Raw genomic sequence first — 114,740 nt, forward strand, 5'->3', positions numbered from 1 at the left:
CCTCCGGATCGTCCATCAGCCGCTCAGGCGCTTGCCAGAAGGCAAGGTCGATGCGTGCGCCGTTCTTCTCGTAGCTGAGCGGGGGCCGGCTTGCGGCCTCGTGGAACGCCTCGCGATTGTCGTCATCGACCCGCAGGTACAACAGGTCGTCGCTGACCAGGCCGAACATCACGCCGTCGCAGAAGATGCCGGCCTTGCCGAACATCCGCCGCAGGGTGACGTGGCCAAGGGGCGCGAGCTCCTCGCACAGGAAGGCGGCGAAGCTGTCGGTGGTGGGCATGGCGGATCGGGCGTGGGTTGCACGGTGGGTGGGCCGCGGGTCGCGTCACTTCCCCCGGGGGGGCCTGGGATGAATGGGCGCTGACGGGATCGAACCGCCGACATCCTGCGTGTAAAGCAGGCGCTCTACCAGCTGAGCTAAGCGCCCCCTGAGCCCCTGACCTACCGCAGAAGCGGCGTGCCGCGCGAGGCCCGATTCGCACGCGCCGAAAACACGAAGGGCCGGCCCTTGCGGACCGGCCCTCGTGAAGGCTGCCCTGGTCGGCAGGATCAGTTCACGGCGTCCTTCAGGCCCTTGCCGGCCTTGAAGCGCACGGTCGTGCTGGCGGGGATCTTGATCTCCTCGCCGGTGCGCGGGTTGCGGCCCTTGCCGGCCTTGCGCTTGGACGTGGAGAAGGTGCCGAAGCCGACCAGGCGAACCTCGCCGCCCTTCTTCGAAAGCGCCTTCTCGATCGCGTCGAACACCGCGTCCACGACGTCGCCCGACTTGGCCTTGGGCAGATCGGTCGCCTCGGCGACGGCGGCGATGAGGTCCTGCTTGTTCACTGGTGAATCCCTCCTTGGGTGGCGCGGATGACGGGCCGCCGATTCGGCCAGCCGTGTCGGCGCGGAGAGTAGGAGCGCCGATTTCGCAGCGTCAACGACGGACCGCCCGATTCGCCGCGGAAATCCGCCATTCGTGGCGGGTGATGCGGCAAAACTGCAACGCCCCCCTGGGTTTTCCACAGAAAACCCCGGCGAAGCCGCGCTCCGCCGGGGTTTTTTCATGCTTCGCCACGACGCTTCAGCGCGATCCGATGGCGCCAGGACGTGCCCGCCGCCGGCCGACCCTCGCGGGCACCGGAAGCCTGCGTGGCGAGGGTCGCGTCCAGCGCCCCTCGCCGCTCAGTGCGGCAGCACCGTCCCCACGCTGCCCTGCTCCGGCCCGCGCGGCGCCGGGGTTTCCTCCGGCTCCTCCCAGGTGATCGGTTCGGGCTTCTTCACCAGGGCACGCTGGATCACCTCGTCGACGTGGGACACCACGACGAGTTCGAGGTTCTTCTTCACGTTGTCCGGGATCTCGGCCAGGTCCTTCTCGTTATCCTTCGGGATGAACACGGTCTTGATGCCCGCGCGCAGCGCGGCCAGCAGCTTCTCCTTCAAGCCGCCGATCGGCAGCACGCGCCCGCGCAGCGTGATCTCGCCGGTCATGGCGATGTCGCGGCGCACCGGGATGCCCGTGAGCACCGAGACGATCGACGTCGCCATCGCGATGCCCGCCGAGGGGCCATCCTTCGGCGTCGCACCCTCGGGCACGTGCACATGGATGTCGCGCTTCTCGAACATCGTCGGCTTCAGGCCGAAGGTCGTCGAGCGCGACCGCACATAGGACATCGCCGCCGAGACGCTCTCCTGCATGACGTCGCCGAGCTTGCCGGTGGTCTTGACCGTGCCCTTGCCGGGCACCACGACCGACTCGATGGTCAGGATCTCGCCGCCCACCTCGGTCCAGGCCAGGCCGGTGACGACACCGACCATGTCCTCGGCCTCGGCCTCGCCGTAGCGGAACTTCCGCACGCCGGCGAATTTCTCGAGGTTGCGCGCGGTGATCGCGACCTTCTTCGACTTCTTGGAGACGATCTCCTTGACCGCCTTGCGCGCCAGGCCCGCGATCTCGCGTTCCAGGTTCCGCACGCCGGCCTCGCGCGTGTAGTAGCGCACCAGGTCGCGGATCGCTTCTTCCGACAGGCTCCATTCGCCCGCCTTCAGGCCATTCGCCTCGCTGACCTTCTTCATCAGGTGGCGCTTGGCGATCTCGATCTTCTCATCCTCGGTGTAGCCGGGGATGCGGATGATCTCCATGCGATCCAGCAGCGGCTGCGGCATGCGGAGCGAGTTCGCGGTGGTCACGAACATCACGTCCGACAGGTCGTAGTCCACTTCCAGGTAGTGGTCCGCGAAGGTGCTGTTCTGCTCCGGGTCCAGCACCTCCAGCAGCGCGCTGGACGGGTCGCCGCGCCAATCGGCCCCGAGCTTGTCGATCTCATCCAGCAGGAAGAGCGGGTTCGACGTCTTCGCCTTCTTCATGCCCTGGATGACCTTGCCCGGCATCGAGCCGATATAGGTCCGGCGATGGCCGCGCACCTCGGCCTCGTCGCGCACGCCACCCAGCGACATGCGCACGAAGTTGCGCCCGGTCGCCTTCGCGATCGACTTGCCGAGCGAGGTCTTGCCCACGCCGGGCGGCCCCACCAGGCACAGGATCGGGCCGCGGATCTTCGGGCTGCGGCTCTGCACCGCCAGGTACTCGATGATGCGTTCCTTGACCTTCTCGAGCCCGTAGTGGTCGGCGTCGAGCACCGCCTCGGCCGCGATCACGTCGTTGCGCACCTTGGAGCGCTTCTTCCACGGGATCGACAGCATCCAGTCGAGGTAGTTGCGCACCACCGTCGCCTCGGCGGACATGGGCGACATCGTGCGGAGCTTCTTCAGCTCCTGCAGCGCCTTCTCGCGCGCTTCCTTCGACAGCTTCGTCGCCTTGATGCGGGCTTCCAGCTCGGCCGCCTCGTCCTTGCCGTCCTCGCCCTCGCCCAGCTCCTTCTGGATCGCCTTGAGCTGCTCGTTCAGGTAGTACTCGCGCTGCGTCTTCTCCATCTGCCGCTTCACGCGGTTGCGGATGCGCTTCTCCACCTGCAGCACGCCGATCTCGCCCTCCATATGGGCGAAGACGCGCTCGAGCCGCGCCGTCACGGACGGCGTCTCCAGCAGTTCCTGCTTCTCGGGGATCTTGAGACCCAGATGCGAGGCGACGGTATCGGCGAGCTTCGCCGGTTCCTCGATCTGGTTGATCGAGACCAGCACCTCAGGCGCGATCTTCTTGTTCAGCTTGATGTACTGCTCGAACTGCGAGACCACCGTGCGCGCCAGCGCCTCGGCCTCGCGGGGTTCCGCCGTGGTTTCCTCGACCACCTCGGCGAAGGCCTCGAAGTAGTTCGCGGTCTCCTTGAAGGCGGCGATCTTCGCGCGGCGGCCGCCCTCGACCAGCACCTTCACCGTGCCGTCAGGCAGCTTCAGCAGCTGCAGCACCGTGGACACCGTGCCAACCTGGTACAGGTCATCGGCGCCCGGATCGTCCTGCGCGGCGTTCTTCTGCGCGACAAGCAGGATCTGCTTGTCCTCCTTCATCACCGCTTCCAGCGCACGCACCGACTTCTCGCGGCCGACGAACAGCGGGACGATCATGTGCGGGAACACCACGATGTCCCGCAGGGGGAGCACCGGAAGCAATTCGCCGCGGATGGTATCCGTCATGTGACCTCACAGGGACAGTCGGCGCCCCGCCCGCCCAAAAGCGGCACAGGGGAGGCGCCACGGTTATGCCGGGATGTGGGACCCGGGCGGCGCCCGCTCAAGATCTTGACAGGGCGCCCCCCGCGGGACGCCCTGCCGCGGCTCAGGCCGAAGTCTGCTCCGCCGGCCGTTCCCCGTAGATGAACAGAGGTTGCGCGCGGCTCTCCGCGACCTCGCGGTTCACCACGACTTCCTCGACCGATTCCAGGCCGGGCAGGTCGAACATGGTCGACAGCAGAATGGCTTCCATGATGGAGCGCAGCCCGCGCGCGCCGGTCTTGCGCTGGATGGCGCGCGTCGCGACCGCCTTCAGCGCATCCTCGGTGAAGGTGAGCTTGGCCCCCTCCATCTCGAACAGGCGCGCATACTGCTTGACCAGCGCGTTCTTCGGCTTGGTCAGGATCTCGATCAGCGCCTTCTCATCCAGGTCGTCGAGTGTCGCGACCACCGGAAGGCGGCCGATGAATTCCGGGATCAGGCCGAACTTCAGCAGATCCTCGGGCTCGACCTCGCGCAGGATCTGGCCGGTGCGGCGTTCGTCGGGGTCGCGCACCTCGGCACCGTAGCCGATGCCCGATCCCTTGCCGCGCTGGCCGATGATGCGCTCCAGCCCGGCGAAGGCCCCACCGCAGATGAACAGGATGTTCGACGTATCGACCTGCAGGAATTCCTGCTGCGGATGCTTGCGCCCGCCCTGCGGCGGCACGGAGGCGACGGTGCCTTCCATGATCTTCAGCAGCGCCTGCTGCACGCCCTCACCGGACACGTCGCGGGTGATCGAGGGGTTGTCCGACTTGCGGCTGATCTTGTCGACCTCGTCGATATAGACGATGCCGCGCTGCGCGCGTTCCACGTTGTAGTCGGCGGCCTGCAGCAGCTTGAGGATGATGTTCTCCACATCCTCGCCGACATAGCCGGCCTCGGTCAGCGTGGTCGCATCCGCCATGGTGAAGGGCACGTCGAGGATTCGTGCCAGCGTCTGCGCCAGCAGCGTCTTGCCCGAGCCGGTCGGCCCGACCAGCATGATGTTGGACTTGGCGATCTCGATGTCGGGGTTCTTGCCCCCGTGCGCGAGGCGCTTGTAGTGGTTGTGCACCGCGACGCTCAGGACCTTCTTCGCGTGGTCCTGCCCGATCACATAGTCGTCCAGGACCTTGCAGATCTCCTTGGGCGTCGGCACGCCGTCGCGCGACTTCACCAGGGTGGTCTTGTGCTCCTCCCGGATGATGTCCATGCACAGTTCGACGCATTCGTCGCAGATGAACACCGTCGGGCCCGCAATGAGCTTGCGGACCTCGTGCTGCGACTTGCCGCAGAACGAACAATAGAGGGTGTTCTTGGAATCGCCCGACTTGCTCATGCCGTCTCCGTGTTCCCCGCACGTGCGGGAAACTGCAACAGGACTGTAGCCCCCGGCCCCGCCGGGGGAAAGTGAAAGCCGCCCCGATGCCAGGCCGGGGCGGCCAGGCGCATCACGCCTTCGTGGGTTCGGCCGAGGCCGGTATCGGGCGTTCCTCGACCACATGGTCCACCAGGCCGAAGTCGCGGGCCTCCTCGGCGGACATGTAGCTGTCGCGGTCGAGCTTGCGCTCGATGGCCTCGATCGGCTGGCCGGTGTGCTTGACGTAAATCTCGTTCAGCCGCTGGCGCAGCTTCAGGATCTCGCGCGCCTGGATCTCGATGTCGGTCGCCTGGCCCTGCGCCCCGCCCGAGGGCTGGTGCACCATGATCCGGCTGTTGGGCAGCGCATAGCGCTTGGCCTTGGCCCCGGCGCACAGCAGCAGCGAGCCCATCGACGCCGCCTGCCCGATGCACACCGTGCTGACCGGCGATCGGATGTACTGCATGGTGTCGTACATCGCGAGACCGGCCGAAACCACGCCGCCCGGAGAATTGATGTAGAAGGCGATGTCCTTGGACGGGTTCTCGGACTCGAGGAACAGCAGCTGCGCGCAGATCAGCGACGAGACCTGGTCGAAGACCGGCCCGGTCAGGAAGATGATGCGTTCCTTCAGCAGGCGCGAATAGATGTCGAAGGCGCGCTCGCCCCGGGCGGTCTGCTCGATGACCATCGGCACCAGGGTGTTGTTGTAGACTTCGACCGGGTCACGATCCCTGATCATGGAAATGTCCTTTCGTGGCGGCGGCGGCGAATCAGCCCCGCCCGCTTCATGGCGAATGTGGGGCATCCCCCGCGGTCGCGAAAGCCCCGCCACCTGATCGTTCCGAAACCGCCCTCAGGCCGGGATATGCAGCACCATCCCGTCATGCCCGGGCTCGACCCCCGCCGGCAGGTTGGCCAGCAGCCATCCGTGGTCGAGGTCGGGGCCCATATGCGTGAGCACGGTGCGCCGCGGCTTGAGGATATCGACCCATTCCAGCACCTGGTCGAGGTTCGCATGCACCTTGTGGGGGCGCCGCTGGAAGCATCCCACCACCCAGGTATCCAGGCCGTGAAGGCGCGCGAGGCTTTCTGCGGGCAGGCGCACCAGGTCGGTCGAATAGGCGAAGCGCCCGATCCGCAGGCCCAGCGTGTCCATCACGGCATGGTCCTGACGAAAGGTCGCGACGCTGTGCCCGGCCATCTCCACCGTGTCGCCGGGGGCGAGCCAGACCGGTTCGATCGCCGGGCGGAAGAAATGCGGCGGGGTCGCCGGCAGGAAGGCGTAGTCGAAGCGCTGGCGGAGGATCGACAGCGTCCGTTCCATGCCGAAGGCCTCGATCGGGCGGCCGACCAGCCGGTTCAGGATGCGGATCTCGTCCAGCCCCATCACGTGGTCGGCATGGTCGTGGGTGTAGAGGACGGCATCCACCGCCGGCACCCCGCAGGCGAGCATCTGGCCGCGCAGGTCCGGCCCCGTATCGACCAGCAACCGCCCGGCACCGGCGCGCTCGACGATGATCGACGACCGCGTGCGGCGGTTCCGCGGGTCGGCTGGATCGCATTCGCCCCACCAGCCGCGGCCATCGGCACCGCCGATCTGCGGTACGCCGCCCGACGCCCCGCAGCCGAGAAGAGTGACGTTCAGCAAGTGCCTAGGCCGCTTTCCTGAACAGGCGATGGAAGTTGGTGGTGGTCAGCGCCGCGACCTCCTCCGGCGACAGGCCACGGACCTCGCCGAGCACCTTCGCGGTATGCGCAACCATGGCCGGTTCGCACCTCTTGCCACGAAAGGGCACGGGCGCGAGGTAGGGCGAATCGGTCTCCAGCAGCAGGCGATCGGCTGGAAGGTCGGCGGCGATCTCCCTGAATTCCTGGGATTTTGGGAAGGTAAGAATGCCGGAGAAGGAGACATAGCCGCCCATCTCGACCGACTGCTCGGCCAGCGCGCGGCCGCTGCTGAAGCAGTGCAGCAGGAAGTCGAAGGGGCCGCCGGCCGCGCGTTCCTCGCGCAGGATCGCCAGGATGTCGTCATCCGCCTGGCGGGCATGGATGCACAGCGGCAGGCCGGCGAGGCGGGCGGCGCGGATGTGGCGGCGGAAGTTCTCCGCCTGCGCGTCGCGCGGGGCCTTGTCGTAGAAATAATCCAGGCCGGATTCGCCGATGCCGATGATGCGCGGGTGGTCGGCCTCGGCGGCGATCTCCTCGGGCGTGGGCAGCGGCCCCTCGCCGGCATTGTGCGGGTGGATGCCGATGGTGCCCCAGACCTCGGGGTGGCGCTCGGCCAGTTCCTTGACCTTGGCGGCCTGGGACATCCGCACGCCGATGGTGACCATGCGCTCGACCCCGGCGTTCTTCGCGCGGGCGATCAGGTCGAAGACCTCGGCATCCTCGGAGTGGTCGAGGTGGCAGTGGCTGTCGATCAGCATCAGGCGGCGGCCAGGTCGATCTTGCGGAACAGCGGGGCGGGGGGTGGGAGGGGCGTTCCATCGGCCAGCGGTGTAGCGAGAGCGGCAAAGTCTCGCGCGTCTGTTGGAACGCCAAGTTGGTCGAGCAGGGCGGACATCGTCTCGGGCATGAATGGCTGCAGCACCGTCGCATATGCACGAAGCGCCGTGTGTAGGTGCCGCAGTACTGCGGCCATACGCACGGGATCGGTCTTCTTCAACGCCCAGGGCGCGCGTTGCGTGATGTATGCATTCGCATCACGGACAAGCCCGAAAACGACCTCCAGCGCGCTATGAAATTGCTGTGCATCCAATTCCACGGCCACGCGCGCAGGCAGATTCGCGAGTTGTCCAACCAATGGATGTGGCGGGTCCGATGGCGTCAGGGAATTGCTACCGAGGATCAGGCCCATCGGCGAAAGCAACTGGCGGTCGGAAGCATCGACGTCTCCGCTAGGTAGCCGCCCTTCGCAATTCCGCTGGATCAGCGACAGCACCCGGTTCGCCAAATTCCCCAGCGCATCCGCCAGCTCCCCGTTCAGCCGGTTCACCAGCGCCTTGCGCGAGAAATCCCCATCCTGCCCGAACGGCACCTCCCGCAGCAGGAAGTAGCGCACGGCGTCGAGCCCGAATTCCTCCACCAGCGCGACAGGGTCGATCACGTTGCCCAGCGACTTGCTGATCTTCTGCCCTTCATTCGTCCACCAGCCATGGGCGAAGACCCGCCGCGGCGCCGGCAGCCCGGCCGCCAGCAGGAAGGCCGGCCAATAGATCGTGTGGAACCGCACGATATCCTTGCCGACGAACTGCACATCCGCCGGCCAGAACCGCCAGCGCGGCGCGGTCGTGTCGGGAAAGCCCGCCGCGGTGATGTAGTTGGCCAGCGCATCCAGCCACACATACATCACATGCGCCTCGTCGCCCGGCACCTTCACCCCCCAGGTGAAGGAGGTGCGGGACACCGACAGGTCGAGCTTCGGCGAGCCTTCCCCGAAATCCTTCAGCCCCTGCTGGATGAAGGCGCGCACCTCGTTGCGGCGGCTCTCGGGCAGGATCTCGATGCGGTCAGGATGGCCCTCGGGCAGGTCGTAGCGCTCCAGCAGGACCTTCAGCCACTTCGACAGCCGGAAGAAATAGGACGGCTCGCGCACCCACTCCACCGGCGCACCGGACGGGGCGTATTTCACGCCGTCGCGCTCGGTCAGTTCGTCCGGGCCGTAGAAGGCTTCATCGCGAACGGCGTACCAGCCCTCGTAGTCACCGAGGTAGATCTCGCCGCGCTCGGCCAGCACCTTCCACAGCGCGACGCAGGCCGCCTTGTGGCGCGGCTCGGTGGTGCGGATGAAATCGTCGTTCGAGAAACCCATCACCGCCGTCAGGTCGCGGAAGGCCTGGCTGACGCGGTCGGTGAAGGCCTGCGGGTCCTCCCCGGCATCCTGCGCCGCCTTTTCGACCTTCTGGCCGTGCTCGTCCGTGCCGGTCAGGAAGAACACCTCGTGCCCGTCCAGCCGCTTGAACCGCGCCAGCACGTCGGCCGCGAGCGAGGTGTACGCATGCCCGATATGGGGCTTGTCGTTCACGTAGTAGATCGGCGTGGTGGTGTAGATCGCTGGCTTCGCCATGGGCTGTCCGGTGCTGGTTCGGACGCCCCGTTCAGGGCCGCGCGAGCCAGGACAGGCCCGTGAGCACCGCCTGCTTGCGGTCGAGATTCAACCGCTCGGTGTCGTCCGCAAGGTCGCCGAGCCTATCCCACAGGCCCGCCCACACGGCAAGCGGATGGCGGGCCAGCCAGGGCGCCGCCGCGCGCCCGCGCGCCGCATCGCGCAAGCCCGCCGCGATCGCGCCGCGCAGCAGCCCCATGAAGATTCCGAAGGCACCACCCGTGCGGTCCGCCGCCAGCTTGTCCGCCAGCGCGTGGTCGCGCGGTGGTTCCGGCTTCGCCAGCGCCGCCAGGCTGGCCTCCACCATGGCCTGCAATTCCAACCCGCCGGCCTCGGCCAGCGCCACCGCGCGGCCGGGCGCGCCATCGGCCAGGTCTGCCAATCGCACCCGCGCATCGCCCGGCATGTCCGGCAGCAGACGCGCCAGCAGCGCGGTCATCTCCGCCGCGCCCAGCGGATTCAAATCCAGCCGACGGCAGCGGCTGCGGATGGTCGGCAGAAGCTTCTGCGGTGCGGCGCAGACCAGCAGCAGCACGGTCTTCGGCGGCGGCTCCTCCAGCGTCTTCAGCAAGGTGTTCTGCACCGCGGCCTGGTCGGCGCGCTCGGCCTCGTCCATCACCACCACGCGCCAGCCGCCCTCGGCCGCGGTCTGGGTCAGGAAGCGCACCGCGTCCTTGGCGTCGTCCACGCGCAGGATACGCTTCACGCCGCGCTCGCCGGTATTGGGTTCCAGCGCGAAGCAATCGGCATGGGTATCGGCCGCCACGCGGCGGAACACCGCGGAGGCCGGGTCCACCTCCAGCGGCGTTGCCCCCTCCGGCATCCCCGCCAGCAGCCAGCGCGCGAAGCGCCAGGCGAGCGTCGCCTTGCCGATCCCCGGCGCGCCGCAGATCAGCCAGGCATGGTGCAGCCGGCCCGATCGCGCCGCGGCTTCCAGCGCGCGCGCCGCCGCGTCATGGCCGACCAGGTCGGGATTGGCGCGCGGTTCGATCACGCGAGCCGCACGCCCAGCCGAGCCGCCACCGCGGCACCGATCGCGGCGGCCACCGCATCCGCCCCGTCCGCCGCATCGATCACGGCGCAGCGTGCTGGCTCATCCGCGGCGATGCGCAGGAAGCCGGCGCGAACCGCCGCATGGAACGCCAGCCCCATGCGTTCGTAGCGGTCCGCCCCCGACCGCGCCGCCGCGCGCGCCATGCCGGCGTCGGGCGGCAGGTCCAGCACCAGGGTCAGGTCCGGCGCGAAACCCTCCAGCGCCAGGCCCGCCAGGCCGGCCCAGACCTCGCGCGCCAGCCCCTGCGCGCCCTGGTAGGAGAGAGTCGAATCCGCGAAGCGATCGCACACCACCCAGCCGCCGGCATCGAGGAACGGAAGGATCACCCGCACCACATGCTCGCGGCGCGCGGCGAACATCATCATCGCCTCGGCCACCGGGTCCCAGGGGCCATGGCCCAGCAGCAGGGCGCGGATGCGCTCCGCCCCCGGCGTGCCGCCCGGCTCGCGCGATCGCAGCACTGGCCGGCCGGTCGCCGCCAGGGCCGCGGCCAGCCGCCGCGCCTGGGTGGACTTCCCCGCCCCCTCGCCGCCTTCCAGCGTGATGAACCGACCGCGTTCCGCCATGCCAGGGGTGTGGCGTCACGCCGCGACGACGTCAAACGCGCGACCCTGCGCGATCGCTTGCAAGCTCTGGCGGAACAATAAATTATTGGTTGATATATAGATCGGAGATACAGCCATGTGGTTCAAGCGACCGCCTGGCGACCCCAGCCCGGAGCCCGACCGCCCGAAGCCCGACGGCTTCGCCGAGGCCCCGACCCGCTGGGCTCCGCCCGAACCTCCGCCGCGCGAGGATGACGACCGCGGCTACAGCCACCGCGCCCCGGTCCCGCCGCCCGATCGCGGCGACGTGCCCTTCCCCCATACCGGTCCCATCGGCCATCGCAGCCGGATGCGCGACCGGTTGCTCGACCGCGGGCCGGATTCCCTCGCCGACTACGAAATGCTCGAGATGCTGCTGTTCTTCGCCTTCAAGACCGGCGACACCAAGCCGCTCGCGAAGTCGCTGATCAACCGCTACGGCAGCTTCGCCGCGGTGCTGGCCGCGCCGGTACCGCAGCTCATGGCGACGCGCGGCATCGGGCCGCATGCGGTGGCGGCGATCAAGCTGGTGCAGGCCTCCGCGCTGCGCCTCGCGCGTGCCGAGGCCGCCGAGAAGCCGGTGCTGAACAACTGGGACCGGCTGATGGACTACCTGCATGCGGTGATGGCGCGCGAAAGGGTCGAGCAGTTCCGCATCCTGTTCCTGGATACCAAGAACCGCCTGCTGGCCGACGAGCCGCAGGCGCGCGGCACGGTGAACCACACGCCGGTCTATCCGCGCGAGGTGGTGAAGCGCGCGCTCGAGCTGCACGCCACCGCATTGCTGCTGGTGCACAACCACCCCTCGGGCGACCCCACCCCCTCGCGCGAGGATGTCGAGATGACGGCCGAGGTGAAGAAGGCCGCCGCCGTGCTGTCCATCGTGGTGCATGACCACGTGATCATCGGCAATGGGCGCGTGTTCTCGTTCCGGCGGGAGGGGTTGCTCTAGCTGCCGAAGACCAGCCGGCTCACCACCGCCGGGATGCGCGACACGATGCCCAGGCGCTCGACATCCGCCCCCGCCATCAGCGGCACTTCCAGCTGCGGCACGCCCTGCCCGCCCACGATCATGGTGCCGATGGTCTGCCCGCGCGCCACCGGCGCGGTCAGCGGTGCCTCGTAGCGCAGGCGCACCTGCAGGCGAGACCGCCATTGCCGCGGCAGGGTCAGGACCAGGTCGCGCCCGCCCACCATCGGCACGCGGTTGCGCTCGCCCAGGTAGACCGGCACGTCCTCGATGGTGTCCTGGGCGCGGAACAGCACCACCGCCTCGAACTCGCGGAAGGCCCACTCCATCAGGCGCTCGCTCTCCTCGGCGCGGGCGCGCATGGTCGGCAGGCCGTTGATCACCAGGATCACGCGGCGATCGCCGCGCTTGGCGCTGCCGGTCAGGCCATAGCCCGCTTCTTCCGTGTGCCCGGTCTTGAGCCCATCCGCGCCGGCCACGCGCGCCAGCAGCGGGTTGCGGTTCTCCTGGCTGATGTTGCCGAAGCGGAAGGCGCGCTCGTTGTAGTAGCCGTAGTATTCGGGGAAATCCTGGATGATCCGGCGCGCCAGGATCGCCAGGTCGCGCGCCGTCATGCGGTGCTCGGGGTCGGGCCAGCCGGTGGAATTGCGGAAATTGCTGTTCTGCAGGCCGATGCGCCGGGCGGTCTCGTTCATCAGCTCGGCGAATTGCTGTTCGCTGCCGCTGATCGCCTCCGCCAGCACGATGCAGGCATCGTTGCCCGACTGCACGATGACGCCGCGGATCAGGTCCTCGACCTTGATCTGCGAGCCCAGCTCCACGAACATCTTGGACCCGCCCATGCGCCAGGCGCGCTCGCTGACCGGCAGCGTCTGGTCGAGCTGGAGCTGCCCGGCCTTCAGCTTCTCGAACACCACGTACATCGTCATCAGCTTCGACATCGACGATGGAGGCATGAGCTGGTCGGCGCTCTTCTCGAGCAGCACCGCGCCGGTCGCGAAATCGACCACCAGCGCCTGGCGCGCGCCGACATCCACGGGCCCGAGCGGCGTATCGGCCGGCGCGCCGGCCGGGCGCGTCGGGCCGGGCGCGCGGCGGCCCTGCTGCGGGCGCCCCTGCGCCAGCGCGGGGCCCGCGAGCACCGCGCCCATGGCGCCCCCCAGCAGCGTGCGACGGTCGGTCATCGGCAGGTCTTTCGCGATTCGGCAGGCATGCCATACCGGTAGGGCCTGCGCGTGGGCGAATCAACGCAAACGCCTGCCGGCACGGCGCGCAGGGGCGACGGGATCGCCACGCGCGCGGCGGATGCCGGCGCCGGCCAGCCGCCCGGATGGCCTGCGTCAGTCGACCAGGATGCGCGCGCCCGACACACCCGCCGCCAGGCTCCGCCGCAGCGCCGCGTCAGCCTGCGCGACGCTGTCGAAGGGACCAAGCCGCACCCGGTACTGAAGGTCGCGCGCCGGGCCGAAGGCCTCGACCCGCGCACCGGGCATCCGCGCCGCCAGCCGCGCGGCGGCATCGGGGCGGGAGAGCGTGCCGGCTTCCAGCATGATGCGCCCCGGGCTCGGGGCGGATGGCGTGACCGTCTCGGGCAGCAGCAGGTCAGGCGGCGGCGCGGACGCCGGCTGGGCCGCGGCCTGGCGGGTGGGCGCGGCGGCGCGCGCCGGGGCGGCGGCGCGCGCGCCCGGCAGCGCATCCAGGCTTTCGGCGGCGACAGCGGCGCGCGGGGCGGCCTCGATCGGCAGCGGCGGACGGTCGGCGGGCGACGCGCCCTCGGCCAGCGCGCGGCTGCGGTCGCCATCCACCGCGACGCGCACCTGCACCGTCCCGCCCGCGGGAATGCCCAGCAGCGTGGCCGCGCGGTCCGACAGCCCGATGACGCGGCCCGGATCGGCCGGCCCACGGTCGTTCACGCGCACCAGCAGCGTGCGCCCGTTCTCCAGGTTCGTGACCGCCACCACCGCGGGCAATTGCAGGGTGCGGTGCGCGGCCAGCACGCGACCATCGCTCCAGGCCTCGCCATTCGCGGTGGGCGTGGACCATCCGGCGACCGTGTGGCGCGTGCCCAGGCCGGTCTCGACGCTGGAGAAATCCTCGCGCGGGTAGGACCAGGTGCCGCCCATGCGATAGGGGTCGCCCACCACGTAGCGCGCCGGCGGGCTGCTGGTGCAGCCGGCCAGCAGCGCCGCCGCCAGCAGCCCCGCGCGCATCATCCCCCCACCCGGTCCGACAGCAGCCCGACCGCCAGGCCGTAGTTCACCGGCGAATTGTAGCGGCGGATGACGCGCAGGTTGTGATGGCCAAGGAAGACCTGCCCACTGCCGCGCGAGGGCAGCACCACCTGCGCCTCCGGTCCGTCGGGCAGCGCGGCGCCGCCGGCGGTGCGCCAGCCCAGCCGGTTGAAGTCGCGCAGCGGGCGCCGCGTCTCGGTATCCGCCCCGGCCAGGGTGAAGCCGGGCGGCGGGCGGACTTCCATGCCCCAGGATTCGCCTTCCCGCCAGCCGCTGCGCTGGAAGTAGTGGGCGATCGACCCCAGCGCATCGGCGCGGCTGTCCCAGATGTCGCGCCGCCCGTCGCCGTCGAAATCCACCGCCAGGCGGTCGAAGTTCGACGGCATGAATTGCGGCTGGCCCATCGCGCCGGCCCAGGACCCGCGCATGCGTTCGGCGCGGATATGGCCCTCGTCGATGATCTTCAGCGCGGCGAACAATTCGTTGCGGAAATAGGCGGCGCGGCGGCCTTCCCAGGCCAGCGTCGCCAGCGCCTCGACCACGCCGAAGCCGCCGGTATTGCCGCCGTAGTTGGTCTCGACACCCCAGATCGCCACCACGATGCGCCCGGACACGCGATAGCGCTGCTCGATCCGCCGCAGCAGGTCGGCATTCTCGCGGTACAGGCGCTGGCCGTTCTGGATGCGGGTGGGCGTGACCATGATGCGGTCGCGGTAGTCCTCCCAGGGCAGCCCGCCCTCGGCCTGGCGGCGGTCGAGCTCGATGACGCGCCGGTTTGCCTGCACATTGGCGAAGGCGGCATTCACCGTGGCCTGGGAAATGCCGCGCCGCCGCGCCTCGGTCTTCACGCCCTCGACGAAACGGTCGAAGGCGACCGAGGAGATCGGCGCGACCGCGGATGACCCGGTCGGTGCCGCAGGCGCCGGGCTGGCCGCCGGCGTGGCGGGTGGCGTGGAGGCCGCCCCGCATCCGGCGAGGGGGGCAGCGGCAAGGAAGAGTCGGCGCGGGATCATGCCCATGAGGTGCCACGCGCCACGCGCCGACGCAAACACCGGATGCGTCGCCCGGCACGCCGCGGCACGCCAATGGCGGCCTTGGCCGCGCCGCCGGGAATGCTACAAGACCACGACCCCGAGGAGGACACCGCCATGGCCGCCGTCACGCGCGAACTCGCCAGCTTCACCGCGTCCATGCGCTTCGAGGCGCTGCCCGCCGAGGTGCAGGACCGCACGCGCTTCCTGGTGCTCGACCTGGTGGGCAACATGCTGCGCGGTCGTCACGATGCCGAGAGCACGGCGCCGCTGCTGGCCGCGGTGCGTTCGCTGGGCCTCGCGGCGGGCTCCGCGGCGGTGTTCGGCGATTCCGCGCGCTACACGCCGGCGGGGGCCGCGCTGGTGAACGGCACCACGGCGCATTCGCTCGACTTCGACGACACCCATGCGGCGGGCACGCTGCACCCTGGCGCGCCGGTGATCCCGGCCGCGCTGGCCGCCGCCGAGATGGTGGGCGCCGATGGCCGCACCGTGCTCGGCGCCATCGTCGCGGGGTATGAAGTGACCTGCCGGCTGGCGCTCTCGCTGCCTGGCGGCGACCATTACGAACGCGGCTACCACCCGACCGCGACCTGCGGCGCGTTTGGCGCGGCGGCGGCGGCGGCGCGGGTCTTCGGGCTGTCGGCCGCGCAGGTCGAGGACGCCTTCGGCATTGCGCTGTCCCAGGCCGCGGGGTCGTTGCAGTTCCTCGCGAACGGCGCCTGGACCAAGCGCTTCCAGGTCGGCTGGTCGGCGCTGAACGGCCTGACCGCCGCGTCGCTGGCGCGCGAAGGCTTCCGTGGCGCCGGCGAGGCGCTGGAAGGCCGCGCCGGCTTCCTGCGCGCCTATGCGCCCAACCCGAAGCCCGCGCGCGCCCTCCAGGGCCTCGGCACCGAGTGGGAGCTGATGGAGACGGCGGTGAAGCCCTACCCGTCCTGCCGCTATGGCCACGCCAATGTCGATGCGGCGCTGGCGCTGCGCGCCGAGCTCGGCCTGAAGGCCGAGGAGATCGAGAGCGTCACCATGGGCCTGCCCAACAAGGGCATGCTGCTGGTGGGCGCGCCGCTGCAATACAAGCAGAACCCGCAGAACATCGTGGACGGCCAGTTCTCCGGCCCCTTCGTGGTGGCCTGCGCCCTGGCGCGCGGCCATTTCGGCTGGGACAGCTACGCCTGGCTGCAGGATGACGACCTGCGCACGCTGATGCGCAAGATCACCCCCGCCGAGGATGCCGAGGTCGAGGCCGACTTCCCCGAATACATGTCCGGCAAGCTGACCGTGCAGGCGCGCGGCCAGACCTTCGTGAAGAAGATCCAGGTGCCCAAGGGCGAACCGGCCAACTTCCTGACCGAGGACGAGCTGCGCGCCAAGTTCCATGGCCTGGCCGACGCGGTGCTGGGGGCGGAGCGCGCGCGCCAGCTCGCCGACGCGGTTCTGAACCTGGACCGCGCGGCCGACGTGAACGGCATGATGCGGCTCGGCGCGCCGATGATGGCGGCGCGGCTCGCCGGGGAATAGAAGCGGCCGATGCGGAAGGGTGGCCGAGCGGTCGATGGCAGCGGTCTTGAAAACCGCCAGGGTGCAAGCCCTCGTGGGTTCGAATCCCACCCCTTCCGCCACCCCCGCGGCCGGGCTTCGCGCCGGCATGCGGCATGCCTGTCCCGCCCCCCGATAGCCTGGACCTCCCCTTGAAACTGATCGTCCAGGCGCTGCAGGTGCTGATCGTGTTGGGCGGCACCGGCGCCGCCGTGGTCGGCGTGCAGGCGATGGCGGCCTGGCACCACCTGCCGCGCCGCTTCCTGTTCACCGGCTTCGGCGTGCTGGCCTGTGCCGCGGTGGCCGTGCTGGCCGCCGACAGCCTGCTGGGCGGCACGCGCGCCGCGGGCTGGCGCGCGGCGCTGGCGCTGCTGGCCGACGGCATGCTGCCGCTCGCCTTCATCCTGCTGGTCCAGGCGTATCGGCGGGCGGACCTCGACCGGCTCAAGGCGCAGCAGGCCTCGCCGGTCAACCAGCAGACCAGCCTGCCGAACCGCGCGCTGCTGATCGACCAGGCGATCCCCGCCCTGGCGCGCTGCCAGCGCGACCAGATGCCGGCCTCGGTCGTGGCCGCCAGCGTCGACGGCCTGGCGGAGATCGCCCAGGCGCGCGGCCCGCGCGCGGCGGAGGCGATGATGCGCGACTTCGCGATCGTATTCCGCGACGCGACCCGCGCCGGCGACGTGGCCGGGCATGCCAGCGCCGGCGTGCTCGCCGCCCTGCTGCCCTCCGCCACGCCCGAGGCCGCCGCCGGCATGGCCGAGAGGCTGCGGCGCGAGGCCTCGGCGCGGCTCGCGCATCCCGGCATGGATGGGCGGCGGCTGAGCGTGAGCGTGGGCATCGCGCCGGTCGGCGACGGCCCGGTGCGCGCCGTGCTCGACGAGGCGATCGCCGCGGCCGAGGGCGCGCTCGCGACCGCCGCCGCCGCCGGCGGGGACCGCGTGCTGGAGGCCCCCGCGCCGCCGCTGCGCAGCGCCGGCCAGCCGATGTGACGCTGGCATGATGCGGGGACCGGGAATCGGGCCTAGGGTGGCGCGGTGAACATCCTTTCCCCCCCGCGCGCGCGCCTGCAGATCGAGGTCGTCTTCGACCTGGTCTGCCCGTGGTGTTACCTGGGCACGCGCCGCCTGCGCCGGGCGCTGCGGACACGCCCGGACGTGCTGGCGGAGATCCTCTGGCGGCCCTTCCTGCTGAACCCGGACATCCCCTCGGGCGGGCTGCCGCGGCAGGAATTCCTCACCCGCAAGTTCGGCGGCGAGGAACGCGCGCGCCGCCTGCACGCCACCATCGCCGAACTCGGCCGCGCCGAGGGCGTGCCCTTCCGCTTCGACCGCATCCGCCGCATGCCCTCCAGCCTGGATGCCCACCGCCTGGTGCGCTACGCGGCGCGCGAGGGCCTGGCGGATGCCATCGTGGACACGCTGTTCCATGCCTATTTCGCCGAGGGTGCGGATCTGGGCCACGCCGACACGCTGATGCTGCTGGCGCTGCGCGTCGGGCTCGACACGGCGGGGGTGCGCCGCTTCCTCGACAGCGGCGCGGAGGCCGATGCCGTGCATGCCGAGAACCTGCGCGCGCATCGCCTGGGCATCAACGGCGTGCCGTGCTTCGTGATCGGCGGCCGCCACGCCATCGCGGGCGCGCAGGAGCCCGAGGTGCTCGAACGCCTGATCGACGTCGCGCTGGTCGAAGCCTGACGCGCGGGGCCTTGCGCGGCGCGCGCGCCGCGTCTAATCAGGCGACCCCGCCGGGCCGGCTTGCCGCGCATGCCGGCGGGACCCGGGGGCGCATAGCTCAGTGGTATGAGCGCCTGCTTGACACGCAGGAGGTCCGTGGTTCGATCCCACGTGCGCCCACCATCTCCCTCTCGCCGCGCCTGCCCGTCATCCTGGTGTCGACGCCGTCGTCCATCGCGGTGCTTTGACACGCGCGGCCGCGCCCGCGCAGCATCGACCGCCCCGCGACGCCGCGCGCGGGCGCTGCGAGGTGCGCCGATGACGACACGCCGGTTCCTGCTGCGCGCCGTCCCCGGCGTGCCTGCCCTTGGCCTGGCTGCCCCGCCGCTGCACTGGGCGATCGCATCCGAGCCTACCGGCCTGGCGAACCGCCTGGTGGTCCCCTTCCCGCCCGGCGGCGCGACCGACATCTTCGCGCGGCTGTTCGCCGAGCGGCTCTCGGCGGCGCTGGCCGCGCGCATCGTGGTCGAGAACCGGCCGGGCGGCGGCACCGTGATCGGTACGCAGGCGGTGGCGCGATCGCGCCCCCAGGACGGCGTGCTGGGCGTCGTGGTCAGCGCCCATGCGATCAACGCCGCGCTGCGCAGCGACCTGCCCTATGACACGCTGGAGGACTTCACCCACATCGCGCAGCTCGCCAGGGCGCATATCGTGATCGTCGCCGGCGCGGGCTTTCCCGCCAGCAGCCTGGCCGAGGCGCTGGCGCTGGCGCGCCGCCGGGATGGCGGGCTCAGCGTCGCGACGCCGGGCATCGGGACGGTGATGCACATGACGCTGGAACTGCTCGCGCGGGAATCGGGCGCGCGCCTGGTGCATGTGCCCTACAGCGGCGCCGCGGCGGCGGTGGGCGACGTCGCCGGCGGGCGGGTCGACCTGATGATCGATGCCTGGGTGTCGGCGCGGATCGGCGTCGACTCCGGGCGGCTGAGGGCGATCGCCGCGACCGGCGACGCCAGGGTGCCCGGTGCGGCGCACATCCCGCTGGCGGCGGAGGCGGTTCCCGGCGTCGCGACCTATTCCATGGTGGGCCTGGTGGGTCCGGCGGGGTTGGACGGCGCCGCGACCGCCAGGCTGTCCGAGGCGACGCGCGCGGTGTTGCACGACCCCGCCATCGCGCCGGTGCTGCTGGATATGGGGCTGGAGCCGGTGGGCTCCACGCCCGCGGCATTCCGCGGCTTCGTCAGCGCCGAGATCCTGCGCTGGCGCGCGGTCGCGGCCGACCGCGGCATCCGTATCCTGTAGGCGACCGCCGCCGGCACGGCGCGGCGCCATCGTTCATCACGGCGCCTCAGCCGCCGCCATCGCGCAGCACGCGCCGCAGCACCTTGCCCATGGCGTTGCGCGGCAAGGCGGCCAGCCGGAGGATGGCGAGCGGCGCCTTGCCGCCCAGCCGGGCGCGGCAGAAGGCGAGCAAATCGCCGTCGTCGACCGGCTGGCGCAGCACCACCGCCGCATGGGGCAGGTCCTGGTGCAGCGCGGAGGGAGCCGCGAAGGCAGCGGCATCGGCGACCGCCGGATGGTCGAGCAGCACCGCCTCGATCTCCTGCGGGGAGATCAGCGTGCCGCCGTAGTTGATCGCATCGTCGGCACGCCCCTGCAGGATGATGCAGCCGGCATCGTCGATGCGCGCGAGGTCGCCGGGGCGCAGCCAGCCCTGCGTGATGTCGCGATCGGCCGCGCCGGAAAGGTAGCGATCCACCACGCCGGCCGATCGCACCGCGATCTCGCACGGGCCGGGCGTGGCGGAACCGGGTGCCGGCAGCAGCCGCACCGCCATGCCCGGCAGCGGCCGCCCGCAGGTGGCCGGGTCGCGGCGCAGGTCGGCCGGTGTCGCGACCGCGATGATGCCGGCCTCGTTGCTGCCGTAGCCGACATGGATGTTGGCGGTGAGATGGGCCATCGCGTGGCGCAGCCGCGGCGCGCTGACCGCCGCGCTGCCCACGCGCAGCACGCGCAGGTCGGGCAGCGCCAGCCCCGCCACCTCATTCGCCGCCGCCAGCCCGTACAGATGCGCCGGCGCGGTGGAGACGTAGTTCACGCGCCGCGCGGCGATGCGCCGCAGGTTGCCGGCGATCCCGGCCTGCGGATCGGCGGCGATCGCGGTGCCGCCCGATCGCAGGCAGCGCAGCACATAGCTCAGCCCGATATACTGCTGCGGGTCGACGAAGCCGAGGAAGCGTTCCCCCGGCAGGATCGCGATGGCGCCCTGCTGCGCGTCGTGGCGCGCGGCCTCGTTGGCGTGCGAGATCAGGAAGGCCTTGGGCGGCCCTGTGGTGCCGGAGGATCGCGCCAGCAGCCAGGGCAGCCCGGGATCGGTGGTGCAGGGCAGGCCGGATGGCGGCGCTGCGCGCAGCAGCTCGTCGATGTCGAGACGGATGCCGGCGATCCCAGGCGGCAGGTCCGGCAGCATATCGCCGATGTGGAAGCGCGCGGCGCCGAGCCCCGGCGTCGCGCGCGCCGCGCTGCCCGGCGGCAGCGGCGCATGGATCGCGCCGATGCGGGCGAGGCCGATCGCACAGGCGACCTTCAGCCGAAACGCCGGCGCCTGGAACTGCACCTGAACGACGTCCCCGGCGCGCAGGCCGCGATCGAGCATGCGCGCCGCCATCACATCCGCCGCGCCACGCAACTGGGCATAGGTGAGATCGCCGCCCGCATCCGACAGCGCGACACGCCCGGGCGCCGCCGCCGCCACCGCGTGGAAGCGATCCGTGAGGTTGCCCGCCGCCGTGCTCATTGCCGCGCGGCGGCGCGCTGCGTCAGAAGCGGTAGCGCATGCCCAGCACGAAGCTGTTCGCGCCTTCGTACACACCGTTGTAGGTGCCGAAGATCCCGCTGCGGTGCATGTAGCGCAGCGCCACCTCGTATTGCGGATAATCCGGCAGGGCGAAGGTGAGTTCGGGCGAGAAGAAATTCAGCCAGCGCGACTGGTTGGGTTCGGGCCGCGCATCCGTGCCGCGTTCCACCTGCGGCAGGCGCGTCACGTAGTCGGGACCCATCGACAGGCCGAAGGTGGTGTAGACGTAGTTGGTCCAGGGGAAGCCATCGTAGCGCAGGTACACCGCGGCCCAGAACTCGCCGCCATTGGTGTCGCCCGATCGGTAGGCGCCGCCGCCTTCCAGGTCCAGCATGAAGAAGCGCCAGAAGCGCCCGAGCCGGTACTGCACCGCGCCGCCCACCAGCGTGTCGTCGCCCCAAGACCCGGTCCAGGGCGCGAAGACGAGGTCGCGCAGCTTGCCGTCGGCGACGGAGGACCCGATGAACAGCGTGCCCGACCAGCGCCGCGCATCGGCCAGCGCGCGCGCACGGTCGGCGCGCGACAGGTGCGACAGGTCCGGCGTCGCGACGGCGGCGGTGGCGGCCGCGGGGGCAATGATCGCCCCTGGCACCGGCGCGGGTTCGGAGGCCGCGGCGGGCGCCGGCGCGGCTGCGGCGGCGGGCGGGATGGCGGCGGCGCGCGACACGGCGCGGCGTTCGGGCGGCGGCCCCCCGGCCACCAGGAAGAACGCGGCCAGCGCCACGCAGGACAGGCGGATCACCGGGGGGACAGTGAGGGACATCGGGTCACCTTGAGCGGAACGCCTCCGGCTTAGGGCCCAGCCGCGATCCTGGCAACTGGCCGGCCGGGACGGTGCGGCGGCGGCCACGATTCGCCGGCGCGGCGTGCCCGGCGGCGCGCGCCCGGCGCACGCCCTACTCTAAGCGGCGCGCGCCTGGCGCACGCCCTACTCTAAGCGGCGCGCGCCTGGCGCACGCCCTACTCTAAGCGGCGCGCGCCTGGCGCACGCCCTACTCTAAGCGGCGCGCGCCTGGCGCACGCCCTGCGCTAAGCGGCGCGCGCCTGGCGCACGCCCTGCGCTAAGCGGCGCGCGCCTGGCGCACGCCCTGCGCTAAGCGGCGCGCGCCTGGCGCACGCCCTGCGCTAAGCGGCGCGCGCCTGGCGCGCGACGCGCGCAAGCGCCGCCAGCAGGTCCCGCGCCGCCTTCACGCGCGGCGCCAGTTCCATCTCGCGCAGCAGCGCCAGCTTGTGGTCGGGCCGCAGCTTGACCCCGCCCTTCTGCGCCGTCACCCAGACCACCAGGCCGCCCGGGTTGGAAAAGCGGTTGCCGCGGAACGACAGCACGATGCCCTTCGGCCCGGCGTCCAGCTTCTCGACCCCCGCCTCGCGGCACAGCCGCTTGATGGTGACGACCTGCAGCAGGTTCTCGACCTCGGTCGGCACCGGGCCGAAGCGGTCGGCCAATTCCGCGCCCATCGCATCCGTCTCGCCGTCCGAGGCCAGCCCGCCGATGCGGCGATACAGCCCGAGGCGCACCGGCAGGTCGGCCACATAGGTCTCCGGGATCAGCACCGGCAGGCCGAGGTTGATCTGCGGCGTCCAGTCGCGCTCGGACGCGCCACCATCCCTGCCCTGCCCGGCCTTGATGTCGGCCACGGCTTCTTCCAGCATCTGCTGGTACAGTTCTATGCCCACTTCGCGGATCTGGCCGGACTGTTCCTCGCCCAGCAGGTTGCCCGCGCCGCGGATATCGAGGTCGTGGCTGGCCAGCGTGAAGCCGGCGCCGAGGTTGTCCAGCGTCTGCATCACATCGAGCCGCTTCTGCGCCGCCGCCGAGAGCCGGTGCGATTCCGGCCAGGTGAGATAGGCATAGCCGCGCAGCTTGCCGCGCCCCACGCGCCCGCGCAGCTGGTACAGCTGCGCCAGGCCGAACATGTCCGCGCGATGGATCAGCAGCGTGTTCACCGCCGGCATGTCCAACCCGGATTCGACGATATTGGTGGACAGCAGCACGTCGTACTTGCCGTCGCCGAACTCGGTCATCACGCGCTCAAGCTCGGTGGGCGAGAGTCGCCCATGCGCCTGGATGGTGCGCGCCTCGGGCACGATTTCCGCGAGGCGCTCGGCCACCTTCGCCATGTCCTCCAGCCGCGGCACCACGCAGAAGATCTGCCCGCCGCGGAAGCGTTCGCGCTGGATCGCCTCGCGCAGCACCACCGGGTCCCACGGCATGATGAAGGTGCGGACCGCCAGCCGATCGACCGGGGGTGTCGCGATGATGCTCATCTCCCGCACGCCGGTCAGCGCCAGTTGCAGCGTGCGCGGGATGGGGGTTGCGGTCAGCGTCAGCACATGCACGTCGGTCTTGAGCGACTTCAGCGCTTCCTTGTGCTTCACGCCGAAATGCTGCTCCTCATCGACGATCACCAGGCCGAGGTCGGCGAATTCCACGCCCTTCGCCAGCACCGCATGCGTGCCGACGACGATGTTGATGCGGCCATCCTTTAGCCCCGCGCGCACCTCCGCCGCTTCCTTGGCGGTGACCATGCGCGACAGCTGCGCCACCACCAGCGGGAAGCCCTCGAAGCGCGCGGTGAAGGTGCGCGTGTGCTGGCGCGCCAGCAGCGTGGTCGGCACCACGACGGCCACCTGCGCGCCCGACATCGCCACCACGAAGGCGGCGCGCAAGGCGATCTCGGTCTTGCCGAAGCCGACATCGCCACAGACCAGGCGGTCCATCGGGCGGCCGGCGGACAGATCCTCCAGCACATCGGCGATGGCGCGGGTCTGGTCCTCGGTCTCGGCGAAGGGGAAGCGGGCGCAGAATTCGTCCCACACGCCCTCGGGCGGGGCGGCCAGCGTGCCGTCGCGCATGCGGCGCAGCGCGGCGGTGCGGATCAGCTCCCCCGCCATGTCGCGGATGCGGGACTTGGCCTTGGCCTTGCGGTTCTGCCACGACACGCCGCCGAGCTTGTCGAGTGCCACGCCGGCAGTCTCGGTCCCGAAGCGCGAGAGGATCTCGATGTTCTCGACCGGGACAAACAGCCGGTCGCCGCCATCATAGGTCAGCTTCAGGCAGTCATGCGGCGCGCCGTTCACCTCGATGGTGACCAGGCCTTCGTAGCGGCCGATGCCGTGGTCCTGGTGCACCACCAGGTCGCCGTCCGCGATCTCGGTGGCGTCGGCGATGAACTGGTCGGCGCGGCGGCGGCGGCGCGGCGGGCGGGCGATGCGCTCGCCCAATATGTCCTGCTCGGCGGTGACGCTGATGCCATCGGCGACGAAGCCGCGCTCCAGGCCCATCACCACCAGGGCGATCACGCCATCGGGCACGGCGCGGGCGGCTTTCCAATCCTCGGCGGGCGTGGCGGCGATGCCGTTCTCGCGCAGCAGGTTCGCCATGCGCTCGCGCGAACCCTTGGTCCAGGCCGCGAGCAGCGGGCGGCGGCCGGCCTTCATTTGGCCCGCGGCCATCAGCGCATAGGCCGCGAAGACGTTCTCGCCGGCGGTGCGCGCATCGGTCAGCAGCGGGCCGGGGCGGCCGCCGGCCTCAATGCCCTGCGCCGCATCGGCGCGCGCGAAGGGGATGAATTGCAGCACCGGCCCGCCGGAGAGCATCACGTTCCAGTCGCCGCGCGTCAGGTGCAGCGTGGCGGGCGGCGCGGGGCGATAGGGGACCTCGCCCTCCGCGATGCGGACCGGCACGCGACGCGCCTCGTAGTGGTCGGCCACCATTTCGAAGCGCGCGGTCGCGACATCGTCCGCCTGATGGTCGAGGCTGACGGAAGCCCCCGGCACATAGTCGATCAGCGTGGCCATGTGCTCGTGGAACAGGCCTGCCCAGTGCTCCATGCCCGGATGCTTGCGGCCCGCGCTGACGGAGACATACAGCGGGTCCTCCGCCGCCGCCGCGCCGAACAATTCGCGATAGGCGGAGCGGAAGCGCGCGCGGGACTCCTCGTCGAGGAACACCTCGCCCACCGGGCGCAGGCGCAGTTCCGGCACCACCTTGCCGCTGCGCTGCGTGGCCGTGTCGAAGCGGCGCAGGTCCTCGATCTCGTCGCCGAACAGGTCGAGGCGCACCGGGTCGGATTCGCCGGCCGGGTACAGGTCAATGATGCCGCCGCGCACGGCGTATTCGCCGTGTTCCATCACCGTGCCGGTGCGGTGGTAGCCGTTCGATTCCAGGAAGGCGGTCAGCGCCTCGGGTGCCACGCGCCCGCCCTTCCGCAGCGTCATGGTGGCATCCTGGAAGGTCGCCGGCGGCGGCACCTTCTGCGCCAGCGCGTTCACCGTGGTCAGCAGGATGCGCGGGCGCGTGGGCGCCTCCAGCAGGCGCGTCAGCGTGGCCACGCGCTCCGCCACGATCTCCGGGTTGGGCGAGACGCGGTCATAGGGCAGGCAATCCCAGGCCGGGAAGCGCAGAACCTCGACCTCGGGCGCGAAAAAGCCGATGGCATCCGCCATGCGGGCCATGCGGGCATCGTCGCGGCAGACATGGACCACGGGCGCGTCGGTCTCGGCGCGGCGGCGGCACAGCAGCAGGGCGTCGAAGCCCTCCGGCGCGCCATGGACCGCGATGGCCTTCAACGCTCGGCCCCCGGCGGCACGCCGGCACCCTTGCGGCCGCATTCGGCGACCATCCGGCGCAGCATGGGCGTATCGGCCTCGGGCGGGATGTCGCGCCGGCCCGACAGCCAATCCGCCAGGTCCACGTCCCAGTGTTCCAGCACGGCCTCGATCGCGTCGAGCTCGTCCTCGGTGAAGGCGGCGATGTTGCGCGCGACGAAGCCGCCGATCATCAGGTCGGCTTCCTTGGTGCCGCGATGCAGCGCGCGGAACACGAGGCGACGGCGGCGCGGGTCGAGATCCTGGGGTTCGGTCATGGGCTTTGCGCTGGCATATAGAGGCCGATGGGAATCGTGTCAGCCCGACCGGAGGCGAGCGTGACGCAGGGCGCCGATGCGCTCACGGCGTTGCTCGCCCCGATCGCCGACCTGAAGGGCGTGAAGGAGGCCGAGGCGCGGCTCATCGCCAAGGCCGCCGGCGGGCCGCGCGTGCTCGACCTGCTGCTGCACCTGCCCGAACGCTACCTGCTGCGCCGGCGGATCGAGCGCCCGTCCCAGGCGCTGCCCGACACCGAGGCGCTGGTCGCGGTGCTGGTCGCGTCGCACAAGGCCGGCCGCACCGCCCAGGGCCGCCCCTATGTGCGGATGCGCGGCGAGGCGGGCGGCGAGTCGCTGACCGCCTTCCTGATGAACTGGCAGAAGCCCTGGGCGGACAAGGCGCTGCCGGTGGGTGCGACGCGCTGGCTGGCCGGCACGCTGAAGGCCGAGGATGACGACTGGGTCATCGTCAACCCGCAGGTCTCGGCGCGCGAAGGTGGCATCCCGCTGGTCCAGCCGGTCTGGCCGCTGACGGGCAACCTCGGACTGCCGGTGGTCACCCGCGCCATGGCCGCGGCCTTGGCCGTGGTGCCCGACCTGCCGGAATGGCAGGACGGCCCGCTGCTGAAGCGCGAGGGCTGGCCCGGCTTCACCGCCGCTCTGCGCGCCATCCAGGCGCCGGACTCCGAACCCGGCGAAGCACCGCGCAAGCGCCTGGCCTATGATGAACTGCTCGCCGGCCAGGTCGCGCTGGGCCTCGTGCGGCGGCGCTCGCGCGACCGGCCGGGCCGCGCGCTGCGCGGCGATGGCACGCTGCGCGAGCGTGCCCTCGCCGCCTTCGGCTTCCCGCCGACGGAAGCCCAGCGCCAGGCCATCGCCGAGATCGACGCCGACCTCGCCGCGCCGCGCCGCATGCTGCGCCTGCTGCAAGGCGATGTCGGCGCCGGCAAGACGCTGGTGGCGCTGATGGCCATGCTGCGGGCGGCGGAAGCGGGCGCCCAGGCCGCGCTGATGGCGCCGACCGAATTGCTGGCGCGCCAGCATCTGCGCGGCTTCGAACGCCTGTGCGGCGCCGCCGGCGTGCCGGTCGCGCTGCTGACCGGCTCGGTGAAGGGGCGCGAGCGCAAGCGCGTCCTGGCCGGGCTGGCGGATGGCTCGATCCCGCTGGTGCTCGGCACCCATGCGCTGTTCCAGGAGGGGGTCGCCTTCCACGACCTGGCGCTGGCCGTGGTGGACGAACAGCACCGCTTCGGCGTCGCCCAGCGCCTGATGCTGGCCGAAAAAGGCCAGGCCGTGGACATGCTGGTGATGACCGCGACCCCCATCCCGCGCACGCTGCTGCTGACCAATTGGGGCGAGATGGCGGTCAGCCGCCTCGCGGGGAAGCCGCCGGGCCGCCAGCCCATCACCACCCGCGTGGTCAGCCAGGACCGGCTGCCGGACATCGTGGGCCGCCTGGGCGAGGCGATCGGGCGCGAGGACCGCGCCTATTGGGTGGTGCGCGCCATCACCGGGTCCGAGCGCGACGATTCCGTCGCCGCCGAGGACCGCTTCGCGGAGTTGAGCGCGCGCTTCCCCGGCCAGGTCGGCCTCGCCCACGGAATGCAGGACATCGATGTGCGCGAGGCGGCGCTGGCCGATTTCGCCGCCGGGCGCACGCGCATCCTGGTCGCCACCACGGTGATCGAGGTCGGCGTGGACGTGCCCGAGGCCACCATCATGCTGGTCGAGCAGGCCGAGCGCTTTGGCCTCGCGGCCCTGCACCAGCTGCGCGGCCGGGTCGGGCGCGGCACCAAGCCGTCATCCTGCCTGCTGGTGCATTCGCCCGGCCTGACCGAGGGCGAGAAGCGCCGCCTGATGGTGCTGCGCGACTCCGACGACGGCTTCGCCATCGCCGAGGAGGACCTGCGCGCGCGCGGCGGTGGCGATGCGCTGGGGGCGCGCCAAGCCGGGTTGCCCGGCGCCAGGCTGATCGACCCGCGCGAAGACCCTGACGAATACCGTCGCCTGGTCGAGACGGCCCATCGCGACGCCGAGGTGCTGCTGGCGCGCGACGCCGCCCTGGCCTCGCCGCGCGGCCGGGCGGCGCGGATCCTGCTGGCGGTGTTCGGCCACGACATCAGCATGGCGCCGCTTGACGCGGGGTGATCGCCGCGCGCCGCCCAGGGCGCCCACGACCGCCCCGTTTCGGCTAGGCTGCGCGCAAGACCGCCTGGAGGACCCCCCATGTCTGCTCGCTACCTGCGCCCCGATGCCATCGTCACGACGTCCGGGCTCGCGGACCAGCTGGGTGATCCGGCGTTGCGTGTCTTCGATTGCACCACCTACCTGCGCTACGAGACCGGCACCGGCCGCCCCTACCGCATCGAAAGCGGCCGCGCGGACCACGAGGCCGCGCATATCCCCGGCTCCGCCTTCCTCGACCTGCAGGGCGAATTGTCGGACCGGTCGAGCCCCTTCAACTTCACCATGCCCGCGCCGGAGGACCTTGCCGCCGCGCTGGGCGCGAAGGGGATCGGCGACGATGCCCGCGTCGTGCTCTACGCGCGGGGCAACCTGCAATGGGCCACGCGCGTGTGGTGGATGTTGCGCGCCATCGGCTTCGACCGCGCCGCCGTGCTCGATGGCGGGTACGACAGCTGGGCGGCGGAAGGCCGGCCGACCGAGGCCGGCCGCTTCGACTACCCGCCGGCCAGGCTCACCGCGCGGCCCCGGCCCGGCCTGTTCGTCGGCAAGGCGGAGGTAGCCGCCGCGATCGGCGATCCGGCCACCTGCACCATCAATGCCCTGGCGCCGGACCTGCACAGCGGGGCGAATGACCGCTACGGCCGCCCGGGCCGCATCCCGGGCAGCGTCAACGTGCCGGTCGCGGCCTTGACCACCCCGGCCCTGGCCTTCCGCCCGGCCGAGGAGGTCGCGGCCGCCTTCACCGCGGTGGGCGCGGACCCGTCGCGGCGCACCATCCTGTATTGCGGCGGCGGCATCGCGGCGACGCTCGATGCCTTCCTGCTGCACCAGCTCGGCCATGCCGATGTCGCCGTCTATGATGCGTCCATGAACGAATGGGCCAAGGACCCTGCCCTGCCCATGGAGCGCGGCTGACGCGGACCGCGAGCCACCGGCGGGGGGGCTTGCGCCCGGCCCCGCACCGCGCCAAACCGCCACCCCGCACATTCGACGACCCACCGCAGGAGACCGGCCTTGGCCGCGTTGATCGAGATCGAGCGCCTGACCAAGCGCTTCGGCGCCTTCACCGCCGTGGACGACGTGTCGTTCGCGGTCGATCGGGGCGAAGTCGTGGGCTTCCTCGGCCCCAATGGTGCCGGCAAGTCGACCACCATGAAGATGCTGGCGGGCTTCGTGACGCCCAGCGCCGGGACCGCGCGCATCTGCGGGCAGGACGTGGTCGACCAGCCGGTCGCCGCCAAGCGCAGCCTGGGCTACCTGCCCGAGGGCGCGCCGACCTACCCCGAGATGACCGTCAGCGCCTTCCTGGCTTTCGTCGCGCGCATCCGCGGCTATCGCGGCGCCGAGATCGCCGCGCGCGTCGATGGAGCGATGGACCTGACGCAGCTGGATGAAGTGCGGTTGCAGCCGATCGAGACGCTGTCCAAGGGCTTCAAGCGCCGCGTCGGCCTGGCGCAATCCCTGCTGCACGACCCGCCGGTGCTGGTGCTGGACGAACCGACCGACGGGCTCGACCCGAACCAGAAGCACGAGGTGCGGGAACTGATCCGCCGCATGGCGCCCGAGAAGGCGATCCTGATCTCCACCCATATCCTGGAGGAGGTCGAGGCGGTCTGCACCCGGGCCATCATCATCGCCCATGGGCGCGTGCTGGCCGATGCCACGCCCAAGGCGCTGGAGCAGCCCGGCAAGACGCTGGAGCAGGTGTTCCGCGACCTGACCATGAAGCCGCTGGAGGCCGCGTGATGGGTGCGCTGATCGTCGCCCGGCGTGAGCTCGCCGGCTATTTCGCCACCCCGGTGGCCTATGTGTTCATCGTCATCTTCCTGATGATGGCGGGCGCGCTGACCTTCACCCTGGGCGGCTTCTTCGCCCGCGGGCAGGCCGACCTCGGGCCGTTCTTCACCTTCGTGCCCTGGCTGTTCCTGTTCCTGGTGCCGGCGCTGACCATGCGCCTGTGGGCGGAGGAACGGCGGCTGGGCACGATCGAATTGCTGCTGACGCTGCCGCTGCCGCAATGGCAGGCGGTGCTGGGCAAGTTCCTGGCGGCCTGGGCCTTCTGCGCCATCGCGCTGGCCCTCACCTTCCCGCTGGTGCTGACGGTCAACTACCTCGGCAATCCGGACAATGGCGTGATCGCGGCGGGGTATGTCGGCTGCCTGCTGGTGGCGGGCGCCTACCTGGCGGTGGGTGCGGCGATGTCGGCCATGACCAAGAACCAGGTCATCGCCTTCGTGCTGGCGGTCGCGCTGTGCTTCCTGTTCGCCGCGGCGGGGTCGCCGATCGTCACGGAATTCCTGTCGCAGCGCATCCCGCTGCTGGCGGAAGTGGCGCGCGGGCTGTCCATCACGGAACGCTTCAACAGCCTGACGCGCGGGGTGATCGCGCTGCGCGACGTGATGTTCTTCCTGTCCTTCATGGGCTTCTTCCTGTTCGTGAACGCGGTGGTGATCGACCACCGGAAGGCGGATTGATCCGATGAGCGGCATGGCAACTCCCCGCCCCGGTTCGCGGCGCCTGTGGTCCTCCGCGCTCGGCATCGTCGCCGCGGCGGTGCTGGCGGTCGGCGTCAACATGCTGGTGGACCGGCTGGCGCCGCGCGCGCGCGTCGATCTCACGCAGCAGCGGCTCTATACGCTGTCGGCCGGCACGGTCTCGGTGCTGCAGGGCCTGCAGGATCCGGTGACGCTGCGGCTGTTCTATTCGCGCCGGCTGGGGTCCGCCGTGCCGGCCTATGGCGCCTATGCCGAGCGCGTGCGCGCCATGCTCGAGGAATACGCCGCGGTCTCCGGCGGCAAGGTGCGCCTGGAGATCTTCGACCCCGAACCGTTCAGCGAGACCGAGGACCGCGCCCTTGCCTATGGCCTGCAAGGCGTGCCGGTCGACCAGTCCGGCGAGCAGATCTATTTCGGCCTGGCGGGGGTGAACCTGCTGGATGACGAACGCACCGTCCCGTTCTTCCAGCCCGAGCGCGAGCGCTTCCTGGAATTCGACCTGACGCGCCTGGTCTTCGAATTGTCGAACCCGCGCCGGCCGATCGTCGGCGTGATGTCCTCCCTGCCGGTCAACGGCGACCCGCGCATGATGATGATGATGCGCGGCGGCCCGGGCGGGCAGCCTTATGCCTTCATGCAGACGCTGCGGCAGTTCTTCACCGTGCAGGACGTCGCGCTGGACGCCCAGCGCATCAACGACGACGTGCAGGTGCTGATGGTGATCCATCCGCAGGGCCTGCCCGACGCGACGCTCTATGCCATCGACCAGTTCGTCATGCGCGGCGGCAAGCTGATCGTCTTCGTGGACCCGCATTCGGAGGGGCAGGCCTCGCGCCCCGGCCCGGGCGGGCAGCCGCCGCGGATGACCTCCTCGAACCTCGACAGGCTGCTCAATCCCTGGGGCATCGTCGCACCGCATGACGGGGTGGTGCTGGACCTGCGCGGCGCCTGGCGCGTGCGCGCCAACCCGAACGACCGCGTGCAGGCGGTGGACTACATAGCCTGGTTCAACCTCCAGGGCGATTCGCTCAGCCAGTCGGAAGTGGCGACGGCGCAGCTGAACCAGGTGACGGTCGCCTCGGCCGGCTGGGTGCAGCGCGGCGACGGCACGGCGATCGAGATGGAACCGCTGCTCACCAGTTCCGACCGCAGCATGACCGCGCGTGTCGAACGCGTGCAGAACAACCCCGACCCCGCGCGCATCCTGGCCGAGTTCCGCCCCGATGGGCTGCGCCGCGTGATCGGCGCGCGCTTCCGCGGCGAGGTTCCCTCCGCCTTCCCCGAAGGCCCGCCGCCGCCGGCCGAAGGCACCGAGCGCCCCGCCGACCTGCCGGCCCATCGCGCGCGCAGCGAAGGTGCCGCGAACATGGTCGTCATCAACGACGCCGACGTGCTCGAGGACCGCTTCTGGGTCCGCGTGCAGGACTTCTTCGGCCAGCAGGTCGCCACGCCGATCAGCGACAATGGATCGCTGGTGGCCAACCTGGTCGATGCCTTTGCCGGTGGGGATGCGCTGATCTCGCTGCGCTCGCGCGGCGAATCGATGCGCCCCTTCACGGTGGTCGACGACATCCGCCGCGACGCCGATGCCCGCTTCCGCCAGACCGAGCGCGAGTTGACCGAGCGCCTCCAGGCCACCGAGCGCCGCCTGCGCGAATTGCGCCAGGGCGGCGAGCGCGGCCAGTCCAGCGCCGTCATCACGGCGGAACAGCGCGCCGAGATCGATGCGGCGCGCGCGCAGATCCTGCAGACCCGGCAGCAGCTGCGCGCCGTGCAGCTGGACCTGCGGCGCGACATCGAACGCACCGAGACCTGGCTGCGCGTGCTCAACATCGCCGCCGTGCCGCTGCTGCTGACGCTGTTCGCCATCGGGATCGGCGTGGCGCGGCAGCGCCGGCGCGCCGCGGCCCGGGCCTGAGGAGCCGGCACGATGGACCGACGCAACCTGCTGCTGCTCTCCGGCGCCGCGGTGGTGGCCGTGGGCGGCGCGCTGCTGCTCAAGCCCGGCACCGAGGCGCCGCCCTCGCCCGCCGGCGCCGCGCTGGCCTTCCCCGGGCTGGCGCAGCGCCTCCAGGCCGCGGCGAAGATCGAGGCGACGCGCCATGACGGCACGATGGAGATCACCCGCCGCGGCGAGACCTGGGTACTGCCGGCCAAGGGCGGCTATCCTGTCCGGCAGGAAAAGGTGCGCGAACTCCTGGTCGGCCTGACCGAACTGCGCCTGGTCGAACCGCGCACCGCGAACCCCGAGATGCTCGACCGCCTCGGCGTCGAGGACCCCGCGCGCGCCGGCGCGACCTCGACCCTGGTGCGCGTGCTGGATGCCCAGGGCGGCGTGATCGCCGAGCTGGTGATCGGCCGGCGCCGCGTGCGCACCCAGGGCAATGTGCCGGAATCCGCCTATGTGCGCAGGCCGGGCGAGAACCAGGCCTGGCTGGCGGAGGGCCGCATCCCGGTCGATTCCGACCCGCAGCTCTGGCTCGACCGCGACATCGCCAATGTCGCGCGCGAACGCGTCCGCCGCATCGCCGTCGCGCGCACCGGCCAGCCGCCGCTGGTGCTGACCCGCAGCGGCGAACCCGACGGCACGCTGCGCATCACCGACCCGGCCGACGCGCCGCCCGCCGAGGCGACGGCGCTCGACGAGGCCGGGCGCGCCTTCGAGTTCCTCACCTTCCTCGATGTGCGCCCGGAGGCCGATGCCCCCGGCGAGGCACTGGGCGAAGGCCGCTTCGAGCTGACCGACAACCTCGCCATCGTGGTGCGCCCCCGCAAGCATGACGAGGCGCTGTGGATCACCCTGGCGGCCGAGGGCGATGACGAGGCGGCGCGTCTCAATGCCCGCTGGCGCGGCTGGGCCTACCAGGTCGGCGCCTGGAAGGAGAAGGCCTTCGTGCCGCTCCTGTCCGACCTGCGCGCGCCCGAACCACCGCCGGCCGAGGCCCCGGAAGCCCCCGCCGAAGCGCCCGTGGCACCGCCGGCCCCCGCCGAGCCGCCGCGCCCGCAGTGACCGGCCGCGAATACCCCGACCGCCCCTGGGTCGGCATCGGCTGCATCGTGTTCCGCGGCGACCAGGTCCTGCTGGTGCGCCGCGGCAAGCCACCGCGGATCGGGCAATGGTCCATCCCCGGCGGCGCCCAGCACCTGGGCGAGACCGCCGAGGACGCAGCCCGGCGCGAATTGCGCGAGGAAACCGGCATCGAGGTCGGCCCGCTGGCGCTGGCGATCGTGGTCGATGCCATCTCGCGCGACGATGCCGGTCGCGCGCTGTACCACTACACCATCATCGATTTCGCGGCGCAGTGGCTGGCCGGCGAGGCGCGCGCCGGCGACGACGTGAGCGAGGTCCGCTGGAGCGCGCCCGCGGACTTCGCCGCCTTCGACCTGACCGAGGCGACGCATCGCGCCATCGCCGCCGCGCGCGATGCGCTGGCACGGGGCTGACCCGCCGCGCCAGCCCGCCGCCCCCGTCCCTACAGGATGAAATCCGCCAGGATCGGCGTATAGCCGGCCACGCTGACCACGATCCGCAGTTCCGGCGCAGTGTCGCTGTCCACCGAGGCATCGATCGTCGTGGCCCCCGCGCCCACCGTGTAGCGCAGGCTGCCCGCGGTGATCGGCACCGGTGATCCGACCGGCAGCACTTCGTCGAAGGCCTGGTTGCCGGCCAGCAGCAGGTCGGCATCGATCGCCGAGAGGTCGATGCGGTCGCCCTCGGCACGGTTGAAGTCGGTGATGGTGTCGAAGGCGGCCAGGCTGCCGAGCACCACCTGCCCGCTGTCGCCCGCCGCATAGCCGAAGGTGTCGGCGCCGGTGCCGCCGGTCAGTTCATCGGCGCCGCGCGCCCCGTACAGGCTGTCATTGCCGGTGCCGCCGAACAGGTCGTCGGCGGCGAAGATCACCGTGCCGCCGGTGCCGAAGCTCTGGCTCGACCCGATGAGCACGTCGTTGTCGGCACCGCCCTCCAGGCGCGAGGACAGGCCGGTGCTGGTGAGGGTGTCGTCGCCGCCATCGCCGTACAGCCACGGCGTCGCGAAGGTGCCGCCGGCCTCGATGACATCGTTGCCCAAGCCGCCGCGGATGGTGTCGGCCTCGCTCCCGCCGACCACCACGCCGCCATTGCCCACCAGCGAATCATCCCCGCCGCCGCCCGAGATGCTGTCATTGCCCCCCAGCCCCAGGATGGTGTCGAAGCCGAGCGAGCCGATGATGGTATTGGCGCCGGTATTGCCGGTGCCCGTGCGCCCCGCCTGGGTCAGCGTCAGGTGCTCCAGCGTGGCGGTCAGGGTGAAGGACACGGCGGACTGCACGAGGTCGCCGGCGGGAAGCAGCAGCTCGTCATTGCCGCTGTCCTGGATGACGTCGAGCAGGCTGTCGATGACATAGGTGTCGCTGCCGCCGCCACCCACCAAGGTATCCGCGCCGGTCCCGCCATCCAGCAGGTCGCGCCCGCTGCGGCCGTTCAACAGGTCCTGGTCGGCGCCACCGCGCAGTGAATTGCCCACCGTGGTGGCGCCGACACCCCCTGGCAGCAGCACGACGGACGATCCGGTCAGCGTGTCGTTGCCCTCGTCGCCGAACAGCGAATTGACCTGCCCGCCCGCCACCACGCTGTCATCGCCCGCACCGCCCGACAGCAAGGCGCCGGTCCCGAGGCCGCCACCGCCCTGCAGCGTGTCGTTGCCGGCTTCGCCGTACACCGAATCGAAGTCGCCCAGGACGGCCCCGCCGCGCACGCTGTCATTGCCCTCGCCGGCGAAGATCGTGTCGCTGCCCAGCCCGCCCAGGATGGTGTCGTTGCCGTCATCCCCGGCGATCGCGTCGTTGCCGGTGCCGCCATCGAGCAGGTCGAAGCCGATCCCGCCATCGATGGTGTCGGCGCCTGACCCGCCGGTCGCGGTATCGGCGCCGGCTTCCAGCAGCAGCAGGTTGGCGCCCAGGACCACCGTGACGCGGTCATTGCCCTCACCGGCGGCGACCGCGCCGGCGGCGCCGGTCGCGGTGATGGTGTCGTTGCCGCCGAAGGTGGCGATGCTGTCGGCCCCGGTGCCGGTCAGGGTGATGTCGTCGTCGCTGCCCGCCTGGCCGGTGTCGCGCCCGCGCAGCATGGTGCCGACCGGGCCGATCACGGTCACATCGAGCGAATCGGCCCCCACCGTGAAGACCGACGGCGCACCGAGGTCGACGAAGCCGCCGCCGGTGATCTCGAGCTCCGCCGTCTCGTTGAGCAGCAGCGAGCTGCCCAGGTGCAGCGTGGTGAAGCCCGCGAGCTGCGCGCCGGTGAGCCGGATGGCGGTGGACGACACCTGCCAGGCCAGCGATTCGAAGTTCTGCAGGGTGGCATTCGCGGCCAGGTCGCCGCTGCCCAGCACGGTGTCGCTGCCGGTGCCGCCATCGGCGTATTTGAGGCCCAGGTTCTGCGCATCGCCGATGACCAGCAGGTCGTCCCCTGCGCCCAGGTCGATGCCATCGGTATTGCCGCCCGGGCGCACCGTGTCGTTGCCCTCGCCCGCCACGATCCCGTCATTGCCCGTGCCGGTCGAGATCGAATCATCGCCGCCATACCCATGGGCATGGTCGGAGGTCGAGCCACCGGTCAGCACGTCGGCACCGCCGAACAGGAAGGCATCGAGGTCCTGCGCATTGGCGCGGAAATCCGCTGCCGTGACGGAAAAGCCGGTGGCCGACCAGACCAGGTCCACCGGCAGGCGCACCAGCCTGATGCCGGTGATGGTGCCGCCCGCTGGCAGCGCCAGCGCATCATAGGTCAGCCCGACGCCGTCCAGGATCACCACGGTCTGCGCAATGCCGACGTTCAGGACGGTCGAGGTCGCCGTGCCGCTGATCCGCGCCACCACCTGCAACGCATCGAAGGGGGTCGGCGCATTGGCCAGGGTACCGGAGAGGATGACATTCGCCATGGCTGCTGACTCCCATATGCGGCGCTGCGCGGCCGCGAATCCTTCGCGACGGAACCGAATGTCGCTGCGCCGGAACGATAGAGGCGTGCCGCCATCGCAACAATCCATGCGTGCTGGCGGCGCGGCCACCATGTGCCCTGGCGCACGCCGCGACCGGCGGGCTTCCCTTCGCGACCGGGGCGCGCCACGCTGCCCGCCAGGACTTCCCGCCGGAGTGCCCATGATGCGTCACGCACCCCCCTTGCCGCGGCGCGCCGCCCTGCTGGCCGCAGCGACGGCGCTCGCCACGCCCGCCCTCGCGCAGCCATTGGCCGGCGGGCGCACCGTGCGCATCATCGTCCCCTTCCCGCCTGGCGGGGCGGTGGACATCACCTCCCGCCTGCTGGCGGACCGGCTGGGCCCTGTGCTGGGCCAGACCGTGGTGGTGGAGAACCGCGCCGGTGCCGGCGGGCTGATCGGTGCCGATGCGATCGCCAAGGGGGACCGCGACGGCACCGTGCTCGGCCTGGTCAGCGCCACATCCTATTGCGCCATGCCCTTCATGCATGCGCGCATGCCCTTCGACCCGCTGCGCGACCTGACACCCGTCACGCAGCTGACGGACGGCGTGCTGCTGTGCGTGGTGAACGCGCAGACCGCGCAGGCGCGCGGCTGGACCGACTTCCGCGCCCTGGTGCAATGGTCGCGCGCGAATCCCGAGCAGGTGAAGATGGGCTCCTCCGGGACCGGCACCTCATCCCACCTGAACATCTCGGCGATCAACCGCTTCGCCGATGCGAAGATCCTGCACGTGCCCTATCGCGGCGGCGGGCCGGCCATCAACGACCTGCTGTCGGGCACCATCGACATGATGTTCGATGTCATGCCCGCGCTGATGCCGCATGTGGAGGCGGGGCGCTTCAAGGCGCTGGCGGTCTCCTCGGGCGATCCGATCGCGCTGCTGCCGCAGGTGCCGGGGATGAAGGCCTTCGCCGATCTGGGCCTTGGCCAGCATGAGCTGATCAACTGGAATGTCGTCACCACCGCCGGCAATACGCCCGCCCCGGTGGTGCAGAGGATCTTCGATGCGGTGCGCACGGTCAGCCAGCAGCGCGAATTCATCGACCGCATGCGGCCGCTGGGCTACGGCATCATCCTCAGCGAAAGCCCCGAGGCGGCCGCGCGCATGATCCGCGCCGAGACGCCGCGCTGGCAGCGCATGGTCGAGATCTCCGGCGCGCGGGTCGAATAGCCCGCCGGCACGCGACGGCCGGGCGGGATGACCGCCCGGCTGCGCCGCGTCAACCCTTGCCCGGCCGCATCGCCGCGATGAGCATGAACACCACCGCCACGAAGGTCGGCAGCGACCAGGCGGGCAGCGTCAGCAGCGGCGCGAAGGCCGCGTTCCAGATCGACGGGCCGACCAAGCGCTGCAGGCCCAGCTGCCCCGATCCCATCGACCCCCCGCTCTGGAGCATGGTCCCGAGCGGGTAGCCCCAGCCCAGGAAGACGCCCATGCACAAGGCCAGGCCGAACAGAACGAGGGCGAGCGTGCGAAGGACCATGTCAGGCCCAAAGTCGCTCGTTCTGCAGCCCGCTGTAAAGATCCGCGACGAATTCGCCGTAGCCGTTGAACAGTTGCGTGGGAATCCGCGCATTGGTGCCCAGCGCGCGCTCGCTGGCCTGGCTCCAGCGCGGATGCGCGACCGCGGGGTTCACATTGGCCCAGAAGCCGTATTCGGCGGCCTGGATGCGTTCCCAGAAGGACACCGGGCGCTGATCGGTCAGGGTGATGCGCACCAGCGACTTGCCGGCCTTGAAGCCGTATTTCCAGGGCTGGTGGAAGCGGATCGGCCCGCCATTCTGCGGCGGCAGCAGCTTCCCATAGGCGCCCACCACCATGAAGGACAGGTCGTTGCCCGCCTCGGCGATGGTGCAGCCCTCGACATACGGCCAGGGGTACCAGGATTGCCGCAGCCCCGGCATCACCGCCGGGATCGCCGCCGTCTCGAACGACACGTAGCGCGCGGAGGACAGCGGTTTCACCTGCGCGAGCAGCGCGCTCAGCGGGAAGCCGGTCCAGGGCACCACCATCGACCAGGCCTCGACGCAGCGCAGGCGATAGACGCGCTCCTCGATCGGCATGGTGCGCAGCAGGTCCTCGATGCCGAATTCGCGCGGGGTTTCCACCATGCCGTCCACCTTCACGGTCCACGGGCGCTGCGGCAGGCGCTGGGCGCCCTGGCTGATCGACTTGCTGGTGCCGAATTCATAGAAGTTGTTGAAGGTGGTCACGTCGCGCTCGGGGCTGATCTCGCGGCCGGGGGCGAAGCGTGTGTTGCGCATGGCGGGCGGCAGGCCGCCGGCGGCCTGCTGCGCCTGTGCCGCGCCGGCGGCGCCGAGCAGCCCGGCGGCGATGCCAAAGGCCTTGCGGCGGCCGAACACCAGGTGCTCTGGCGTGACGCGGGCTTCGGGCGTTTCCCAGCCGCGGGGGATTCGGATCTGCATCTCGGTCACTCCGTTCGGCCTGAACATCGGCATGGCGCGGCCGGCTTCAAGCGATTTCAGTCGCCGGGGCGCGGCAGCACCACGGCGGGCGGTTGGCCTGCTCCGGCCGTGACGCGGAACAGGCGATAGGCTTCCGCCGCCACCCCGTCGCGGCTGCGGACCAGGCGTCCCTCCGGCAACGGCTCGGCGCCGGGCCAGAGCGGCGCGCCCTCACCACGTCTTTCGCTGCGCACCAGCAGGCCGGTTACGCCGGGTGGCGGTGCCGGCAGCGTGAAGAATCGCCAGCGCGCATCCATCGCCACCACGACGCGATCGCGCGGCAGGCGGAAGGTAAGAAGCGAGGCCAGGCCGTATTCCTCGGCCGCGACGAAGCCGGCGCCCTCGCGCGCCGCGGCGGCGGCCACGGCGTCCGTGAAGCCCGGCCAGCCGCCCAGCCGCGCCAGGGTGGGATCGCTGCCGCGCGGCAATGGCAGCGGCGCCGCCAGCGCCTGCAGAAACACCGCGCCGGTCATCACCGCGCCCAGCACCAGCGCCGGCACCCGCAGCCGCAGCCAGACGGGGGCCCGCAGCAAGGCGGCGGCGCCGATCGCGGCGGCGGGATACAGCACCGCCGGCCAATTGCCCTGCACCCGGCTGCCGGTCGCCTGCCACAGGAACAGCGCCGCGCCGGGCAGCACCAGCGCGGCCAGCAGCAGCGCGCCCGCATCGCGCCATCGCCACCAGGCCAGCGCGGCGGCGCCCGCGCCCGCCACGCAGAACACGAAGACCAGCGGTGTCGCGAGCCCGGCCTGCCCGCCGATCAACTCGCCCAGGAAGCGCAGCGTGAAGCCGCCATCGCCCGCCCGCCCGCCCTGCTTGGCGAAGGATGCCCAGCCCTGCGCGGCATTCCACGCCACCACCGGCGCGAAGGCCAACAGCGCCACCGCCCCGCCGGCCCATACCTGCCAGCGCGCCAGCCAGCGGCGCATCGCAGGGTCGATCGCCAGCCACAGCACGATGCCGGCGCCGAACAGCACCGCGGTGTATTTGCTGGCCAGCGCCAGCCCAGCGCAGGCGCCGACCGCAAGCCACCACCGCCCATCCCCGCTCCGGTACAGCCGCGCCGCCGCCCACAGCGCCGCCGTCCAGAAGAACAGCAGGGGCGTGTCGGGCGTCATGGTCACGCCGCCCAGCCCCGCCAGCAGCGTCGCGTTCAGCAGCGCCGCCGCCCAGGGGCCGGCGTTGCGGCCGGGGAACAGGTCCTCCGCCGCGCGGGCCAGCAGGATCGACCCCAGCGCCATCGACAGCGGCGCCAGCAACCGCACGCCGAGCGCCGTCTCGCCCGCCAGCGCCGTGCCGGCCGCGATGAACAGCGCCACCATCGGCGGGTGATCGAGGTAGCCGGCCTGCAGGTCGCGCGACCAGACCCAGTAATAGGCCTCGTCCGGCGCCAGCGGCAGCACGGCCGCCAGCACCAGGCGCAGCGCCGTGAGCGCGGCGAGCGCCGCCAGCCAGCCCATCAGCGCGCCCGCCACACCAGCGTGGAGGACACCGCGTAGTTCCACACCACCGTCAGCAGCGCGCCGGCGGCCCCGGCGACGCCCCAGCCCAGCAGGTCGTCGCGCACCAGCAGCCCGGCGATGCCCACATTGGCCGCGGCCCCGATGCCGCACACCACATAGAACAGCACCAGGCCGCGCAGCAGCGCCGGCCCGCGCAGCCGCCGGTCGCGGTAGGTGATGCGGTTGTTCAGCAGGAAATTCGCCGTCATCGCCACGAAGGTGGCGGCCCATTGCGCCGCCCCGAAGCCAACCGGCCCGACGCCGTGCAGCAGCCCGAGCACCGCCAGGTGCACCAACACGCCGATGCCCCCCACCAGCGCGAAGGCCATGAAGCGCAGCGGCACGATGCCGCCCAGCGTCTTGTCCGCCAGCAGCCCGGCGAATTCCAGCATCACCCCGGCATCGAGCTTGCTCTCCCCCGCCTCCCGCGCGCGGAAGGCATAGGGGACTTCCGCCACCCGCAGCGGCCGCCCGGCCGACAACAGCACGTCCAGCAGGATCTTGAAGCCGGTCGCGGTCAGGCGCGGCGCGATCTCCTCGAACAGCGGGCGAGGCAGGGCGAAGAAGCCGCTCATGGGGTCGCTCACGCGCACCGGCAGCGCGGCATTGGCCAGCGCCGCGCCGCCATCGGACACCAGGCGGCGGATCGGCGAGAGCCCCGCCCCCTTGGTGCCGCCATCGATGTTGCGGCTGCCGATCGCGACCTCGGCTTCGTTCGCCTCCAGCGCCGCCAGCATGCGCGGCAGGATCGTCTCGTCATGCTGCAGGTCGCCGTCGATCACCGCGACATACGGCGCCGAGGTCGACAACATGCCCTCGACGCAGGCGGAAGCGAGGCCGCGCCGGCCGATGCGCCGGATGCAGCGCACCCGCGGGTCGGTCGCCGCGATCGCGCGTGCGCGGGCCGCCGTGCCATCCGGGCTGTCGTCGTCGACGAAGATCGCTTCCCAGCCGATGCCGGCGAGCGCCGCGTCGAGCCGCGCCACCATGGGCGCGACATTGGCGGCCTCGTTGAAGCAGGGAATCACCACGGCGAGGCGTGGCGGGGCGGGCGGCGTCATGGCGAGGCTTCCTGCGCCGGCGGGGCCGGGCTGGCAAGCGCGCCGTTCAGCCCCCCGGCAGCGCCCCCGGACGGCCGAACAGATAGCCCTGGCCGAAGGCGACGCCGAGTTCCGCCATCAGGGCCGCCTGCGCCTCGGTCTCGATGCGCTCGGCCACCACCTGGGCGTCGACCGTGCGGGCCAGGTCGACCATGGCGGCGATGAAGCCTCGGTCGCGCTCGCTCTCGACCGCATTGGTCACATACACGCCGTCCACCTTCACGAAATCGACCCGGAAGGCGCGCAGGTAGCGGAAGGCGGCGGCCCCCGCGCCGAAATCATCGATGCAGATCGGCAGGCCGAGCGCACGCAACGCATCAACGGTGCGGCGCGCCTCGGCCTCGTCCTCGATCTCGGCGGTCTCGGTGATCTCGACCAGCAGGCGGCGCGCCAGGTCCGGGGCGGCGGCCAGCATGGCGCAGAGCCGTTCCCGGAAGCCGGGCGATTGCAGCGACAGGCCGGACAGGTTGCAGGCGATCCGCGCCCCGCTGGCGGCGCGCGCCGCCTCGCAGGCGGTCTCGACCACCGCCCAGTCGAGGGTTTCCGACAGCCCCACCGTCTCCGCCAGGGCGATGAATTCCGAGGCCTCGCCATAGGGCGTGCCGGGGGTCGGGATGGGGCGCAGCAGGGCCTCGTAGTGATGGGCGCGGCGGTCGGCGAGCAGCACGATGGGCTGGAAGGCCAGCCGGAAGCGCCGTTCGGCGATGGTCGCGCGCAGCGCCGTGGCGCGTTCGGCGGCGCTGGCGACGAAGCCGCTCAGGCCACCGGAAAACCCGGCTTTCTCCAGGGCCTCGTCACCACCGCGGGCGAAGGCCGACAGGGCGAAGCGCAGCGCGCGCGTCGCCTGCACGGCCGACAGCCCATCCGCGGCGAGCGAGACCGCGCGCGTGCCGATGGTCCCGGGCAGCCCGTGCTGCGCCAGCAGCAGCGCCACCTGCTTTGACAGGGCGCCGAGGTCGGGCAGCCCCACCCCCGGCAGCACGCCGAAGCGTCCCGAGCCGAAATCCGCCGCGACGGTGCCTGCCCCGCCCTGCGCCGCCAGCAGCGCCTGGATGCGCGCAGCGAGGTCGGCGCGCGGCGCCAGCGCCCCGCCATCCCCGGTCAGTTCGATCAGGCCGAGCGCGCTGCATTCGTCCGACCCGCGCAGCATTTCCTCGGCGGCGCGGGCCAGCCCCGGCCCGCCCGGGAGCGGCCCGCCCGGCAGGTCGTTGGGCAGCGGCGAGAAGGTCAGGCAGAAGGCCCCCGCGCGCCCCGGCGCCGCCAGCCCCGCCACGCTGAACGACGACCGCGCGAGGTCCGACAGGCGGATCGCGGTGGGGCGGATTCGCCCGGTGGCGCTGAGCAGTTCCAGCGCGGTGCCCATGCCGGACCGCTGGTCGCGCGCCACCAGGTCCAGCACCGGACGGCCCACGAAGCTGGCGCCCTGGCGGCCGAAGCGTGCCGGGAAGGCGCCCTCGGCGAAGGTGATGCGACCCTCGGCATCCGTCTCGACCAGCAATTCGGCCGCGGCGAAGGCAAAGGTCAGGAAGCGGTCCGCGGCGTTGACGGCGCTCGGGCGCACGAATTCCTGCATGGGTCACCCTGGTGGCGAGGGGGGCATCCTCGCCGCCAGGGCTTAAGCGCGGGTGAAGCGTGCCCGGCCGGGCCACCAGCGTGCCGGCGCGGGGCCCGGCGTGGCCCGGTGGCGCCGCGCGCGCCGGTCAGCGCGCCTTGATCGGGCGCGTGCCGTGGCTGTCCTGCGGCACGCCGCGGCCCAGCGACATGTGGCTGTGCACCCCGACCCAGCGCCCGTCCGGCTGCTTCTGCAGCATGATGGTGGCGCGGCCCGGGCGGTCGAATTCGCGGCCCTCCGGGGTCCAGCCGGTGCTGGTCCAGGGCGTGACGGCCACCGCCGTGGCGCCATCGGCCGAGGCCAGCACCTCGGTGTTCGCCAGGTCGAAGGCGAAATCCTTGGTGCGCGGCCAGACATTGGACCATTGCGTGTCCGTCCAGGCGACGCGCGAGCGCACCAGTTCCTGGAAGGTCCCGAAGATCACGATGTCGTCGTGCCAGAACGGGTAGGCCGACTTGAAGTCCACCTCGCGCACGCAGGCGGCGAACCGGTCGAGCCAGTCGAGGATCTCGGCGCGCAGCGCCGCGTCGGCCGCGGGGATCGGAAGGTTGGTCATGCGGGCCTGCCCTGCTGGGCCACGGCGCGGGCTCGGCGGCCCGCGCCGGGCGTCCTCACTTCACGACCGAGAAGGCGGTCGGCTTCAGCGCCATCACGGTCTGCTGCTTGAGCGCACCGAGCCCGCCGACCACCTTGCCGAATTCCTGCCATTGCGGGTCGTTGGCCATGGCGGTGCGGCGGCGGTCGCGGTCGCCCAGGCCTTCGTACAGCCAGCAGAACACGACCTGGTTGATCGGGCCGATCTCGGTCACGCCGAACATCAGCAGCTGGCCCAGGATGCGCTTCTGCACCGGCAGGCCGAGCTCCTCATACGCCTTCAGCCAGGCCGGCATCTTGCCGGGGTGGAAGTCGTAGGTGCGGTGGTCGACCACCATGCCGGTGCCGCCGATGGTGCGCTTGAAGGCGAAGTCCTTGGCCGACTGGATCGGCGAGAAGGCGGTCGGCTTCAGCATCTTCACCTCCTGAGAGGCGATGCAGCCGGCGGCGAGCTTCTTGAACTCGCCCCATTGCGGGTCGGCCTCGCGCGCCGCCAGGCCGGCGTCGCGGGTGTCGATGTCATCCCAGCCGCGCATGAAGACGAAGCGATTGATGGTGCCGACCTCGACCGTGAAGGTGCCGAGCGAGGGCGCGCCCAGCGTGCGCACCGAGGAAGGGAAGCCGTGGCTGCCGAAGGCATCGACCCATTGCGGCTGCTTGCCGGGATGGAAGGTGTATTGGCGGTGCTCGATGTACATCGCGTTTCCTCTGGGATGCGGCCGCGCACCTTCGGCCGGGGCGGCAGCGGAGGCAAGACGGCACGACCCGTGCGCCCCACAGGCGGATCGTGCGCCGGCACCATCCGGGAGCGCACGGTGCGACCGCGCCCAGGCCGCCCGCCCTCCCCGGCGCACCAGCGCCCGGCGCGAAGGCAAGGGCCGCGGATGCGGCCCGCCCGCCGTCTGAGGGCGAAAGGCTACGTGGGCAGGATCACCCCTTTCCCATCCATCTGCCTGTCGAACAGCCGATACGCCTCCTCCCCCTGGTCCAGCCGCCAGCGATGCGTGAACAGCGCATCCACATCGATGCCGCGGTCGGCGATGTAGCGCGCGCATTCCGCCTGGCCGACCGTCGAGAAGGTCCAGGACCCGATCAGCGTGATCTGCCGGCGCAACAGGTCGGGGCTGACCTCCAGCGTCACCTCGCCGCCCTCCCCCACGAAGCAGGCCTTCCCCCAGGTGCGCAGGCACTGCACCGCCTGGCGCCGGGCATGCGGGCTGGAGGACGCATCGAGCGACGCATGCGCGCCACGGCCATGCGTCGCATCCTTGATCGCGCCCAGCACATCCTTGGTCTCGGACGGGTTGATCAGCAGGTCGGCGCCGAACTGCCTGGCCCGCGCCAGCCGGTCGGGGGAGGTATCGAGCGCGATCACCCGCGCGCCCATCTTCGCCGCGAGCAGCGTGGCGGACAGCCCGACCGGCCCCTGGCCGAACACCACGATGGTCTGGTCCCCGCTCAGCCCCAGGCGTTGCAAGGCCCCCCAGGCGGTGCCCGTGCCGCAGGAAATGGCCGCCCCGGTCTCGAAGGACAGTTCGTCGGGCAATTGCACCATCGTGCGGGCCGGGCCCTTCAGGTAGCGCGCATGGGCGCCGTGGGCGGTGGCGCCATAGACCTCCTGCACGCCGTCGTCGCACAGCTGCATCCAGCCGGTATTGCATTGATGGCAGACGCCGCAGCCGCGGTAGTGGTGCTGCATGGCGCGCATGCCGACCCAGGCCTGGTTCGGCGGCACGCCGGCGCCCACCGCCACGACCACGCCGCAGGGCTCGTGCCCCGCGATGGTCGGTCCCGAACTGGCGCCCAGCCCGAGTGCCGCCGTGCGCCCAGGCCCGGCCGGCGCGCGATAGAACTTCAGGTCGGACCCGCACATGCCGGAGGCGCGGATCTCCAGCACCACCTCGCCCGGCCCCGGCGTCGGGTCGGGGAAGTCCATCAGCTCGAGCTGGCGGTCCCCGGTGAAGACGATACCCTTCATGTGGCGTTCCTCCTGTCGGCGCAGCGAAACACCCGCGCCGCGTTTGGTCCAGGCGAGGCATCTGCTGCGGTGCAACAAAATTCTCATGTCGGGAGGAGCGGCTTTGTCCTAGTTCAAGGGAGCGTCGTGGCGGACAGGGCATCGACCCCCGGCAGGCGAGGGAGACTGCGCCATGGATCGACCGACCGACCCGCTGCCCACCGTCTGGAACCCCGACAGCCGCGTGGGCGACATGCTGAAGGGCAAGCGCGGCCTGGTGGTCGGCATCGCGAACGCCGATTCCATCGCCTATGGATGCGCGGTGAAGCTGCGCGCCTTCGGCGCCGAGCTCGCGCTCACCTACCTGAACGAGAAGGCCGAGAAGCATGTCCGGCCGCTGGCCGAAGGGCTGCAGGCGCGGATCATCGCGCCGCTGGACGTGCAGCAGCCCGGCGCGCTGGAGGCGCTGTTCGCGCGCATCGCGCAGGACTGGGGCAGCCTCGACTTCGTCATCCATTCCATCGCCTTCGCCCCGCGCGAGGACCTGCACGGGCGCGTGGTGGATTGCTCGGCGGAGGGCTTCGCGCAGGCCATGCACGTGTCGTGCTGGTCGTTCCTGCGCATGGCCAGGCTGGCGGAACCGCTGATGGGCGCGGGCGGCGTGCTGGTCACCATGTCCTACTACGGCGCCGACAAGGTGGTCGGGAACTACAACATGATGGGGCCGGTGAAGGCGGCGCTCGAGGCCTCCGTGCGCTACGCGGCGGATGAGCTGGGGGAGAAGGGCATCCGCGTCTTCGCCGTCTCGCCCGGGCCGCTGCGCACGCGCGCGGCCAGCGGCATCGCGCAGTTCGACGAGCTGGTGGCCATGGCGCAGGACCGCGCGCCGCAGCGCCGCCTGGTCGATATCGGCGAGGTCGGGCGCGTCGTCGCCTTCCTGGTCAGCGGCGCCTCCAGCGGCATGACCGGCGACACCGTCTATGTCGATGCCGGCCTGCACAACGTGGCATGAGGGATGTCCCGATGACGATCACCGCCCCTGCCCTGGTCGGGCGCGCCTGGGCCGACATCGCGGTGGGGGAGAGCGCGTCGATCACGCGCGTCTGCACGCCCAACGACCTGATCGTGTTCGCGCATGCCTCGGGCAACTTCAACCCGCTGCACCTGCCCGGCGAGTCCGAACAGGAAACCGGCCGCGCGCCTGTCGCGCCCGCCATGTGGTGCGGGTCGCTGTTCTCGGCGGTGTTCGGCAACCGGCTGCCGGGGCCGGGTGCGTCCTACCTGTATCAGGACCTGCGCTTCCACGGCCGGGTCGAGGCCGGCGAGGCGGTGATCGCCACCGTCACGGTGCGCGAGAAGCTGCCCGGCAACCTGCTGGTGATGGATTGCCGGCTCGAGAAGGACAATGGCGCGCTGGTCTGCACCGGCACCGCCGAGGTCGCCGCACCGGCCGAACGCCTGGTGACCGATGGCGTGGTGATCCCGGCGCTGACGCTGGTGCCGCGCGGGAAGTTCTCCCGCCTGCTGGAGGCCTGCCGCGGCCTGCCGCCGATGCCCACCGCGATCGCCGCGCCGACCGACGAGAATTCGCTCGGCGGCGCCTGGGAAGCGACCAAGGAAGGGCTGATCGAACCCATCCTGGTCGGCCCCGAAGCCGAGATCCGCGCCGCCGCCGAGCGCATCGGCTGGGACCTGGCGGGCGTGCGGATCGAGGCCACCGCCGACGCCCATGCCGCCGCCGCCCGCGCCGTGGCGCTGGTGCACGAAGCCCGCGCCGCGGCGGTGATGAAGGGCAACATCCATTCCGACGAAGTGCTGCGCCATGTCACCAAGGCCGATGGCGGGCTGCGCGCGGGCCGTCGTGTCAGCCACGCCTTCGTGCTCGACATCCCAGGGCATGAGGGGCTGATGATCATCTCCGACGCCGCCATCAACATCCTGCCCGACCTGATGACCAAGGCGGATATCGTGCAGAACGCCATCGACCTGGCGCGGGCGATCGGCATCGAGACGCCGCGCGTGGGCATCCTCTCGGCGGTCGAGACCATCAACCCCGCCATCCCGTCCACCATCGACGCCGCGGTGCTGGCCAAGATGGCCGAGCGCGGGCAGATCAAGGGCGGCCTGGTCGATGGCCCGCTGGCGATGGACAACGCCGTGGACCTGGAGGCGGCGCGCACCAAGGGCATCCATTCGAGTGTCGCGGGGCGCGCCGATGTGCTGATCGCGCCGAACCTCGAAGCGGGGAACATGCTGGCGAAGCAGCTGGTGTTCCTGTCGCAGGCCGATACCGGCGGGATCGTGCTGGGGGCCAAGGTGCCGGTCATGCTGACCAGCCGCGCGGATGACGAACATGCGCGGCTGATGTCGGCCGCCTTCGCGGTGCTGTATGGCCATTGGCGGCAGACCGGGCGGTCGCGCCTGGCGGAGATGACGCCGTGATCGCCACCGGCGATGCGGTGCTGGTGCTGAATGCCGGCTCGTCCTCGATCAAGTTCGAGGTCTTCGCGATGGACCCGGCGCCGGTGCCGCGCTTCGCCGGGCAGATGGAGGGCATCGGCGCGGCGCCGCGCTTCACGGCGCAGGATGCCGCGGGCAGGCGGCTGGCCGACCGCCGGTGGGAGGCAGGCGGCGCGCCGGGCGACCACCGCGCGGCGCTCGGCGTCATCATCGATTGGCTGGACGGCGTGCTGCAAGGCCGCCGCGTGGCCGCCATCGGTCACCGCGTGGTGCATGGCGGGCCGGAGCTGGCGGCGCCGGTCGTGGTCGATGCGGCGGTGATGGACCGGCTGCGGGCGCTGGCCCCGCTGGCGCCGCTGCACCAGCCGCACAACCTGGCGGGCATCGCCGCCGCCGCCGATCGCTTCCCCGGCGTGCCGCAGGTGGCGTGCTTCGACACCGCCTTCCACCGCAGCCATGCCTGGGAGGCCGATACCTTCGCCCTGCCGCCGGAATTCTACGACCGCGGCATCAGGCGCTACGGCTTCCACGGCCTGTCCTATGAATACATCGCCCGCAGCCTGGCGCAGACCGACCCCGCGCTGGCGGCGGGGCGGGTGGTGGTGGCGCATCTGGGCAATGGCGCCTCGCTCTGCGCCATGCAGGGTGGTCGCAGCGTGGACAGCACGATGGGGTTCACCGCGCTCGACGGGGTGCCGATGGGCACGCGCTGCGGGCAGATCGACCCCGGCGTGCTGCTGCACCTGATGACGACCGAGGGCATGGACCCCGCCGCCGTGCAGGCGCTGCTGTATGGCCATGCCGGGCTGAAGGGCATGTCCGGCATCAGCCAGGACGTGCGCGACCTGCAGGCCAGCACCGATCCGCGCGCCGCACGGGCGCTCGCGCATTTCTGCTGGCGCGTGCGGCGCGAGGTCGGCGCGCTGGCCGCCGCGCTGGGGGGTATCGACGCGCTGGTCTTCACCGCGGGCATCGGGGAGAACGCGCCCGCCATCCGCGCCGCGGTCTGCGATGGGCTGGGGTTCCTTGGCATCGCGCTGGACGCCGCGCGCAACGCCGCCAATGCCCCCGATATCGCCGCCGCGGGCGCCGCCACCCGCGTGCTGGTCCGCCCGACCGACGAGGAAGCCATGATCGCCCACCATGTGCTGGCCCTGTTGCAGCGCAGCGAAAACGCTTGAAGCGCCCTGCCCCGCGGCGCAGATAGGGTCCCGAGAACGGAGTTCGCAGCATGCCCCCGATCCCCACCCCGCCGACCCGCGAACTGGCCGAGAAGGCCCAGGAGACGGCGACCCGCGTGCTCGACCAGGTCCGCACCCTGACCGAGGTGGTGAACCGCCACGCCGCGGCGCTGATGCCCGCCGCGCCCGGCGCCGCCAGCGCGCAGGCGATGAAGGACCTCGCCACGCGGTTCACCCGCACCCCGGGCGCGCTGGCGCAGGACGCCCGGGCCTATGCCACCGATGCGGCGCAGCGCTGGCTGATGTTCTGGGATGTCATGCGCGAGGCCGGCAACAACTTCGTCGAGCATGAGCGCGCCGGCTGCCCGCCGGTGCTGTTCTTCGACTACGAGACGATCGTCGATGGCCGCACCCTGCCGCGCCCGGTGAACTACGCGCTGGTGCGCATCACCCCGCCCGAGGGCACCCGTCCGGCCGACCCCAAGCTGCGCCCCTTCGTCATCATCGACCCACGCGCGGGACACGGCGCGGGCATCGGCGGCTTCAAGAACGACAGCCAGGTGGGTGTCGCGCTGCGCCGCGGCCATCCGGTCTATTTCGTCATCTTCTACCGCGAGCCGGAGAAGGGGCAGACCATCCTCGACGTGACGGCGGCCGAGGCGACCTTCCTCCAGCGCATCGCCCTCGACCATCCGAAGGCGCCCAAGCCCGTGGTGATCGGCAATTGCCAGGGCGGCTGGGCCACCATGATGCTCGGCGCCGCCGCCCCCGACGCGGTCGGCGCGCTGGTGCTGAACGGCGCGCCGCTGTCCTACTGGGCCGGCGAGAAGGGCCGCAACCCGATGCGCTACCTGGGCGGGCTGGCGGGCGGCGGCTGGCCGTCCTCGCTGATGGCGGACCTGGGCAACGGCAAGTTCGACGGTGCCGGGCTGGTCGCCAACTTCGAGAGCCTGTCGCCCGGCAACACCTGGTTCAAGAAGTACTTCGACCTCTATTCGAAGGTCGATACCGAGGCCGACCGCTTCCTGGAATTCGAACGCTGGTGGGGCGGCTACTTCCTGATGACCACCGACGAGATCCGCTGGATCGTCGACAACCTGTTCATCGGCAACCGCTTCTCCTCGGGCACCATCTCCTCGGGCGGCGGCGAGACCTTCAACATGCGCGAGGTGAAGGCGCCGATCGTGGTGTTTGCCTCGGCCGGCGACAACATCACCCCGGTCGGCCAGGCGCTGCGCTGGATCGCCGACGTCTATCGCGACGAGCAGGAGATCAAGTCGCTCGGCCAGACCATCGTCTACCTGCTGCACGACCAGATCGGGCACCTGGGCATCTTCGTCTCCGGCGCGGTGGCGAAGAAGGAGCACAACGAGATCGCGACCACGCTCGAACTGATCGAGGCGGTCGCGCCGGGCCTGTACGAGATGCGCATCACCGGCCACGACGGGTCCGGCGGCAACGAGGAATGGCAGGTCGAGCTGGTCGAACGCCGCATCGCCGACATCCGCACCCTGTCGGGCGAGGCGAGCAACGAGGCCTTCCCCGCCGTCGCGAAGATCAGCGAAATGAACCAGCATCTGTATGACGTGCTGGTCAGCCCGATCGTGCGGCAATTCACCACCGAGGCCGGCGCCGAGGCGCGCCGCCAGCGCAGCCCGATGCGCACGCGCCGCTACATGTTCTCGGACCTCAACCCCTTCATGATGCCGGTGCGCGCCCTGGCCGGCATGGCGCGCGACCATCGCGCCCCGGCCGCGCCCGACAACCCGTTCCTGGCGATGGAGAAGGCCTGGGCCGATGCGGTCGAGCACAGCATCGGCGCCTGGGCCGACCTGCGCGACGCCTCGATGGAGGTCGCCTTCCACGCCATCTACGGGGGCCTCGCCGCCGCCGGCGTGACCGGCGACGACACCGCCGCGGAGGCCGAGGCCGCGCGGCGTTCCCTGGTCATCGAGCCCACCCACCATGTCGATGCGCGGGCGAAGGTCGCCGAGGGCGGCTATGCCGAGGCAGTGATCCGCATGATGATCCTGCTGGCCGATGCGCGCGGCGGCGTGCGGCGGTCGCGCCTCGCGCGGTCGAACGCGCTGCTGACCACCGAGGCACCCTTCGCCGGCATGAGCCCGCCGGCGCGCCAGGCCATGATCCGCGAACAGACGGTGATCGTGACCCTGATGCGCGAGGAGGCGCTCGCCGCCCTGCCGAAGCTGCTGCCGACCGCCGCGGATCGCCGCAAGGCACTGGCCGCGGTCGAGCTGGTGGCGGGGCCGGACGACGAGCTCGGCGACAAGGCGCGCGAGATGCTGGTGGCGATGCGCGACACGCTCGGCACCGGGCCGAAGGTGGCGGTGGCCTGATCGCGGCCGGCGCGGCGCCACGGCGGATGCGCCACCGCGCCGGAGCGCTTCGCCGGGCCACGCCAGCGCGCGCCGGGCGCGTGGCGCGGGCACGCGGCGGCGCGCTTTGCCCGCCTGCGCGGGTCGCCTGGCGGTACCGCCTGGCGTGACAACGACCCGGCGCCGCTGCGGATCGCCGCGACCAGCGGCAACCGTTCGGGCTTCTTGTTTTCACGAGCATCCTCGCCCGACCGGATGATTCCATCTTTTCGGGATCTGCTTTAGGATGGCGCGCCACCATCCGGCGAAGGCCATGGCCGCAAGGGCCGCGACGACCAGCACCGTCCTCGACCTCGCCATGGCGCAGGACGCATCGATGGACGCGATCGAGGCCGCCGAGGCGGCGCTGATCGCGCTGCGCGGCCAGCCACCCGACATGGCCGGGGCCGTCACCACGGCGCTCGGCGACGCCACCGGCGGGATGGCCCCGGACAGCACGGTGCATCGCGCCGCGCTCGCCGTCGCGCAGGCCGTGGAGCGCCACGGCGCCAGCTTCCCGCGCGGCGCGGAGCCTGCCTACCACGACCGCCTGCACCAGGCCGAGACCGCCCGCGCAATGGGCTGGCTGGCCGGCGCGGCGCGGCGGATGGGGCTGCTGACGCGCGAGGAGGCCGCGCTCGCGGTACTCGCGATGGCGGCGCACGACCTTGGGCATGACGGGCAGGTCCATGCCGAGCGCGGCGTGCTGGAACGGCGCTCCGCCGAGGATGCCGGCGCGATCGCCACCGCCGCCGGCCTGCCGCCGGCCGATATCGCGGCACTGCGCCGCATCGTGCTGGCCACCACCTGGCCGTGGGAGGACCAGGAGGCGCCCGACCTGTCCTGCCGCCTGGCGCGCGAGGCCGACCTGTTCGCAAGCAGCCTGCCGCGGCTCGGCCCGCTGCTGAGCCGGCTGCTGGCCCGCGAATTGGCGGCCGCAGGCCAGCCCGCGCCGGAGGGTGTCGCGACCCATGCGGCGCGCGTCGCGCTGCTGCGGCTGCTGCCGCCGGCCAGCCCGCCGGCACGGGCGCTCGGCCTCGATGCCGCACGCTCGGCGCAGCTCGCGGCCTATGCCGGCGCGGCGCGGCGCCTCGGATTGCCCGGCACCAGCGCGGAGGAAGGCGCGGCGGCGCTCGATGCGCTGGACCCCGCCGATGCCGAGGCGCTCCTCGCGTGGTCGGGCGAGGTGCGATGAGCGGCGCGGCGCGCGGGCCATCGCTGCTGGTGCTGCTGGTCCTGCTGGTCGCCTGCGTCGGCAGCTTCCTGCTGGGCGCGCTGGCGTTGACCGCGGCCGCCACGCCGGCCGGCGCGCCGGTCGCGGCCCTCGGCCTGGCGGTGGGTGGGCTGCTGCTGGGCCTGGGCGGCGCGGCCTTCGCGGCGCGGCGCGTCACCCTGGCGCTGCGGCGCCTGGCGCGCGAGGCCGAGGCGGTGCGCCGGCTGGACCTGGCCGACCCGATGCCGCCGCCGGGTGGCACGGCGGAAGTCCAGGCCCTGGGCGAGGCGATGGGCGGCATGAAATCCGCGCTGCGCCTGTTCAGCGTGTACGTGCCGCGCGACCTGGTCCGCAAGCTGATGGCCGAGGGCGCGGAGGTGAGCCTGGGCGGCGAGCGGCGGCGCCTGACGGTGATGTTCTCCGACGTGCAGGGCTTCACCACCATCGCCGAGCGCATGGACCCCGAGGAGTTGATGCGCATCACCTCGGCCTATTTCCAGGCGGTGACGGACGACCTGCTGGAGCACCACGCGACCATCGACAAGTATATCGGCGATGCGGTGATGGCGATCTGGAACGCGCCCAAGCGCGACCTGGCGCATGCGCTGCACGGCTGCCGCGCGGCGCTGCATGCGCGCGCGCTGACACTGCGGCTGGAGGAGGAATTCGCCGAGCGCGGCTGGCCGCGCATGCACACGCGCTTCGGCATCCATACCGGCGATGCGGTGGTGGGCAATGTCGGGTCGTCGGATCGCATGGCGTACACCGCGATCGGTGGCATGGTGAACCTGGCCTCGCGGCTCGAAGGCATGAACAAGATGTACGGCACGCAGATCCTGGTGAGCGAGGCGACGCGCATCGGCGCGGGCAGCGGCTTCGTGTTCCGCCCGGTCGACCTGGTGCTGGCCAAGGGCACGCAGGATGCGGTCGAGGTGCATGAGCTGGTCGGGCTGTCCTTCGCCGCCGACGCGAAGGACACGCCGCTGGTCGCGGACCGCGCGCTGGTGGCGCGCCTGCCGGCCTGGGGCGAGGCGATCCGCCGCTTCCGTGCCGGGCAGTTCGGTGCCGCGCGCGCCGCGCTGGCCGATGCGGGCGACCCGGCGACGGATCCGCTGGTCGCGGCCTATGCCGAGCGCCTGGCGCGCTTTCCCGACGGGCCACCGGCCGATTGGTCGCCGGTGACGCGGCTCGACAGCAAGTGACGGGCGCGCGCAACCGCCGGCGGATCAAGCTGGCGCTGCAGGGCGGCGGGTCGCATGGCGCCTTCACCTGGGGCGTGCTGGAACGCCTGCTGGCCGACGACCGCCTGGAGATCGAGGCGGTGGTCGGCACCAGCGCGGGGGCGATGAACGCCGCCGTGCTGGTCGACGGGCTGATCGCCGGCGGGCCGGCGGAAGCGCAGCGGCGGCTCGATGTGTTCTGGGAGGGGATCGGCAACATCGCGGCCTTCTCGCCGGTGCAGCCGACGCCGCTCGACATGATGCTGAGCCCGGGGAACATGGATTTCTCGCCGGCCTGGCGGCTGGCCGACGTGATGCAGCGGCAATTCTCGCCCTACGAGTTCAACCCGACGAACATGAACCCGCTGCACGAGCATATCGAGGCGGTGGTGGACTTCGCCCGGCTGCGCAGCGCGCCCGGCCCGGCGATCTTCGCCTGCGCCACCAACGTGCTGACCGGGCGGCTGCGCGTGTTCGAGCGCGCGGAAATGAGCGCGGCGGCGGTGATGGCCTCCGCCTGCGTGCCGCTGCTGCACCAGGCGGTGGAGGTCGAGGGGCAGCACTACTGGGATGGCGGCTATTGCGGCAATCCGCCGATCTTCCCGCTGATCTACATGGGCGGTGCGCCGGACATACTGATCGTGCAGCTGAACCCGGTGAACATCCCCGAGGTGCCGCGCGACATCCGCGCCATCGTCGACCGGATGAACACGCTGGCCTTCAACTCATCGCTGATGCGCGAGATGCGGATGATCCGCTTCGTGACGGACATGATCGACAAGGGCGACCTGCCGGAAGGGAAATACCTGCGCTGCTTCATTCACTGCATCGACGCCGAGGCCGAGCTGGCGGCGCTGAATGCGTCGTCGAAGATGAATGCGTCGATGGGGTTCCTGCAGCACCTGCGCGCGCTGGGAGCCGCGAAGGCGGAGGCGTTCCTGGACACGCATTTCGCGGCGATCGGGGTGCGGTCGTCGACGGATGTGATGGAGCGGTTTCTGTAGATCCGTCGTCGCGAGCGTCTTTACCCGGCCAGACTATTCGCTCTGGTCGGGAGTTGCCCTAGTACGTCCGCTCGTTCGCGCCGATCCGGCTGTTCTGCCCGCCGCGCGCGGCCGCCACGGCGCGGGCGACGGCCTCGACATACTCGCCCGCCACCTCGCGATGGATCGGGTTGAGATGCAGGTGGATGCCGTCCGGTTCCTGCTGGCGCCCGACCAGCCAGCCCTCGGCATCGAGCGCCGCCGCCACCTTGCCGATGTCGAGCGCGGGGTCGCTCGCGCGCCAGACGAAGATGCCGAGGTCGCTCGGCCGAAGAATGTCGAGGCCCGGGATCGCGCCGATCCCCGCCGTCATGATGGCCTTGGCTTCCATGATGAGGCGCGCGCAACGCAGGTAGCCGTCGTCGCCGAGGTGGTTCATCGCCGCCCAGGCCGCGGCCACCGCCCCGCCCGGCCGCGTGCCCTGCGTGGTGTAGGCGGCATAGGGCCCGCGCTGCCAGGCGCGGCTTTCGAACTTGTGCCATTCGCGGTCGGCGGCATCCGCGACCAGCAGCAGCGACGCGCCCTTGGGCGCCATGCCGTGCTTGTGGATGTCGGCGGACATCGAGGTGACGCCCGGCACGTTCAGCTCGAAGGCCGGGATGTCGTGGCCGAGGCGCCGCACATAGGGCGCGAGGAAGCCGCCCACGCAGGCATCGACATGCATCCAGGCCCCGTGCCGCGCCGCCAGCGCGGCGATCTCGGCGATCGGGTCGAAGGTGCCGAAGGGGTAGTTCGGCGCCGAGCCCACCAGCGCGACGGTGTCGTCATCCATGCGCGCTTCCATCGCCGCGACATCGGCGCGCAGACCAGGGCCGATCGGCACGCGCCGCACCTCGATGCCCAATGCCTCGGCCGCGCGGTCGAAGGTGAGATGCGCCGAATTCGGCAGCACGATGTTCGGCTGCGTCACGCCGCGCTGCGCCCGCGCGCGATTGCGCGCCGCCATCATGGCGAGGAAAATGCTCTCCGACCCGCCGGAAGTGAAGGTGCCCCCTGCCCGCGCATCGCCGCCCAGCAGCGCGAGCGCCATGGCGATGACCTCGTCCTCCAGCGACTTCAGGCTGGGGAAGGCGCGCTGGCCGAGGTTGTTCTCGGTCCAATACGCCAGGTAGGCCTGCTGCTGGACGCGCTCCAGCTCCTCGTCCAGCCAGTAGAAATAGACGGCGAGGCGGCCGTGGCGCCAGTCGCGGTCGCCCTGCTTGCGGTCGCGCAGCGCCGCCAGGATGGCGTCCGCCGGCGCGCCTGTCGCGGGGATGCCGGCCATGGTCAGCGCAGCGAGGCGTTGATCGCGTCCAGCGCCGCGACGCCCGGATTCAGGTCGGCATCGCCCAGCGCATTGAGCGGCCCGACGACCGTGCCGAGGTTCTGATGCAGCGCCGTGGGTTCCGGTTCCACGTAGATCAGCCCGGTGACGATCTCGCCGGCGGCCTTGCGCTCCAGGATGTGGTGCATGGCGGAGGCGCGGTCGGTCGGGTCGTGGCCTTCGTGCAGCTTGCGCAGGCGCAGGATGGTGCCGTCGTGCTGCGTGACCTCCCGGACCTCGCCGGGCGCGTAGCTGACCGTGATCTCCTGGCGGTTCAGCATGATGTCGAGCTTGTTCAGCGCCTCGTTGTGCTCGCGCACGTAGTCGTAGGACTTCGTGCTGCCGGCGTGGTTGTTGAAGGCGACGCAGGGGCTGAGCACGTCGATGAAGGCCGCGCCCTCGTGCAGCAGGGCAGCCTCGATCAGCGGCACCAGCTGTTCCTTGTCACCCGAGAAGGACCGCGCGACGAAGGTGGCGCCGAGTTGCACCGCGATCGCCGCCAGGTCGATCGGCTGGTCGGTGTTGATGGCACCCTTCTTCGCGACCGAGCCCCAGTCGGAGGTGGCCGAGAACTGCCCCTTGGTGAGGCCGTACACGCCGTTGTTCTCGACGATGTAGCACATGTTCACGCCGCGCCGGATGGAGTGCGCGAACTGCCCGAAGCCGATCGACGCGCTGTCGCCATCGCCCGACACACCCAGGTACACGAGGTCGCGGTTCGCCAGATACGCGCCGGTCAGCACCGACGGCATGCGCCCATGCACCGAATTGAAGCCATGCGCGTTGCCGAGGAAATACGTCGGCGTCTTCGACGAACACCCGATGCCCGACATCTTGGCGATGCGGTGCGGCGGCAGGGACAGGTTGAAACACGCCTGGATGATGGCGGCGCTGATCGAATCATGCCCACAGCCGGCGCATAGCGTGCTGATGGCGCCTTCGTAGTCGCGCCGCGTCAGCCCGACCGCGTTGGTCGGCAGCTTCGGGTGGTGCAGCTTGGGCTTCGGCAGGTAGCTCATGGCGTGGCCTTGCGGAAGGGCAGGATGTTGGCCGCCGCTGCGCGCTTGGCGACGGCGGCGTGGATGAAGCGCGCGGTGATCGGCGTGCCGTCGAAATGCAGCACCGGGATCAGCCGGGCGGGATCGATCTCCTCCTCGTTCACGAGCAGGGTGCGCAGCTGCGCGTCGCGGTTCTGCTCGACCACAAACACGCGCTCATGCGCCGCGACGAAATCCGCGACATCCTGGTGGAAGGGGAAGGCCCGGATCCGCATGGCATCGAGGTGGATGCCGTCGGCTTCCAGCGCGACCAGCGCCTCGCGCATCGCGGCGGAGGAGGAGCCGTAGAAGATCACCCCGTCGCGCGCGGGCTGCTTCGCCGGGATGCTCACCGGCCGCGGCACCACCGACTTCGCGGTGTGGAACTTCTTCAGCAGCCGCTCCATGTTGTCGACATAGGGCGCGCCTTCTTCCGTATAGCGCGCGTAGCGGTCGCGCGAGGTTCCCCGCGTGAAGAAGGCGCCCTTCTCCGGATGCGTGCCGGGCCAGGTGCGATACGGGATGCCGTCGCCATCCACATCAAGGTAGCGCCCGAAGGACTTCGCCGCATCCAGCGCCGCGGCATCCAGCACCTTGCCGCGATCCATGCGGCGCGACGGGTCCCACGTGAAGGGCTCGCACAGCCAATCGTTCATGCCGATGTCGAGGTCGAGCATGACGAAGATCGGCGTCTGCAGCCGGTCCGCCAGGTCGAAGGCATCGGCGCCGAAGGCGAAGCACTCCGTCGGGTCCTCGGGCAGCAGCAGCACGTGCTTGGTGTCGCCATGGCTGGCATAGGCGGCGGAGAGCAGGTCGGATTGCTGCGTGCGGGTGGGCATGCCGGTGGACGGGCCGGCGCGCTGCACGTCGAAGATCACCGCGGGGATTTCGGCGAAATACGCCAGGCCCACGAATTCCTGCATCAGCGAGATGCCCGGGCCGGAGGTCGCGGTGAAGGACCGCGCGCCGTTCCAGGCGGCACCGATCACCATGCCGATGGAGGCGAGCTCGTCCTCCGCCTGCACGATGGCGTAGCGCTTGGCCCCCGTCTCGGGGTCGCGGCGCAGCTTGGTGCAATACTTCTCGAAGGCCTCGGCCAGCGATGTGGACGGCGTGATCGGATACCAGGCGCAGACCGTGGCACCGCCATACACCGCGCCCAGCGCGGCCGCGGCATTGCCTTCCACGAAGATGCGATCGCCCACCGCATCGGCGCGCCGCAGCGTCAGGCCGATCGGGCAGGCCAGGTTCTCCTGCGCCCAGGCGCGGCCTTTCTCGAGCGCGGCGAAGTTCGCCGGCACCAGCTTCTCCTTGCCGCGGAACTGCGCCGCGATGGCTTCCTTCACCGCCTCCACGTCCATGTCCAGCAGCGCCGAGAGCGCGCCCAGGTAGACGATGTTCTTGAACAGCTGCCGCTGCCGCGGATCGGAATAGGCGGCGTTGGTGATCTCGGTCAGCGGGCAGCCGATGACGGTGATGTCGTCGCGGAAGCGCGACTTCGGCATTGGCCGTGTCGAATCGTAGAACAGGTAGCCGCCGGGTTCGATCTCGGCGACATCGCGGTCCCAGGTCTGCGGGTTCATCGCGACCATCATGTCGACGCCGCCGCGCCGTCCCATGTGGCCGGCCTCGCTGACGCGCACCTCGAACCAGGTGGGCAGCCCCTGGATGTTGGAAGGGAAGATGTTGCGCGACGCGATGGGCACGCCCATCCGCAGGATGGACTTCGCGAACAAGCCGTTGGCGGAGGCCGAGCCCGATCCGTTGACGTTGGCGAACTTGACGACGAAATCGTTCGTCGCGGTTATCGGCTGTGGCATGCGTGCGCCTTCGGCTTCGCGGTCTCGAGCAGGAACTTCTGCATGTCCCAGGCACCGGTCGGGCAGCGCTCGGCGCACATGCCGCAGTGCAGGCAGACATCCTCGTCCTTCACCATGACACGCCCGGTCTTCAGCCCATCCTGGACATACAGGTCCTGGTACAGGTTGACCGCGGGCGCCTTCAGGCGCGTGCGCAGGTCGTCCTCGTCGCCATTCTCGGTGAAGGTGATGCAGTCGGTTGGGCAGATGTCGACGCAGGCATCGCATTCGATGCAGGTCTTGGCGTTGAACACGGTCTGCACGTCGCAATTCAGGCAGCGCTGCGTCTCGTGATAGGCCATCTCGCGGTCGAAGCCGAGCTCGACCTCCGCGGTGATGTCGCGCAGCGCGGTCTCGGCGGGCATGTGCGGCACCTTGAACCGCAGGTCGAGCGAGACCTCGTTGTCATAGGCCCATTCGTGGATGCCCATCTTCTGGCTGGTGATGCGCGCGTCCGGCGGCGGGCGCTGCGCCACGTCGCCGCCCTGGCAGAAGATGTCGATCGACACCGCCGCCTCGTGCCCATGGGCCACGGCCCAGATGATGTTCTTCGGCCCAAAGGCCGCATCGCCGCCGAAGAAGACGCGCGGGTCGCTCGATTGCAGCGTGGCCTGGTCCAGCTTCGGCAGGCCCCAGCGGTCGAACTCGATGCCGGCATCGCGCTCGATCCAGGGGAAGGCGTTCTCCTGCCCGATCGCCACCAGGATGTCGTCGCATTCGATGACCTCGTCCGGCTCGCCGGTCGGCAGCAGTTGGCGGCGGCCCTTGTCGTCGTATTGCGCGGCGACCTTCTCGAAGACCATGCCGGTCAGGCGGCCATTGTCGTGCAGCACCTGCTTCGGCACGAGGAAATTGAGGATCGGGATGCCTTCGTTCATCGCGTCCTCCTTCTCCCAGGGGGACGCCTTCATCTCGTCGAAGCCCGAGCGGACGACGACCTTGACCTCCTCGCCGCCCAGGCGCCGCGCCGACCGGCAGCAATCCATCGCGGTATTGCCGCCGCCCAGCACGATCACGCGCCGGCCGATCTCCTTCACATGCCCGAAGGAGACGGAGGCCAGCCAGTCGATGCCCAGGTGGATGTTCGCCGCGGCTTCGCGGCGCCCCGGCACGTCCAGCTCGCGCCCGCGCGGCGCGCCGGAGCCGATGAACACCGCGTCATAGCCCTCGGCCAACAGCTCCTTCAGGCTGTCGATGCGGCGGTTCATGTGGCTGACCACGCCGCCGCGGTCGAGCGCGAAGCCGCATTCCTCGTCGATCACTTCCTCCGGCAGGCGGAAGCGCGGGATCTGCTGGCGAATGAAGCCGCCCGGCTTGGCGGCGCTGTCGAAGACGTGGATCTCGTAGCCGAGCGGCGCCAGGTCGCGCGCCACGGTCATGCTGGCCGGGCCGGCGCCGATGCAGGCGATGCGCTTGCCGTTGCGGCTCTCCGGGATCACCGGCATGCGATGCGACACGTCACCCTTGTTGTCGGCGGCGACGCGCTTCAGGCGGCAGATCGCGACGGGTTCGTCTTCGACCCGGCCGCGCCGGCAGGCGGGCTCGCAGGGCCGGTCGCAGGTGCGCCCGAGGATGCCGGGGAAGACATTGGAATGCCAGTTGACCATGTACGCATCGGCGTAGCGCCCGGCCGCGATCATGCGGATGTATTCGGGCACCGGCGTATGCGCCGGGCAGGCCCATTGGCAATCGACCACCTTGTGGAAGTAGTCCGGGGACGAGATGTCCGTCGGCTTCACGCGCGCAACCTCCCTGGAACTGAGGGCGGCAAGGTCGGGGCCAGGCAGGCGGTCAATGGACCGACGCCTTCGTGCTGTCGCTACCAGGGATCGGCTGCTGCATCAGCGCCGTCATCATTCCCGCCCGTCACTCCCCGCCGTTCAACGGCTTGCGGTGATGCTGCACCAAGCGGGAAGTCACGGCAATGCGCTGATTCGTGCTGCGCCGCAGCGCAGCCGCAGGTTGCAGCGCCTGCGCGTCAGTCGAGCTCGCGCATCATCCGCACGGTCGCCAGCAGGGCGCGTTCGTAGCGTTCGCGCTCGCGCGCCGTCGCCTCCGGCGGCCAGTCGCGGAAGCCCTGCCCGGTCTTGGGGCCGAGCCGGTTCTCGGCCACCAGCCGCGCCAGCCCCGGGCTGGGATCGGGGCTGTTGCACAGCGACGGATAGATGGTGCGCCCGGCTTCCAGCTGGGTCTCGAGGCCCGCGAGTTCCTTCTGCAGGATCGGCCCTGCGGCCAGATACCGGAAGCCGAAGCAGAAGCGCACCGCATTGTCGACATCCTCGGCGGTGGCGAGGCCCTGGTCGATCACCGCGAAGGCTTCGCGCATCAGCGCATGCTGGATGCGGTTCGCGAGGAAGCCCGGCACGTCCCGCGCGACACGGATTACCTTGCGGCCGAGGCCGTCCATGATGGCGGCAACGGCGTCGCAGACCGCCGGATCGGTGTGCTCGCCCTGCACGACCTCGACGCCGGGCACCAGATGCGCGGGCAGGAAGAAGTGCAGGTTGGCGCAGCGCGCGCGCGTGGCGATGCCCCCTGCGATGTCGGTGATGCGATAGCCGGATGCGTTCGAGACGACCGGGATGCCGGCCGGCACCAGCGTGTCGAGCCGCGCGAAGACCGCCTGCTTCAGCGTCAGGCGCTCGGGCACCGCCTCGACCACGATCTCGGCCGAGGCATAGTCGGCCGCCGCCATGTCATCGAACAGCGTCAGCGCCGCCGCGCGCGCCGGGTCGCCATCGAGTTGCAGGATGGAGGCGCGCACGCGGGCCTGCGCGTCCGGCCAGCGCGCCGTCGCGGTCTCGACCGCGCTGACGCGCCAGCCGCCGGCGCAAAAGATCGCGGCGATGTCGCATCCCATCAGCCCCATGCCGAGGATGACGGCGTGGCGTTGCGGGCTCATGCCGCGAGTCCGCCCTGGCGCAGGACGAAGGCGGCGATCTCGGCCACGCCTTGGTCCTCCTTGAGGTTGGTGAAGACGAAGGGGCGCTGGCCGCGCATCCGGCGCGAATCCCGGTCCATCACCGAGAGGTCGGCGCCGACCAGCGGCGCCAGGTCGATCTTGTTGATCACCAGCAGGTCGGACCGCGTGATGCCCGGCCCGCCCTTGCGCGGGATCTTGTCGCCCGCGCTCACGTCGATGACGTAGATGGTCAGGTCCGCGAGCTCCGGGCTGAAGGTCGCGGCCAGGTTGTCGCCGCCGCTCTCGATGAACAGCACTTCGAGGGCGGGGAACTTCTCCGTCATGTCGTGCACGGCCGCGAGGTTGATCGACGCATCCTCGCGGATCGCGGTATGCGGGCAGCCGCCGGTCTCGACGCCGGCGATGCGGTCAGGCGAGAGCGCGCCGGCGCGCGTGAGGAACTCAGCATCCTCCTTGGTGTAGATGTCGTTGGTGATGACGGCGATATCGTGGCTGTCGCGCAGGTGGCGGCACAGCCGTTCGGTCAGCGCGGTCTTGCCGGAGCCGACGGGGCCGCCGATGCCCACGCGGAAGGGGCCGTTGGCCGTCCGATGGCCGGAGCGCGCATCGTGCGCGAAGGTCTGAATCGGCCGCTCGGGCGCGGGTGGGGTCATGATCTGAACAGCCTCGTGTACTGCGTCTCGTGACGGATGGAGAAAAGATCGAGCGCCGGGCATGACGTGCCGATCCGGTCGAGGTCGGCGGCGATCGCTGCCTGCGCGGCTTGCGCCACCACCGGCAGCAGCGCCGCCGTCGCCTTCTGCCCGTCGGTCTGGCCGAGCGGCACCAACCGCACCCCTGCCGAGACCAGGTTGGCCGCAAAGGCCGACAGATAGCCGAAGGCCGCATCCGCCAGCGCGACGCCATGCGCCGCCGCGGCCGCACCGAAGGCGACCGCGTGCGGAATGCGCCGCGGGTGCCGCGCGGCGAAGGTGGCGAGGTCCGGTTGCGGCCAGGCGGCGAGCGTCACCTGCAGGAAGGCGGTGCCCTGCGCCTCGGCTTCCAGCGCCGTCTCCGCCGTGCCGCGCCATGCGGCGCCGAGTTCGACCACGTCGTCCAGCGCCTTCGCATGGCCCCTGGCCATGGCGCGATGGGCCGCCGCGACCAAGGCGCCATCGATGCACCCCGCCCCGTGCCGCACCGCCGCGGTCACGTAGGCGACAAGGTCGTCGCGCCCGCGCACGGCGCCGTCCTCGACCGCCATCTCCAGCCCATGGCTGTAGGTGTACGCACCGACCGGATAGGCCGGCGACAGCCAGGCCAGCAGGCGGTACAGCGCCTCAGTGCTGGTGGTCGTGGTCGTGGTGATGGTCGTGGTCGCCATGATGGTGGTGGTGGCCGTGGCGCTGCCCAGGATCGTGGTTGTGCTGGCCATAGGCACCGCCTTCCGGGTCGAAGGGTGCGCTCACCTTGCGGACCACCGCGCCGAGGCCCTCCAGCATCTGCACGATCACGTGGTCGTCGCGGATCAACAGGCGCTCGCCGTCGATCTGCGTCGGCAGGTGCCGGTTGCCGAGGTGCCAGGCGATGCGCGCGAAGTGCTCGTGGTTCGTCGCGGTGATCTCGACCAGCGGCTCGGGCGCCGCGCGCACGCGCACGAAGCCGCCGGTCGCCAGCGCCAGGCCATCGCCTTCGCGCAGCACGGTGGCTTCCGGCAGATCCAGCAGGAAGGCCAGCCCGCCCTGCCCCGTGTAGAGCCGCCGACGACGGAAGCGGTCGTCGAAATCCACCAGCACGCTGTCGCGCGCCTCGGACTCGGGCCAGGCGCCGGCGCGCAGCACCTCGGTGGCGCGGGGGGTGCTCTCCTGGTCGATGCTCTCGTGGTCCATGCAGTTCCTCTCGTCGGATCGATCCGATCCGTGCCTCAGAACAGGAAGTAGCGCTGCGCCATCGGCAGTACGCGGGCGGGTTCGCAGACCAGCAAGACGCCGTCGGCGCGCACCTCGTAGGTCTCGGGATCGACCTCGATGCGCGGCAGCGCGTGGTTGTGCAGCATGGAGGCCTTGGAGATGCCGCCGCGGCAGTTGCGGACGGCCGCGAGCGGCCGGCGCAACGCGAAACGGGCAGCGACGTCGGATTCGATGGCCGCCTGGGAAACGAAGGTGATCGCGCTGGCGCGCCGCGACGCGCCGTAGGATCCGAACATCGGCCGGTAATGCACCGGCTGCGGCGTCGGGATCGAGGCGTTGGGATCGCCCATCAGCGCCATCGCGATGCTGCCGCCCTTCAGGATCATGTCCGGCTTCACGCCGAAGAAGGCCGGCGTCCAGAGCACCAGATCGGCCAGCTTGCCGACCTCGATGCTGCCGACATGGTCGGCGACACCCTGGCTGATCGCGGGGTTGATCGTGTACTTCGCGATGTAGCGCAGCGCGCGGCGGTTGTCGTTGTCGCCGCGCTCCTCCGGCAGGCGGCCGCGCTGCGCCTTCATCTTGTGCGCGGTCTGCCAGGTGCGGATGATGACCTCGCCGACGCGGCCCATCGCCTGGCTGTCGGACGACATCATGCTGATCGCGCCGATGTCGTGCAGGATGTCCTCGGCGGCGATGGTCTCGCGGCGAATGCGGGATTCGGCGAAGGCGACATCCTCGGCGATGCGCGGGTCGAGGTGATGGCAGACCATGAGCATGTCCAGGTGCTCGTCCACCGTGTTCACCGTATAGGGCATGGTGGGGTTGGTGCTGGATGGCAGGATGTTCGCCTCGCCCACCAGCCGCAGGATGTCAGGCGCGTGGCCGCCGCCGGCGCCCTCGGTGTGGAAGGCCTGCACCACGCGGCCGCGGATCGCCTTGATGGTTTCCTCGACGAAGCCGGCCTCGTTCAGCGTGTCGGAATGGATCGCGACCTGAATGTCCATGGCATCGGCCACCGACAGGCAGGTGTCGATGGCCTTGGGCGTGGTGCCCCAATCCTCATGGAGTTTCAGGCCGCAGGCGCCGGCGCGGATCTGTTCCTCCAGCCCCGCCGGCAGCGCCGCATTGCCCTTGCCCAGGAAGCCGAGGTTCATCGGGAAGGCCTCGGCGGCCTGCAGCATCCGCATCATGTGCCACGGCCCCGGCGTGGCGGTGGTCGCGAGCGTGCCATGCGCCGGCCCCGTCCCGCCGCCGAACATCGAGGTGATGCCCGAGGCCAGCGCCTCCTCGATCTGCTGCGGGCAGATGAAGTGGATATGCGGGTCGATCCCACCGGCGGTCAGGATGCGCCCCTCGCCGGCGATGATCTCGGTGCCGGGGCCGATGACGATGGTGACACCGGGCTGCGTATCCGGATTGCCGGCCTTGCCGATCGCGGCGATGCGGCCGCCGCGCAGCCCCACATCCGCCTTGATCACGCCCTGGACGGCATCAAGGATCAGCGCATTGGTGATGACGGTGTCCATCGCGCCGGCGGCGCGCGTGGCCTGCGACTGCCCCATGCCGTCGCGGATCACCTTGCCGCCGCCGAACTTCACTTCCTCGCCATAGGTGGTGTGGTCGCGCTCGACCTCGATGATGATGTCGGTATCCGCCAGGCGCAGGCGGTCTCCGGTCGTCGGCCCATACATGCCGGCATAGGCGGCGCGGGAGATGCGGCTGGCCATCTACAGGGATCCCTCGATCTCGCCACGGAAGCCGTGCACCACGCGCGCGCCGGAGAATTCCACCAGGCGCACGCGCCGCGTCTGGCCCGGTTCGAAGCGCACCGCGGTGCCGGCGGCGATGTCCAGCCGCCGACCGCGCGCGGCGGCGCGGTCGAAGCGCAGCAGCGGATTGGTCTCGGCGAAATGGTAGTGGCTGCCGACCTGCACGGGGCGGTCGCCGGCATTCGCGACGTCCAGCTCGATGGCGTCGCGGCCGGCGTTGAGCTCGATCTCGCCGGCGGCGGGCAGGATCTCTCCGGGGATCATCGGCGGGCTCCCTTGGCGCGGGTCGCGGGCTTGGCCTTGGCCGGCGCGGTCGCCTTCGTCTTTGCCTTCGCGGCCGGCTTCGCCTTCGCGGCGGAGGCCGGCGCCTTCTTCGCCGCGGCCGCGCGCGTCGCTGGCCGCTTCGCCTTCGCAGGCGCCGCCGGCGCCGCATCGCGGATCGGCTCATGCACCGTGACCAGCTTCGTGCCGTCCGGGAAGGTCGCCTCCACCTGGATGTCGTGGATCATCTCGGGGATGCCCTCCATCACCTGGTCGCGCGTGAGGACCGTCGCGCCATCGCGCATCAGCTCCGCCACCGATCGACCATCGCGCGCGCCCTCCACCACGAAGTCGGTGATCAGCGCCACCGCCTCCGGGTGGTTCAGCTTCAGCCCGCGTTCGAGCCGCCGGCGCGCGACGATCGCCGCCATCGCCACCAGCAGCTTGTCCTTCTCCCGTGGCGTCAGGTTCATCTCGTCACGCTCCGCATCCCTGCATGGCGGCGCATCATGGCCGCGCCCCGTTCAACTCGTCCACAGCCGCGGCAGTCGCGCCGGCAGGCCCAGCGCCTGGACGCGCACCAGGCGCACCGCCTCACCGAGCGCGCCGCGGACTGCCGCCGCGTCGCCCAGCCAGCGCGCCAGCAACAGTCCGGGGCGCAGCATCGTCGCCGCGACATCCGCCTCGCGCAACGCGGCGCGAAGTGGCTCGACTGGCCCCGGTACCGCAAGCAGCAGGCATGCCATGGCCTCCGCGCCCGCAAAGCCGAAGCGGTCATCGAGCCGCGTCGAAAGATCGCCCCCGAGCGCCAGCCCATCCGCCCAGACCAGGCTGCCGCCACGACGCAGACGCCAGGACTCCTGCACCGCGCCGTCGCGCATGACCTCGCCCCGCGCACGGCGGCCGAACACCATCATCTCCGCGAACAACAACCGAGCATCCGGCGCCAATGCCACGGCGATGCGCCGGTGCAGCCGTGCGCCGTCGAACAGGATGGTCTCCTGCGGCAACCACTCCAGCGTCGCGCCGGAGCCGACATCGATGGTCGCATCGATGCGCGTGGCAGCACCCAGGCTGCGATAGATCTTCTCCGCCGATGGCGTGGAGAGCGTTGCCGCGGCCCCTGCCCCCAGCCGCAGGTCAAGCGCGAGCGCATCGCCGCCCGCCAGGCCACCCGCGGTGTTCACCAGCACGGCGAGTGGCGGCTCGTCGCCTTCGGACGTGGGGAACAGGATGCGGGCGGGTGCGGCCTGGAACAAATGCGCGATCCGCGTCGCGGCACCGCTGCGTGACAGATGCAACTCGGCGCCGCCGCGCGCGCGCTGATGGGAAGGGCCGGCCTGGCTGGGACTCATCGCCACATACCTTGCATGGCGCGATCGTGATGGAAATCTGCGCGTGCCTTCGTCGCCGAGCCCAAGTTGCGGGCAATGGCTGCCCAGCCGTTGGGCGAACGCGTCGATGACATGACAAATTCTTCAGGCCGGGCAGCCTGCCCATCGCCGCGGGCAATGGCGGACGCCGGCAGGCGCGCGGGCGGGCGCCGATTGCGTGGCCGCACCGCACGCCCCCAGCCGCGCGGCCCGACCGCATCGTGGCACGCTTCTCGCTGTGCCGGCTCAGGATCGACGGCAGCAGTGACCGCCGTTCCGGACAGGAGGATCTGCATGAGTGACACCCCCATCTCCCGGATTGGCCGCCGCGCCGCCCTGCTCGGCGCTGGCGCCGCGCTTGCCGCCCCCGCTCTGCGACCGGCCTTCGGCCAGGGCGCGCCGATCAAGGTGGGCGTGCTGCATTCGCTGTCCGGCACCATGGCGATCAGCGAGACCGCGCTGCGCGACACCGTGCTGATGATGGTGGACTGGATCAACGGCCGCGGCGGGCTGCTCGGCCGGCGTGTCGAGGCGGTCGTGGTCGACCCCGCCTCCAACTGGCCGCTGTTTGCCGAGAAGGCGCGCGAGCTGCTGCAGGTGCACCGCGTCGACGTGACCTTCGGCTGCTGGACCAGCGTGTCGCGCAAATCCGTGCTGCCGGTCTTCGAGGAACTGAACGGCCTGCTGTTCTACCCCGTGCAGTACGAGGGCGAGGAACAGTCGCGCAACGTGTTCTACACGGGTGCGGCGCCGAACCAGCAGGCCATCCCGGCCGTCGAATACCTGATGTCCGCCGATGGCGGCGAGGCCAAGCGCATCGCGCTGCTGGGCACCGACTACGTCTATCCGCGCACCACCAACCGCATCCTGCGCGCCTTCCTGAATTCGAAGGGCATCGCAGACGCCGACATCATGGAGGAATACACCCCCTTCGGTCACAGCGACTGGCAGGGCATCGTCGCGCGCGTGAAGCGCTTCGCCGGCGAGGGCAAGAAGACCGCCATCGTCAGCACCATCAACGGCGACGCCAACGTCCCGTTCTACCGCGAGCTCGGCAACCAGGGCATCAAGGCCGAGGACATCCCGTCCGTGGCGTTCAGCGTCGGTGAGGAAGAACTCGCCGGCATCGACGCCCGCCCGCTGGTCGGCCACCTGGCCGCCTGGAACTACTTCATGTCGGTGCAGTCGCCGGCGAACACCGAATTCCTGAACATGTGGCGCGCCTTCATCCGCAACCCGCGCCGCGTCACCAACGACCCGATGGAGGCCACCTATACCGGCTTCAAGATGTGGACGCAGGCCGTCACGCAGGCGCGCAGCACGGCGGTCGATGCGGTGCGCGAGGCGATGTACGGCCAGAAGGTGGACGCCCCCGCCGGCTATACCGAGGAAATGCACCGCAACCATCATCTGTCCAAGCCGGTGATGATCGGCGAGATCCAGGCCGACGGGCAGTTCAACATCGTCTGGAAGACGCCGACGGCGATCGTGGCCGAGAACTGGTCGCCCTTCATCCCCGAGAACGCGTCGCGGCGGCGTGGCTGATCCGGTGCGGCGCCGGGCACTCGGCGCCGCAAGCCTCGACATGATGCGACTCGTCTTCGCCCTGTTCCTGCTGCTCGCCGCGGGTCTTCCCGCGCGGGCGCAGGACGCCTTCACTGCCGCGCTGCCTGGCATCGGCACAAGCTTCAACGCCACCGCGGCGGCCGTCGATGCGCTGGGTGTCGCGGGCGACCCGCGGGCCCTGCCGCTGCTCCAGGCGCTGTCCGAGAATCGCCTCTTGCGCCGCGCCGACGGCACGCTGCTGGTGCAGACGCCAGACGGCGCGCGCGACATCCCCGGCGGCGCGGCGGCCGATCCCGCCGGCGCCGAGACGGTGCGGCTGAACAACCGCGTGCGCGTCGCGCTGCGTGTGGCGCTCGGTCGCCTGCAGATCATCGCCGACGACCCCGAGGTGCGCCTGGCCGCCGTGCAGGGCGTGCTGCGGTCGCGCAGCGCGGCCGACCTGCCGATCCTGGAAACCGCCCTGGCGCGCGAGAGCGTGCCGCGCATCCGCGCGCAGATCGAACTGGCGCTGGCCGCATCCCGCCTCGCCGCCGACAACGCCGACGTGAAGCGTGCCGCCATCGCCGCCCTGGCCGCCAATGGCAGCGATACCGCGCGCAGCATCCTGCTGGAATCGCGCGGCGCCAATCCCGCCCTGTCGGACGAGATCACCGCCGCCGTCGCCGCCATCGACCGCCTGCTGGCCCTGCGCCGCGCCGGCGAGACGCTGTTCCAGGGCCTGTCGCTCGGCTCCGTGCTGCTGCTGGCCGCGCTCGGCCTGGCGGTGACCTTCGGCGTCATGGGCGTGATCAACATGGCGCATGGCGAATTCGTCATGCTCGGCGCCTACACGACCTTCCTGGTGCAGCAGGCGTGTCGCGACATCCCGTGGCTGCTGCCGTGGTCCCTGCCGCTGTCCGTGCCGGCTGCCTTCCTGGTGGCCGCGGCGGTCGGCGCCATCATGGAGCGCGGGCTGATCCGGCATCTGTACGGCCGGCCGCTGGAGACCCTGCTGATGACCTTCGGCGTCGGCATGATGATCCAGCAGGCGGTGCGGATCGTCTTCGGCGCGCAGAACCGCGAGGTGCTCAGCCCGCCCTGGATGCAGGGCACGCTGGAACTGCCGCTCGGCATCATGGTCACGCAGAACCGGCTGTGGATCATCGTGTTTGGCATCGCGGTGCTGCTGCTGGTGATGGCCGCCATCCGCTACACGCGCTTCGGGCTCGAGATGCGCGCGGTGGTGCAGAACCGGCGCATCGCGGCCACCATGGGCATCCGCACCGGGCGCGTCGATGCGCTGACCTTCGCGTTCGGGTCCGGCATCGCCGGCATGGCGGGGGTGGCGCTGTCGCAGATCGACAATGTCTCGCCCAACCTCGGCACCGGCTACATCGTGGACAGCTTCATGGTGGTGGTGTTTGGCGGCGTGGGGTCGCTGGCGGGCACGCTGGTCGGCGCCTTCAGCCTGGGCATCGTCAACAAGGTGCTGGAACCCTATGCGGGCGCGGTGCTGGCGAAGGTCGCGGTGCTGGTCGGCATCATGCTGTTCATCCAGCGGCGTCCGAAGGGGCTCTTCGCCCTCAAGGGCCGGGCGGCGGACCAGTGAGCGCCATGGCCGAGGCCGCACCGCCGGTGCGGCGCCCCTTCGCCCTGGCCGCGCTGGTCGGCGCGTTGCTGCTGCTGGCGCTGCTGCCGGTGCTGAACGGGCTGCCCGAGGCGCACGCGCTGCACGTGTCGGACTTCATCGTCTCGATCGTCGGCAAGTGGATCTGCTACGCGATCCTCGCGCTCGCGATCGACATCGCCTGGGGATACGCGGGCATCCTGAGCCTCGGCCATGGCGCCTTCTTCGCGCTGGGCGGCTATGCGATGGGCATGCACCTGATGCGCCGCATCGGGGATCGCGGCGTCTATGGCCACCCGGTGCTGCCGGACTTCATGGTGTTCCTCGGCTACCCTGAACTGCCCTGGTACTGGCTCGGCTTCGACAATTTCGGCTTCGCCATGGCGATGGCGCTGCTGGTGCCGGGCGCGCTGGGCGGCGTGGTCGGCTGGCTGGCCTTCCGCAGCCGGATCACCGGCGTGTATTTTTCCATCATCACGCAGGCCATGACCTATGCGCTGATGCTCGCCTTCTTCCGAAACGACATGGGCTTCGGCGGCAATAACGGCTTCACCGACTTCAAGGACCTGCTCGGCGTGCCGCTGAACACGGCCACCGCGCGCGCGGGGCTGTTCTATGCGGCGCTGGTGTCGCTCGCATTGTGCCTGCTCATCTGCGCGTATGTCGTGAAGTCGAAGCTCGGCCGCGTGCTGGTGGCGGTGCGCGATGCCGAGAGCCGGGTACGCTTCCTTGGCTACAACGTGACGTCGTACAAGCTGTTCGTCTTCGTGCTGTCGGCGATGATCTCCGGCCTGGCGGGCGCGCTGTACGTGCCGCTGGTCGGCATCATCAACCCTGGCGAATTCAGCCCCGGCAATTCCATCGAGGCCGTCATCTGGGTCGCGGTGGGCGGGCGCGGCACGCTGGGCGGCGCGCTGCTCGGCGCCTTCTCGGTCAATGGCGTGAAGACCTGGCTGACCTCCTTCGCGCCGGACATCTGGCCCTTCGTGCTCGGCGGGCTGTTCGTGGCGGTCACGCTGTTCCTGCCGAAAGGCCTGGTCGGGCTGCTGAGGAAGCGCGGGTCATGAGCGGCAACAGCCTCTACCTCGATGGCGTATCCGTTGTGTTCGACGGTTTCCGCGCGCTCAACAACCTCTCGCTGATCGTCGAGCCGGGGGAGATGCGCGCCGTCATCGGACCCAACGGCGCGGGAAAGACCACCATGATGGACGTGATCACCGGCAAGACCCGCCCCACCGCCGGCACCGTGCGCTTCGGCGATCACGACCTGACGCGCATGGACGAGGCCTCCATCGCCAACCTCGGGATCGGGCGGAAGTTCCAGAAGCCGACGGTGTTCGATGCGCTGACGGTGTTCGAGAACCTCGAACTCGCGCTGAAGGCGCCGCGTGGAACGCTCGCCGCGCTGCATTGGCGCCTGGGCACCGAGGCGCGCGAGAAGATCGGGGAGACGCTGTCGGAGATTGGCCTCACCGCCCGCGCGCAGGACCTGGCCGGCATCCTCTCCCACGGCCAGCGGCAGTGGCTCGAGATCGGCATGCTGCTCATGCAGGACCCGCAACTGCTGCTGGTCGACGAACCCGTCGCCGGCATGACCGACCAGGAGACCGAGCACACCGCCGCCCTGCTGCGCCGCATCGCCGGGACGCGGTCGGTCGTGGTGGTGGAGCACGACCTGGAATTCGTCCGCGCCCTCGGGCGCAAGGTGACCGTGCTCCACGAGGGCACGGTCCTGTCGGAAGGCCCGATCGACCAGGTGCAGGCCGACCCGCGCGTCATCGAAGTCTATCTGGGACGCTGAGCGATGCTGGACGCGCGCGGCATCGAACTCTCCTACGGCGCGTCCCTGTGCCTGCGCGGCGTGGACCTGGTGGCGGAACCCGGCACCATCACCTGCGTGCTCGGGCGCAATGGCGTGGGCAAGTCCACGCTGATGCGCTCGATCATGGGGCTGGAGCGCATCCGCGCCGGCTCCATCACCTGGGAAGGGCGCGACATCTCCACCTGGTCGCCGGCCGACCGCGCGCGTGCCGGCATCGGCTATGTGCCGCAGGGGCGCGAGATTTTCCCCTTCCTGACGGTGCAGGAGAATCTCGAAACCGCACTTGCCGCCGCCCCACGCGGGTCGCGCGTGTCGGAAGAAGTGTTCGACATGTTCCCGATCCTGAAGTCCTTCCTGCGCCGGCGCGGCGGCGACCTGTCGGGCGGGCAGCAGCAGCAGCTGGCGATCGCGCGCGCACTCACGGCCCGCCCGCGCCTGCTGATCCTCGATGAACCGACCGAGGGCATCCAGCCCAACATCATCAAGGACATCGCGCGGGTCATCGAAATGCTCGCGAAGGACCGCGGCATGGCGGTGGTGCTGGTCGAACAGTACTACGAATTCGCCCGCAGCCTGGGCGATCGCCTCGCCATCATGGTGCGCGGCGAAGTCGCGCTCGCCGGGCCGGCCGGCGAGCTGGACGAGGAAGCGGTGCGCGCCCTGCTGACCGTCTAGCCGTTCGGCCGCAGCATCTGCCGCAGCACCGCGCCGTCGCTCAGCAGGTCGAAGCCCTCGTTGATCTGGTCGAAGGTGATGTGGCTGGTCTTCAGCTTGTCCACCGGCAGCTTGCCGCGCCGATACAGGCCAAGCAGCCGCGGCAGGTCGCGTTCCGGCACGCAGGAGCCCATGTAGGACCCGCGGATCGAGCGTTCCTCGCTGACCAGCGATGCATGCAGGTAGGACACCTCGGCGCGGATGTTCGGCAGGCCGGCGCTGATCGTCTCGCCGCCACGCGCGGTGATGGCGATCGCGAGTTGCATGGCCGGGATCGACCCCGCCGTTTCCACCACCGTGTCGACGCCGCCATCCGTGGCGTCGCGCACCGCGGCCGCGCAGTCGTCATTGCCGGCGAGGAAGACGTCCGTCGCCCCCCATTGCTTCGCCAGTTCGAGCTTCTTCGGATTGGTGTCGATGGCGATGATGCGCTCCGCCCCCGCCGCCACCGCGCCGAACAGCGCATTCATGCCCACACCGCCCAGGCCGACGATGGCGATCGCCTCGCCCGCCTTGATACCGGCGGTGTTCAGCACCGCGCCGGCGCCGGTCATCACCGCGCAGCCGAAGATCGCGGCGTCGTCCAGCGGGATGTCGCTGGCAATCTTCACGCAGGACCGCCGCGCCACCACGGCGAACTGCGCATAGAGCGACAGGCCGGAATTGTGGTTGATCGGCGTGCCGTCCAGCCGCTTCAGCCGGCGCGTGCCGGTCGGCAACTGCCCCGCCTGGCGGAACGCATTCCCGGTCGGGCAGATGTTGGGCCGACCGCGCACGCAGTAGCGGCAATTCCCGCAGGACGGCGCGAACACGGTGATGACGTGGTCGCCCGGCTTGAGGTCGGTGATGCCCGGCCCGACTTCGCGCACGATCCCGGCGCCTTCATGCCCGATGACGATCGGCAGCGGGCGCGGGCGCTGGTTCTCGATGGTCGAGAGATCGGAATGGCACAGCCCGGCGGCGGCGACCTCGATCAGCAATTCGCCCTCGCCAGGCGGGTCCAGCTCCACTTCCTCGACCACCATCGGGCGTGTTTCGGCATAGGGACGCGGAAGGCCCTGCTGATACAGAACGGCCGCCTTGATGCGCATGCGCGGGTTTCCTCGGGTCGATGGTCGCCAGGGGACCGCGCAGGCTGAAGGCCGTCAAGCCACGACCGCGACCAGCGCATCACGCCCGCGCTCCATGTGGGCCGCGGACACGACGCCAATTCTGCCCGCGTGGCGGCGCGGGCGGCGTCGTACGCGCGGGTCGCGCGGCATCGACGCACTCCACCATGGTTGCCGTCAGCGCCTGCATGCTCGCTTGGCGAGACCTTCCAGCGCCCCGTCGATCAGATGATCGGCGCGTCGTCCGGGTCGATGGCGCGCCGCACGAAGCCATCCGCCAGCGGCGCGTAGTCCTCCCACAGGCGGCGCAACGCCGGCAGCGGGGTTGGATCCTTGTCGATGCGCAGATCGACATAGGGAAAGGCTTCGCGGTCCACGACCAGCAGGCACGCGCAGGTGACATCGCCATGCTCGCCGCCCGCCGCCTCGCCGGCTTCCAGCGCGCGCAGCAGGCGTTCGGCCAGCGGCAATTGCGGCGCGGCCAGGAAGGCCGCAGCCATGGCGGGCGCCACGCCCTCATGCGCCAGGATATTGCCCAGCGCCACCACATCCGTGCCATGCGCCACGCTGCGCGCCGGCTTCACATTGGCGCCGTCGAAATGCGCCGTCGCGCCGCTGCGGTCCATCACCGCGAGCTGCCGCCAGCGATGATGCGGCGTGGAGGCGACCAGCGCCGCCACAGCCTCGCTCGCGCTGCAGCCCGACCGCAGCAATTCGATGCCGCGCGGGCCAAGCCGGGGGTCGGTGCGGTGCTGCGTGAGCACGCCGCCGACCCCCGCCGCCAGGAAGGGCACGCGCGTGCCCACAGCGATGGAGGATGTCGTCACCGCCGCGCCGAACTGGCCGGTCCGCGCGCAGCGTCCGAGAAGCGAGAAGGTCATGCCCCATTGAAGGACGCCCGGCCCCGCCCGTCCAGGCATCCGCGGATGGACAAGCCCCGCGCCCCTGCCATGATGCCCTCCGAATGAGCAGGGGGGATGCCATGACCAGGCGCAGGATCACCATGATCGCGGGCGCGATGGCGCTGTTCGCCGCTGCCCTGCCGGCAGCCGCGCAGCAGGCGCCATCGGGCACGCTGCGCGTGGTGCTGGTGAACATGCTCGCCAGCCTCGACCCGGTCGTCTCGACCGCCGCCTTCGTCCGCAACCACGGCTTCATGGTCTACGACCAGCTCTTCGCCTTCGACAGCCAGGGCGAGGCACGGCCGCAGATGGTCGATCGGCACGAGGTCTCGGCCGACGGCATGACCTATCGCTTCACCCTGCGCGAGGGCCTGGCCTTCCACGACGGCCAGCCGGTGCGCGCGGCGGATGCGGTGGCGTCGATCCGCCGTTGGGCGCAGCGCGACATCGCCGGGCGCGCGCTGATGTCCGCCACCGCGGCGCTGGAGGTCGTGGACGACCGCACCTTCACCCTGCGCCTGTCGCGCCCCTTCGGCCTGGTGGTGGAAGCCCTGGCACGCCCCACCGCGAGCGCGCTGTTCGTGATGCCCGAACGCATCGCCAACACGCCCGCCACCACGGCGATCACCGACGCCACGGGCTCCGGCCCCTTCATCTTCCGCGCGCAGGATTTCCTGCCGGGCGAACGCGCCATCTACACGCGCAACCCCGCCTATCGGCCGCGCAGCGAACCGGCCGACGGGCTCGCCGGCGGCAAGGTCGTGCAGCTTGAGCGCGTCGAGTGGCTCGGCATCAGCGACCCCGCCACCGCGGCGGCCGCGCTGCAATCGGGCGAGATCGACTTCATCGAGCAGCCCAGCCCTGACGTGCTCCCGGTGCTGGCGCGCAACCGCAACATCCGCACCTTCGCGCTGAACCCGATCGGGTCGATGGTCTGGCTGCGGCCGAACCACCACATCCCGCCGTTCAACAACCCGCAGGCGCGCCGCGCGCTGCTCTACCTCGTGAACCAGCAGGAGAACCTGCAGGCGATCGGCACGCCGCCGGCCGAACAGGTGCCCTATTGCCCGGCCTATTTCCTCTGCGGCACGCCGCTGGAAAGCAGCGCCGGCGCGGAAGGTCTGCGCGAGATCAACCTGGACCGCGCCCGCGCCCTGCTGCGCGAGGCCGGCTACAATGGGGAACGCGTGGTGTTCCTGAACGCCACCGACAGCCCGATCAACAACGCCGTCACGCTGACCATGGCGGCCAATATGCGTCGCGCCGGCCTCAACATGGACGTGGTCGCGACCGACTGGGCCACGCTCACGCAGCGACGCAACCGGCGCGAGCCGGTGGAACAGGGCGGGTGGAACCTGTTCGTGACCGTGGCGAACGTGCTCGACGCGCAGAACCCCTTGGTGAACCTGTATCTCGGTTCGCCCTGCGAGGGCGGCCTTGCCGGCTGGCCCTGCGATGCGGAACTCGAGCGCCTGCGCGCTGCCTGGTGGGAGGAACCCGACCCCGCGAAGCGCCGCCAGGTGCTGGAGCAGGTGCACGCCCGCGCCTATGCCGTGCTGCCCTACATCAATGGCGGGCAGTTCCGCGTGCTGGCGGCGCATCGCAACACTGTCGAAGGGCTGCGCCCCACCACGATCCCCGTCTTCTGGGGCGTGACCAAGCGGTGAGCACGGTCGCCATCGCGCAGGCCGGCTTCCGCTTCATCCCGGCGGTCATGCAGTATTCGGGCGGCGTGGCGGCGCTGCCCGGCTTCCGGCTGGAACGCGCCCGCTTCGCCGAACCCGTTCCGATGGCCGAGGGCTGGCGGCGCATCGCCGCGCATCTCGGCGCGATCGGCCGGCCGCTGACCGCCTTCGCCGGCTGCGAATTGCGCTCTCCCGCCCCCTTCACCGAGGCCGGCTTCGCCAGCTTCAACGCCGGCTACGCGCAGGTCCTGGCCGAATGGGGCGTGTTGCGGGACGGCGCGAACCCGGTCGCGCGCAGCAATGTCTGCCCGCGCCGCGCGCCGCCCGCCGAACCCTGTTTCCACGCCTTCGTCTATGCGCGGCCCGACGCGGCCGCCGCGCCGTCCTTCGCTGTCGCCGGCAGCGGTGAATCGGCCGAAGGCAAGGGCAGCTACCGCGACAACACCGTGGCCTATGGCGACACCTCGCCGGACGGGATGCTGCGCAAGGGCCTGTGGGTACTGGGCGAAATGGAACGCCGGATGGGCCTGCTCGGCCATGGCTGGGCCGACACCACCGGCGTGCAGGCCTATACCATCCACCCGCTGCCGCCGGCATTGACCGAGGCCATCGTCACCCGCGGCGCCGCGCGCCATGGCCTCACCTGGCAGGATTGCCGCCCGCCGGTCGAAGGCCTGGAGTTCGAGATGGATTGCCGCGGCATCGGGCAGGAGATCGTCCTGCCCGCCTGACGCTCACGGCTGCATGTGGCTGCCGCCGTCCTCGATCCAGTTCTGCCCGGTGATGAAGGACGCGCCCTCGCTCAGCAGGAAGCAGATCAGCGGCGCGACTTCCTTCGGCTGCGCGATGCGCCCGAGCGGGATGCGCGCCAGCGTGCGCTCGCGGAAGCGTTCGGATCGCACCACCTCGGTCATCGGCGTCTCGACCGTGCCGAAGCCCACGGAATTCACGCGGATGCCGTAGCGGGCCCATTCCAGCGCCGCGCTCATGGTCACGCCATAAAGGCCAGCCTTCGCCGCGGCGTAGTTCACCTGCCCGATCGACCCGCGCTTGCCGGCGGTCGAGGAGATGTTGACGATCGCGCCCGGACGCTCCTCGCCGGCCTTGGCGCGGGCGATCATGTGGCGGCCCACCGCCTGCTGCATCAGGTGGCAGGCGGTCAGGTTCACGTCGATCACCGCCTGCCACTGCGGCAGGGTCATCTTCTCGATCATCGCCGGGCGCGTGATGCCGGCATTGTTGACCAGCCCATGCACCGCGCCGAAGCGTGCCACCGCATCATCGACGATGCGCGCGCACACCACCTCATCCGTCACGTCGCCCTGGATCGCCAGCGTGCGGTCGCCCGCCAAGGCGGCGGACACCGCCGCGAAGGTCTCCGGATTGCGCTCGACCATCACCAGGTTGCCGCCCAGGTCGAGCACCAGCTCGGCGATGGCCCGGCCGATCCCCTGCCCCGTGCCGGTCACGATGACCGTGCGGCCGGTCAATTCCATCGGATTGCGCATGGCGTTTCCTTCCCTTGGTTGCACCGAGGGTCGCGCCAAGCGCGCCGCACCGCAAGGTCAGTTCAGCCGCAACCCGCGGATCAGGTCGGGCGATGCCGCGACCTCGCCGCGTTCGACGCGCTTCACGATCGCCGTCAGCGCGGCATTGGCCGGGGCGGCGATGCCGATCTCCGCCCCGCGCGCGACGACGAAGCCGTTGAGGTATTCGATCTCGGTGCGCCGCCCCTTCATCATGTCCTGGCCCATGGACGCACGATGCGCGCCCCCGCCCGGCTTCTGCGTATCCGCCAGGCGCTGCGCGTCATAGGCGGCGCGCGCGGCGTCATCGCCCTCGCCCGCGCGGGCGATGACCTCGGGGTCGAGGTGCAGGATCTCCTCGAGGTCATAGCCCAGCGCCTGGCCGACGCGGATCGCCTCGCTCCCCAGCCGCGCGGCGAAGGCGCGGATCGCGTCATCCGCCGTCGCGTCCTTGGCCAGCAGCCCGGTCGCCGCGGCGATGCCGTTGCCCATGACGTTCGCCACCAGCTTCGACCAGCGCTCGCCCCACAGGTTGGTCGTGGTCAGCGCCGAATCCGACAGCGCGACCAGCGAGGTGACGAATTCCGCGCGCGGCGAGACCCGCCCATGCGGTTCCCCCACGCGATAGACGGTGTGCGACGCGCCCGACTTCCCCGCCGCCCGCTTCACCAGCCCCGGCGCGGACAGCTCGACGGTGATCAGCGAGGCGATGGCGCCGAGCACCCGCCCCCAGCCGACGATGCCGGCGATCACTTCCTCATTGATGCAGTTCTGTAGCGACACGACATAGCCGCCCGGCGCCAGGTACTGCGCGATCATCGTGGTCGCCCAGGCGGTGTCGTAGGACTTCATGCAGACGAAGGCGATGTCGACCGGGCGTTCCTTCGCGAAGGATTGCAGTTCGGTCAGGTGGATCGCGCGCACCGGCACGGTGAATTCCGGCACGTCCTTCAGGTGCGCGATGGTCAGGCCGCGCGCGCGCATCGCCTCGACATGCTCGGGCCAGGGGTCGATGAAGGTCACGTCGTGGCCGGCCTGCGCCATGTAGGCGCCGGCATACCCACCGACGGCGCCGGCGCCGACGATGGCGATACGCGGTTTGGTCATCTATTCCCCCCGGGCAATGGCAGCCTCGACCGCCAGCGCCACCTTCAGCGCCCGCCGTCCGGCCGCACCGTCCACCACCACGGGCGCGCCGTCCAGGCAGGCGGCCACGAAGGCGGCCTGCTCGGCCTCCAGGCTGTCATGGTCGGTCCAGGTGGCCCGGTCGATGCCGTGGCCGGGCATGGTCGCCACCGGATCGGCCCCGCCACGCCGCAGCACCGCCAGCGATCGGTCGAGGAAATTCACGCTCATCTCGCCCTGCGTCCCCAGCACGCGCAGCCGGCGTTCCATCACGAGCGACACGCGCGAGGCGGTGATCACTGCCGCCCGCCCGCCGCGGAAGCGCAGCCGCGCCACCGCGAAATCCGGCCGGTCGGACGCCACGGCCGCGCCCACCGCCTCGATGCCCGAGGGTTCTTCGCCGGCCAGCGCCAGCACCAGGTCGATGTCATGGATCATCAGGTCCAGCACCACCGAGACATCCAGGCTGCGCGGCCGGAACGGCGCGGCGCGCACCGCGTCCCAGGACAGCGCGCGCCCGCCGGCCGGGGCTTCGACCACCGCGCGGAAGGCGGCGGAAAACCGTTCGATATGCCCGACCTGCAACACCCGCCCCTGCGCGGCGGCGATCAGCGCATCGGCTTCCTCCAGCGTCGCGGCGATCGGCTTCTCGATGAACACATGCCGGCCGGCGGCCAGTGCGGCCATGGCCAGGTCGTGATGGAAGCGCGTGGGCGCGGCGATGATCACCGCATCGGCGGCGGCGATCGCGGCCTCGGGCGCCAGCGCGACGGTGCCGGCCTCGGCCGCCACGGTGGCGGCGCGGGCGGCATCGGCATCGGCCAGCCCGACCAGTTCCACGCGCGGATTGCCCGCCGCCTTCAATGAATGGAACCGTCCGAAATGCCCCACACCCAGGATGGCGAGGCGGAGTCGTGTGTCGCTGGCGTTCATCCCCGCGCCTTAGCACCGCCGGGCGGCGTGAAGGAGGCCCTGGCGCGCGCCACCTCCCCATGGATGACGCAGCCGGGGTCGTGGTCGTTCACCAGCCCCATCGCCTGCATGAAGGCATAGCAGGTGGTGGGGCCCACGAAGCGCCAGCCGCGCTTCTTCAGGTCCTTCGACAGCGCGACGGATTCCGGCGCGGTCGGCCGCACCCCCGGTACCGCCTGCGCCTCGAACCGCCAGAAATAGGTGGCGAGCGAGCCTTCCGCCGCCACCATCTCCCGCGCCCGCGCGGCATTGTTGATGACCGCCTCGATCTTGCCGCGATGGCGCACGATGCCGGCATCCAGCAACAGCCGCGCGACATCCTGCTGCGTGAAGCGCGCCACGCGGTCGAAGTCGAAGCCGTGGAAGGCGGCGCGGAAATTCTGCCGCTTGGTCAGGATGGTCCGCCAGGACAGGCCGGACTGGAAGCCTTCCAGGCAGATCTTCTCGAACAGCCGGCGGTCATCGGCCACCGGGAAGCCCCATTCGGTGTCGTGATAGGCCACGTAGTCCGGGGCGGCGGCGCACCAGCGGCAGCGCGGGCGGCCATCGGGGCCGGGAGACAGCCGGTCGGTCATCGGCCTGGCCACCCAATGGGCGCCGCCACGCCTGCCTTTGCCCGCGTCATGCTCTGCGCGCCCCCCGTCGCCGGCCCGGCCGATCGCCGCCGGGCCGCGGTAGGATGCCCGCCCGGAACAGTCAACGGAATGCATGCCCCGGCGGGGTTGCATCCCCTGCCCCCCCTCGCCATTGTCCGCCCGCTTTGAAACTGGGGTTCTGACTGCCGATGCTACATTTCGCGCGCTGGAAGACCGCCGCGATCCTGCTGGTCTGCCTGGTCGGGACGCTGTTGAGCATTCCGAACCTGCTGCCGCGCGCCGCCTTCCCGGACTGGTTCCCGGTGCGCCAGGTGAATCTCGGGCTCGACCTGCGCGGCGGGTCGTACCTGCTGCTGGAGGTCGACCTCAACACCGTGGTGCGCGAGCGGCTGGACGGCATGGTCGATGCCGCCCGCACGCGGCTGCGAACGGCCAATGTGCGCTACGTCAACCTGGCCACGGACACCGCCAACCGCCGCATGGGGCTGCGCGTGACCGACCCCGCGCAGATTCCCGCCGCCATGACGGCACTGCGCGAACTGGCCAATCCGCTGACCAACGCCACCGGCCAGCAGGTGCCCGACATCGATGTCACCAGCCAGCCCGACGGGCAGGTCTGGGCCACGCTGACCGAGGCCGGGTTGCGCGCGAAGTCCAGCTCCGCCGTCGAGCAATCCATCGAGATCGTCCGCCGCCGCGTCGACGAGACCGGCGTGGCCGAGGCGTTGATCGCCCGCCAGGGCCAGAACCGCATCCTGGTGACCCTGCCCGGCATCGAGGACCCCGACCGCATCAAGAACCTGCTGGGCCGCACCGCCCGCATGACCTTCCACCTGGTCGACGAGGCCGCCTCCCTGGCCTCGACCCCGCCGCCGGGCGTGATGTTCCTGCCCGGCGAGCGCGAGGGCGAACGCTTCGCCGTGCGCCGCCGCGTGGAAGTGGACGGCGCCAACCTGACCAACGCCCGCGCCGGCCAGGACAGCCGCACCGGCGAATGGGTGGTGAACTTCACCTTCGATTCCGTGGGCACCCGCCGCTTCGCGCAGATCACGCGCGAGAATGTCGGGCGCCCCTTCGCCGTGGTGCTGGATGAGAAGGTCATCACCGCGCCGGTCATCCGCGAACCCATCCTGGGCGGCCAGGGGCAGATCAGCGGGTCCTTCACCGCGCGCTCGGCCAACGACCTGGCGGTGCTGCTGCGCGCCGGCGCCCTGCCCGCGCCGCTCACGGTGGTCGAGGAACGCACGGTCGGGCCGGAACTGGGGGCCGATGCGATCCGCGCGGGTACCATCTCGCTCGCGGTCGGCACGCTGTTCGTGTTCCTTTACATGGGGCTTGCCTACGGGTTGCTCGGCTGGTTCGCGAATATCGCGCTGCTGTTCAACCTGGTGCTGATGATCGCCTTCATGTCGCTCATCGAATCGACGCTGACGCTGCCGGGCATCGCGGGCATCGTGCTGACGCTCGGCACCGCGCTCGATGCGAACATCCTGATCAACGAACGCATCCGCGAGGAAGTCAGGAACGGGCGAACGCCGATCAATGCGCTGGAGGCCGGCTATACCAAGGCGTCGGGGACGATTCTCGACTCCAACCTGACCAACCTGATCGCGATGGCCTGCCTCTATGCCTTCGGGTCGGGGCCGGTGAAGGGCTTCGCGGTGACGGTCGCTGTCGGCACGGTGGTGCAGATGTGGACCGCCACGGTGCTGACGCGCCTGCTGGTCTCCTGGTGGTACAAGCGCACCCGGCCGAAGGAGCTGCCGGTGTTCCAGCGGCCCGGGCTGTCGCTGCTCGAACGGCTGCGCCGGCCGCTGTTCCGCATCTTCCCCGATGGCACGCGCATCCGCTTCATGAAGGCCGCGCGCACGGGGCTGGTCGTCTCGGCGATCCTGTCCACCGCCTCGCTGGTCATCGCCTTCCATCCCGGGCTCGAGAAAGGCATCGACTTCAAGGGCGGCATCGAGATGGAGGTGCGCACGCCCACGCCGGGCGATATCAGCGCGCTGCGCAACGCGGTCGGCGGGCTTGGCCTGGGTGATGCCACGCTGCTGCAGTTCGGCGATGCCTCGACCTTCGCGCTGCGCCTGCCCGCGCAGGGCGACGAGGGCGCCGTCCAGCGCGCCGTCAACGCGGTGCGCGGAGCGTTCGAACAGGTCGCGCCGGGCACCCGCATCCTGCGCGTGGAGGCGGTCGGCAATCGTGTCTCGGACGAGCTGTTCATCGGCGGCCTGACCGCGCTCGCGCTGTCGTTCCTGGCGATGCTGATCTACATCTGGGCCCGCTTCGAATGGCAGTTCGGCATCGCCGCCGTCACCACGCTGGTGCTGGACGTGACGAAGGCGGTCGGCCTGATGGTGCTGTTCCAGATCGAGTTCAACCTGACCACCATCGCGGCGATCCTGACCGTCATCGGCTTCAGCGCCAACGACAAGGTCGTGGTGTTCGACCGCATGCGCGAGAACCTGCGCAAGTTCAAGACGATGCCGCTCGACGAGCTGGTCGACCTGTCGATCAACGAGACGATGAACCGCACGCTCGGCACATCCATGACCTTGCTGCTCTCGGCACTGCCGCTCGCGCTGTTCGGCGGGGACACGCTGTCGGGCTTCGCCTGGGTGATGGTGGCGGGCATCGTGATCTCGGCGGGGTCGTCGGTGTTCATCGCGGCGCCGATCGTGCTGTTCAGTGGGCGCAACAGGCTGCGGCGCGGCGATGACAACAAGGGCGGCGCGACCGCGCAGCGCACGGCCGGCAAGACCGCCTAGTTTCCCGATTCCGAAGTCCTGCGGGCTTCGTCTTCGGGCCACCAGCCATTGTTTCCAGTGGCCTGCTTGTCCGCTGCGTGCTTGGCGAAGCGCACGCACGCAGCGGGCAGGACACTGACCACCCCGGCCCGGTGGCAGGGGCCGGCGCATCGTGATATCGCTACCATGAATGCCGCGTCAGTCGGCACCATGGGAAGGACGATCCACGATGCATCACCTGCACCGCCGCGCCCTGCTCGGCGCCGCCGCTGCCCTGCCCTTCGCCGCCCCCGCGCTGGCCGCCTTCCCCGACCAGCCGGTCCGCATCACCGTGCCATGGCCCGCCGGCGGCCTGGCTGACCTGTCGATCCGTGTGCTTGCACCGGCCATGGCGAATACCTTCGGCCAGCCGGTGGTCGTCGAGAACCGCGCCGGCGCCAATGGCGCCGTCGGCACCCAGTCTGTCGCGCGCGCCGCGCCCGACGGCCACGCGCTGATCCTCGCCAATGCCGAGACGCATGCGATCAACCCGCTCATCTACCCGCGCCTGCCCTATGACGCGGTGCGCGACTTCACCCCCGTCACGGTCTTCGCCCGCGCGCCCTTCGTGCTGATCCGCCGCCCCGGCCTGGCGGCCGACAGCCTGGAGGCGCTGATCGCGCTGGCACGCGCGGCGCCGGGGCGCATCACCTATGCGTCGTGGGGCATCGGCAGCACCGCGCACCTCGCGATGGAGATGCTCGCGCGCAGCGCCGGCGTGCAGATGCTGCACGTGCCCTTCACCGGATCGGCCCCTGCCGGCACGGCGCTGCAGGGCGGCCAGGTGGATGTCATGTTCATCACCGCCGGCGCCGGCGAGGCCGCGGCGCGCGACGGCCGAGTGAAGATCCTCGCCGCGGGTTCGCCCACCCGCATCCCGCTGCTGCCCGACGTGCCGACGCTGGCCGAGCTCGGCCAGCCGATCGAGGCCGGCAACTGGTACGGGCTGCTGGGCCCCGCGCGGGTGCCCGATGCCGTCGCGGCGCGCATCGCGCAGGTCACCACCGAGGCGCTGCGCGCACCGGCGACCGAGGACCGCTACCGCGCCCTCGCGACGCTGCCGCTGATGACCGGCCCGGACCAGGCGCGCGCCTTCATCGCCGCCGACCGGGCCCGCTGGGAACCGCTGGTGCGCGCGCTCGACATCCGCATCGAGTGACGCCGCGATGGGCAGCGTCGATGCGGAATGATATCGCTACCACACCGTGCCGCGATCGGCCGGATGGGAAGGAACGACCCTGATGCAGCATGTCACGCGACGCGCCCTGCTGGGCACCGCGGCCGCCCTGCCCCTCGCCGCCCCGGCACGCGCCGCCTTTCCCGAACAGCCGGTCCGCATCATCGTGCCGTGGAATGCGGGTGGGCTGGCGGACATCGTGATCCGCGCCCTCGCTCCGGCCATGAGCAGCAGCCTCGGCCAATCGGTGGTGATCGACAACCGCGCCGGGGCCAATGGCGCGGTCGGCACGCAGTTCGTCGCACGCGCGCCGGCCGACGGGCACACGCTGATCCTGGCCAATGCCGAGACCCATGCGATCAACCCGCTGATCTATCCGCGGCTGGCCTACAACCCGGTGGCCGACTTCGCACCGGTCACGGTCTTCGCACGCGGCCCCTTCGTGCTGATCACGCGGCCGGGCCTCGGGGTCGATACGCTGGATGCGTTCCTGGCGCGCGTGCGCGCGGCACCGGGGCGCACCACCTTCGCATCCTGGGGCATCGGCAGCACCTCGCACCTCGCGATGGAGTTGCTGGCGCGCCAGGCGCGGCTCGAAATGCTGCACGTGCCCTTCACCGGCGCGGCGCCGGCCAGCACCGCGCTGCTCGCCGGCCAGGTCGATGCGATGTTCCTCAACGCCGGTCCGGCCGAGGCAGCGGCGCGTGACGGCCGCACCAAGATCCTCGGCGTCGGCGCCGCGGCGCGCATCCCGCTGCTGCCGAACGTGCCGACCATGGCGGAGCTCGGCATGCCGGTCGATGCCGGCAACTGGTTCGGCCTGCTCGGCCCCGCGCGCACGCCCGATGCCGCCGCCCAGCGCATCGCCCAGGTCACCGCGGAGGCGCTCCGCCTGCCCGCCGTGCAGGAGATCTATCGCGTGCAGGCCGCCCTGCCGGTGACCATGACCCCCGCCGAGACCGGCGCCTTCATCGCCGCCGACCGCGCGCGCTGGGAACCGGTGGTGCGCGCGCTGGATATTCGGCTGGAGTGATGCCGGCGGCGTCGGCCGGTCACGCGACAGGACGAACGCCGGGCGCTGCTGCCCGACGACGGCCCGGTCAGCCGTCGACGGTGATCCGGCCGGTGCGGATCACCTCGCCCCAGCGTTCGACCTCGGCGCGCAGGAAGGTCGCGCTCTCGTCCGGCCCGCGGCCATCCGCCAGCAGCCCCATGCCCAGCAGCCGCTCGGTCATGGCGGGCTCGCGCAGGATCCTCGTCACCTCGGACGAAACGCGCGTGACGATCTCCCGCGGCGTGCCCGCCGGCGCCAGCAGCATCGACCAGGTGCTGACCGCGAAATCCGCCACGCCGCCCTCGATCAAGGTCGGCAGGTCGGTGGCGAAAGGCGGGCGCCGGTCGGCCGCGACGGCGAGGCCGCTGATGTTCCGCGCATCGATCTGCGGGCGCAGCGCCGAGTTCACGTCGAACATCGCGACGATATTGCCGGCGATCAGGTCCTGCAGGGCCGGCTGCGTCCCGCGATAGGGCACGTGCTCGCCGCGGAAGCCTTCGCGGATCTGCAGCAGTTCCATCGCCAGGTGCGCGGTCGACCCGATGCCGCTCGACCCATAGGTCAGCCGGTTCGACTTCGCGAAGCTCACCATCTCGCGCAGCGTCCGGATCGGCTGCTTCGCCGTCGCCGCCAGCACCAGCGGCGACAGCGCGATCACCGAGACCGGCGCGAAGCTGTTCACCGCATCGAAGGGCAAGCGCCCGGCCTGCAGCGTCGCATTCGCCGCATGGGCCGGCAGCACGGTCACGAAGGTATAGCCATCGGGCGGGCTGGTCGCGGTCTGCCCGACGCCCAGGATGCTGTTCGCACCAGGCCGGTTCTCGACCACCACGGGCTGGCCGAGCGCGCGCGCCAGCGGCTCCGACACCAGGCGTGTCGAGAGATCCGTGAAGCCGCCCGGCGTATAGGGCACGATGATGCGGATCGGCCGTGCCGGCCACGCCTGGGCGATGGCCAGTCGCGGCGCGGCAAGAAGGCCGGACGCCGCCGCCAGGCTCAGCAGCGGGCGGCGTGCGATGCGCGTGTTCATGGGTGGTCCTCCCGTGCGTGTTCAGCCGGCCCAGGCGCGGCGATAGAGGGCGATGATCTCCTCCGCCGCGGGCACTGCCGGATTGTTCGCCGGCGATCCGCTGGCCAGCGCCTGCGCCGCCATGGTCGGCAGCAGCGCGTCCCATTTCGCCGCATCGATGCCATAGGCGGCGGGCGTGGGCACCGCCAGGTCGCGGTTCAGGTCGCGCAATTCCTGCAACAGCTTCGCCGCCGCCGACTGGTCGCCCTCGGCCGATGTCGCCACCCCCATCGCGCGCGCGGCTTCGGCATAGCGCGGCAGCGCGGCGTTCAGGCTGTACTCGGTGACCGCGGGCAGCAGCATGGCGTTGGACAGCCCGTGCGGCACATGGAAATGCGCACCGATCGGCCGCGACATGCCATGCACCAGCGCGACCGAGGAATTGCTGAAGGCGATCCCCGCCAAAGTCGCGCCCTTCATCATCGCCGCGCGCGCGATGGCGTTCGTGGGTTCGCCATGGACCGTGCGGAGGTTCGGCGCGATCAGGCGCATGGCGCGCAGCGCGTATTCGTCAGCCTCGTCATTGGCGCGCTTGGACACGAAGGCTTCCAGCGCGTGGGTCAGGCTGTCGATACCGGTATCGGCGGTGATGCGCGCAGGCAGGCTGAAGGTCAGTTCGTAGTCCACGACGGCGGCGAGCGGCAGCGCGCCGAGGCCCGCGATCAGCATCTTCTCGTCGCGCTCGGTGTCGGTGATGACGGTGAAGCGCGTCGCCTCGCTGCCGGTGCCCGCGGTGGTCGGGATGCAGATGACCGGCAGCGCGGCGCGATTGGCCTGCGCGGGCACCTTGAAGTCGCGCATCTTCACACCCGGCTGCGCGGCGCCCAGGATCGCCATGGCCTTCGCGGTGTCCATCGGCGACCCGCCGCCGAAGCCGACCAGGCAATCGTAGTCGCCCGAGCGCATCGCCGCGACGCCGGCCTCGATCACGGTATCGGTCGGGTCGGGCACGGTGTCGCTGAACACGCCCGGCGCGATGCCCGCCGCGCGCAGCGGCCCCAACGCCTTGTCCACCGTGCCGGAGGACACCATCCACGGATCGGTCACGACCAGCGGCTTCGACAGGCCGAACTGCGCCAGCACCTCCGCCAGCTTGCCGACCGCGCCGCCGCCGATCATCAGCAGCCGCGGCGAAACGAAGGTGTTGGTCATCCCGCCTTCCCCGCGCGGATCATCGTGATGATGCCGGAGAAATCCTTGCCCCCGCCGCCACCCTCGACAAAGCGGTCGAACAGCGACAGCGCCAGCGCGCCGACCTGCGCATCCACCCCGGCATCCTTCGCCGCCTGCTGCGCCAGGGTCAGGTCCTTGCGCATCAGCGCCGCCGTGAAGCCCGGCGCGAAGTCGCGGTTGGCGGCGCTGGTCGGCACCGGCCCGGCCACCGGGCAGGACCCCACCAGCGCCCAGGACATCGCCGTGGACTTGGAACACACGTCGAACAGCGCCTGCGCCGGCAGGCCGAGCCGCTCGGCCATCACGAAGGCCTCCGACGTCACCGCCATGGTGGCTGCGAGCATCATGTTGTTGCACAGCTTCGCCACTTGGCCGGCGCCGGCATCGCCGCAATGCACGACGTTGCGCCCCATGGCTTCCAGGATCGGCTTCGCGCGCGCCACCGCCTCCGCATCGCCGCCGACCATGAAGGTCAGCGTGCCCGCTTCGGCGCCGACCACGCCGCCCGACACCGGTGCATCGAGGAAGGGCCGCCCGGCCGCCGCCGCGACCTCGCGCGCCGTCGCGACATCGATGGTCGAGCAATCCATCAGCAGCGCATCCGCGCGCGATGCCTTCGCCAAGCCGCCCTGCCCCAGCCAGGCGTCGCGCACCTCGGCGCCGGCCGGCAGCATGGTGATGACCACATCGGCATCCTGCGCCGCCGCGGCGGAGGAGAACGCCGCCGTCGCACCCGCCGCGACAACGGGTTCGACGGCCGCCTGCACGATGTCGAACACCACGACCTGATGCCCGGCCTTGAGCAAGTTGCGCGCCATATGCGCGCCCATCCGGCCGAGCCCCACGAAACCGATCCGCGCCATGTCGTTCCTCCTGCGCCGTTGCGCCGAAGGGTAGGCGCGCGCGGGCCTTGCGTAAACGCTACGCCGCCGCGTCGCGCGCCCTGGCATAGAGCGCGAGCCGCATCGCCGCCGCCGGCGCCAGCCCGCCGCTGAAATCCAGCCCGGCCGGGGGCAGGCTCTCCGCGACATGGCAGGCCGCGGCGTGCCCATCGGCCAACTGGCGCAGCACGGGTTCTTCCTTGCGGCAGCGATCCTGCGCGAAGGGGCAGCGCGTGTGGAAGCGGCAGCCCGGCGGCACATTCATCGGCGAGGGCACATCGCCGCCCAGCGGCTTCACCCGCCCGCGCCGCGTCGGGTCGGGATGCGGGATCGCCGCCAGCAAAGCGCGCGTGTACGGGTGGCGCGGAGTGGCGAAGAGGTCGCGCTTGGACGCCGTCTCGACGATGCTGCCGAGGTACATCACCGCCACGCGGTCGGCGACATGCTTCACCACCGCCAGGTCATGCGCGATGAACAGGTAGGCGAGGCCGAAGCGGCGCTGCAGGTCCTTCAGCAGGTTCACAACCTGCGCCTGGATCGACACATCCAGCGCGCTGACCGGTTCGTCGCAGACCACCAGATCCGGCTGCACCGACAGCGCGCGCGCGATGCCGATGCGCTGGCGCTGCCCGCCGGAGAATTCATGCGGGTAGCGCTCCGCATGGAAGGCACGCAGCCCGACCAGGCCGAGCAGTTCCGCCACCCGCGCGCGGCGCGACGCGGCGTCGCCGATGCCATGCACCTGCATCGGCTCGGCGATGGTCTCGGCCACCGTCAGGCGCGGATTGAGGCTGGCATAGGGGTCCTGGAACACGATCTGCATCCGCCGGCGCATCGCGCGCAACGCGGAACCGGAGATGCCGGTGATGTCGCGCCCGTCGAAGCGCAGGCTGCCGGCCGACGGCTCGATCAGGCGCAGCACCAGCCGCGCCGTGGTGGATTTCCCGCAGCCCGATTCACCGACCAGCGCCAGCGTCTCGCCGCGGTTCAGCGTGAAGGACACGCCATCGACGGCGCGCACCGTACCGACCTGCCTGGCCAGGATCAGCCCCTTGCGGACCGGGTAGTGCTTGGCGAGGTCCGTCACTTCCAGCAGTGGGGCGTTCATGCGGCGAAGGCCTCGACCGGCGCGCGCAGGCAGGCGGCCTGGTGGCCGGGCGCGATCTCGCGCAGCGGCGGCGCTTCGACCTTGCAGGCATCCGCCGCGAAGGGGCAGCGCGGGTGGAAGCGGCAGCCCCTGGGCAGGGCGAAGGGCGGCGGCACGGAGCCATCGATGGCGAGCAGCGTCTCGCGTTCCTCATCGAGCCGCGGCACCGATCCCAGCAGGCCGAGCGTGTAGGGGTGCATCGGGTCGCCGAACAGCGCACCGGCGGGCGCGCGTTCCACCACCCGCCCCGCATACATCACCGCCACCTCATCCGCCATTTCCGCCACCACGCCGAGGTCGTGGGTGATCAGGATGATGGACATCCCCGTCTCGGCCTGCAGGTCGCGCAGCAGGTCGAGGATCTGCGCCTGCACCGTCACGTCCAGCGCCGTGGTGGGCTCATCCGCGATCAGCAGCTTCGGGCTGCAGGCCAGCGCCATCGCGATCATCACGCGCTGGCGCATCCCGCCGGAGAGCTGGTGCGGGTATTCGTCGAAGCGGCGCTCGGGCGCGGGGATGCGCACGCGCGTCAGCGCCCCGATCGCGCGGTCGCGCAGTTCGGCGTTGGAGGCCCGCGGGTCGTGTGCGCGCATCGCCTCGGTGATCTGGAAGCCGACCGTGTGGACGGGGTTCAGGCTGGTCATCGGCTCCTGGAAGATCATCGCGACCTGGCTGCCGCGCACGTCGCGCATCTGTGCGTTCGACAGGCCGAGCAGGTCGCGCCCATCGAGCACGACGCGCCCCGCCGCCACGCGCCCGGGATGCGCCACCAGCCGCATCACCGACAGCGACAGCACCGACTTCCCGCAGCCCGATTCCCCCACGATGCCCAGCGTGCGACCGCGCGGGACGGACAGGTCCACGCCATCCACCGCCGCGATCTCCCCGCCATGGGTGCGGAAGACGGTACGAAGGCCCTCGATGCGCAGCAGGTCGTCCGGCATCACGACCAATGGAAGGTCGGGGGCGCGATCTGCTCGGGGCTGCGATGCGCCCAGTCGCGCTGCGTGACGCCGGCGGCGACGCGCTTCTGCGCCTCGTGCAGGTGCTCGGCGGCCTGGCGGTAGTCCATGGTCAGCACCTCGCCATCCTCAACCACCTTCGCGCCATCGACGAACACCGCCCTCAGCGCGCGGTCGCCCGCGGCATAGATCAGGCTGCGGATCGGGTCATAGGCCGGGCGGATCATCGGATGCGTGATGTCCACCAGCGAGAAATCCGCCTTGCACCCCACCGCGATGCGCCCGATGTCGTCGCGCCCCAGCGCCTTCGCGCCGCCGATGGTCGCCGCGTTGAAGAGGTCGGTCGTCTGCAGCGTGCGCGGATTGCCCGCCTGGGTGCGCGCGATATGCGCGGCCAGACGCATCTCATCGAGCATGTTGTGCGGATAGGTGTCCGTCCCGATCCCCATGTTCACGCCGCGACGGATGTAGCGCCCCAGATCCTTCATCGCGATCCCGCGACGCGCGAAGACGGTCGGGCAATGCGCCACCGTCGTGCCGGTATCGGCCAGCCGATCGAGGTCGGTCTCGGTGTGCCAGCGCGTCGAGGGATGGTCGTCGAGGAAGATGCCATGCCCGATGATGGAGCGTTCCCCCAGCAGCCCCATGGAATCCAGCCAGCCGATCGGCGTGGTGCCATGCCGGCGCGTGATCTCGTGGAATTCCACCACCGACTGCGCGGCATGGATCTGCCAGGACAGGCCGCGCTTGGCGGCTTCCGCATGGCTGTCCTTCAACAACCCGGCCGAGCAGGTGTCGATCTGCGCGGGCACGACCATGCCGAACAGGCGGCCGCACTCGTGCTGCTCGGCGCGTTCGACCAGGCGGAGGGCTTCCTCCATCGCCTTCTCGCCGGCCTTCTCGTCCCATTCGTACTCGACGACATGGCCGTTCTTGGTGAACCAGCGCGCCGAGCGGAACATCGGCGCGATGCACACGCGCATCCCCGCCTCGGCCAGCAGATCCAGCCAGCCCGGATGCGACATCGACAGATCGGCGAGCGTGGTCACGCCGGACAGCAGCAGTTCCGACAGCGCCACGCGCACGCAATGCGGCACCGCTTCCGCATCCGCGCGGAAGATCGGCATGTATTCGTACAGCGAGGAATTATACAGGCCGGGCGAGCCGATCTCATCCAGGAAGCCCTTGTTCAGCGGCTCGCTCGACGGGTGCGAATGGATGTTCACCAGCCCCGGCATGACCATCAGCCCGCGCCCGTCGAGCACCGTATCGGCGGTGCCCTCATAGCCGCGGCCCATGAAGGTGATGGTGCCGCCATCGAAGGCGACATCGGTGTCGGGCATGTAGCTGTGCGACTTCGCGGCGGAATCCCAGCCGACGACGAGCTCGGCGTTCCTGATGAGCGTTGTGGTCATGCGTGCATTCCTCAGGTCGTGGAAGGCGGGACCGCGCGATGCGGCCCCGCTCAGGCTCAGCGCGTCAGGCGGATATCCAGGCCCTTGTAGAGCGCGATGCCATAGATGCCATGCGCCCGGACACCCTCGGTCCGCCCGGACGATGCCACCCAGAGCTGTTCGCGCGCCACCGGGAACCAGACGTTGTTCTCGGCGATGATGCGCTGCGCGCGCGCGATCGCCGCCGTGCGCACCGCCGGATCCACCGAGGTCTGCGCCTCGCGCAGTGCCGCATCGGTCTCCGCGTTGTTCCAGTTCATGCGGTTGGGCGTCGGCCGGTTGCGGCTGTTGAAGTACAGCGAGAAGGCATCCGTCGCCGTGACGTAGGGATACGACATCACGAAGGCGTCGAATTCCTGCGTGGCCAGCCGTCCCCAGCCCACGGTGGCATCCCACATCTGGATGCGCATCTCGAGGCCCACGCGCCGCAGGTCGGCCTGCATCGATTGCAGGTATTGCTGCGCCGCCTGGGTCTGGATGCCGTACACCAGGAAGGTGGCGCGCTGGCCATCCTTCACGCGGATGCCGTCGGGGCCCATGCGCCAGCCAGCCTCGTCCAGCACGCGCTGCGCACCGGCCTGGTCGAAGCGCGGCACCAGGCGCGCGGCCTCGGCATCGAAGCCCGTCACCGCCGGGTTCAGGTAGCTATCCGCCGGCGTCGCCGTGCCGAACCAGGTCGCGCGCACCAGCGCATCGCGATTGATCGCCATGTTGATGGCGCGGCGAACGGCAGGGTCGCTCACCACGGGCTTGTCGACCTTGAAGCCCATGAAGTGATCCCAGAAATAGTTCTGCTGCTGGGACATCCGCACATTCGGCGTGCGCTGCAACTGCGCCACCGCGATGGCCGGGATGTACTGCGTCACGTCGCCCTGGCCGGTCTGCAGCGCGGCCAGGCGCGTCTGCGATTCCGGCGCGATGCGCCACACCACGCGGTCCACCTGCGGCGAGGGGTTCTGGTACACGCCCTGCGGACCCCAGCGGTAATTCGGGTGGCGCGTCAGCACCAGTTCCTGCCGCGGCGTCCAGGATGCCCAGCAATACGGCCCCGTGCCGTTGAAGCCCTGCACGCCGAAATTCTGCCCCAGTCGCTCAACCGTGTTGCGGTCCACGACGGAGGCGAAGAACAGCGTCAGCTGGAACAGCAATTCGCCGAAGGGCTCGTTCAGCTCGTATTCGACGGTGTGGGCGTCCCGCGCACGGATCTCCCGCACCGGGCCGGCGCGCCAGCGCACCGGGCTGCGCGTGGCGGGGTCGATGAAGCGGTTGAGCGAATAGACCACGTCGTCGGCGGTCATCGGCCGGCCGTCGCAGAAGGTCACGTCGCGGCGCAGGTGGAAGGTGTAGGTCTTGCCGTCCGGGCTGACCTCCCAGCGTTCGGCCAGCAGCGGGCGCACCGTCTGCATGTCGAAGTCGAGCGCCACCAGCGTGTCGCTCATCATGTAGATGACTTCGCCCGCACCGCGCGCGGTGGACCGCGGCGGGTCGTAGTTGTCGGCGTCGATCTCGCGCAGGACCACCAGCGTGTTGCGTGGATTGGCCTGGGCGATCGCATCGCCCACCGGCATGGCAGCGGCCAGCGCAAGCAGCGCAACGCCGAGCGTCTTCCTCATGGTCATCCCTTTCCCGATCAAACGCGTAGCCTGGGGTCGAGCGCATCCCGCAAGGCGTCCCCAAGGACGTTGAAGGCGAGCACGACGATGAAGATCACGATGCACGGCACGACGGCGATGTGCGGTGCGAAGAACAGGAAGTTGCGCCCCTCGCTGGCCATCGCGCCCAGTTCCGGCGTCGGCGGCTGCGCCCCCAGCCCCAGGAAGGACAGCGCCGATCCCAGCAGGATCACCTGCCCGAAGCGCAGCGTGGCGAACACGAAAATCGACGACAGGCAGTTCGGCGCCAGGTGCCGCCAGATCAGCCGCGCATCGGTCATGCCGGTCGCGCGCGCCGCCTCGATGAAGTCGAGCCGCATCACCACCATGGCCGACCCGCGCACGATGCGCGCCATCAGCGGCACCGTCGCCACCGACAGCGCCAGCACCACCGAGAAGATCCCCGGCCCGAAGATCGCCGCGATGGCAAGCCCCACCAGGATGGCCGGGAAGGACAGCAGGATATCCACCAGCCGCATGATCGGCCCGTCCAGCCAGCGATGGTAGAAGGCCGCCAGGAACCCCAGCAGCGCGCCCAGCGACCCGCCCAGCGCCACCGCCGCGAAACCCATCAGCAGCGACACGCGCAGGCCGTACAGAAGCCGCGTCACCATGTCCCTGCCCTGCGCGTCGGCGCCCAGCGGCAGCCCCGGGCTGCCCGGCGGCTGCATCGCCAGCGACAGGTCGTTGTCATACGGATCGGTCGGCGCCAGCACCGGCGCCAGCACCGCGGCCGCGATGATCAGCACGACCAGGATCAGCGACACCGCCGCCGCCGGCTCCCGCAGCAGCCGCGCCAGGATACCCGGGCGCGGCGGCGCGATCGGCTCGCTGGTTTCCGTCGCGGCACTCATGCCGCGCGGATCCGCGGGTCGAGCGCCGCGTACAGCACGTCCACCGTCAAGTTCACCACGATGAATCCCATCGACAGCACGATGATCGTCCCCTGCGCCATCGGGAAGTCGCTCGACAGGATCGCACCCACCGCCAACCGCCCGACACCAGGCCAGGCGAAGACCGTCTCGGTCACCACCGCGCCGCCGAGCAGGAAGCCGATCTGCAAGCCGATCAGCGTCACCACCGGCACCAGCGCGTTCCGCAGCGCGTGCCGCAGCACCACCAGGCGTTCGGTCAGCCCCTTCGCGCGCGCCGTCCGCACATGGTCCGCGGACAGCACATCCAGCACCGCCGTGCGCGTCATGCGCGCCACCGGCCCGATGAACACGCCCCCCAGCGTCAGCGCCGGCAGGATCAGCGACTTCAGCCCATCCATCGTCCAGAACGGCCCGGCGCGCCCGGTGAAGGGCAGCCACTGCCACTGGAAGCCGACGAACCAGATCAGCACCAGCCCCACGAAGAACACCGGCACCGACACGCCCGCGACCGACAGCGCCATGATCGACCGATCGATCACCGACCCGCGCCAATACCCCGCCAGCGTGCCCATCAGGATGCCGAGCGGGATCGACCAGAACAGGCTCGCGAACATCAGTTCCAGCGTCGGCCCGATCGTCGCGCCCAATTCCTGGCTGACCGGCACGTTGTTGATGATGGAGGCACCCAGGTCGCCATGCAGCAACCGCCAGACATACAGCCCGAACTGCACGTGCAGCGGTTCATCGAGGCCAAGGTCGCTGCGGATCAGCGCGATCACATCGGGTGTGGCGTTGGGCCCGGCGCGCACCGTGGCGGGGTCGGTCGGCACCACCTGCATCAGCAGGAAGCCGATCAGCAGCACGCCGAACATGACCGGCACGGCCAGCAGCAGCCGGTGCAGCGCATGGCGCAGCATCAGGCGAACGCGCCGTGGCGGTCGAAGATGGCCGCGCCATCGCGCAGCGTCAGGTCCGCCTGCACGCCGCGCAGTTCCTCAGGGTCGATGGCGAACACGTCGCGCGACAGCACGGCGATGTCGGCCTGCATGCCGGGCTCCAGCGTGCCGCGGCGATCCTCCGCGAACTGCGTAAAGGCACCGCACCAAGTGTAGCAGTGCACGGCTTCCTCGGCGGTCAGCCGTTCTTCCGGCCCCATCACCGTACCCTTGTTGGTCCGCCGCGTCGTCATGGTGAACAGGTTGATGAACGGATCGACCGTCGAGACCGGGCAGTCGGACGACGCCGCCGGATGCGCGCCCTCCGCCAGCCAGGTCTTCATCGGATAGGCGTGGTCCGACCGCTCGCGCCCGAGGTTCTTCACGTACAGGTCGCCGAATTCGTACATGAACACCGGCTGCGGCACCGGCAGGATGCCGCGCGCCTTCATCCGCCGCCGTTGATCGCGCGTGACGAAGCCGCAGTGCTCGATCCGATGCCGCCGCTGCGCGAAGGGATGCGCCGCGCTGTCAGCCGCCTCCATGCCCAGCAACACCTGCTCGATCGCCGCATCGCCGATGGCGTGGATATCCAGCTGCCAGCCCTGCTCGTGATACAGCTTCAGCAGCGCGTGGATGGTCTCGTCCGGGAAGGTGAAGACGCCGGTGCCACCCTGGATGTAGGGCTCGAAGAAGGCCGCGGTCAGCCCGCCTGCGGAGCCATCCGCGAAGACCTTCACCGCGCCCCAGCGCAGGCTGTCGTCGCCATCCATCGGCCGCATGCCGGCCGCCCAGGCCTCGGCCGCGATGCCTTCCGGATTGCCTGCCAGCACCTGCCACATGCGAAGCCCGAGCCGCCCCGCCGCCTTCGCCGCGTCATAGGCCGCGACCTCCGCCATGCCCGCCGTCATCCCGACATTCATGTCGGTGGCGCTGGCGAAGCCGAGCGAGGCGAGATGATCGCAGGCCGCGCCGATCGCACCGACCATCCGCGCCTCATCCGGCGGCGGGATCACATCGCGCACCAGGCGCATCGCGCGTTCCTGGAACAGCCCGGTGAGCTGGCCGCCCTTTCGCTCGATGACGCCGCCTTCGGGATCGGGCGTATTGTGCCCGACCCCGGCCAGCTTCATCGCCATGGAATTGGCCACCGACATGTGCCCGCAGGTACGCACGATCGCCACCGGATTGTCCGGCGACACACGATCGAGCTCGCCGGCCAGCGGATGCCGCCCGACATCGAGCTCGGCATGGTCGTAGCCGCGACCAAGCACCCAGGCGCCCTTGGGCGCCGCCTTCGCCGCATCCCCGATACGCCGCAGCACCTCATCCAGCGTGCGCACTTCCTCGGCGCGCAGGTTCACCTGCGACAGGCCGAGCCCATAGGGCAGCAGGTGCATATGCGCCTCGTTGAAGGCCGGGATCGCCACCCGCCCGCCAAGATCGACCCGCCGCGTGCCCGCCCCCGCCGCCGCGCGCGCATCATCACCCAGCGCAAGCACGCGCCCGTCCTTCAGCGCCACCGCATCCGAGAAGCCGCCCGCAAGCCCGCGAAAGACGCGTCCGCCCTCGATCAGCGTGTCAGCCGTCACGAACGATAGTCCGGCTTCCCGTCCTCGATCAGCCGCAGCGCCGAGGTCCAGGCCATCGCGAAATGCCCGCTGTCGCCGCCGCGGTTGAACTGCGCCGCGGTGTGCAGGCGCACCTGTTCAGGCGGCAGCACCAGCTCGGCGCCGCCGGCCAGGGCGCTGATCTGCGCCTGGCAGGCGCGTTCCAGGTAGTAGATGTTCAGGAACGCCTCGCAGGCATGCCGCCCGCAGACCAGCAGCCCGTGGTTGCGCAGGATCATCGCGTTGTGGGTGCCGAGGTCGCGCACCAGCCGCTCGCGTTCCTCGAGCTCCAGCGCGATCCCTTCGTAGTCGTGATACGCCAGGTGGCCGTAGTACTTCAGCGCATGCTGGCTGATCGGCAGCAGCCCCTGCCGCTGCGCCGAGACCGCGATGCCGGCCTCGGTATGCGTGTGGATCACCACCGCCGCATCCTCGCGCGCCGCGTGGATCGCGGAATGGATCACGAAGCCCGCGGTGTTCACCGGCTTCGTTTCCGCGCCCTCCTCGACCACATTGCCGTCCAGGTCGATCTTCACGAGGTCGCTCGCGCGCATCTCATGGAACAGCACGCCGTACCTGTTGATGAGGAAATGGTGCTCCGGCCCGGGAATCCGCGCGCTGATGTGGGTGTAGATGAAGTCCGTCATGCGGAAATGCGCGACCAGCCGGTACAGCGCCGCGAGGTCGCACCGGATGCGCCATTCCTCCTCGGAGACACCGCGCAGGGCGGCCGGCGGGCTGACGACATTCATGGAATTTCTCCGCGGCGAATTTGCCAAACTGTCATCTCGCGCGCCGGTCGCGTCAACCGGCGGCGGCGCCCCCAACTGCGCCTGGCGTCAGCGCCTGCGCGTGCGCCGGGCAGGCCTGCCCATCAGGCCGGCACCGGCCCGTCCACTTCCTCGAGATCGACGCCGACCCACAGCCCGTGGTCGCCGCCGCCCAGGATCACGCCGCGCAGCGGACTGACATCACCGAAGTCGCGACCCCAGGCGAGCACCACGTGCTCGTCGCGCACCACGATGTCATTCGTCGGATCAAGCCCGACCCAGCCGTGCTCCGGCCCCAGCCAGGCCTCCACCCAGGCATGCGACTGGTCGGCGCCACGCCGCGCCGCGCGCCCCGGCGGCGGGCGTGTCCGCACATAGCCCGACACATACCGCGCCGGCAGGCCCATCCCGCGCAATCCGCTGACCATCACATGCGCATAGTCCTGGCAGACGCCCTCGCGGCTCTCCAGCACCTCGGCCACCTGGGTATTCGGCCCGGTCACGCCGGGCCTGTAGGTGAAGTCTCGGCGGATGCGCGCCATCAGTTCCAGCAGCCCGGCCAGCACCGGCCGCCGCGCCGGGAAGGATGCCGCGGCATAGCCGCGCGCCGCCGCCAGCAGCGGTGCCAGCGGACTGCCGAAGGTGAATTCCATCGCCGCCGATCCGCGCGCGATGTCGCGCACCACTTCCCAGGGCAGGGTGGTGGCCGCCGGCGCGGGATCGGGGAAGCGCACCTCGACCAGCGCCTCGGCCACCACTTCGAACTTCTCGTGCGGCACGTCGATGAACACGCGGGTCGCGAGGTTGCCGAAATGGTCCGGCGCCTCGGTCACATGCGATGGCGTCGGCGTCACCGCCAGCGTGGCGCGCGCCACGCGCTGCCCCGCCAGGCGCCGCGGCGTCAGCAGCAGCAGATGCGCCGCAAGGTCCACCGGATGCGCGTAGGCATAGGTCGTGACATGCCGCAGCCGATAGATCACGCCGCCCCCCGCAAGGCCGGCGCCGCGCCTTCGAGGCCGAGGGTCTGCGTCACCGGCAGCAGCGCGAAGTACCGCCGCGTGACGGCATCCGACAGCGCGGCGATACGGTTGCCCATCGCCTCCAGCCGTGGCGGCAGGCCGGCGGCGGCGAGCGACTGGTCGGCCGCGCGGATCACGTCGCCGACGATCGCCTCGGCCTCGGCCAGTAGCGATGCCGCCTCGTCCGGCAGTGCGCGGTCGTCGCCGCTCGCCACTTCCGACAGGCTGCGGCTGATGGCTTCGAGCTGAAACGCCAGCGCGCGCGGATTGGACGGATCCGCCAGCACCAGGTCCAGCGCCGGCGCCGGCTGCAGGATCGACAGGTAGCGGCTGCGATAGGTGATGACGCTGTCGCACAGCTCCAGCATCAGCCGCAGCCCGCCCTCGATGCGCGCCGGCGGCTGGTCCAGCGCGAACTGCACTTCCGACGCGATCGCCTGCGCGCGTTCGACCCGCCGCCCGAGGTCCAGGAACAGCCACGCGCCGCCGCGCACCATGCTCTCGGCGGCAACACCCGCCACCGCGGTGGCGAAGCGCAACACCGAGATCATCGCGCGCCCGATCGCCTCCAGCCCGCTGCCCGCGTCGCGCATCTCCGCGCGCGCGGTCCGCAGCGTCAGGGTGAAGGTGGCGTGCATGTCGGCGGTCAGGCGGTCGCGCACCATCGCGGTCAGCGCCGCGATGCGCTCCGCCAGCAGCGTCAGCGCGCCGTCCTCGCGCAGCGCCGCGGCGATGATGGCGGGCAGCGCCTGCGCGGCGGAGGACCCCACCACCTCATCCGCCCCGGTGAATCCCGCCTGCGCCAGGCAGCGCGCCAGCGCCGCGACCTCGGCCTGCTCGCGCGGCAGCACCACCCCGCGCGAGATCCGCGCCTGCGTCGCCCGCACCAGGCGCGCGGCGCGTTCCAGCCGTTCGGTGTAGCGCCCCAGCCAGAACAGGTTGTCCGCCACGCGCGAGGGCAGCGCACCGGGCGCGCGGCGGATCGGCAAGGGCGGCAACTGCATCACCGCCGGGCCGATGATGTCGGCGCCCTCATCCGCCAGCACCCAGACATCCTTGGACAGGCCCTGGGTCGGCAGGGCGCCGCCGACCGAAGCGGCCTCCCCGATGCGCGCCAGGCCGCCGGGCATCACGCGCCACGCCAGGCCGTCGAATACCGCGAACATGCGCAGGATCAGCGGTCGCGGTTCCAGCCCGTCATTGACCACGCAGGGCACGACCGAGGCCACCGGCAGGCGGGTCGCGGCATAGGCGGCGGGGCGTGCCTCCGCCGCGATGGCGTGCGCCCAGGCCTCGAGCGGCGCCGGCGCCGCGCCGTCGGTCGCACCGCGCACCAGCCAGCCGGCCTCGCGCGCCACGCGCTCGCGCGCCGCCGCATCGCCGAGCCACAGCGTCTCGACCGAGGGCAACAGCAGCCCCTGCCCCAGCAGGCGCGGCGCCAGCGCATCGAGGAACGCCGCCAGCGCCGGCGCCTCCGCCAGCCCCGCGCCCGGCGCGTTGAAGATCCGCACGCTGCCCTGGCGCGCGGCATCCAGCAGCCCCGGCACGCCCGACGTGCCGGCCAAGGCATCCTCGAGCGGATCGAGCGCACGCCCCTCGATGCGCGACAGCAGCACATCCACCCGCTGCAGCCCCTGCAGCGTCTTCAGGAACAGCACGCCCCCGCGCACCGTGAGGTCGCCGCATTCGACCAGCGCGCAGGACAATTCGCGCGACAGCAGCATGTCCTCGAACCAGCGCGGGTGATGCGTGCCCCGCGTCAGCAGCGCCGCCGCGGGGTCGCCGCGTTCGGGTGGCGCCAGGCGCTGCAGCGCATCCTGCCAGAGATCGAAGAAGGGCCGCATCGATCGCACCGACGCACCGCGGAACACCTCCGGCATCACGCGCGCGAGCAGGCGGCGGTTCTCCCGCGCCAGCCCCGGCCCGGCCGGCGCGGTGGTGCGGTCGGCCAGCACGCGCCAGGCGCCGTCGGGCCCGCGCAGCAGGTCCACGGCATACAGGTGCAGCATCGGCTGCATCGGCGCCGCGCCCTCCTGCCGGCACGGCCGCAGGAAGGCGGGGTTGGCGAACACCACCTCGGGCGGGATGGCGCCCTCGGCGAGCAGCGACTGCGGGCCATACAGATCGGCCAGCACCGCCTCCAGCAGGCTCGCGCGCTGCGCGATGCCGGCCTCCAGCGCGGCGAATTCCGCCGCCGGCAGCACCAGCGGCAGCGGGTCGCAGCGCCAGGCGACCTCGCGCTTCGAACCGGGCAGCACGCCGGCCATGCCCTCATCCTCGAAGGCGCGGTCGAGCCGGCGGGCGCGCTCGCCCAGCACCCCCTCCCCCATGCCGCCCAGGATGCCGAGCAGGGTCCGCCAATGCGGGCGCACGCCGCCGCGGCCGTCGACCATCTCGTCGATCGGCGGCACGGCCGTGAGGTCAGCCATGACGCCTCAGGTCGAGGGTGAAGGGCAGTTCGAGGCCCGGCGGCGGCTCCGGCGGCGCCATCCGCCCCGCGGTATGGCCGAAGGGAAACACGCGCGCGCGGCGCCGCGCCTCCGCCTCGTTCGCATTGACCGGATAGCGGTCGTAGTTGCGCCCGCCCGGATGCGCGACGTGATAGGTCATGCCGCCCAGGCTGCGCCCGTTCCAGCGGTCGAACACGTCCAGCACCAGCGGCGTCTGCGGGCGGATGGTCGGATGCAGCGAGGAGGGCGGGTTCCACGCCTTGAAGCGGATGCCCGCGACGTATTCGCCGGCGCGCTCGGTCGCGCGCAGCGGCACGGCCACGCCATTCACCGCCAGCGCATGGCGGTCGGGCAGCCAGTTGGTCACGCTCGCCTGCACGCGCTCGGCGCTGCTGTCGACGTAGCGCGCCGTGCCGCCGGCAACCTGTTCCTCGGCCAGCACATGCCATGGCTCCAGTGCGTGACGGAGCTCGAGGCCGATGTCGCGCACGCTGCCCTCGCCGATCAACGGGAAGCGGAAGGCCATGTGCGGCGCGAACCACGCCGCGTCGATCGGCGCGCCGAGGCCGCGCAGCTCCTCGATCGCGTCCTGGAAATCCTGGCCGCAATAGTGCGGCAGCATGAACTGGTCGTTCAGCCGGGTGCCCCAGCGCACCAGCCGCCGTTCATAGGGGCGTTCCCAGAAGGCCGCGAGGGCGGCGCGCATCAGCAGCATCTGCACCGCCGACATCTCGGCATGGGGCGGCATCTCGAAGCCGCGGAACTCGACCAGCCCGCGCCGGCCGCTGCTGGTCGCCGGGTCGTACATCTTGTCGATGCAGAATTCGGTGCGGTGCGTGTTGCCGGTCATGTCCGCCAGCAGGTTGCGGAACAGCCGGTCGGTCATCCAGGGCGGCACCTCCTGCCAAGCATGCACCTTGGAGAACGCGATCTCCAGTTCATGCAGGGCGTCCATCCGCGCCTCGTCGATGCGCGGGTGCTGGCTGGTCGGGCCGATGAACAACCCGCTGAACAGGTAGGAAAGGCTCGGATGGTTGTGCCAGAAGCCGACCAGCGACTTCAGCAGGTCGGGCCGGCGCAGGAAGGGGCTTTCGCCGACGCTCTCGCCGCCCATCACGACATGGTTGCCGCCGCCGGTGCCGACATGGCGACCGTCGGTCATGAATTTTTCCGCCGCGAGGCCGACCTGGCGCGCTTCCTCGTACAGCGCGACCGTGCGCCCGACCACCTCGTCCCAGTCCTTGGCCGGGTGGATGTTCACCTCGATCACGCCGGGGTCGGGCGTCACCGAGAAATGCAGCAGCCGCGGGTCGGACGGCGGCAGGTAGCCTTCCAGCACCACCTTGCGGCCCATCTCGGCGGCCGTGCCCTCGACCGCCGCGATCATGTCCAGCCAATCCTCGGCGGCGAAGAGCGGCGGGAAGAAGATGTGCAGGATGCCGCCGCGGGCTTCGACCGTCAGCGCGGTGCGCACCACGCCGGGGTCGGATTCGCCCACCACCGGGATCGGCTGCGGCTGCGGGCGGAAATCCTCGATGCCCGACGCGGTGCCTTCGCCCGCCAGCGGTGCGCGCAGCGCGCGCTGGGACAGCGCCTCGGGTGACTGTTGCGCGCGCAGCGCGCGCTGCGCCATCAGCGCGGCATGGGGCGGCAGGTCGTCGCGCCAGGCGAAGGGGTCGGCCTCGACATCCTGCGTGCGCGCCGCGTCCTCGGGCGACATCCAGGGCAGCGAGGCGAGCGGCAGGCGCAGCCCGATCGGGCTGTCCCCGGGCACCAGGAACAGGTGGTCGCCGCGGAAGAACCAGCGGCCGGACTGCCAGCGCCGTACGCCATCCTGCAGCACGCGACGGATCGGCAGCACCACGCCGACCTCGGAGGACAGCCCCTGGCCGAACACCCGTGCCAGGCGCTTGCGTTCCAGCGCGTCGGCCAGCTTCGCGTCCTCGACGACCACGTTGGCCGGCAGGCGCTGTTCCTTCCACAGGTAGTAATGGACGTCCTCGTGCGCGCCCTGCACCAGGCCAGGGTCCACCTGCAGCCGCTCCGCCAGCAGCCGACCGAAGCGCGCGGCATCGGCCGCGGTGGCATCGTCCCTGTCGTCGTCGGAGGCGAGCAGCGCGGGGTCGGTCCAGACCGGCTCCCCATCCGCGCGCCAATGGGAATGCAGCGCCCAGCGCGGCAATTGCTCGCCGGGATAATGCTTGCCCATGTTGGTGGTCAGCACGGCGCCCGGCGACCACAGCGCCACCAGCCGGCGCAGCAGCCGCCCGGCATAGGCGCGCTTGGTCGGGCCCAGCGCATCGGTGTTCCATTCCGCCGCATCGCGGTCGGATGCCGCGACGAAGGTGGGCTCGCCGCCCATGGTCAGGCGCATCCCCTGCGCCTTCAGCTTGGCGTCCACCGCCTCGCCCGCGCTGCGGATCGCCTCCCACTGGTCGGGCGTATAGGGCCTGGTGACGCGCGGCGTCTCGCGGATGCGGCGCAGGCTCATCTCGAAGCCGAAGACAGTCTCCACCTTCTCGAGACCGCCCGAGATCGGCGCCGCCGATTGCGGTTCCGGCGTCGCCGCCAGCGGGATGTGCCCTTCCCCGGTCATCAGGCCGGAAGTGGCATCGAGGCCGATCCAGCCCGCGCCAGGCAGGTAGACCTCGGCCCAGGCGTGCAGGTCGGTGAAGTCGGCCTCCGGACCCTCGGGGCCCTCCAGCGGCTTCTGGTCGGCCACAAGCTGGATCAGGTAGCCCGAGACGAAGCGCGCCGCGAAGCCGAGCCGGCGCAGCAGCTGCACCAGCAGCCAGGCGCTGTCGCGGCAGGAGCCCTTGCCTTCGCCCAGCGTGGTGTCCGGTGACCAGACGCCGGGCTCCATGCGCACGACATAGGCGATGCGCGACTGCACCATGGCGTTCAGCGCGACCAGGAAGTCGACAGTGCGCCGGGGGTCGCGCGGCACCTCGGCCAGCAACGCCTCCAGCCGCGGCCCCGACGGATCGATCCGGCGGAACGGTGCCAGTTCCTGCTCCAGCCCGGGATCGTAGGCGAAGGGCCAGGTCTCGGCCTCGGGCTCCAGGAAGAAGTCGAAGGGATTGATCGTCGCCATGTCGGCAACGAGGTCCACGGTCACGTCGAAATGCGTCACGCGCTCGGGGAACACCACGCGGGCCAGGAAATTGCCCTGCGGATCCTGCTGCCAGTTCAGGAAGTTGGGCTGCGGTTCGACCTTCAGCGCATAGGACAGCACCGGCGTCCGGCTGTGCGGCGCCGGGCGCAGCCGGATGGTCTGCGGGCCGAGGCTGGCAGGCCGGTCATAGCGGTAGCTGGTGCGGTGCGTCAGGGCGACGTGGATGGACATGATGGGGCCTGGATCGGTTGGGTCGGTGTCTCACGGATGCGACGCTGGATGCAATCCGCGGTCCAACGCCGCGCCATCGGTGATGCACGGCTTTGCCATCGGCGGCGCGGCGCCGTGCAACCCGCGCTGCAGCCCCGCCGGCGTTGCGCCAGCGCAAGGCGGATGCGCCACCTGCATGCGATGGCACGGGCTGCCCTGGGGAGCACCGCCACGCCGTGCCGGCCCGCCTGCTGATCGCCGCCTATGCAACCCTGGTCGGCATGCCCGTGGCGCTCGGCTGGCTGCTGGTCGGCCCGGCGCGGGCCTGGCCGGACGAGCTATCCTCCGCGCTGGCCCTGGCCGGCTTCGCGGCCTTGCTGCTGGAATTCCTGCTGTCGGGCCGCTTCCGCGCGGTCACCGGCGGCATCGGCATCGCCCAGAGCATGCGATGGCACCAGCGCCTGGCACGCGCGCTGACGCTGGCGCTGCTGGTCCACCCCTTCCTCTACACCACGCCGACCGGGCCGCAGGTCCTGCGGCCGGACGACCTGGCGCGGGCGGGGGTGCTGCACCTCGATGCCCATGCGCTCGTCACCGGGGCGATCGGCTGGCTGCTGCTCGGCGTGCTGACGCTGACGGCGATCGGGCGCGATTCGCTGCCCTGGCGCTACGAATCCTGGCGGCTGATGCACGGCCTGGGCGCCGCGCTGCTGGCGGTCCTGGGCCTTGGGCACGCGCTGCGGGCGGGCCGCTACAGCGCGCACCCGGTGGTGGTGGCGTATTGGTGCGTGCTCCTTGCGCTTGCGGTGCTCAGCCTGGTGGCGGTCTATGGTCTGCGACCGATCCGCCTGGCGCGGCGGCCGTGGCGGATCGTTGCCGTCACACCGGCCGCCGAGCGCTGCTGGCAGGTCGTGCTGGAACCCGTGGGCCATGCCGGGCTGCGCTTCCGCGCCGGGCAATTCGCCTGGGTGCGACTGGACCGGCCGGCCTGGTCGATGCGCGAGCATCCCTTCTCGATCGCCTCGGCGCCCGGCGGCGACGGGCGGCTCGCCTTCCTCATCAAGGAGGCCGGCGACTTCACCCGCACCGTGGGATCGCTGCGCCCCGGCGCGCGTGCCTTCGTCGAGGGGCCGCACGGGACGCTGAGCGTCGAGGGGCGAGGCGAACCCGGCCTCTGCCTGATCGGCGGTGGCGCCGGCGTGGCGCCGCTGCTGTCCATCCTGCGGGCACGGCGCCGCACGCCCGCCCCGCGCCCGGCCATGCTGGTCTACGGCAATCGCCACGAGGGCCAGATCCTGGCCGAGGACGAACTGCCGACGCTCGGCGTCGAGGTGATCCACGTGCTCCAGGAACCCCCGCCTGGCTGGGCCGGCGAGACCGGCATGATCACGCGCGACCTCGTGGCGCGGCGCTGTGCCCGCGCCGCGGCGGCGGGCTGGCTGTTCCTGCTCTGCGGCCCGCCGCCGATGATGCGCGAGGCGCGTGCCGGCCTCGCCGCGATGGGCGTGCCGGCCCGGCGCATCCTGGAGGAAGGCTTCGCCTACGACTGAGCCGCGGCAGCGCGCACCTCGCCGGGTTGCGCATCCCGCTTGCGGGCGCTGCGCCACGCGGCGCGACCGGTTCCCTCGGACCGGGCGCTGCTCTAGGCTCCTGGCGGGAACGGGAAGGAAATGCCGGCCATGGCCGATCTGGTGATCCGCGGCGGAACCGTGGTCGATGGCACGGGCGCCGCGCCGATCGAGGCCGATGTCGCCATCGAGGGCGGGCGCATCACGCAGGTCGGCCGCGTGGCCGAGCGCGGGCGCGAGGAGATCGACGCGCGCGGCCACCTGGTCACCCCCGGCTTCGTCGACATCCACACCCATTACGACGGCCAGGCGGTGTGGGATTCGCACCTGGCCCCCTCGGCCTGGCACGGCGTGACCACCGCGGTGATGGGCAATTGCGGCGTCGGCTTCGCGCCCTGCCGCGCCGCCGACCGCGACAAGCTGATCGAACTGATGGAAGGCGTGGAGGACATCCCCGGCCCGATCCTGCACGAGGGCCTGGACTGGCGCTGGGAAACCTTCCCCGAATACCTCGATGCGCTGGAGGCGCGGCCGCGCGACATCGACATCTGCGCCCTGCTGCCGCATGGCGCGCTGCGCGTGCACGTGATGGGCGAACGCGGCCTGGCGCTCGAGAACGCCAACCAGGCCGACATCGCCAGGATGCGCGAGATCACCGCGCAAGCCGTGCGCGCCGGCGCCTTCGGCGTGAGCACGTCCCGCACCATCAGCCACAAGACGCTGAAGGGCGACCCGACGCCGACCCTGCGCGCGCAGGAGGAAGAACTGCATGGCCTGGCGCTCGGCCTGCGCGATGGCGGCGGCGGCCTGCTGGAACTGGTGAGCGACTGGAACACGCCCGACCCCGCCACCGAATTCGCCATCGTGCGTCGCGTCGTGCAAGCCACCGGCCAGCCCGTCGTCTTCTCCCTGACGGCACGCCACGACCGCACGGAAGCCTGGAAGGAATTGCTGGCGCTGTCGGACACGGCCGCCGCGGACGGCCTGCCGATCCGCCCGGTCTTCCCGCCACGGCCCATCGGCATCCTGCTCGGCCTCAACGGCAGTCAGAACCCCTTCGCCGGCTGTGCCTCGTATCGCGAGATCGCCCACTTGCCCGCCCCGGCCCGCGCCGCCGCCATGCGCGACCCGGCGCTGCGCGCGCGCATCCTCTCCGAGGACCGGATCAGTGGCTCCACTTTCCCGCTGATCACCCGCCTGGGCTTCGAACGCATGTTCCCCTTCGGCGACCCGCCCGACTACGCGCCGCCGGCCGAGGCCTCGATCGCGGCGATCGCCGCGCGCGAGGGCCGCCGCGCCGAGGAGGTCGCCTATGACCTGCTGGTGGCCGATGACGGCGATGGCTTCATCTTCGCGCCGCTGACCAACTTCGCCGACTACACGCTCGGCGCCAGCGCCGAATGCCTGCGCCATCCCAACGCCATTGCCGGGCTGTCGGATGGCGGGGCGCATGTCGGCTTCATCTCGGACGGGTCCTTCCCGACCTTCCTGCTGACCTATTGGGCGCGGGACGGGAAGGAGCAGGTCTTCCCGGTGCAGGAGATCATCCGCCGCCTGACATCGGACACCGCGCGCGCGGCCGGCCTGCACGACCGCGGCGTTCTGCGCGCGGGCATGCGCGCGGATGTCAACGTGATCGACATGGGCGCGCTGGCACTGGAGGCGCCACGCATGGTGGCGGACCTGCCGGCCGGCGGGCGGCGCCTGCTGCAGCGCGCGCGCGGCTATGCCGCGACCATCGTCGCCGGCACCGTCACCTATCGCGACGGTATCGCGACCGGCGCGCTGCCGGGGCGGCTGGTGCGCGCGGGGCGCCAGCCCGCAGTGTGATGCGGGCCACGGACGGGCGGGGCGCCGCCACCGCAGGGTGACTCCAGGGCTGCCGGTGCAGCCTGCTCGAGGAGTGGCCCATGACCGCCCCGCGGCGTCTGACGATCGCCTGCTTGGCGCTTGCGCTGTCTGCCGGCGCGGCGGGCGCCTCTGTCGTGCTGCGCACGCAGGAACGCTGCCAGGTCGCCGGCCCCTTCGTGACCCTGGTCGACGCGACCGAGGCTGCGCGGGCGGCGCGCGAGCGCGGCGCCAACCCGGTGACCTTCCGTACCGGCGAAGGCTACTTCGTGCGCGCCTGCTGACCCGCGCGCGCTTCCAGGAGCCGCACCAGCGCATCGTCGCGCCGCTGCGCGAGCTCGATGGTGCTGGCATTGCCGGTCGCCTCGCCCACCCCCTGCACCAGGATGGCGCGCAGTTCCGCGCTCACGCTCGGCGTGCCGAGGTCGTCCCACCACGACGTCACCGCCGGCAGCAGGTGGTGCATGAAATGGCCGATGCCGCCCTCCCCGCCCGCCAGGTGGAAGGTCGTGTGCGGGCCCATCAAGGCCCACCGCAGGCCGGGGCCTTCGCTGATCGCGGCATCGACATCGGCGACCGTCGCGACACCTTCCGCGACCAGATGCACGGCCTCCCGCCAGAGTGCCGCCTGCAGGCGGTTCGCGAGGTGGCCGGGCACTTCCTTGCGGATCTCGATCGGGTGTTTGCCGATCGCGCGGTAGAACCGCATCGCGGCGGCGACGGCCTCCGGGCTGCCCTTCGCACCGCCCACCACCTCGACCAGGGGGATCAGGTGGGGCGGGTTGAAGGGGTGGCCGATCACGACGCGTTCGGGATGCGCGCACCCTTCGGACAGACGCGACGCCAGCAGGCCCGATGTCGATGACGCGATCACCACGTCGGGCGGCAGCGCCGCATCGATGCGCGCCAGCAGCTCCTGCTTGATCTCCAGCCGCTCGGGCGCGCTTTCCTGCACGAAGTCGCATCCCGCGCAGGCCGCCGCCGGGTCGGCATCGAAGGTCCAGGCGCCGGGATCGGCATCCGCCTTGCCGCCGAGGCGCATCAGGATCGGCCAGGCATTCGCGATCATCCGCCGCAGCAGGTCGGGTGCGCCGGGCGACGGGTCGCTGGCGCTGACCGGAATGCCACGGCTGAGGAAATACGCCGCCCAGGAGGCGCCGATGGTGCCCGCGCCGATCACCGCGACGCGCCCGATGTCCTGCCGCATGTCGTTCCCTCCCCTGGTGCTGGCGGAAGGCTAGCGCGCCCTGGCCAGCCGCAGGAAGCAGGGCTAGCCTCCGCGCCGGCAGGAGGAACGGCCATGCAGGATCTTCTCGCGCGGATGAACGCCGTCTGCGACGCGCAACCCTTCGACACGACATGGTGTGTGAAGGACCTCGCGACCGGCTGGCATGCCGACCGGGGCGGCGACGTGGTCACGCCGTCGGCCAGCACGCGCAAGACCTCCATCCTGATGCACGCGCTGTCCAAGGTGCACGAGGGCAAGCTGCGGCTGGACGAACCCTGCACCATCGAGGCGCGGCTGCAGGAGGGCGTGGACAGCGGCACCTACCAGTACATGACGCCCGGCTGCGTCATCCCGCTGCGTGATGCCTTCGTGAACATGATCATCACGTCGGACAATGTCTGCACGCAGATCGTGCTGGAACGCCTGGACCGCGACGAGCTGAACGCCTGGTGCCGCGGCATCGGCATGACCGGCACAACCCATCGCGTGAACTTCCCCCCGCCCGGCCTGGCCTGGGACCACCCGGTCGACGCGGTGGCGAGCACCACGGCGCACGACCAGGTGCTGCTGCTGGACCGCATGGTGGCCGGGGCGACGGACCCCACGGCCGCGGTCGCGCTGGGGGCGACGCCGGAGTTGTGCCGGCTCGGTCTCGACATCCTGTCCTGGCAGCGGCTGCGCAACCTGATCCCGTGCCTGCTGCCGGCGAAGACGAAGGTCGCGAACAAGACCGGGCGCGGGCCGCGCGGGCGCATGGATGCCGGCGTGGTCTATCGCGGCGAGGCGCCGCGCTTCATCATCGCGGTCTATTGCGACCGCGTGCCCGACACGCTGCCCGACGGGCTGCCGGGCTTCACCGCCGCCTATGCCACCGCTGGGCGGCTGACGCGCCTTTGCTGGGACACGATGAACTGACATGACCACCGACGCTGAATTCGAAGCGGCCATCGCCGCGCTGCAATCCTGGGTGGGCCGCGAGCGCGTGGTGGAGGACGAGATCGGCCTGTCCTCCGCGCGCCGCATCGCCGGCATGCTCGACATCGACCCCGCGTCGCTGAAGCAGGGCGATACGCTGCCGCCGCATTGGTTCACGATGTTCTTCCCCGACATCGCGCGGCAGAGCGACATCGGCCCCGACGGCCACCCCAACAAGAGCGTGTTCCTGCCGCCCATCCCGCTGCCGCGGCGCATGGGCGCGGGCCGGCGCGTGACGATCAACGAAAGCCTGCGCATCGGCACGCCCGCCATCAAGCGCGCCATCGTCGCGCAGGTGCTGCCCAAGATCGGCCGCACCGGGCGCATGGCGATCCTGACCATGCGCCACGTCATCGAATGCGAAGGCCGCACCGTCGCGATCGACGAATTCGACGCCATGTACCGCGAGGCGCCGGCGCCCGGCCAGGCCAGCCCGCAGACGCCGCCCGTCGCACCGCCCGCCAACGGCGCCTACGCCGACCAGGTGCTGCTCTCCTCCGCCCTGGTGTTCCGGTATTCCTCGGTCACCTGGAACGCGCATCGCATCCACTACGATGCCGACTATGCGCGCAGCGAGGAAGGCTATCCCGCCACGGTGCAGAATGGCGGGCTGACCATGCAGTTGCTGCTGGATGCCGCGCTGAAGCGCGCGCCCGGGCGGCTGGCGGGCTTCACCGCGCGGCTGGCGCGGCCCTTGTGGGTGGGCGATACCGTGACGCTGTGCGGCGCCGCGCCGGCCGATGGCAGGATGGCCTGCTGGGCCGCCGACAAGGACGGGCATCTCTGCGCGACGATGGAGTTGTCCTTCGCATGAGCAACGGCATGACCCGCGCCGCGCCCACGACCTGGCGGTCGATGATGTTCGTCCCCGCCACCGGGGAAAAGTTCGTCGCCAAGGCGCATACCCGCGGCGCCGATGTGGTGATCCTGGACCTCGAGGATTCCATCCCGCCGGGCGACAAGCAGGCGGCGCGCGACGCCCTGCCGGCCGCCGCCGCCACGGTCGGCCAGGCGGGGGCCGAGGTCGCCGTGCGCATCAATCGCGCGCTCGAACTCGCGGTGCCCGACATCGCCGCGGCAATCATGCCCGCGGTCGGCACGCTGATCCTGCCGAAGGTGATGGGGCCGGAGCACATCCGGCTGCTGGCGGAAGTGGTGGCGGCGCGGGAGGCGGCGCTGTCCATGCCCGCCGGCCACACGCGCTTCGTCGCCGTGGTGGAAACCCCCGACGCGCTGCCGATGCTGGGCGCCATCGCCACCGCCGATCCGCGCGTGGTGGCGCTCGGCGTGGGGGCGGAGGACCTGTCCACGGAACTGGAAGCCGTGCCTGGCGCCGACCTGCTCTATCATTTCGGCATGATGGTGGTGGCGGCGGCGCGCGCGGCGCGCGTCCAGCCGATGGGGTCGGTCGGGCCGTTCGCGGATTTCTCCGACCTCGTGGCCTATCGCGACTCCCTGCGGCGGTCGCGCGCGCTCGGCTTCGCCTGCCAGGCCTGCATCCATCCCGCGCAGGTCGCGATCATCAACGAGGAATACGGCCCCTCGCCCGTCGAGATCGAACGCGCGCGCCGGCTGCTCGCCGCCTTCGACGCGGCGCTGGCCGAGGGCAAGGGCGCGGTCGCCTTCGAGGGCCAGATGATCGACCTGCCGGTGGTGGAACGCGCGCGGCGCCTGCTGCTGCGCGCGCGCTGAGCGCGATCGGAACGCCACGTCGCGGTTGACGTTCCTGTAGAGCAGGCAGGCGGCGTCACAACTCGCACATGGTCAGCACCCGGCCGTCGATCAGCGGGGTGTAGGCCTCGCGCACCTTGGGCATGCGCGGGTTGGCGACATGCGCCTTCACCGCGGCCTGGTCGGTATAGACCTCGACCAGCATGATGCGGCTCTCGTCGCGCGTGCCGTCGGGCTTGGTCGGCTGCAGCACGTCGAAGCGTTCGCAGCCGGGTTCCTCGGCCAGCGTCAGGCGGGCGTGCTCGCGGATCAAGGCGTCGAAGGCGGCGTGGCTGCCGGGCTTCGGGTTGAACTCGACGTGGATCGCGACCTTGGGCATGGCGGTTCCTCCTGGGTGTGCCCCAGGGTGGCAAGGAACCGCCGCGCCGTGAAGATCACGCCGCCGCGTAGCGGTCGATCGCCAGGTCGGCGCTGTCGATCTCGGTCTTGCGGCCGGTCACCAGGTCGGCCAGCACGCGGCCCGACCCGCAGGCCATGGTCCAGCCCAGCGTGCCGTGGCCGGTGTTCAGGTGCAGGTTGCGCAGGCGCGTCGGGCCGACCACCGGCGTGCCATCGGGCGTCATCGGGCGCAGGCCGGTCCAGAACGATGCCTGCGCCACGTCGCCGCCGCGCGGGAACAGGTCGGTGACCGAATGCTCCAGCGTCTCGCGGCGGGGCTTGCGCAGCGCCATCGAGAAGCCGGCGAGTTCCGCCGTGCCGCCCACGCGGATGCGGTCGCCCAGGCGCGTGATCGCCACCTTGTAGGTCTCGTCCATCACGGTCGAGACCGGCGCGCCGCCCTCGTGCTTCACCGGCAGCGTCAGCGAATAGCCCTTCACCGGATAGACCGGCACGCGCACGCCCAGCGGCGCCAGCAGCGCCGGCGTGAAGCTGCCCAGCGCGGCGACGTAGGCATCGGCCGTCTCGGTGCCGGTGTCGGTCACCACGGCGGTGACGCGGTCGCCCTCGGTGGTCAGGCCCTTGATGCGCACGCCGTAGCGGAATTTCACGCCGATCGCCTCGGCCATCGCAGCCAGGCGCTGGGTGAAGATGTGTGCGTCGCCGGTCTCGTCATCGGCCAGGCGCAGCCCGCCCACGAACTTGCCGGGCACGTGCCGCAGCGCCGGTTCGGCGGCGATGCAACCGGCCGGGTCCAGCACTTCGTAAGGCACGCGGAAGGTGTCGAGCACCGCGGTGTCGCCGCCCACCGCATCGAGCTGCTTCTGCGTGCGGAACAGCTGCAGCGTGCCCATCGAACGGCCGTCATAGGCGATGCCGGTCTCGCGCCGCAGGTCGCCCAGGCAGTCGCGGGAATACTCCGCCAGCCGCACCATGCGCGTCTTGTTCAGCCGGTAGGCGGCCTCGGTGCAGTTCGCCAGCATCTTGGCCAGCCAGGTGTAGAGCCGCTGGTCCGCGCGCGGCCACAGCACCAGCGGGCGATGGCGCATCATCAGCCACTTCAGCGCCTTCACCGGAATGCCCGGCCCGGCCCAGGGCGCCGAATAGCCGTAGGAGAGCTGGCCGGCATTGGCGAAGGACGTCTCCATCCCCGCCGCGTTCTGGCGGTCGAGCACCGTCACCTCATGCCCCGCGCGCGCCAGATACCAGGCGCTGGTGACACCGACGACGCCGCTGCCCAGGACGATGACGCGCATGGTGGTGAACCCCTTCGATCCGTTGGGGGAATCATGACGGCGCTGGCATCGCATTTGCTGCCGATCTGGCGTGCATTCCACCGTTT

The 114,740-nt window shown here is 71.0% G+C and carries 96 protein-coding genes, 3 tRNA genes and 1 pseudogene (1 of these 100 only partly in view); 38 read left to right on the top strand and 62 right to left on the bottom strand.

The genetic code is table 11. From position 1 onward, the window contains the following. The 11 genes from LQ222_RS03885 to tmk all read right to left on the bottom strand — a co-directional run. A protein-coding gene (locus LQ222_RS03885) for a TfoX/Sxy family protein (protein ID WP_230164617.1) crosses the window boundary here: on the bottom strand, nt 1-280 show its 5' portion. The gene continues 80 nt to the left of window position 1, outside the view; 280 of the gene's 360 nt are visible here — the first part of the coding sequence; it begins with the start codon at nt 278-280; its stop codon lies beyond the left edge, outside the window. Between the two features lie 74 nt (nt 281-354). Beyond that, nucleotides 355-427: transfer RNA gene (locus tag LQ222_RS03890), tRNA-Val, on the bottom strand. Between the two features lie 122 nt (nt 428-549). Beyond that, entirely contained in the window at nt 550-825 is a 276-nt protein-coding gene (locus LQ222_RS03895) for an HU family DNA-binding protein (RefSeq protein WP_230164619.1), read from the bottom strand. A gap of 339 nt (nt 826-1,164) precedes the next feature. Next, on the bottom strand, nt 1,165-3,570 hold the full coding sequence (lon, locus tag LQ222_RS03900; protein WP_230164620.1) for an endopeptidase La: 2,406 nt from the start codon (nt 3,568-3,570) through the stop codon (nt 1,165-1,167). 142 nt (nt 3,571-3,712) lie between these two features. Beyond that, complete coding sequence (gene clpX / locus LQ222_RS03905; RefSeq protein ID WP_230164621.1) at nt 3,713-4,969, bottom strand: ATP-dependent Clp protease ATP-binding subunit ClpX; 1,257 nt, start codon at nt 4,967-4,969, stop codon at nt 3,713-3,715. Between the two features lie 112 nt (nt 4,970-5,081). Continuing rightward, entirely contained in the window at nt 5,082-5,729 is a 648-nt protein-coding gene (clpP, locus tag LQ222_RS03910) for an ATP-dependent Clp endopeptidase proteolytic subunit ClpP (RefSeq protein ID WP_230164796.1), read from the bottom strand. A gap of 117 nt (nt 5,730-5,846) precedes the next feature. Next, nucleotides 5,847-6,638, bottom strand: coding sequence for an MBL fold metallo-hydrolase (locus tag LQ222_RS03915; protein WP_230164797.1), 792 nt, complete (start codon nt 6,636-6,638; stop codon nt 5,847-5,849). 7 nt (nt 6,639-6,645) lie between these two features. Then, nucleotides 6,646-7,419: a TatD family hydrolase gene (locus tag LQ222_RS03920; RefSeq protein ID WP_230164622.1), complete on the bottom strand. Its 774-nt coding sequence runs from the start codon at nt 7,417-7,419 to the stop codon at nt 6,646-6,648. After that, nucleotides 7,419-9,059, bottom strand: a complete 1,641-nt coding sequence (gene metG, locus LQ222_RS03925; RefSeq protein WP_230164623.1) for a methionine--tRNA ligase — start codon at nt 9,057-9,059, stop codon at nt 7,419-7,421. Before metG ends, LQ222_RS03920 begins: the two co-directional genes overlap by 1 nt. 31 nt (nt 9,060-9,090) lie before the next feature. Continuing rightward, the gene (locus tag LQ222_RS03930) at nt 9,091-10,092 is read right to left on the bottom strand and encodes a DNA polymerase III subunit delta' (protein ID WP_230164624.1); all 1,002 of its coding nucleotides are present in this window, start codon (nt 10,090-10,092) and stop codon (nt 9,091-9,093) included. Beyond that, entirely contained in the window at nt 10,089-10,718 is a 630-nt protein-coding gene (gene tmk, locus LQ222_RS03935; protein WP_230164625.1) for a dTMP kinase, read from the bottom strand. Before tmk ends, LQ222_RS03930 begins: the two co-directional genes overlap by 4 nt. 115 nt (nt 10,719-10,833) lie before the next feature. Between tmk and radC the strand changes: the two genes are divergently transcribed. Continuing rightward, the gene (radC, locus tag LQ222_RS03940) at nt 10,834-11,688 is read left to right on the top strand and encodes a RadC family protein (protein ID WP_230164627.1); all 855 of its coding nucleotides are present in this window, start codon (nt 10,834-10,836) and stop codon (nt 11,686-11,688) included. Here radC and LQ222_RS03945 read toward each other — a convergent pair. The 3 genes from LQ222_RS03945 to LQ222_RS03955 all read right to left on the bottom strand — a co-directional run bounded on the left by LQ222_RS03945 (nt 11,685) and on the right by LQ222_RS03955 (nt 14,950). Further along, nucleotides 11,685-12,890 carry a D-alanyl-D-alanine carboxypeptidase family protein gene (locus LQ222_RS03945; protein WP_230164629.1) on the bottom strand — a complete coding sequence of 402 codons (1,206 nt, stop codon included), beginning with the start codon at nt 12,888-12,890 and terminating at the stop codon, nt 11,685-11,687. The two genes, radC and LQ222_RS03945, sit on opposite strands and share 4 nt — an antisense overlap. Before the next feature lie 156 nt (nt 12,891-13,046). Beyond that, nucleotides 13,047-13,919 (bottom strand): septal ring lytic transglycosylase RlpA family protein, encoded by an 873-nt coding sequence (locus LQ222_RS03950; RefSeq protein ID WP_230164631.1) that lies wholly within the window; start codon nt 13,917-13,919, stop codon nt 13,047-13,049. Further along, a complete protein-coding gene (locus tag LQ222_RS03955) occupies nt 13,916-14,950 on the bottom strand; it encodes a lytic transglycosylase domain-containing protein (RefSeq protein WP_230164633.1) in 1,035 nt (344 codons plus the stop codon). Before LQ222_RS03955 ends, LQ222_RS03950 begins: the two co-directional genes overlap by 4 nt. A gap of 135 nt (nt 14,951-15,085) precedes the next feature. Here LQ222_RS03955 and LQ222_RS03960 point away from each other — a divergent pair, with 135 nt between their 5' ends. The 6 genes from LQ222_RS03960 to LQ222_RS03985 all read left to right on the top strand — a co-directional run bounded on the left by LQ222_RS03960 (nt 15,086) and on the right by LQ222_RS03985 (nt 19,482). After that, complete coding sequence (locus tag LQ222_RS03960) at nt 15,086-16,486, top strand: MmgE/PrpD family protein (RefSeq protein ID WP_230164635.1); 1,401 nt, start codon at nt 15,086-15,088, stop codon at nt 16,484-16,486. Between the two features lie 13 nt (nt 16,487-16,499). Then, a tRNA-Ser gene (locus LQ222_RS03965) sits at nt 16,500-16,587 on the top strand. Between the two features lie 69 nt (nt 16,588-16,656). After that, complete coding sequence (locus LQ222_RS03970) at nt 16,657-17,496, top strand: GGDEF domain-containing protein (protein WP_230164637.1); 840 nt, start codon at nt 16,657-16,659, stop codon at nt 17,494-17,496. Nucleotides 17,497-17,541: 45 nt separating this feature from the next. Next, nucleotides 17,542-18,201, top strand: a complete 660-nt coding sequence (locus tag LQ222_RS03975) for a DsbA family oxidoreductase (protein ID WP_230164639.1) — start codon at nt 17,542-17,544, stop codon at nt 18,199-18,201. An 86-nt stretch (nt 18,202-18,287) separates the two neighbouring features. Then, a tRNA-Val gene (locus tag LQ222_RS03980) sits at nt 18,288-18,363 on the top strand. A gap of 135 nt (nt 18,364-18,498) precedes the next feature. Beyond that, nucleotides 18,499-19,482, top strand: coding sequence for a tripartite tricarboxylate transporter substrate-binding protein (locus LQ222_RS03985; RefSeq protein ID WP_230164641.1), 984 nt, complete (start codon nt 18,499-18,501; stop codon nt 19,480-19,482). Nucleotides 19,483-19,528: 46 nt separating this feature from the next. Here LQ222_RS03985 and LQ222_RS03990 read toward each other — a convergent pair whose 3' ends face one another. From LQ222_RS03990 to LQ222_RS04005, 4 genes are all read right to left on the bottom strand, one after another. Continuing rightward, nucleotides 19,529-20,977 carry a class I adenylate-forming enzyme family protein gene (locus LQ222_RS03990; RefSeq protein WP_230164643.1) on the bottom strand — a complete coding sequence of 483 codons (1,449 nt, stop codon included), beginning with the start codon at nt 20,975-20,977 and terminating at the stop codon, nt 19,529-19,531. 22 nt (nt 20,978-20,999) lie between these two features. After that, nucleotides 21,000-21,800 carry a hypothetical protein gene (locus LQ222_RS03995; RefSeq protein WP_230164645.1) on the bottom strand — a complete coding sequence of 267 codons (801 nt, stop codon included), beginning with the start codon at nt 21,798-21,800 and terminating at the stop codon, nt 21,000-21,002. A 362-nt stretch (nt 21,801-22,162) separates the two neighbouring features. After that, nucleotides 22,163-25,651 (bottom strand): transcription-repair coupling factor, encoded by a 3,489-nt coding sequence (mfd, locus tag LQ222_RS04000; RefSeq protein WP_230164647.1) that lies wholly within the window; start codon nt 25,649-25,651, stop codon nt 22,163-22,165. After that, nucleotides 25,606-25,905, bottom strand: a complete 300-nt coding sequence (locus LQ222_RS04005) for a succinate dehydrogenase assembly factor 2 (protein WP_230164648.1) — start codon at nt 25,903-25,905, stop codon at nt 25,606-25,608. The genes mfd and LQ222_RS04005 overlap by 46 nt, the downstream gene beginning before the upstream one ends. 27 nt (nt 25,906-25,932) lie before the next feature. On the opposite strand from LQ222_RS04005, the gene recG reads away from it, so the two are divergent. The 7 genes from recG to LQ222_RS04040 all read left to right on the top strand — a co-directional run bounded on the left by recG (nt 25,933) and on the right by LQ222_RS04040 (nt 34,031). Next, entirely contained in the window at nt 25,933-28,053 is a 2,121-nt protein-coding gene (recG, locus tag LQ222_RS04010) for an ATP-dependent DNA helicase RecG (RefSeq protein ID WP_374202153.1), read from the top strand. 78 nt (nt 28,054-28,131) lie between these two features. Further along, nucleotides 28,132-29,007, top strand: coding sequence for a sulfurtransferase (locus tag LQ222_RS04015; RefSeq protein WP_230164651.1), 876 nt, complete (start codon nt 28,132-28,134; stop codon nt 29,005-29,007). Nucleotides 29,008-29,106: 99 nt separating this feature from the next. Beyond that, on the top strand, nt 29,107-29,838 hold the full coding sequence (locus tag LQ222_RS04020) for an ABC transporter ATP-binding protein (protein ID WP_230164652.1): 732 nt from the start codon (nt 29,107-29,109) through the stop codon (nt 29,836-29,838). After that, complete coding sequence (locus tag LQ222_RS04025) at nt 29,838-30,566, top strand: ABC transporter permease (RefSeq protein WP_308071551.1); 729 nt, start codon at nt 29,838-29,840, stop codon at nt 30,564-30,566. The genes LQ222_RS04020 and LQ222_RS04025 overlap by 1 nt, the downstream gene beginning before the upstream one ends. A gap of 4 nt (nt 30,567-30,570) precedes the next feature. Then, the gene (locus LQ222_RS04030; protein WP_230164656.1) at nt 30,571-32,505 is read left to right on the top strand and encodes a GldG family protein; all 1,935 of its coding nucleotides are present in this window, start codon (nt 30,571-30,573) and stop codon (nt 32,503-32,505) included. A gap of 12 nt (nt 32,506-32,517) precedes the next feature. After that, on the top strand, nt 32,518-33,597 hold the full coding sequence (locus tag LQ222_RS04035; protein ID WP_230164658.1) for a DUF4340 domain-containing protein: 1,080 nt from the start codon (nt 32,518-32,520) through the stop codon (nt 33,595-33,597). After that, on the top strand, nt 33,594-34,031 hold the full coding sequence (locus tag LQ222_RS04040; protein ID WP_230164660.1) for an NUDIX hydrolase: 438 nt from the start codon (nt 33,594-33,596) through the stop codon (nt 34,029-34,031). The genes LQ222_RS04035 and LQ222_RS04040 overlap by 4 nt, the downstream gene beginning before the upstream one ends. Nucleotides 34,032-34,060: 29 nt before the next feature. Here the strand turns inward: LQ222_RS04040 and LQ222_RS04045 are convergent, their stop codons facing one another. Further along, a complete protein-coding gene (locus tag LQ222_RS04045) occupies nt 34,061-36,508 on the bottom strand; it encodes a calcium-binding protein (RefSeq protein ID WP_230164662.1) in 2,448 nt (815 codons plus the stop codon). Between the two features lie 223 nt (nt 36,509-36,731). Between LQ222_RS04045 and LQ222_RS04050 the strand changes: the two genes are divergently transcribed. Continuing rightward, nucleotides 36,732-37,739: a tripartite tricarboxylate transporter substrate binding protein gene (locus LQ222_RS04050; RefSeq protein ID WP_230164665.1), complete on the top strand. Its 1,008-nt coding sequence runs from the start codon at nt 36,732-36,734 to the stop codon at nt 37,737-37,739. Between the two features lie 49 nt (nt 37,740-37,788). Here LQ222_RS04050 and LQ222_RS04055 read toward each other — a convergent pair whose 3' ends face one another. From LQ222_RS04055 to LQ222_RS04090, 8 genes are all read right to left on the bottom strand, one after another. Then, entirely contained in the window at nt 37,789-38,052 is a 264-nt protein-coding gene (locus LQ222_RS04055) for a hypothetical protein (RefSeq protein ID WP_230164666.1), read from the bottom strand. A 1-nt stretch (nt 38,053) separates the two neighbouring features. Next, a complete protein-coding gene (gene msrP / locus LQ222_RS04060) occupies nt 38,054-38,995 on the bottom strand; it encodes a protein-methionine-sulfoxide reductase catalytic subunit MsrP (RefSeq protein ID WP_230164667.1) in 942 nt (313 codons plus the stop codon). Nucleotides 38,996-39,051: 56 nt separating this feature from the next. Next, nucleotides 39,052-40,494 carry a glycosyltransferase family 39 protein gene (locus LQ222_RS04065; RefSeq protein WP_230164668.1) on the bottom strand — a complete coding sequence of 481 codons (1,443 nt, stop codon included), beginning with the start codon at nt 40,492-40,494 and terminating at the stop codon, nt 39,052-39,054. Continuing rightward, entirely contained in the window at nt 40,494-41,597 is a 1,104-nt protein-coding gene (locus LQ222_RS04070) for a glycosyltransferase (protein WP_230164669.1), read from the bottom strand. Before LQ222_RS04070 ends, LQ222_RS04065 begins: the two co-directional genes overlap by 1 nt. A 46-nt stretch (nt 41,598-41,643) precedes the next feature. Then, nucleotides 41,644-43,209 (bottom strand): EAL domain-containing protein, encoded by a 1,566-nt coding sequence (locus LQ222_RS04075; RefSeq protein WP_230164670.1) that lies wholly within the window; start codon nt 43,207-43,209, stop codon nt 41,644-41,646. A gap of 127 nt (nt 43,210-43,336) precedes the next feature. Further along, nucleotides 43,337-43,804 carry a nuclear transport factor 2 family protein gene (locus LQ222_RS04080; protein WP_230164671.1) on the bottom strand — a complete coding sequence of 156 codons (468 nt, stop codon included), beginning with the start codon at nt 43,802-43,804 and terminating at the stop codon, nt 43,337-43,339. A gap of 55 nt (nt 43,805-43,859) precedes the next feature. Continuing rightward, entirely contained in the window at nt 43,860-44,540 is a 681-nt protein-coding gene (locus tag LQ222_RS04085) for an NIPSNAP family protein (RefSeq protein ID WP_230164672.1), read from the bottom strand. A gap of 218 nt (nt 44,541-44,758) precedes the next feature. Continuing rightward, entirely contained in the window at nt 44,759-45,820 is a 1,062-nt protein-coding gene (locus LQ222_RS04090) for a zinc-binding dehydrogenase (RefSeq protein ID WP_230164674.1), read from the bottom strand. Between the two features lie 232 nt (nt 45,821-46,052). Here LQ222_RS04090 and fabI point away from each other — a divergent pair, with 232 nt between their 5' ends. From fabI to LQ222_RS04125, 7 genes are all read left to right on the top strand, one after another. Beyond that, a complete protein-coding gene (gene fabI / locus LQ222_RS04095; protein ID WP_230164798.1) occupies nt 46,053-46,811 on the top strand; it encodes an enoyl-ACP reductase FabI in 759 nt (252 codons plus the stop codon). A gap of 11 nt (nt 46,812-46,822) precedes the next feature. Beyond that, nucleotides 46,823-48,241 (top strand): bifunctional enoyl-CoA hydratase/phosphate acetyltransferase, encoded by a 1,419-nt coding sequence (locus LQ222_RS04100; RefSeq protein WP_230164675.1) that lies wholly within the window; start codon nt 46,823-46,825, stop codon nt 48,239-48,241. Beyond that, the gene (locus tag LQ222_RS04105; RefSeq protein ID WP_230164676.1) at nt 48,238-49,440 is read left to right on the top strand and encodes an acetate/propionate family kinase; all 1,203 of its coding nucleotides are present in this window, start codon (nt 48,238-48,240) and stop codon (nt 49,438-49,440) included. Before LQ222_RS04100 ends, LQ222_RS04105 begins: the two co-directional genes overlap by 4 nt. Before the next feature lie 50 nt (nt 49,441-49,490). Further along, on the top strand, nt 49,491-51,797 hold the full coding sequence (locus LQ222_RS04110) for a DUF3141 domain-containing protein (protein ID WP_230164677.1): 2,307 nt from the start codon (nt 49,491-49,493) through the stop codon (nt 51,795-51,797). Between the two features lie 265 nt (nt 51,798-52,062). After that, on the top strand, nt 52,063-53,010 hold the full coding sequence (locus LQ222_RS04115; RefSeq protein WP_230164678.1) for a hypothetical protein: 948 nt from the start codon (nt 52,063-52,065) through the stop codon (nt 53,008-53,010). After that, nucleotides 53,007-54,230 (top strand): adenylate/guanylate cyclase domain-containing protein, encoded by a 1,224-nt coding sequence (locus LQ222_RS04120; protein ID WP_230164679.1) that lies wholly within the window; start codon nt 53,007-53,009, stop codon nt 54,228-54,230. The genes LQ222_RS04115 and LQ222_RS04120 overlap by 4 nt, the downstream gene beginning before the upstream one ends. Next, entirely contained in the window at nt 54,227-55,252 is a 1,026-nt protein-coding gene (locus LQ222_RS04125; RefSeq protein WP_230164680.1) for a patatin-like phospholipase family protein, read from the top strand. The genes LQ222_RS04120 and LQ222_RS04125 overlap by 4 nt, the downstream gene beginning before the upstream one ends. Nucleotides 55,253-55,310: 58 nt before the next feature. Here LQ222_RS04125 and LQ222_RS04130 read toward each other — a convergent pair whose 3' ends face one another. From LQ222_RS04130 to LQ222_RS04185, 12 genes and pseudogenes are all read right to left on the bottom strand, one after another. Next, nucleotides 55,311-56,555, bottom strand: a complete 1,245-nt coding sequence (locus LQ222_RS04130; RefSeq protein WP_230164681.1) for an aminotransferase class V-fold PLP-dependent enzyme — start codon at nt 56,553-56,555, stop codon at nt 55,311-55,313. A 2-nt stretch (nt 56,556-56,557) separates the two neighbouring features. Beyond that, on the bottom strand, nt 56,558-57,613 hold the full coding sequence (locus LQ222_RS04135) for a 2-oxoacid:ferredoxin oxidoreductase subunit beta (RefSeq protein WP_230164682.1): 1,056 nt from the start codon (nt 57,611-57,613) through the stop codon (nt 56,558-56,560). Continuing rightward, on the bottom strand, nt 57,610-59,451 hold the full coding sequence (locus tag LQ222_RS04140; RefSeq protein ID WP_230164683.1) for a 2-oxoacid:acceptor oxidoreductase subunit alpha: 1,842 nt from the start codon (nt 59,449-59,451) through the stop codon (nt 57,610-57,612). Before LQ222_RS04140 ends, LQ222_RS04135 begins: the two co-directional genes overlap by 4 nt. Further along, nucleotides 59,436-61,229: an FAD-dependent oxidoreductase gene (locus LQ222_RS04145; protein WP_230164684.1), complete on the bottom strand. Its 1,794-nt coding sequence runs from the start codon at nt 61,227-61,229 to the stop codon at nt 59,436-59,438. Before LQ222_RS04145 ends, LQ222_RS04140 begins: the two co-directional genes overlap by 16 nt. Before the next feature lie 239 nt (nt 61,230-61,468). After that, nucleotides 61,469-62,392 (bottom strand): 3-hydroxyacyl-CoA dehydrogenase NAD-binding domain-containing protein, encoded by a 924-nt coding sequence (locus LQ222_RS04150; protein ID WP_230164685.1) that lies wholly within the window; start codon nt 62,390-62,392, stop codon nt 61,469-61,471. Beyond that, a complete protein-coding gene (ureG, locus tag LQ222_RS04155) occupies nt 62,389-63,066 on the bottom strand; it encodes an urease accessory protein UreG (protein ID WP_230164686.1) in 678 nt (225 codons plus the stop codon). The genes LQ222_RS04150 and ureG overlap by 4 nt, the downstream gene beginning before the upstream one ends. Further along, nucleotides 63,063-63,827 (bottom strand): urease accessory UreF family protein, encoded by a 765-nt coding sequence (locus LQ222_RS04160; protein WP_308071552.1) that lies wholly within the window; start codon nt 63,825-63,827, stop codon nt 63,063-63,065. Before LQ222_RS04160 ends, ureG begins: the two co-directional genes overlap by 4 nt. Next, a complete protein-coding gene (locus LQ222_RS04165; protein WP_230164687.1) occupies nt 63,733-64,281 on the bottom strand; it encodes an urease accessory protein UreE in 549 nt (182 codons plus the stop codon). Before LQ222_RS04165 ends, LQ222_RS04160 begins: the two co-directional genes overlap by 95 nt. 35 nt (nt 64,282-64,316) lie before the next feature. Continuing rightward, nucleotides 64,317-66,032, bottom strand: a complete 1,716-nt coding sequence (gene ureC / locus LQ222_RS04170; protein WP_230164689.1) for an urease subunit alpha — start codon at nt 66,030-66,032, stop codon at nt 64,317-64,319. After that, nucleotides 66,033-66,338, bottom strand: a complete 306-nt coding sequence (locus LQ222_RS04175; RefSeq protein WP_230164690.1) for an urease subunit beta — start codon at nt 66,336-66,338, stop codon at nt 66,033-66,035. It abuts the gene before it with no gap. A 170-nt stretch (nt 66,339-66,508) separates the two neighbouring features. Next, nucleotides 66,509-66,808, bottom strand: a pseudogene (locus LQ222_RS04180) (urease subunit gamma); the annotation flags it as partial. A 51-nt stretch (nt 66,809-66,859) separates the two neighbouring features. Beyond that, nucleotides 66,860-67,690 (bottom strand): urease accessory protein UreD, encoded by an 831-nt coding sequence (locus LQ222_RS04185; RefSeq protein ID WP_230164693.1) that lies wholly within the window; start codon nt 67,688-67,690, stop codon nt 66,860-66,862. Between the two features lie 312 nt (nt 67,691-68,002). Here LQ222_RS04185 and urtA point away from each other — a divergent pair, with 312 nt between their 5' ends. From urtA to urtE, 5 genes are read left to right on the top strand one after another with little or no spacing between them, the layout of a single operon-like run. Then, nucleotides 68,003-69,253 (top strand): urea ABC transporter substrate-binding protein, encoded by a 1,251-nt coding sequence (gene urtA, locus LQ222_RS04190; RefSeq protein WP_230164695.1) that lies wholly within the window; start codon nt 68,003-68,005, stop codon nt 69,251-69,253. A 40-nt stretch (nt 69,254-69,293) separates the two neighbouring features. Next, entirely contained in the window at nt 69,294-70,862 is a 1,569-nt protein-coding gene (gene urtB, locus LQ222_RS04195) for an urea ABC transporter permease subunit UrtB (protein WP_230164697.1), read from the top strand. Nucleotides 70,863-70,867: 5 nt separating this feature from the next. Next, nucleotides 70,868-71,947 (top strand): urea ABC transporter permease subunit UrtC, encoded by a 1,080-nt coding sequence (gene urtC, locus LQ222_RS04200; RefSeq protein ID WP_230164699.1) that lies wholly within the window; start codon nt 70,868-70,870, stop codon nt 71,945-71,947. After that, nucleotides 71,944-72,681, top strand: a complete 738-nt coding sequence (urtD, locus tag LQ222_RS04205) for an urea ABC transporter ATP-binding protein UrtD (protein ID WP_230164700.1) — start codon at nt 71,944-71,946, stop codon at nt 72,679-72,681. The genes urtC and urtD overlap by 4 nt, the downstream gene beginning before the upstream one ends. A 3-nt stretch (nt 72,682-72,684) precedes the next feature. Further along, nucleotides 72,685-73,377, top strand: coding sequence for an urea ABC transporter ATP-binding subunit UrtE (gene urtE / locus LQ222_RS04210; protein ID WP_230164702.1), 693 nt, complete (start codon nt 72,685-72,687; stop codon nt 73,375-73,377). Here urtE and LQ222_RS04215 read toward each other — a convergent pair. Together LQ222_RS04215 and LQ222_RS04220 are read right to left on the bottom strand one after the other, a co-directional pair. Next, entirely contained in the window at nt 73,374-74,507 is a 1,134-nt protein-coding gene (locus LQ222_RS04215; RefSeq protein ID WP_230164703.1) for a zinc-dependent alcohol dehydrogenase family protein, read from the bottom strand. The genes urtE and LQ222_RS04215 overlap by 4 nt on opposite strands. 242 nt (nt 74,508-74,749) lie before the next feature. Further along, nucleotides 74,750-75,406, bottom strand: coding sequence for a DUF1028 domain-containing protein (locus LQ222_RS04220; protein WP_230164704.1), 657 nt, complete (start codon nt 75,404-75,406; stop codon nt 74,750-74,752). Nucleotides 75,407-75,507: 101 nt separating this feature from the next. Here LQ222_RS04220 and LQ222_RS04225 point away from each other — a divergent pair, with 101 nt between their 5' ends. Both LQ222_RS04225 and LQ222_RS04230 read left to right on the top strand, forming a co-directional pair. Beyond that, a complete protein-coding gene (locus LQ222_RS04225; protein WP_230164705.1) occupies nt 75,508-77,094 on the top strand; it encodes an ABC transporter substrate-binding protein in 1,587 nt (528 codons plus the stop codon). Beyond that, nucleotides 77,091-77,843, top strand: coding sequence for a hypothetical protein (locus LQ222_RS04230; protein WP_230164706.1), 753 nt, complete (start codon nt 77,091-77,093; stop codon nt 77,841-77,843). The genes LQ222_RS04225 and LQ222_RS04230 overlap by 4 nt, the downstream gene beginning before the upstream one ends. Before the next feature lie 3 nt (nt 77,844-77,846). On the opposite strand, the gene LQ222_RS04235 is transcribed toward LQ222_RS04230, so the two are convergent. From LQ222_RS04235 to LQ222_RS04250, 4 genes are read right to left on the bottom strand one after another with little or no spacing between them, the layout of a single operon-like run. Then, nucleotides 77,847-78,620, bottom strand: a complete 774-nt coding sequence (locus LQ222_RS04235; protein ID WP_230164707.1) for an SDR family NAD(P)-dependent oxidoreductase — start codon at nt 78,618-78,620, stop codon at nt 77,847-77,849. A 57-nt stretch (nt 78,621-78,677) separates the two neighbouring features. Beyond that, nucleotides 78,678-79,745, bottom strand: a complete 1,068-nt coding sequence (locus LQ222_RS04240) for a ketopantoate reductase family protein (protein ID WP_230164708.1) — start codon at nt 79,743-79,745, stop codon at nt 78,678-78,680. Next, nucleotides 79,746-80,696, bottom strand: coding sequence for a Gfo/Idh/MocA family protein (locus LQ222_RS04245; protein ID WP_230164709.1), 951 nt, complete (start codon nt 80,694-80,696; stop codon nt 79,746-79,748). Then, nucleotides 80,693-81,310 carry a DNA-3-methyladenine glycosylase I gene (locus LQ222_RS04250; protein WP_230164711.1) on the bottom strand — a complete coding sequence of 206 codons (618 nt, stop codon included), beginning with the start codon at nt 81,308-81,310 and terminating at the stop codon, nt 80,693-80,695. The genes LQ222_RS04245 and LQ222_RS04250 overlap by 4 nt, the downstream gene beginning before the upstream one ends. Nucleotides 81,311-81,519: 209 nt before the next feature. Here LQ222_RS04250 and secD point away from each other — a divergent pair, with 209 nt between their 5' ends. The 3 genes from secD to LQ222_RS04265 all read left to right on the top strand — a co-directional run bounded on the left by secD (nt 81,520) and on the right by LQ222_RS04265 (nt 86,327). After that, nucleotides 81,520-84,099, top strand: a complete 2,580-nt coding sequence (gene secD, locus LQ222_RS04255; protein ID WP_230164712.1) for a protein translocase subunit SecD — start codon at nt 81,520-81,522, stop codon at nt 84,097-84,099. A 208-nt stretch (nt 84,100-84,307) separates the two neighbouring features. Next, nucleotides 84,308-85,276 (top strand): tripartite tricarboxylate transporter substrate binding protein, encoded by a 969-nt coding sequence (locus LQ222_RS04260; RefSeq protein WP_230164713.1) that lies wholly within the window; start codon nt 84,308-84,310, stop codon nt 85,274-85,276. 82 nt (nt 85,277-85,358) lie between these two features. Next, entirely contained in the window at nt 85,359-86,327 is a 969-nt protein-coding gene (locus tag LQ222_RS04265; RefSeq protein ID WP_230164714.1) for a tripartite tricarboxylate transporter substrate binding protein, read from the top strand. 67 nt (nt 86,328-86,394) lie between these two features. Here LQ222_RS04265 and LQ222_RS04270 read toward each other — a convergent pair whose 3' ends face one another. The 14 genes from LQ222_RS04270 to LQ222_RS04335 form a co-directional block, all read right to left on the bottom strand. Then, the gene (locus LQ222_RS04270) at nt 86,395-87,378 is read right to left on the bottom strand and encodes a tripartite tricarboxylate transporter substrate binding protein (RefSeq protein WP_230164715.1); all 984 of its coding nucleotides are present in this window, start codon (nt 87,376-87,378) and stop codon (nt 86,395-86,397) included. Nucleotides 87,379-87,399: 21 nt separating this feature from the next. Further along, entirely contained in the window at nt 87,400-88,569 is a 1,170-nt protein-coding gene (locus LQ222_RS04275; protein ID WP_230164716.1) for an iron-containing alcohol dehydrogenase, read from the bottom strand. Continuing rightward, nucleotides 88,566-89,621, bottom strand: coding sequence for a 3-hydroxyisobutyrate dehydrogenase (mmsB, locus tag LQ222_RS04280; protein WP_308071554.1), 1,056 nt, complete (start codon nt 89,619-89,621; stop codon nt 88,566-88,568). The genes LQ222_RS04275 and mmsB overlap by 4 nt, the downstream gene beginning before the upstream one ends. After that, nucleotides 89,512-90,579 (bottom strand): ABC transporter ATP-binding protein, encoded by a 1,068-nt coding sequence (locus LQ222_RS04285; protein ID WP_230164718.1) that lies wholly within the window; start codon nt 90,577-90,579, stop codon nt 89,512-89,514. The genes mmsB and LQ222_RS04285 overlap by 110 nt, the downstream gene beginning before the upstream one ends. Beyond that, nucleotides 90,576-91,562 (bottom strand): ABC transporter ATP-binding protein, encoded by a 987-nt coding sequence (locus LQ222_RS04290; RefSeq protein ID WP_230164720.1) that lies wholly within the window; start codon nt 91,560-91,562, stop codon nt 90,576-90,578. The genes LQ222_RS04285 and LQ222_RS04290 overlap by 4 nt, the downstream gene beginning before the upstream one ends. Next, the gene (locus tag LQ222_RS04295) at nt 91,562-92,995 is read right to left on the bottom strand and encodes an amidohydrolase family protein (RefSeq protein WP_230164722.1); all 1,434 of its coding nucleotides are present in this window, start codon (nt 92,993-92,995) and stop codon (nt 91,562-91,564) included. The genes LQ222_RS04290 and LQ222_RS04295 overlap by 1 nt, the downstream gene beginning before the upstream one ends. A 56-nt stretch (nt 92,996-93,051) precedes the next feature. Next, the gene (locus LQ222_RS04300; protein WP_230164723.1) at nt 93,052-94,647 is read right to left on the bottom strand and encodes an ABC transporter substrate-binding protein; all 1,596 of its coding nucleotides are present in this window, start codon (nt 94,645-94,647) and stop codon (nt 93,052-93,054) included. A 17-nt stretch (nt 94,648-94,664) separates the two neighbouring features. After that, complete coding sequence (locus LQ222_RS04305) at nt 94,665-95,540, bottom strand: ABC transporter permease (RefSeq protein WP_230164724.1); 876 nt, start codon at nt 95,538-95,540, stop codon at nt 94,665-94,667. Continuing rightward, on the bottom strand, nt 95,537-96,478 hold the full coding sequence (locus LQ222_RS04310) for an ABC transporter permease (RefSeq protein ID WP_230164725.1): 942 nt from the start codon (nt 96,476-96,478) through the stop codon (nt 95,537-95,539). The genes LQ222_RS04305 and LQ222_RS04310 overlap by 4 nt, the downstream gene beginning before the upstream one ends. Next, nucleotides 96,478-98,088, bottom strand: coding sequence for an amidohydrolase (locus LQ222_RS04315; protein ID WP_230164726.1), 1,611 nt, complete (start codon nt 98,086-98,088; stop codon nt 96,478-96,480). Before LQ222_RS04315 ends, LQ222_RS04310 begins: the two co-directional genes overlap by 1 nt. After that, nucleotides 98,085-98,858 (bottom strand): class II aldolase/adducin family protein, encoded by a 774-nt coding sequence (locus tag LQ222_RS04320; RefSeq protein WP_230164727.1) that lies wholly within the window; start codon nt 98,856-98,858, stop codon nt 98,085-98,087. The genes LQ222_RS04315 and LQ222_RS04320 overlap by 4 nt, the downstream gene beginning before the upstream one ends. A 122-nt stretch (nt 98,859-98,980) precedes the next feature. Then, nucleotides 98,981-99,856, bottom strand: coding sequence for a transglutaminase family protein (locus tag LQ222_RS04325; protein ID WP_230164728.1), 876 nt, complete (start codon nt 99,854-99,856; stop codon nt 98,981-98,983). Next, nucleotides 99,853-102,324 (bottom strand): circularly permuted type 2 ATP-grasp protein, encoded by a 2,472-nt coding sequence (locus LQ222_RS04330; protein ID WP_230164729.1) that lies wholly within the window; start codon nt 102,322-102,324, stop codon nt 99,853-99,855. The genes LQ222_RS04325 and LQ222_RS04330 overlap by 4 nt, the downstream gene beginning before the upstream one ends. After that, nucleotides 102,317-105,691: a DUF2126 domain-containing protein gene (locus tag LQ222_RS04335; protein ID WP_230164730.1), complete on the bottom strand. Its 3,375-nt coding sequence runs from the start codon at nt 105,689-105,691 to the stop codon at nt 102,317-102,319. Before LQ222_RS04335 ends, LQ222_RS04330 begins: the two co-directional genes overlap by 8 nt. Before the next feature lie 215 nt (nt 105,692-105,906). Here LQ222_RS04335 and LQ222_RS04340 point away from each other — a divergent pair, with 215 nt between their 5' ends. The 3 genes from LQ222_RS04340 (at nt 105,907) to LQ222_RS04350 (ending at nt 109,370) form a co-directional block, all read left to right on the top strand. Continuing rightward, nucleotides 105,907-107,220: a ferric reductase-like transmembrane domain-containing protein gene (locus LQ222_RS04340; RefSeq protein ID WP_230164731.1), complete on the top strand. Its 1,314-nt coding sequence runs from the start codon at nt 105,907-105,909 to the stop codon at nt 107,218-107,220. 129 nt (nt 107,221-107,349) lie between these two features. Further along, nucleotides 107,350-109,068, top strand: a complete 1,719-nt coding sequence (locus LQ222_RS04345; protein ID WP_230164733.1) for an amidohydrolase family protein — start codon at nt 107,350-107,352, stop codon at nt 109,066-109,068. Between the two features lie 80 nt (nt 109,069-109,148). Continuing rightward, a complete protein-coding gene (locus LQ222_RS04350; RefSeq protein ID WP_230164734.1) occupies nt 109,149-109,370 on the top strand; it encodes a hypothetical protein in 222 nt (73 codons plus the stop codon). Here LQ222_RS04350 and LQ222_RS04355 read toward each other — a convergent pair. Further along, nucleotides 109,349-110,293: a 3-hydroxyacyl-CoA dehydrogenase NAD-binding domain-containing protein gene (locus LQ222_RS04355; RefSeq protein ID WP_230164736.1), complete on the bottom strand. Its 945-nt coding sequence runs from the start codon at nt 110,291-110,293 to the stop codon at nt 109,349-109,351. The two genes, LQ222_RS04350 and LQ222_RS04355, sit on opposite strands and share 22 nt — an antisense overlap. 93 nt (nt 110,294-110,386) lie before the next feature. On the opposite strand from LQ222_RS04355, the gene LQ222_RS04360 reads away from it, so the two are divergent. From LQ222_RS04360 to LQ222_RS04370, 3 genes are read left to right on the top strand one after another with little or no spacing between them, the layout of a single operon-like run. Continuing rightward, nucleotides 110,387-111,229 (top strand): serine hydrolase, encoded by an 843-nt coding sequence (locus LQ222_RS04360; RefSeq protein ID WP_230164737.1) that lies wholly within the window; start codon nt 110,387-110,389, stop codon nt 111,227-111,229. A 1-nt stretch (nt 111,230) separates the two neighbouring features. After that, a complete protein-coding gene (locus LQ222_RS04365; protein ID WP_230164738.1) occupies nt 111,231-112,103 on the top strand; it encodes a hypothetical protein in 873 nt (290 codons plus the stop codon). An 8-nt stretch (nt 112,104-112,111) separates the two neighbouring features. Then, nucleotides 112,112-112,981 (top strand): CoA ester lyase, encoded by an 870-nt coding sequence (locus tag LQ222_RS04370; RefSeq protein ID WP_230164739.1) that lies wholly within the window; start codon nt 112,112-112,114, stop codon nt 112,979-112,981. A 55-nt stretch (nt 112,982-113,036) separates the two neighbouring features. Here the strand turns inward: LQ222_RS04370 and LQ222_RS04375 are convergent, their stop codons facing one another. Further along, the gene (locus LQ222_RS04375; RefSeq protein WP_230164740.1) at nt 113,037-113,339 is read right to left on the bottom strand and encodes a putative quinol monooxygenase; all 303 of its coding nucleotides are present in this window, start codon (nt 113,337-113,339) and stop codon (nt 113,037-113,039) included. A 55-nt stretch (nt 113,340-113,394) separates the two neighbouring features. Beyond that, nucleotides 113,395-114,654: a D-amino acid dehydrogenase gene (locus LQ222_RS04380; protein ID WP_230164741.1), complete on the bottom strand. Its 1,260-nt coding sequence runs from the start codon at nt 114,652-114,654 to the stop codon at nt 113,395-113,397. Nucleotides 114,655-114,740 lie beyond the last annotated feature (86 nt).

The sequence above is a fragment of the Roseomonas sp. CECT 9278 genome (genome assembly GCF_918698155.1).
GTDB lineage: Bacteria > Pseudomonadota > Alphaproteobacteria > Acetobacterales > Acetobacteraceae > Neoroseomonas.

Excerpts from the sequence above, each read along its gene's own strand:
- lon (WP_230164620.1), bottom strand. The coding sequence starts at position 3,570 with ATGACGGATACCATCCGCGGCGAATTGCTTCCGGTGCTCCCCCTGCGG.
- clpX (WP_230164621.1), bottom strand. The coding sequence starts at position 4,969 with ATGAGCAAGTCGGGCGATTCCAAGAACACCCTCTATTGTTCGTTCTGC.
- LQ222_RS03920 (WP_230164622.1), bottom strand. The coding sequence starts at position 7,419 with ATGCTGATCGACAGCCACTGCCACCTCGACCACTCCGAGGATGCCGAG.
- metG (WP_230164623.1), bottom strand. The coding sequence starts at position 9,059 with ATGGCGAAGCCAGCGATCTACACCACCACGCCGATCTACTACGTGAAC.
- tmk (WP_230164625.1), bottom strand. The coding sequence starts at position 10,718 with ATGGCGGAACGCGGTCGGTTCATCACGCTGGAAGGCGGCGAGGGGGCG.
- radC (WP_230164627.1), top strand. The coding sequence starts at position 10,834 with ATGTGGTTCAAGCGACCGCCTGGCGACCCCAGCCCGGAGCCCGACCGC.
- LQ222_RS03945 (WP_230164629.1), bottom strand. The coding sequence starts at position 12,890 with ATGACCGACCGTCGCACGCTGCTGGGGGGCGCCATGGGCGCGGTGCTC.
- LQ222_RS03950 (WP_230164631.1), bottom strand. The coding sequence starts at position 13,919 with ATGATGCGCGCGGGGCTGCTGGCGGCGGCGCTGCTGGCCGGCTGCACC.
- LQ222_RS03955 (WP_230164633.1), bottom strand. The coding sequence starts at position 14,950 with ATGATCCCGCGCCGACTCTTCCTTGCCGCTGCCCCCCTCGCCGGATGC.
- LQ222_RS03960 (WP_230164635.1), top strand. The coding sequence starts at position 15,086 with ATGGCCGCCGTCACGCGCGAACTCGCCAGCTTCACCGCGTCCATGCGC.
- LQ222_RS03985 (WP_230164641.1), top strand. The coding sequence starts at position 18,499 with ATGACGACACGCCGGTTCCTGCTGCGCGCCGTCCCCGGCGTGCCTGCC.
- LQ222_RS03990 (WP_230164643.1), bottom strand. The coding sequence starts at position 20,977 with ATGAGCACGGCGGCGGGCAACCTCACGGATCGCTTCCACGCGGTGGCG.
- LQ222_RS03995 (WP_230164645.1), bottom strand. The coding sequence starts at position 21,800 with ATGTCCCTCACTGTCCCCCCGGTGATCCGCCTGTCCTGCGTGGCGCTG.
- mfd (WP_230164647.1), bottom strand. The coding sequence starts at position 25,651 with ATGCGGCCGCAAGGGTGCCGGCGTGCCGCCGGGGGCCGAGCGTTGAAG.
- LQ222_RS04005 (WP_230164648.1), bottom strand. The coding sequence starts at position 25,905 with ATGACCGAACCCCAGGATCTCGACCCGCGCCGCCGTCGCCTCGTGTTC.
- recG (WP_374202153.1), top strand. The coding sequence starts at position 25,933 with ATGGGAATCGTGTCAGCCCGACCGGAGGCGAGCGTGACGCAGGGCGCC.
- LQ222_RS04015 (WP_230164651.1), top strand. The coding sequence starts at position 28,132 with ATGTCTGCTCGCTACCTGCGCCCCGATGCCATCGTCACGACGTCCGGG.
- LQ222_RS04025 (WP_308071551.1), top strand. The coding sequence starts at position 29,838 with ATGGGTGCGCTGATCGTCGCCCGGCGTGAGCTCGCCGGCTATTTCGCC.
- LQ222_RS04030 (WP_230164656.1), top strand. The coding sequence starts at position 30,571 with ATGAGCGGCATGGCAACTCCCCGCCCCGGTTCGCGGCGCCTGTGGTCC.
- LQ222_RS04035 (WP_230164658.1), top strand. The coding sequence starts at position 32,518 with ATGGACCGACGCAACCTGCTGCTGCTCTCCGGCGCCGCGGTGGTGGCC.
- LQ222_RS04045 (WP_230164662.1), bottom strand. The coding sequence starts at position 36,508 with ATGGCGAATGTCATCCTCTCCGGTACCCTGGCCAATGCGCCGACCCCC.
- LQ222_RS04050 (WP_230164665.1), top strand. The coding sequence starts at position 36,732 with ATGCGTCACGCACCCCCCTTGCCGCGGCGCGCCGCCCTGCTGGCCGCA.
- LQ222_RS04055 (WP_230164666.1), bottom strand. The coding sequence starts at position 38,052 with ATGGTCCTTCGCACGCTCGCCCTCGTTCTGTTCGGCCTGGCCTTGTGC.
- msrP (WP_230164667.1), bottom strand. The coding sequence starts at position 38,995 with ATGCAGATCCGAATCCCCCGCGGCTGGGAAACGCCCGAAGCCCGCGTC.
- LQ222_RS04065 (WP_230164668.1), bottom strand. The coding sequence starts at position 40,494 with ATGGGCTGGCTGGCGGCGCTCGCCGCGCTCACGGCGCTGCGCCTGGTG.
- LQ222_RS04070 (WP_230164669.1), bottom strand. The coding sequence starts at position 41,597 with ATGACGCCGCCCGCCCCGCCACGCCTCGCCGTGGTGATTCCCTGCTTC.
- LQ222_RS04075 (WP_230164670.1), bottom strand. The coding sequence starts at position 43,209 with ATGCAGGAATTCGTGCGCCCGAGCGCCGTCAACGCCGCGGACCGCTTC.
- LQ222_RS04080 (WP_230164671.1), bottom strand. The coding sequence starts at position 43,804 with ATGACCAACCTTCCGATCCCCGCGGCCGACGCGGCGCTGCGCGCCGAG.
- LQ222_RS04085 (WP_230164672.1), bottom strand. The coding sequence starts at position 44,540 with ATGTACATCGAGCACCGCCAATACACCTTCCATCCCGGCAAGCAGCCG.
- LQ222_RS04090 (WP_230164674.1), bottom strand. The coding sequence starts at position 45,820 with ATGAAGGGTATCGTCTTCACCGGGGACCGCCAGCTCGAGCTGATGGAC.
- fabI (WP_230164798.1), top strand. The coding sequence starts at position 46,053 with ATGCTGAAGGGCAAGCGCGGCCTGGTGGTCGGCATCGCGAACGCCGAT.
- LQ222_RS04100 (WP_230164675.1), top strand. The coding sequence starts at position 46,823 with ATGACGATCACCGCCCCTGCCCTGGTCGGGCGCGCCTGGGCCGACATC.
- LQ222_RS04110 (WP_230164677.1), top strand. The coding sequence starts at position 49,491 with ATGCCCCCGATCCCCACCCCGCCGACCCGCGAACTGGCCGAGAAGGCC.
- LQ222_RS04115 (WP_230164678.1), top strand. The coding sequence starts at position 52,063 with ATGGCGCGCCACCATCCGGCGAAGGCCATGGCCGCAAGGGCCGCGACG.
- LQ222_RS04120 (WP_230164679.1), top strand. The coding sequence starts at position 53,007 with ATGAGCGGCGCGGCGCGCGGGCCATCGCTGCTGGTGCTGCTGGTCCTG.
- LQ222_RS04130 (WP_230164681.1), bottom strand. The coding sequence starts at position 56,555 with ATGGCCGGCATCCCCGCGACAGGCGCGCCGGCGGACGCCATCCTGGCG.
- LQ222_RS04135 (WP_230164682.1), bottom strand. The coding sequence starts at position 57,613 with ATGAGCTACCTGCCGAAGCCCAAGCTGCACCACCCGAAGCTGCCGACC.
- LQ222_RS04140 (WP_230164683.1), bottom strand. The coding sequence starts at position 59,451 with ATGCCACAGCCGATAACCGCGACGAACGATTTCGTCGTCAAGTTCGCC.
- LQ222_RS04150 (WP_230164685.1), bottom strand. The coding sequence starts at position 62,392 with ATGAGCCCGCAACGCCACGCCGTCATCCTCGGCATGGGGCTGATGGGA.
- ureG (WP_230164686.1), bottom strand. The coding sequence starts at position 63,066 with ATGACCCCACCCGCGCCCGAGCGGCCGATTCAGACCTTCGCGCACGAT.
- LQ222_RS04160 (WP_308071552.1), bottom strand. The coding sequence starts at position 63,827 with ATGGCCAGCACAACCACGATCCTGGGCAGCGCCACGGCCACCACCACC.
- LQ222_RS04165 (WP_230164687.1), bottom strand. The coding sequence starts at position 64,281 with ATGGACCACGAGAGCATCGACCAGGAGAGCACCCCCCGCGCCACCGAG.
- ureC (WP_230164689.1), bottom strand. The coding sequence starts at position 66,032 with ATGGCCAGCCGCATCTCCCGCGCCGCCTATGCCGGCATGTATGGGCCG.
- LQ222_RS04175 (WP_230164690.1), bottom strand. The coding sequence starts at position 66,338 with ATGATCCCCGGAGAGATCCTGCCCGCCGCCGGCGAGATCGAGCTCAAC.
- LQ222_RS04185 (WP_230164693.1), bottom strand. The coding sequence starts at position 67,690 with ATGAGTCCCAGCCAGGCCGGCCCTTCCCATCAGCGCGCGCGCGGCGGC.
- urtA (WP_230164695.1), top strand. The coding sequence starts at position 68,003 with ATGAGTGACACCCCCATCTCCCGGATTGGCCGCCGCGCCGCCCTGCTC.
- urtB (WP_230164697.1), top strand. The coding sequence starts at position 69,294 with ATGATGCGACTCGTCTTCGCCCTGTTCCTGCTGCTCGCCGCGGGTCTT.
- urtC (WP_230164699.1), top strand. The coding sequence starts at position 70,868 with ATGGCCGAGGCCGCACCGCCGGTGCGGCGCCCCTTCGCCCTGGCCGCG.
- urtD (WP_230164700.1), top strand. The coding sequence starts at position 71,944 with ATGAGCGGCAACAGCCTCTACCTCGATGGCGTATCCGTTGTGTTCGAC.
- urtE (WP_230164702.1), top strand. The coding sequence starts at position 72,685 with ATGCTGGACGCGCGCGGCATCGAACTCTCCTACGGCGCGTCCCTGTGC.
- LQ222_RS04215 (WP_230164703.1), bottom strand. The coding sequence starts at position 74,507 with ATGCGCATCAAGGCGGCCGTTCTGTATCAGCAGGGCCTTCCGCGTCCC.
- LQ222_RS04220 (WP_230164704.1), bottom strand. The coding sequence starts at position 75,406 with ATGACCTTCTCGCTTCTCGGACGCTGCGCGCGGACCGGCCAGTTCGGC.
- LQ222_RS04225 (WP_230164705.1), top strand. The coding sequence starts at position 75,508 with ATGACCAGGCGCAGGATCACCATGATCGCGGGCGCGATGGCGCTGTTC.
- LQ222_RS04235 (WP_230164707.1), bottom strand. The coding sequence starts at position 78,620 with ATGCGCAATCCGATGGAATTGACCGGCCGCACGGTCATCGTGACCGGC.
- LQ222_RS04240 (WP_230164708.1), bottom strand. The coding sequence starts at position 79,745 with ATGACCAAACCGCGTATCGCCATCGTCGGCGCCGGCGCCGTCGGTGGG.
- LQ222_RS04245 (WP_230164709.1), bottom strand. The coding sequence starts at position 80,696 with ATGAACGCCAGCGACACACGACTCCGCCTCGCCATCCTGGGTGTGGGG.
- LQ222_RS04250 (WP_230164711.1), bottom strand. The coding sequence starts at position 81,310 with ATGACCGACCGGCTGTCTCCCGGCCCCGATGGCCGCCCGCGCTGCCGC.
- secD (WP_230164712.1), top strand. The coding sequence starts at position 81,520 with ATGCTACATTTCGCGCGCTGGAAGACCGCCGCGATCCTGCTGGTCTGC.
- LQ222_RS04260 (WP_230164713.1), top strand. The coding sequence starts at position 84,308 with ATGCATCACCTGCACCGCCGCGCCCTGCTCGGCGCCGCCGCTGCCCTG.
- LQ222_RS04265 (WP_230164714.1), top strand. The coding sequence starts at position 85,359 with ATGCAGCATGTCACGCGACGCGCCCTGCTGGGCACCGCGGCCGCCCTG.
- LQ222_RS04270 (WP_230164715.1), bottom strand. The coding sequence starts at position 87,378 with ATGAACACGCGCATCGCACGCCGCCCGCTGCTGAGCCTGGCGGCGGCG.
- LQ222_RS04275 (WP_230164716.1), bottom strand. The coding sequence starts at position 88,569 with ATGACCAACACCTTCGTTTCGCCGCGGCTGCTGATGATCGGCGGCGGC.
- mmsB (WP_308071554.1), bottom strand. The coding sequence starts at position 89,621 with ATGTCGCGGAGAGCCTGCCCCCGGCCGGGCTGGATTTCAGCGGCGGGC.
- LQ222_RS04285 (WP_230164718.1), bottom strand. The coding sequence starts at position 90,579 with ATGAACGCCCCACTGCTGGAAGTGACGGACCTCGCCAAGCACTACCCG.
- LQ222_RS04290 (WP_230164720.1), bottom strand. The coding sequence starts at position 91,562 with ATGCCGGACGACCTGCTGCGCATCGAGGGCCTTCGTACCGTCTTCCGC.
- LQ222_RS04295 (WP_230164722.1), bottom strand. The coding sequence starts at position 92,995 with ATGACCACAACGCTCATCAGGAACGCCGAGCTCGTCGTCGGCTGGGAT.
- LQ222_RS04300 (WP_230164723.1), bottom strand. The coding sequence starts at position 94,647 with ATGAGGAAGACGCTCGGCGTTGCGCTGCTTGCGCTGGCCGCTGCCATG.
- LQ222_RS04305 (WP_230164724.1), bottom strand. The coding sequence starts at position 95,540 with ATGAGTGCCGCGACGGAAACCAGCGAGCCGATCGCGCCGCCGCGCCCG.
- LQ222_RS04310 (WP_230164725.1), bottom strand. The coding sequence starts at position 96,478 with ATGCTGCGCCATGCGCTGCACCGGCTGCTGCTGGCCGTGCCGGTCATG.
- LQ222_RS04320 (WP_230164727.1), bottom strand. The coding sequence starts at position 98,858 with ATGAATGTCGTCAGCCCGCCGGCCGCCCTGCGCGGTGTCTCCGAGGAG.
- LQ222_RS04330 (WP_230164729.1), bottom strand. The coding sequence starts at position 102,324 with ATGGCTGACCTCACGGCCGTGCCGCCGATCGACGAGATGGTCGACGGC.
- LQ222_RS04335 (WP_230164730.1), bottom strand. The coding sequence starts at position 105,691 with ATGTCCATCCACGTCGCCCTGACGCACCGCACCAGCTACCGCTATGAC.
- LQ222_RS04345 (WP_230164733.1), top strand. The coding sequence starts at position 107,350 with ATGGCCGATCTGGTGATCCGCGGCGGAACCGTGGTCGATGGCACGGGC.
- LQ222_RS04350 (WP_230164734.1), top strand. The coding sequence starts at position 109,149 with ATGACCGCCCCGCGGCGTCTGACGATCGCCTGCTTGGCGCTTGCGCTG.
- LQ222_RS04355 (WP_230164736.1), bottom strand. The coding sequence starts at position 110,293 with ATGCGGCAGGACATCGGGCGCGTCGCGGTGATCGGCGCGGGCACCATC.
- LQ222_RS04360 (WP_230164737.1), top strand. The coding sequence starts at position 110,387 with ATGCAGGATCTTCTCGCGCGGATGAACGCCGTCTGCGACGCGCAACCC.
- LQ222_RS04365 (WP_230164738.1), top strand. The coding sequence starts at position 111,231 with ATGACCACCGACGCTGAATTCGAAGCGGCCATCGCCGCGCTGCAATCC.
- LQ222_RS04370 (WP_230164739.1), top strand. The coding sequence starts at position 112,112 with ATGACCCGCGCCGCGCCCACGACCTGGCGGTCGATGATGTTCGTCCCC.
- LQ222_RS04375 (WP_230164740.1), bottom strand. The coding sequence starts at position 113,339 with ATGCCCAAGGTCGCGATCCACGTCGAGTTCAACCCGAAGCCCGGCAGC.
- LQ222_RS04380 (WP_230164741.1), bottom strand. The coding sequence starts at position 114,654 with ATGCGCGTCATCGTCCTGGGCAGCGGCGTCGTCGGTGTCACCAGCGCC.